Here is a 115,343-nt window from a genome sequence, read left to right as displayed (position 1 = left end):
TATTGTAGCGCCTTTAAATTTACGTGAAAAAATTATGGAACTTATTGACCGTGAAATCGAGTTTGCTAAGAATGGGGAAGAAGCCTATATCATTGGTAAGATGAATTCTCTGCTCGATAAAAAGGTCATTGCTAAGTTGTATGAAGCTTCTTCTGCTGGAGTTCGTATCGATCTTATCGTGCGTGGTATTTGTACGCTTCGTCCTGGCATTGCCGGTGTTAGTGATAATATCACAGTACGCTCTATTGTGGGGCGTTTTCTTGAACATCATCGTTTGTTCTACTTCCGTAATGGAGGGAATGAAAGTCTGTACCTATCTAGTGCAGATTGGATGCCTCGAAATTTGAATGAACGTGTAGAGCTTATGATTCCGATTGAAGATAAACGCCATAAAGAACGGGTAAAAAGTATTTTAGATTTATATTTAGATGATACATTAAAAGCTCATTTTATGAGAGCAGATGGTTCGTATCATAAAATCAATGATCGAGAGAATCCTATATCTGCTCAAGAGGAGCTAATGAAAACTGCTATTGAGCATGAACACAGAGAGTCAATGACGGTCATTGAACGGTTACAACCGATGTTAAAAATGAATAGATGATGAAAAAACCTTAATATATTAGGTAATGAATTTTAATACAATTACATAACATATAAAAAGCCCATTATATGGGCTTTTTTACTTTCTTATACATTTAAAAATGAGGAGAAAGTGAAGTTTTGAGTGTTCTAGAAAATATTGGTAACAATTGAAAAACACATAAAAATACAAATTTAGTAATAAAAAATCTGTATATACTATATGTGGTATTAGTGTTGTATATATGTACACAATTCGGAATATATTGTATAGTATTTAAAAATATAGATATGTACGCATACAGTGGACTTTTATTAAAAAATACAAAATACAATCTATTACGAATTCAGTATTTATAAAGGGTTTCGTCTTATTGTTAACTTATGGTGTTTGACAGGTTGTATCTATCTGTAGTAGAATAATACCATTACAGGAGGGATTACAACATGAGAATTCATAAGACACACAAGCGATATATTTCGTCTGTTGTTGCCGGATTGATTGTAACAGCTGTAACCATGACCGGTTTTTCTTATAATGATAAAACCGTTACCGTTATGGTAGATGGTGCAGCACACACTGTTAGAACGCATTTAAATTCTAACGAAGGCATTGTACGCGATGCTGGGGTTAAGTTAAATCCAAATGATAAAGTTATTTCTAGTTCATCTACAGTTCAAAATGGAACAACCTTAACGGTTGTTCGTGCTATTCCAGTTTATGTAACTGTAAATGGTAAAACAAGAGCTGTATTCACTACAGAAACAACTGCTCAAGGTGTTGCTAATGAGCTTGGTTTCAAAGCACCTAACTATGTAGTAGTGGGCGATGAAAATGGATCTGTTTTAAGTGGTACACGTATAACAATTGCTCAAGTAACAAGCCGCTCTCTATCTACAGTAGATCAAGAAGTTGCTGTTGAAGTGGTTCGTCAAAAAGATGATACTATGGCTAAGGGCGAAGAAGAGGTTGTTCAAGTTGGTCAACCTGGCTTAGAACGAGTACAACGTGAAACACTATATAGTAATGGTACAGTTATTAAAACTAATGATGTATCTAAAGTAACACAACGTGCAATGGTACCTACAATTATTAAAGAGGGCACTCGTGAGGTGACTACATCTCGTAATGTAGCAGGACGTGCATCTCGCGCTATCGTAATGGAAGCATCTGCTTATCTTGCTGGCGATGGTGATGGTGCTGGTATTACCGCTACGGGTCTACCTGCAGTACGTGGCATTGCCGCAGTAGACCCAGATGTTATTCCATTGGGTACACGTTTATTTATTCCTGGTTACGGTGAAGCTATTGCTGCCGATACAGGTGGTGCTATAGTAGGTAACAAAATCGACCTTGTAATGGACTCTTATGGGGAGGCTATGGACTTTGGTCGCCAAGACGTTACAGTGTACGTTTTGGACTAATATGATGATTTAGAGGGTATATCTATAAGATATATTCTCTTTTTATTGGACCTACTTAGCTCAGTAATATTCAATTATAATAGATATAGTAGAAGGACGCCTTATGATTAAGGCGTCCTTTTTTAGTCTTCAATATATGGAATTAGATATTCGTACTTTGTACCTTTTAATTCATCTTTAGGGATAAATCGTAAAGATGATCCATTGATACAGTAGCGAAGAGAGCCATTAGGACCATCTTCAAATACATGACCTAAATGAGCATTACCGATGCGGCTACGAACTTCTATGCGATTCATACCATGTGAGTTATCTTGGTAATACTTGATAACATCTTTAGCTATTGGTTTAGTAAAGCTAGGCCAGCCACAATGAGAATCGAATTTATGGGCTGATACAAAAAGGGGTTCTCCAGTTGTAATATCTACGTAGAGACCTGCTTTGAACTCATCTGTTAGTTCATGGCTGAAAGGTGCATCTGTAGCAGAGTTTTGAGTTACTTCAAACTCTTGTGGCGTTAATGCCTCTAAATCTTCCTGGGAAGGTTTAGCATATGTATTATCATCGATGAGTGGTTCATCAGATAACCCCAATGGAATGTGACAATAGCCATTAGGATTTTTGTCTAAGTAATCTTGATGGTATTCCTCAGCAGAGTAGTAATTCTCTAAAGGCAATACTTCAATAGCAAATGGTTTACCTTCAAAGGCTTGAGCACGTGCTAAGGTACTTTCAATAACGGCTTTATCGGTTGGATCAGTATAATAAATACCCGTACGATATTGAATGCCTACGTCACCACCTTGTTTATTGACACTAAAGGGATCAATAGCACGTAGAAAATATTGAATTAAGTGATCTAAAGATAGTATATCAGCATCGTAAATGACCTTGAGAGCTTCTACGTGCCCGCTATTGTGGCATACATCTTCATAACTTGGATTTTCTGTAGGACCATTGGCATAACCTACTTCGGTAGAAAGGACACCGGAGATCTTTTTGATATACCCTTGAAGGCCCCAGAAGCAACCACCGCCTAAATATATAGTATGTTCATTCATTTAATCACCCCAAACTTCATGAGCTATTTCTTTGACTAATGCGAGTTTAGCCCATTGTTCTTCTTCGGTCAATTGATTGCCGATTTCACAAGAAGCAAAGCCACATTGAGGAGATAAACAAAGTCTTTCAAGTGGAATATATTTTGTAGCTTCTTTGATACGTTCTTTGATGATTTCTTTATCTTCTAACTCTGGGCGTTTAGATGTGATAAGACCTAATACAACTTTTTTATTAGGAGAAACTTCACGCAATGGCTCAAAACCTCCAGAGCGATCATCATCAAATTCTAGGTAATAAGCGTCTACATTTTCCTTGGCAAATAGGATAGGGGCAATAGGTTCGTACCCACCACTAGCGGCCCATGTAGAGTTATAGTTACCACGACATACATGTGTAGTAAATGCTAAGTCGTGAGGGCGACCTTCAAGAGCTAAGTTATTCAAACGTAAATATTTAGCGGTTTCACCTTCAATGGTTACACTTTTATCCTTTTGACGACCTGTCCAGTAAGCATGGTCACAACACATACCCCAAGTACAATCATCAAATTGAATATTGCGGCAACCTGCATCGTAAAGGTCTTTAATTACTTGGCGATAGGCGGCAGCAATATCTTGAATCAATTCTTCTAAATCTGGATAGAAGGAGCGCGTTGTAATGCCATTGTCTTCACGGAATAACTCTGCCAAAAACTGAGAGGGAGCAGGAATCGTTTGACGCGCCGTAGTATTTTCGTCTTCAAATTGTTTTACAAATTTGAAATGTTCAACGAATGGGTGGTTTGTTCCCGTAATTTTGCCAGTAAGGGCGAGGGAACCTGGCGCTGTTTCTTGACCGACGAATTTGTAACCGTGTTCCAGTTCAATTTCTTTTACGCCGTTAAAGCCCCACATGAAGTCTAGATGCCAATAGGCACGACGGAATTCGCCATCTGTAATCACTGGTAGGCCAGCTGCTTTCTGTTTTTGAATGAGGTCTGTAATAAGACGATCTTCAACGGCTGTTAATTCTTCTCGAGTAATATTTCCCTTATTAAAAGCTTCGCGTGCTTCTTTTAATTCTGCTGGGCGTAGGAAGGAACCTACGATATCAAAGTGGAATGGTGCTGTATGTTTGGACATAATAATCCTCCTTATATAAACGATTAAACCGATAATTTTGATAGGTTAATTATAGCTAAGTATGATTATATATAAAAATATCAATATATTTGAGTTGTATATAGTTTAAAGTTATGTCTATGAGTGATTTTATGCTTTAAGTTATACCCAAGAAGGCACTCTCTAAAATAGAGAGTGCCTTCTTTATGGATTATCTGATACATCTAAATTGAACAATAGTGTTGTATCGCTCTATAAATAATATGATATATAATTATTTTTTGTTTTCTGGTAATTGAATATGTCTACCGTAATTACTAACGTATTGTTCTAGAGCGTGGATATATTCTTGACCTAAACGGCTGCGTTGCATTTTATTATTAGTAATGTAGCCAATGTGCATTAAACCTTCTTCGGCAAGTGGAACGGAAATGATATTTTCACCATTTACCTCTTTATCGATTACACCACTAGATACAGTGTATCCATCAAGGCCAAGTAATAGGCTAAATAAAGATGCTCTATCGCGAACACGGATATGTTTTGGGCGCACTACGGTACTGAAGATTTCTTCAGAGAAGTAGAAGGAGTTGTGATCGCCTTGCTCAAAGGAAATATATGGATATTCCTCTAATTCGTCCATAGAGACTACCTCTTTATGGGCTAATGGATGCGTTTTACCAATAAAGATATGAGGATGGGCCGTAAATAATTCAGTAAAGGTTAATTCGTTAGTGTGAATTAATTTTTCTAATACAGGACGGTTGAAATCATTATAATAGAGCAAACCAATTTCACTCTTCATATGAGCCACGTCATCGATAATTTCATAGGTTTGTGTTTCTCGTAAGGATACATCATATTGATCGATTTCAGCGCCTTTTAAAAGCTCTACAAAGGCATTGACTGCAAAGGAGTAATGTTGAGTAGACACAGAAAATTGTTTTTTACCACCGCTTTGGCTCTTATATTGCTCCTCTAAAAGGGCTGCTTGTTCTAATACTTGGCGCGCATAGCCGAGGAAGCGTTCCCCTTCTTTAGATACAGTAATTCCTTTATTAGTACGATCGAAAATGGTAATACCCATTTCTTTCTCTAGTTCTTTAATAGCCTTGGTGAGACTCGGTTGAGACACAAATAATCTCTTGGCTGCCTCACTAATACTGCCTATATTGGCAATTGTTGTGACATACTTTAATTGTTGTAAGGTCATAATTGGCCTCCTTTTATATATTACACTATTAATACTACTCGATTATAAGTATTTAAGCAATGTTATATATATGTTACAATGTATTAATAGAATAAAAGGGGGATATATGTTAAAACAAGTCATTGTCGTAGAAGGAAAATCTGATATACAACGTATCGCTCAAGCTGTAGACGCTGATTGCATTGCTACAGAAGGATTTACCCTCAGAAGAGGTGTTATCGATATGATTCGCGTTGCCTATGAGAAACGTGGCATTATTATATTAACTGATCCTGATACAGCAGGGGAGCGAATCCGACGCGTTTTAACTAAAAAATTTCCTAATGCACAACATGCTTTTATGCCTCGTGACGAAGCGTTTGCAAATGATGATATTGGCATAGAACAAGCCTCTCCTGAGTCAATCAGAAAGGCTTTATCTACATTACATGTAGAGTCTTTAGAATCATCCAACGAATTTACTATGGCGGACTTAGTGCGTCACGGACTGTCTGGTATGCCTGATAGTGCGGCTCGTCGAGCAGTTATTGGTGCTAAATTAGGTATTGGATACGGTAATGGTAAACAATTTTTGTACCGTTTAAATCATTATGGTATAACTCGAGATGCTTATGAAGAGGCAGTAAATTGTTAAAATAGGAGTTAAGATGTTAGAATCAGTAATTGCAAGCCCAGAGGTTGTGCATTATATATGTAAGCGCTTTGATATTAAAATGAGCAAAAAGCTAGGGCAAAATTTTCTTATTAAGCGAGGCATAGTTGATGAAATTGTACATGCTGCAGAATTAACCGTAGGGGAACCTGTTCTAGAGGTCGGTCCTGGTATTGGTACGTTGACACAAGGTTTAGCGCAAAGTGGGGCAGATGTAACGGCTATCGAGCTGGATCGTCGCTTATTAGAGGTACTAGATACGACATTGGCATCTTATGACAATGTACGTATCATTCATGGTGATGTGTTAAAGCTTGATGTGCCAACGATTATGAATCACAAACCTTTTAAAGTGGTTGCCAATTTGCCATACTATATTACAACACCTATTATTATGTCTTTGTTGGAAAGTAAATTACCTATTGAACGTCTCGTTGTGATGGTGCAAAAAGAGGTAGCTTTACGCATGGTAGCAAAGCCGGGCACAAAGGATTATGGTGCATTATCTGTTGCTGTTCAGTATTATACGGAGCCAGATATTGTTCTAGATGTACCGCCTAAGTCTTTCTTGCCAGCTCCAGCGGTAACAAGTTCTGTTATCCGTTGCGTATTGCGTGATAAACCACCTGTAGATGTGATTGATGAGAAACTATTCTTTCGCGTTGTGAAAGCAGGTTTTGCGCAACGCCGTAAAACATTCTCTAATACGATGAAAACAACGGGCTTAACAAGGGATAGAATTGAAGAGTTATTAGCAAAAGCAAATATTGATGGTCAACGAAGAGGTGAGACCTTTACCCTTCAAGAATTTGCCGATGTAGCCAACGCATGGGCGACTTTAATCAAATAGTATAATACATAAAGAGCTTATTGGACTGATAAAATATCATTTCAATAAGCTCTTTTTCATGAAAAAAGGACCCAAATGGGTCCTTTTTAGTTAGTAAAGAATGCCAGCCATGGTTGTAATGAGGAAAGCATTTGCAAAGTCGATTAAGAAGGCACCTACTAAGGAAACTACGAGCCAGGCACGAGGGGATGGACCGTGTTTACTTGCTAAGGATAACATGTTAACTAATGCGTTTGGTGTAGCACCTAAACCGAAACCGATAGCTCCGGAACCAAGCATGACTGCATCGTAGTTGCGACCAAAGAGGAAGTAAATAAGGTATGCAAATACACAGATAAGTGCCATTTGTACAACTAAGATTGTAATAAGTGGTAAAGCAAGATCAATTAATTGAACTAACTTTAAGCTGTTGATAGCCATTGTTACGAATAATGATAATGCTACATTAGATACTGCATCAAGAGCTGCATCGTTGATTTTGTATGCTTTAGTAAAATCACCAAAGTTACGAATTACTGCTGCACAAATCATAGCACCAATATATGCAGGTAGTGGAGTAAGAACAGATAATCCAGCACTTACGATGGTACCGATGCCTAATGCAAGGCCAATCCACATACAAATTGTTAAAAGATCTTGAGAGTTGAACTGTTTGCCACCACTTTCAACGTGATCTTCGATCATATCGATGCCTTCATCCTCCATTAGCTCAGGATTTTCATAAGGGGTTTTAACTTTATGCATTTTAATAATGCGTTCACCTACAGGCGCACCGAGGATTGTACCAGCTACCATGCCAAATGTTGCAGCTGCAACTGCTGCGGAAGCGGTACCAGGGATACCAAGTAATTGCTCGTAATATGGACCAAAGGCACCAGCTGTACCAAGGCCGCCAATCATAGATACAGAACCTGCCATGATGCCGATAATCGGCTCAATCCCTAATGCTTTGGCAATCATAATACCTGCAGTATTTTGTACTACAATCCACACTGCACAAGCTAAGAAGAAGAAAATAATGAAGATACCGCCCTTTTTGAGGACTTTTAAAGATGCCATTAAACCAATCGTGGTAAAGAAGGCAAGCATTAAAAATGTTTGTAAGGAACCTTCAAAGGTAATGTTTAAGATCTTATAATAAGATAAAATAGCAGTTAAAAATGCAAATGGAAGAGCACCTACCGCTGGTGCAGGCATACACATACGTTGTAAGAACTTGGAATGCTTATTGATCCAAGTACCGATGAATAAGGTAATTACGGCAAGACCTACAGTTTGAATCATGGACAGTTTTAAGGTCCATACATTGTTGACTAAGGCTAAGTCAATAAGTGGCATAAAATCACTCCTTTAAAATAAAAAATAAATCTGAGTTTTATGGTATCATGAATGGTCAAAAAATACTATAGAATATATAACGTATAAAAAGTTTATATTTTTATCTTTAAACACTCATAACAACACAAAAAACAATAATATTAATAAAACTAATTTTATGATTATACATATAAATATAGAAAAGTAATAATATATATTACTTATGTACATAATCATACTATATGTATTCGACTTAAATCTGTGATTTTCCTTCTTGTTATAAAAAAATAAACTGGAATATATTTTTTATATTTATAATCATATAAAATATACTCCAGTTCTAAAACTTAATATTTTTATGTTGATTTAGTAAGACTCTAAATTATATATGGTGATAAATTCGCTCTATAAATGCATGTTAAGATATAACTAAAATGTATAGACCTAGCAATAAGTTAATTAGGCGTTATAGCTCATGGTGTAATTTAGGGGCCGTTAAGAATGTTACATCCGGATTACGCTCTTGAACCCAACCCATTTGCCATTCGTTAGAGATAAGAACTACGGTGCGATCGCGATTATCTTTTACAATCATCGCATTATCTATACCTTTCAAGGATGCAATATCAACTTCGCCGTCAATCCAACGAGCAACACCATATGGCAAAGTATGATTTAATAAATCTACACCATATTCATTTTTGAGGCGGTACTCAAGAACTTCAAATTGAAGCATACCTACGGCACCGACTACGAAGGAATCAAGGGCGCCTGGTTGTTCAAAGATTTGAACAGCTCCTTCTTGAGCCAATTGAGTCATACCTTTTTGGAACTGTTTACGTTTCATAGTATCCTTTGGGGATACGCGGGCAAAGAATTCCGGAGGGAATACAGGGAAGTCACCGAAAGTTACTTTGTGTTTTTGTGCACAAAGTGTATCGCCTACCCCCATAGTACCTGCATCAAAAACACCGATAATATCGCCTGGGTACGCATCTTCTACGATGGTACGTTCCGTAGCCAAGAATTGTTGAGGCTGAGATAGACGGATTGTTTTATTAGATTGGCGGTGTAATACGGACATACCTTTTTCGAATTTACCTGAGCAGATACGCATAAATACGATACGGTCATGGTGGTTCGGGTCCATATTTGCTTGGATTTTAAATACTAGAGCAGAGAAGTCTTCGCTAGTGGGTTGTACCATTTCCTCTATCGCTTGTCGTGGAGCAGGGGATGGAGCTAGTTCCAAGAATTTTTCTAAGAATGGTTTTACCCCGAAGTTCGTCATAGCAGAACCAAAAAACATAGGGGTCAATTCACCAGCACGAACTTTATCGAAATCGAATGGATCGCCAGCAACGTCTAGCAACTCAATATCGTCGAGCAATGCTTGGTATACATCGTCACCTAATAGCTCTTTCATGCGCGGATCCGTTAAAGCACCTTTTTCGGATGCAAGTTTTTCTTGACCATGAGTTTCGTCTTTTGCAAAGAGTTCGATAGTTTCGTGCTCTCTATCGTAGACGCCTTTGTATTCGCCGTTGATACCGATAGGCCAGTTCATAGGGCACGTACGGATGCCGAGAACATTTTCGATTTCTTCCATTAGATCGAATGGACTGCGACCGAAATGGTCAATTTTGTTAACAAATGTAAAGATAGGAATACCGCGTTCTTTTGATACAGCAAATAGTTTCTTTGTTTGGGCCTCTACGCCTTTTGCTACGTCGATAAGCATGACTGCACTGTCGGCAGCCATCAATGTACGGTATGTATCTTCTGAGAAGTCTTGGTGACCAGGGGTGTCGAGGATGTTTACGCGGCAACCGTCGTAGTCAAATTGCAACACGGAGCTCGTTACAGAGATACCACGTTGTTTCTCAATTTCCATCCAGTCGGATACGGCGTGTTTTGCAGTTTTACGAGACTTTACGGACCCGGCTAAGTGAATGGCACCACCATATAATAGTAATTTTTCCGTTAATGTTGTTTTACCCGCATCCGGGTGAGATATGATAGCAAACGTACGGCGACGTTGTACTTCTTCTAAAAATGTCATGATTCACCTCTATTAATGTGTTGTGAAAGCAGATAAATCTTTAGGTTTTACTTTCACAGTCTATATATCGTAAAAATTATACATGATTTTTCTAGTTATGACCACTAAATTGTAGTATAATGAGATTTCATAGAACGGCTTGGGGTTAGCCGTTATCTTCAGGTTAAGGAGGGGATCCATGCGGTTATTTATTGCAGAAAAGCCATCCATGGCTCGCGAAATCAGTAAATGCTTACCAGAAAATAAGAATATCCAAAAACGGAATGGTTATTTTATCCAAGGGGATGATGTGGTGACTTGGGTAGTAGGTCATGTATTGCATCAGGCTGAGCCAGGAGATTACGATGATAAATATATCCGTTGGCGCCCTCAAGATCTTCCTATCGTGCCCGATGAGTGGAAATTGCTTGTCACAGATAGCAGCCGTCAACAGTTTGAAATTGTAAAAGACCTTATTAGTAAAGCAGATGTCATTGTCAACGCAGGTGACCCGGATCGAGAAGGTCAACTTTTAGTTGACGAAGTTTTGTACTATGTAGGCAATACAAAACCAGTGCAGCGTATTCTATTAAATGCCCTCGATGAAAAATCTATTCGTTCCGCCCTCGATGATTTGAGAGATAACAAGGACTTTCACAATCTATATCAATCTGCATTGGCAAGAGCACGGGCAGACTGGCTCATTGGGATGAATTTATCTCGGGCATATACATTATCTGAACGTTATAAAGGTAATAAGGTAACATTGCCAATTGGTCGCGTAAAGACGCCAACATTAGCTCTTGTTGTACGTAGAGAACGAGAGTTAGCTGCATTTAAACCAGTAGACTATTTTACTGTAAAGGTATTATATAACCATCCTAATGGGGTGTTTTGGGCCACTTGGCAGCCTACAGACGAACAAAAGGGGCTTGACCCAGATGGACGACTCATTAATAAAGCTATTGCTGATGAATTAGTAGAACGTTTACAAGCTGGACCAGACGGTTTTATTAAAGGTGTTACAAAGTCTAAGAAAAAAGATGTACAACGATTGCCTTTATCCTTATCATCCTTACAAGTATTGGCAGGTAAAGCCTTTTCTTATGATCCACAGACTGTACTTGATACAGCGCAAAAATTATACGAAAAGAAATTAACTACCTATCCACGTTCTGATTGTGAATATTTACCACCCAATCAATATGATGATCGCAATGCAATCCTCAACAATCTACAAAATGCAGGTGATGAGAGATTAGCACAGTGGGCTGCCGATGCAGATCGTTCTATTAAGAGCCGTGCTTGGAATGAAAAGAAAATTACCGCCCATCATGCTATTATTCCTACAACGGTGGCTTGTAATATAAATAGTTTGTCCCAAGAGGAGCGAAATATTTATTTCCTCATCAGTCAAGCTTATATTGCTCAATTTTATGGGGAACATATTTACGAGCAAACTAAAATTGTAGTAGAACAATGTAAGGAAGAGTTTGTAGCTAATGGTCGTGTAGTTATCGAAGAAGGATGGAAATTGCTTTATAAACGACATAAGTCTAAATCTACGACGGACAATGACGAGCCCGATCTAACCGATGAGCGTGGGGCTGAGTCAGACCCTAAAAAAGAGATTATTGAAGAAACGGACCACTTGCCAGCAGTTAAAAAGAACGATACTGTTTTATATACGGATTCTTCTGTAGAGGCTAAACAAACAAAGCCACCATCCCGTTTTACGCCGTCCACATTACTACAAGCGATGAAGGAAATTCATAAATTCGTAAAAAATGAAGATTTGAAAAAACAATTAAAGGCTGTATCTGGTATTGGTACAGAAGCAACGCGGGCAAACATAATTGATGAGCTTATCAGTCGAGGCTTTATGAAAACGTCAGGGAAGAAGCAAGTCTTATCTCCAACGGAAACGGGCTATCTCTTAGTAGATGCTCTGCCAGAAGAGCTGCTTTATCCTGATGAAACAGCTGTTTGGGAAGAACGCTTAGCACTTATGAGCGAAGGAGAGGATACATTAGATTCCTTCTTAGCAGATCAAATTAAGTTTTTAAAATTATTAATTGATAAACTTGATTTTGATAAAGTAATAAACTCTGATCAAATGATGCCAAATGTGGTTCGAACTATAACGAGCCAAAATCGTAAACGCCTTATGGATAATGAAAGCGTAGACTTGTCTTCATTGCCTGTATGTCCTAAGTGTAAAAAGGGCCGTTTGCAACAGCGGAATGGTAAATTTGGTGCCTTTTTAGGCTGTACAAATTATCCTACTTGTAAACATACTCAGCCAGTAGTAGGGGCTGTTTCTAGTATTGAAGATAATATTGAAGTATCTGATGAAGATAAACAATATAAATGCCCTAGATGTAAAGTAGGTTACTTTGTGAAACAAGAGGCGAGAGGTCGAACGAACTGGATTTGTAGTAATCTATCTCAATGTAAGACCCAATGTTCTGATGTAGATGGGGTACCGAGTATTTATGTTAACAAATCTAACATTACTTAGAAATGATTGTTTTTATTGTAAATAATAAAAAGACGCGCACAGCTAAGCTGTACGCGTCTTTTTTGTTTAAAACTGCTTTTGTAGAAGAAAAATTTCTTCATTTAGTTTAGGATATTAAGCTGAATTTTATCTGCGTTTGCCACGACGCCCAGTCTGAGACGTAGAAGCGCGGCGTTGGCGTGTATTGGAGCCTTTGTGGCCTCGTGCTTTATGAGCTTTAGCCTTTGTAGATTGATAGGAACTTGTAATCTTAGGTTTGCCAGATACTTTTGCACGTTTAGGTGCCGCACTTGCATTACCTTTAGTCTTAATTTGTCCATCTTTAGTGTATTTAGTAAGCGTTGCTTGGATGGCGCGCTCAATACGACGTAACCAAGATTCATCTTGCGGTGTAGCAAATGTAACAGCTACACCAGAGTTGCCTGCACGACCAGTACGGCCAATACGGTGGATATAGTAATCTACGTCGCGTGGTACGTCGTAGTTATAAACATGTGTAATGCCTTCGATGTCAATGCCGCGAGCCGCAATATCTGTAGCTACTAAGATTTGTGTTTTAGCTTTTGCGAAATCACGTAATATTTGAGTGCGTCGACCTTGTGTCAAATCGCCATGCATTTCAGCAATATTTAGGCCTGCTGCAGTTAACTCATAGGATAAGCGAACAGCACCTTCACGCTTATTACAGAACACAATTGCTAAGAATGGGTTGTCTTCTTCGATCATTTTGATGAGACGTTGCGTTTTTTCTTCTGTGTTCATCATGTATACGCGTTGATCGATAGATTCAAGTGTTACATGTTTACCCTCAGCTGTTACAGAAGCCGGTTTAGACATATACGCTTTTGCAAGATTTCTAATCTTATCAGGAATTGTTGCAGAGAATAGTAAAAGTTGTCTATTAGCATCTGTTTGACTAATGAGGTTTTCAATGTCCGGTAAGAATCCCATGTGAAGCATTTGGTCAGCTTCATCGAGTACGACACGACGAATGCAATCTAAGTGGAGTGAACCCCGTTTTGCGTGATCCAATAGGCGACCAGGAGTGCCTAAAATAACTTGAGGGCGACGTCCTAATTGTTGTAACTGTGCTTCAATCGTTTTACCGCCGATGAGAGGGAGGATGTCTACATTTAAAATAGAACCTATTTCTTTTGCCTCATCGGAAATTTGTTTTACAAGCTCACGGGTAGGTGCAATGATGAGCACTTGTTCTTGATGCACATCAGTGTGAACACGTTGTAGAATCGGCAATAAGAAGGCTAATGTTTTGCCTGTGCCTGTTTGAGCTTTTGCTATAACATCATTCCCTTTAAATACAACAGGAATGGCTTGTTCTTGAATTGGAGTTGGCTCCTTGATACCTTGTTTTTGAAGGGCTTGGATGAGTTCATCACAAACGCCTAGAGATTTAAAAGATTTCATGGATCGTCCTTTCTATAATACATATTATATTAATTATACCTTATGCACATAGTAGGGGCAAATAAATTGAATCATTACATAGCGTACTAATTTTGCATGGCGCTATAGTAAATTTGTAAAACTAATGATGCGATTGTTAAAGATACTAATTGATAATAGATTAAGAAATGACGATGTAGATAGATGTTTATGAGAATAAAAAACATTAAAATATTTATATTTGAATAAATTTTAAAAATATAAATGAGAATGATTAAATTATCAATAATGATTATCTTAGTAGTGATTCTTATTTTTTAGGTATTCTTTTTTTATTGGTGACAGCGCGAATGCTACCATACCATATAGGGGTTCATGGAGGATTGATAAATCAATCCTCATATTTAATATGAGAAAAAAATATATATATGAGATAGAAAATTACCAAAAAAATGATAATAATTGTTGAAATTAATGATTTCTTTGATATAATAATTTAAGATATTAATACGCATTATTATTTGGTGTGTTTAATATGAGGTTGTTAGGTACAATAATTAGGAGGTGTCGTATGGCTATCAAAAAGTTAAAAGACATGAAACCAGGTGAGTCTGGTCTTATTGTTGCACTACATGGCAGTGGTAATGTTAAGCATCGTCTAATTGACATGGGTCTTGTAAATGGTACAAAAATCCATGTTATGAAGTTTGCCCCTTTGGGGGATCCGGTGGAAATCAAAGTAAAAAACTTTGAATTAGCACTTCGTACAAGCGAAGCTGGCATGATTGATGTAGAGGTTCAATAGGAGGTTCACATGGCAGAAAATGGGCAAATTCGCATTGCCTTAGCAGGTAACCCTAACTGTGGTAAAACTACAATGTTTAACAATATCACAGGGGCGAAGCAACACGTTGGTAACTATGCCGGCGTTACAGTAGAAAAAAAGGAAGGCCATACGAACTTTGATGGCCATGAGTTATTGTTTATTGACTTACCAGGTACATATAGCTTAACTGCACGTTCCTTGGATGAGTTAGTAGCGCGTAATGTTATCGTAAATGATAACCCAGATGTTATTGTTAATGTTCTTGATGCATCTAACTTGGAACGTAACTTATATTTAGCTGCACAATTATTGGAACTTGAAAAGCCAATGGTTATTGCTCTAAACATGGCTGACGTTGCTGAAGAAATGGGCATCAAATACGACCTAAAAAAAATGGCAGAAATGACAGGGGCTACAATTGTTAGCACAGTAGGTCGTACAAACATTGGTACAAAAGACTTGTTAGAAGCAATAATTAGTGTAGCTGCTTCTCAAAAAGCTCCTGGTGTAACAATTAACTATGGTGATTTGTTAGAAGGTAAAATTAGTGAGCTTGTAGAATTGCTAAAACAAGCGGGCACTGTTACATATCCACTTCGTTGGATTGCTGTTAAGTTGTTAGAAAAAGATGCTGACGTTATTGGCAAAGTTATGCGCTTTGATAATACGGAAGCTGTTATTCAAAAGGCTGAAGCTATTCGTGAAGAAATTAAGGATCAAGTTGATCTTGATATTGTCTTCCAAGAATATCGTCACCGCTTTGCAGTAGAAGTATATAATACATGTTTAACACAAGCGCCAACTCAATTGGAAACACGCTCTGACCGTTATGACAAAATCTTAACGCATCGAATTTGGGGCTTACCAATCTTCATGGTTGTTATGTACTTATTGTTTGCGTTCGTTAACTTCGTTGGTGGTATTCCTCAAGGTTGGATCGAGGATGGTTTCGCTGCATTACAAGCTTATGCGGTTCAGACTATTCCAGAGGGCCAATTACAGTCACTCGTATCTGATGGTATTATTGCCGGCGTAGGTGCGGTACTTTCATTCTTACCATTAATTTTATTACTCTTCCTTGGCATTTCTTTCTTGGAAGATACAGGTTATATGGCTCGTGCAGCCTTCGTTATTGACCGTGTAATGCGCGCATGTGGCTTACATGGTAAATCCTTTATTCCTTTATTATTGGGTTTCGGTTGTTCCGTACCATCCGTAATGGGTGCCCGTATCCTCGACAACTACAAGGATCGAATGGTTACGATTTTGATTACACCATTCATGAGTTGTTCTGCACGTTTGCCAGTGTATATCTTATTTGCAAATGCGTTCTTCCCAAATGGTTGGGATAGTACTTTAGTTGTATTCTCTGTATACTTCTTGGGTATCATCTTCGGTATTATCTTTGCAAAAATTTTCCGTAAGTTCTTATTTGCTGGTGAAGCAGAACCATTTGTAATGGAATTACCTCCATATCATTTGCCTACATTGAAAGCTACATGGATGCACATGTATGAACGTGCTAAATTGTACATCATTAAAGCCGGTACTTTCATTATGGCTGCTTCCATCTTGATTTGGTTCATCACTGCATATCCAATGGATGTAGAATACTCCAAAGATTATGATGCAGTGAAAGAACAAGTTGCTCAAGAGTATGAAGTAAAAGATGCAGCTACATTATCTCAATTCGGTATTGCTACAGATGACCAAAAAGATGCAGTTGATAAAATTGTTGAAGATATGAAATCTACTGTACAAGATGCTACTGATGCTGCTAAGCAAGCAGGAGAAGATGAACCTGAAGTAGCAGTAGAGGATGATTCTGAAGCACCTGAATTATTCAATGATATTAAAGATGAAAATAAAGACTTGTTCCCAGCAGCATGGGCAATGTATAAAAACAGTGCTAACTTAGATGCTGAAAATGACAAACTTGATAAAGAACAAGCTGCTGAAAAAATTGAACAATCCTATGCAGCATCCTTTGGTAAAGCAATCAACCCAGTACTTGAACCATTGGGCTTCGACTGGAAAATGGGCTTATCTCTCGTAGCTGGTTTAGCGGCTAAAGAGGTAGTAATTTCTACATTGGGTACAGTATATGCAGTAGGTGGTGATGATAAAAATCCAGCTCCATTGACTGATTACTTACAAAATGATCCAAACTTCTCACCATTGATTGCATTAACAATGATGTTGTTCGTATTAATTTACCCACCTTGTTTGGCAACATTAGCTGTTATCAAACGTGAAACAGGTTCTTGGAAATGGGTTGCATTCATGTTCTGCTATGAAAATACATTTGCATGGATTGCATGTTTCATCTTCTATAACATTGGTCGCGCATTAGGTTTCTAATCTAGAGTCGCTAAATAGGAGAGTTTAGCCACCTTTAGATTCTTTAAACAAAAATGAATTTAAAAATTGCGATTTTGTTATAAGTAATTTAAAAATAATACTTGATAATTATCAATATTCGTGGTTAAATGATAATGAGAAAAGGGAAATATCCTTTAGATATTGCTTTTATCTTGTTTATCACTAATACACATATTATAATTTAGTAGATATTGAGAAAGAGGCATAATAATGGATAATCTTGTTATAGGACTCATAGTTGTATTAGCATTAGCTTATATCGGTAATAAATTTTACAAACAAATGTCTGGTAAAGGTGGCTGTGGCTGTGGTGGCGGTAGCTCCAAGTCTGGCTCTAAAAAATCTTCTGGTTGCGGTGGTAACTGCAGCTGTGATGGTTCCAATAAAGCACTAGGCATTAAACGTACTGCTAAGTAAGCTAATACGAATTCTGAATTTGAATGAGGGGTCTCTATAATGGCTCCTCTTTTCAAATATAGTAATTAAATTTTTTATCATATTTAGTAGAAAGGAATATTATCATGTTCAACATCGATCAAAAAAATCTTAAAAACGCTAACTTATTCGCAGCAGGTCTTGCATTGGGTACTGTAGGTCTTAAAGTATTAACTTCTAAAGATGCTAAAAAAGTATATGCTGGTATCGTAGCAGCTGGTCTTCGCGCTAAAGAAACTGTATTAGAAACAGCTGAAAAAGTACAAGCATCCGCATCTGATGTATTGGCAGAAGCTCAAGAAATCAACGAAGCACGCAACGAAGAAATCTTTGAAGAAAACAAATAATTAGAGGATTGCACATATGTTACAATTTTCTGTAGTAAAAAAACTCAGAAATCGCTTGCATGTTAAGGTAACTGGTCATCACTTTACAGAGGCTGAAGCAGCTTATGTAGAGGATACATTACTCCTTAATGATGCAATTGTAGATGTAACCTTCTACACTCGTAGCAGTCAAATCGCCATTAAACATACTGGCGATGTTGATGCTGTGCGTGATGCAGTGCTAGGTCTACGCGATTTAGATTTGTCTGAAGCTCCTGCTTTAAACGAATATTCTCCTCGCTTGGTAAATAAAAAATACCGTGAAATGATGATCAACCGTACTGCACTTTACTTAGGTAAAAAAGCAGTGCTTCCTGCGCCTATTGCAGCTGCATGGGCTTGGTTTGATGGTATTAAATTTATTGGTAAGGCTATTAAAACATTGTGGCAACGTAAGTTAACTGTCGAAGTACTTGATGGTGTAGCTATTGGTGCTGCATTACTTCAAAAGGATTACCCTACAGCTGGCGCTGTTATGTACCTATTAGGTATTGGTGATATCTTAGAAGAATGGACTCACCGTAAATCTGTATTAAATCTCGCTCAAAGCATGTCCTTGAACGTAGATAAAGTATGGGTTTTAGTTGATGACATTGAAGTGAGCAAGCCAGTTAACGAAGTTGTGGCAGGCGATCAAATTATCATTCGTCAAGGCGAAGTGATTCCATTGGATGGCGTCGTTATCGATGGTGTTGTTCTTGTTAATGAAAGCTCCATGACTGGTGAACCAGAAGCGGTTCGCCGCGATAAAGATAGTTCTGTATATGCAGGTACTGTTGTAGAAGACGGTAAAGCTATTGTAGAAGTACGTAGTACATCCAAAACATCTCGTTACGAAAAAATCGTTAACCTTATTGAAGAGTCTGAACAAATGAAATCTGGTATGGAACAACAAGCATACCGCATGGCAGATAAATTAGTTTCAATTAGCTTTATTGGTGCTGGTTTAACATATTTGTTGACTCGAAATGTAATGAAAGCATTGTCTTTCGTTATGGTTGACTTCTCTTGTGCTCTAAAATTATCTATTCCATTGTCAGTACTTTCCGCTATGCAAGAAGCATCTAAACGCGGTATCACTGTTAAAGGTGGTAAGTTCTTAGAACAAATTGCACAAGCAGATATGATTGTGTTCGATAAAACTGGTACTCTTACAAAAGCAGAACCTGAGTTTGAACAAATCATCCCGTTCAACGGTCATGATGCAGATGAAATGTTGAAATTAGCTGCATGTATTGAGGAACATTTCCCTCACTCCATGGCAAAAGCAATTGTACGCGCTGCTAAGGATCATGACTTGCCTCACAAGGAAATGCATTCCGATGTAGAATACGTTGTAGCTCATGGTATTGCATCTAAAGTCGGTCGCTACCGTGTACGCATTGGTAGTGCTCACTACATCTTTGATGATGAAAAGACAAAAATTCCTACAGATGAACAAGAAAAATTCAACAATTTACCAAATTCATCTTCCCATATTTACCTCGCTATTGGGGGTACATTAGCAGCGGTTATTTGTATTAAAGACCCTGTTCGTGAGGAAGCAAAACAAGTTATAGCTGATTTACATACTTTGGGCATTAAAAAGGTTGTCATGATGACTGGCGACTCCAAACGTAATGCACAACGTGTAGCTGACGAACTCGGTATTGATGAAGTGCATGCTGAAGTATTACCAGAAGATAAAGCAGCTTATGTAAAACAAGCAAAAGCTGAAGGCTATACAGTAATGATGGTAGGGGATGGCATCAATGACTCCCCAGCTATTTCTGAAGCTCATGTAGGTATTGCGATGAATGAAGGTGCTCCAATCGCTCAAAAGATTGCGAACGTTACTATTTCTTCCGATAACTTACAAGCTCTTGTAGATTTACGCCGCATTTCTATGGCATTGATGAAACGCATCAAAGCAAATTACAATGGTATCGTTGGTTTCAATGGTGCTCTTGTAGGTGGTGGTGTACTCGGTATTATGCCGCCAAGCCAAACAGCATGGTTGCATAATCTATTCACATTGGGTATCGGCTTAGAAAGCATGACTCCATTGTTGAAGAAAGAAGAACAAAAGGAAACTGTTCCTACAATTGATGTAACAGCTGACTCTGTAGTAGCTTAATTAAAGACCTCCATACTTGGTAATCATTTACCGGTGTGGAGGTTTTTCTTTTTTGATGACATTTATCTATGATTATTGTAAAATACAAAGAGATTACATATCATAGGAGATCTTTATGAACACATTAATAGATATTTGTAAAAGATCCATCTACTTGAATATATTTATCGTAGTAATTCCTATTATTGCGTATATGATTCATAATGGATCGAGTGCGACCGTAGCACTAGTATGGTATTTGTTGTTATCCTTATGTATGCCTTGGGCCTATTTATCATTTAAAAGCAGTACCTTTGATGATGGTAAATCTATAAGTCGCATTGCTTATGTAGTGAGTTGGGTTGTCGTTCATGGTATCAGCTATAAAGGTATTTTTTTAGGTGTTGATTTATCCATGTTGTGGGGATGGCCAACAGTAGGTCGTGATATAGCCTTTTTATTAGCTATGTATTTAAGTGTCACATTTAGCTTGCTTATAGCTTATGGCTTAACTCGATTAGTGGGAGGCTGTAATGAATAAAAGTTTTTGGCTATTTACGTTAATTTGTTCACTTTTTGTAAGTGCTATTACAACAGTACTTTCATTAAGTGGGGCATTATCATTATCCATTTTAGTGTTTCCAGTTTTGTCGCTAGTCATACCAATTATGGTGCGACGACTAAAGAATGCCAAGTTTAACGATGATTTACCGCTAAGCATGGGGTATCATGCTTATAGTTGGGCTTGGTGGATGGTATTTTCGTTTCTTCATACACCATTTAGCTTTAATGTAGATAATGGATTAGCAAAAGCATTACTTTTATTTGTGGTGTATTTTATCGTTCAAGTTCTCATTGAGTTATGTGGTTTATTAGCTACGAAGTTTTTCAATCGTACTTATCGATGGGGTATGATTGATGAAGCATTAGATATAATTGCCTATACTATACCGATTCCGTTCTTGTATATTGGCTCAATCCTATATATAGATTTACAAGATCCGATGGTATATTTTATGTATGCATCATCCATGAATGTAAATATATTATTTGCTGAACTTGTATTATTATTAGTTTCTTTATTGGTCTTTGTATTCTATTTGTATCCAAGAGATTTAGCATATAAGGGTGTACGTTTGTTGCGTATCATTATTACTGCAAGCATATGGCTTGCTATGAACGCCCATATCTTGTATGGTGGTTATATTCCAGAATTTATTTTATCTTTAGTTCCCACCGTTTTTCCAACGTACCAAGGTAATCCACTAGTGTTTGTAACTCCAACTTTATTAGAAGCTGGTATGACAGGTGGCGCTGTGATTATAGGTGCATTGGTAGAGCGTGGTATTATTTCACGACGCCGTGAACGTATTTAATTTCTAGTTTCGACTTATATCCGTAAGGAATGAGAGCGAAGGAGGATCTATGAACAACATTGAACGTCCATTGGATGATAACTCAACTGTATCAATCCACGACAATGAAAAACTGAAGCAAGTTGAACGTAAAGAGGCCAAGAAAGAGAAAAAAAGTGGCATTACGATTCGAGAATTGACAATTATTGGTCTACTAGCAGGTATCACTATTGCATTAGGGCTTTCTGGTTATGGTATTATTCCATTAGGGCCGCTAAATGTAACAACTTTACATGTACCAACTCTAATTGGTGCTATTGTAGAAGGACCAAAAGTGGGGGCCTTTGTTGGCTTTATCTTTGGTTGCTATAGTTTGTGGCAAAATATTACAGCTCCTAATATTTTATCCCCACTATTTATTAATCCAATCATTTCCGTATTACCGCGTATACTTTTCCCAGTATTAGCATATTTGGTATATCTATTATTGTGGAAAGCACCGCAAGGTCCGCGTATTATTGTTTCTGCTTTTATGGGGACTGTATTTCATACGATCATGGTTATGGGATTAATCTTCTTACTCTATGCAGATATGTTTGCTCTTAAAATGAATCTTAGTCCAGATCAAGTATTAGGCTCTATTGTATTCTTGTCTGTTACACATGGTATTCCAGAAGCAGTTTTTGCTGCTGTAATTGTAACACCGGTAGCAATGGCTTTACGAAAAGTATTGCGTAAGGATGCTCCTAAGAAAACTAAAGGTGAAGCTATGCGAGACGCAAAAGTTACAGACCATCAATTAGGAGAAACTGAAGTGGTAGAAACCAAATAAGCTGAAGTTGTAGACGAAAATATAACGAAATAGTATTTTACAGGCTTTTTATAAATATGATAAAATAAATATCATTCGATAAGTATTGAGGAGGATAATCATGGCTAAACGTATTCGTACTATCAACACTGAATCCTTACAAAAAACTGCTAAAACTGGCGGTTGTGGGGAATGTCAAACATCTTGCCAATCCGCTTGTAAAACAAGCTGCACAGTTGGTAACCAAGTTTGCAAACAAAAATAATGAAGAGGCTCGCTTAGCGGGCCTTTTTTATTTATGTTTTAAAGACATACATTGTATAGTATATCTTTATGACTCTTTTTATAACGTTTAGTGTGGAAATGTGGTACAATTATCTAGAAAGTTCTATATACTAGAGCTTTTACCATACAAATCAATTGGAGGTACCATGTTAGAATTAAAACCAATGATCCATAAGTTTCGGATGAAGGATAACTATTACTGCTTAGACGTAAATAGTGGTATTATCCATGTTATCGACGAACTCATCGATAGAGTTCTTGACATATATGATGGCACTAATCGCGATGCTGTACATGCTTCGTTAGATGCTAAAGAAGATGCAGTAGAACTAGATGAGATTATGGACGAGTTAGATGAGCTCATCAAAGCGGAGCAATTATTTGCACCGATGAGTAAAGAGTTTAAACTTGTAGTAGGTGAGAAACCTATTGTTAAGGCATTATGCTTAAATATTGCTCATGATTGTAATTTAGCATGCAAATATTGCTTTGCTAGTCAAGGTGATTACGGCGGTGTTAAACGAGAATTGATGAGCTTTGATGTAGCAAAACGAGCTGTGGACTTTCTTATTAAAATGAGTGGACCTCGCCAACATTGCGAAATTGACTTTTTCGGTGGTGAGCCATTGTTGAACTGGGATGTTGTTAAGCAAACGGTTGAATACATTGAATCCATTCAAGAAAAGCACAATAAGATATTTAAGCTTACATTGACTACGAATGGTATGCTTTTAACACAAGATAAAATCGATTATGTAAACAAACATAAGATGAGTTTAGTATTGTCTTTGGATGGTCGTGAATCTGTACATAATGCAATGCGTCCAGTAGCAGGTAGTGGTGCAGAGTCTTATAAATATATTGCTAAAAACCTTATCAACGCAGTAAAACAACGTCACGGTCTTGAATATTATGTACGTGGTACATATACTCATAAAAACTTAGACTTTACTAAAGACGTTATGGCAATGTCTGATCTTGGCTTTGAGCATTTGTCCATGGAGCCTGTTGTCGGTGAAGAAGGGGATTATGTGCTTCGTGAAGAAGATTGGCCAGCTCTAGAGAAAGAATATGAAAAATTAGCAGATATTTATTTACAACGCCAGTTAGAAGGCTGGGGTGAGAAGTTTAACTTCTTCCACTTCCGCATGGATTTATATCGTGGGCCATGTATGGCGAAACGCCTTCGCGGTTGTGGGGCAGGTCATGAATATATGGCAGTCGTACCTAATGGCGATATTTACCCATGTCACCAATTTGTAGGTAAAGATGGATACGTGCTTGGTAATGTGTATGATGGTTTACAAAATACAGAAATTCCTAAAGATTTCCGCAATACACATGTATTCTCCAAACCAACTTGTGCTGAATGTTGGGCGAAATTCTTCTGTTCCGGTGGTTGTCATGCTAACAACATTACATTGGGTGGCGATCTAGAAACACCTTATGAATTTGGTTGTCGTTTACAGAAGAAACGCATCGAATGTGCTATTATGATTCAAGCCGAATTAGAACAAGCTGGTATTGATGGAAGTATTCCTGTTGCATTAGGTTAATTACACTTGATTCTCCGAGTATAGTAGGAGTTTATATGAAACAAAATAGTAATCAAACTACAGAACGCTGGGGAATTCGCTATACCGGTATAGTTCAAGGGGTCGGATTCCGGCCCCTTGTTTCTATGTGTGCCCATTCTCTAGGTTTAACTGGTTTTGTATATAATGATAGCCGCGGTGTATATGTTGAAATACAAGGTCCTCTAGGAGCATTGCAACTATTTTTAGATGCTGTTCAAGCGGAGCAACCTCGTTTATGTCGCATTACAAGTCAAACTGTACAACATCTTACTGTAAAAGGTGATGAAATCGACTTTATAGTAGCGCCATCTCCATTAGGTGAAGCGGTGAGTACGTTTATTAGCGCCGATACGGCGCCTTGTGATGACTGCATTAAAGAACTACAGCAGGATAAACGCAGACGTGACTATCCTTTCATCAATTGTACAAATTGTGGCCCACGATATACGATAATCAAATCTTTGCCGTATGATCGGGAGCGGACGACGATGAATGAGTTCCCCATGTGTAAAGATTGTAAGGCTGAATATGAAGATATAGAGGGGCGTCGTTATAGAGCTGAACCAAATGCATGCTCTTATTGTGGACCTCGTTATACTTTATACAAGCCAAATCGCATGGCTGTAGATATGGTAAATGTATGGAATACTACGCGGGAATTGATCAATGAAGGTAATATTATCGCCATAAAAGGTGTAGGAGGGTATCATCTTGTTTGCGATGCTAGAAATGATGCTGCTGTACAACGATTACGTAAGCGGAAGAATAGACCGCATAAACCATTAGCAATAATGGTGGGATCTCTAGATATGGCGATTGAGTTAGTACATATTAACGATGTAGAACTAGATGTATTAACGGGGATGGAACGTCCTATTGTGTTATTAGAAAGAAATCATAATAGTTCTGTTCGGTTAAGTCCTCACGTTGCACCTGACAATCATATGTTGGGTGTGATGTTGCCTTATTCACCGATGCATGAGGTGTTATTGCCCTCTGATGCAGCTTGGGTTATGACCAGTGGTAACAGAAGTGGTGATTCCGTATTATATAACGACGACCAAGCGTTTAATGAACTAGGTGAGGTAGCAGACTATTTCCTCGTTCATAATCGTGAAATCTATGCTCCTCTTGATGATTCTGTGGTGGTGGTCATCAATAATAAACCTCGATTTATTCGTCGCAGTCGTGGCTATGTACCTGAGCCAATTCATTGTGACGGTTTAGAACAAACTTCGATATTAGCTATGGGCAGTGATTTGAAAAATGCGTTTGCTGTGAATAAAGGTAGTGAAGTTCTTGTAGGACCCCATATTGGAGATTTAGAGAATGCATCTACTCATAAAACCTTAGAATGGACCATTGAACGATATAAAAATTTATTTTCTATACAACCAGAAAAGATTATTATAGATAGTCATCCCCAGTTTTTCTCTTCTCGGTTAGGTGAAAGAATAGGTGAAAGTTTCCATCTTTCTGTAATACCTGTTCAGCATCATCATGCTCATATAGCGTCTGTTATGGCAGAACACAATTTAAGGGGGCTGGTACTAGGAATTGCTATGGATGGTACTGGCTATGGACCAGATGGGACTATATGGGGGGGAGAATTTCTCCTTTGTAAAGGCAATCAATATCAGAGATTGGCACATATTCATGCAGCTCCATTGCCTGGTGGAGAAAAGGCTGTTTCTGAACCCTGGCGACAAGCCTTATGGTATATTCGTAATTATTATGGCGATGATATCCCTTTTGTATATCAAGAATGGATGAAAGAACTTCCAAAGGGATGGGAAATTTTAGATAAAGCATTACAATCTACGATGCCCATGATTCAAGCTACAAGCTGTGGGCGATTATTTGATACTGTAGGGGCTTTATTAGGTCTTGGTATGGTTCATAGTTATGATGCACAAATTGCCATTTCCTTAGAAACTCTATGTGGTGATGAAAAAGGATCACTACTTGCTTACAATTATGATGGACATATTCTTGATTTTACACCTACAGTTCAATCTATTATGGATGGTGTTGTTCGTGGTGAATGTCGAGCTCATTTAGCCGCTTCATTTCATAAAACAATGGCAATCGCACTATGCGAAACGGCTGCAGACTTGATGGAGCGATATAATATTAGTGATGTGGCTATGTCTGGTGGTGTATTTCAAAATCGTAAACTATTAGAATTTATATATAAGACGTGGCATATAGGTAATTTATATATGAATGAAGCGGTTCCCTCTAATGATGGAGGACTTGCTTTAGGACAACTGTGGTTAGGAAATCAATTATAAATTGTCATATAGCTCTTATTCTTAGACAAATTTATTTAGTAATGTCCTGAATATTGTTTAATCTATGTGAGTTCCATAGCTAGTTTAAGTTCTAGTTGTTTGTGCACACTATCACTAAATAATGAGTGTAACTGTGATACAATAATATTAATTTTATTCATATATTTCGGAGCTGTTTTATTGAAGTAAATGTATATAAAACTTGTTATAAATGATATAGATAAGGAGATAATATGTGCTTAGCTGTACCAGCGCAATTGATTGCTGTGAATGATGCTATTGGTACCGTTGAATTGACAGGTGCTACCCGTGACTGCAGCTTGCTCCTCGTACCAGATGCAAAGGTTGGGGACTGGTTGTTAGTTCATGCAGGTTTTGCTGTACAAATTGTTGATGAAGAAGAGGCTCAAAAAACATTAGAGGCCTTTAAGGAGTTAGAAGAACTTGAAGAAGCTTACTTTGCAGGAAAAGCAGCACACAGCTGATGCTTTGTTAAGGCGCATCAATGCGCTTCATAAGCCTGGTGAAACTGTGCGGCTTATGGAGGTTTGTGGTACGCATACAGTATCGATTTTCCGAGAAGGTCTTCGTCAATTATTGCCAAGTGGCATAGAACTTGTTAGTGGACCAGGATGTCCAGTATGTGTAACTGATCAAACCTATATGGATAAGGCTTTAGCCTATGCAGAACGTGAGGATGTTATTATTGCTACCTTTGGTGATATGTTAAAGGTTCCAGGTAGCTATAGTAGTCTCAATGAAGCTCAAACAAAAGGAGCTCATATCCATGTTATTTATACGCCTTTAGAGGTAATAGAACTTAGCAAAAAATATCCAGAAAAAAAAATAGTATTCTTAGCTATTGGCTTTGAAACGACTATTGCGATTATATGTGCTACTGTGAAAGCCGTTCACGCAACAGGACTTAAGAATGTATTCTTCTTAGTATCTCATAAATTAGTGCCTCCAGCATTGCGTGCACTATTAGATAAACAAGAAGGCCATATCGATGGATTTATTCTACCTGGCCATGTGAGTGTTATTATTGGTGAAGAACCATACCGATTTTTGCCCAAAGAATACGGTATTCCATCTTGTATCGCTGGCTTTGATGGCTTAGAAATATTGTCTGCCATAGCTAATATTTTAGAGCAACGTGAGTCTGGTAATGTTGTGGTAGGCAATACGTATCATTCTGTAGTTATGCAGAAGGGAAACCCTGTAGCCCAAGCTATGATCGAGGAAGTATATGAAGTATGCGATGATGTATGGCGTGGTATTGGTGTGATTCCTAACTCTGGTTTAGCATTAAAGGGTGAGTATGCAGCTTATGATGTAGAGCTTGTCCTTCCTATTAACTTGGATAAACCATCTCTTGATCCTAAAGGCTGTCAATGTGGACGTGTTTTGCAAGGCCTTATTAAACCGAGTGAATGTCCGTTATTTGGTAAAAGCTGTACCGCAGATCATCCGGTGGGTGCCTGTATGGTATCTGTAGAGGGTAGCTGTGCTGCATGGTATAAATATGGTTATTCTAGTGGTGGATCGACGTGGGAGGATTAATATGGAACGAGTTCGCTTAGTCCATGGTAATGGTGGACGATTTAGTCATGAGTTGACGGACTGTTTTATTTTGAAATATTTTACAAATGATTTATTGGCGCCCCTACACGATGGTGCCCAGTTTCCTGTTACAGCCGGGCGCATGGCCTTCTCTACAGATTCTTATGTGGTGCAACCTGCGTTCTTTCCTGGTGGTAATATTGGCAAGTTGGCTGTTTGTGGAACTGTGAATGATTTAGCCATGAATGGCGCGATACCTCAATATTTAAGTTGTGGTCTTATTTTAGAAGAAGGTTTGGCCTTTGAAGAGCTAGATGAAATTCTTCGCACTATGTCAGAAATGGCAAAAGCCGCAAATGTTCAAATTGTTACAGGTGATACAAAGGTCGTTAAAAAGGGCGAAGTAGATAAAATCTACATTAATACTGCTGGTATTGGCATGATTCCAGATGGAATAGATATTGGTCCACATCGTGTGAAAGCAGGGCTAGATATCATTTTGTCAGGTGCTATTGGAGATCACTCCATTGCCGTTATGGGGCAACGGTTTGGGTTAGATTTATCTGACTCCTTAACAACTGACTGTGCACCACTAAATAAGATGGTTCAAGCAGTATTAGATAAAGTAGGAACTCAAGTTGCTTTGTTGAGAGATCCCACTCGTGGTGGCCTAGGTACCGTTTTAAAAGAAATCGCTGATCAGAGTCAAGTAGGCATTAAAGTTGAAGAAACGGCCATACCTATTCATGAAGAAGTGCAGTCAGTATGTAATATATTGGGGTATGACCCTTTATATTTAGCGAATGAAGGGAAAGTAGTTCTTATCGTTGAACCATCTGTTACGGACGAAGTTCTCAAGATTCTTCATAGTTTTGAAGAGGGAAGCGAAGCTGTTCTAATTGGTAAAACTTTAGATAAAAATATTGGTAAGGTTGGTCTACAAACGGCTATTGGAGGTGTTCGTTTGATTGATTTATTAGGAGAAGATCAGGTTCCACGAATTTGTTAAATTTATAATTAATAAAAGTAATTAAACTATATCATTTTGTTAATCTTTTTATTTCAATTTTTGAGCTTTCTAGATGTAGCTCGTATTAGATGTTGACACGATTTATCATTGATGATAGCATTAAATTAAGTTGCGTAAAATTCATTAAGAATTCATCGAAAATCTATATTATGTTAGTATCTTTATGTGTAAGTTCTTATACTTTCACTAGAATCTATGTATAGAATTTGTTAAAATATAAGTATCTATAGGAGGCTTATTATGAAAAAGAAGATTATTACAGCTGTTCTAGGGATTTGTTTAACTACAACTGCATTTGGTGGTATCTTGACAACTCAAGCTGGTGGACTTAGCAGCATTCTTGGTGGTGCAGCTAAAATTGGTGGTATCGGCATTGTTGTTAACAAATTTGGTCCACAAATTGACTCTTTCCTAAATAAATTATTGAAACAAAATAACTTGAGTACTGAATATACAACTAAAGTAGTTCCTATTATCAGTATTGGTACAAAAGGTTATATCGGTGCTGCTCAAGTTACTGGGCCTGCTTCTAGCATTGAAGAAGTTAAAGCTGTTGCTCAAGTAGAAGGTAGCTTTAATGGTATGGTTCGTGTAAAAGGCTTAGTTCCTGTTGATAGCACAAACCCAGTTGGTGCATCTCGTGTTCAAGGCGTAGGTGTATCTGCTATTATTGATTTGAAAATTTAATGGCCACTGAGCATATAAATTGATAGACTCAGGGAATAAGCACGGTCTTAGGCCCGTGCTTATTCTGTTGTATAACAGTTATACATTAGATACATTGTGGAGGAATTTATGAAGAAACAAGTACTTACACTTTTAATGGCATCCCTAATTTCAGGCACTGCATTTGCCGCTCCTGGTACAGTAACTGAAAAAACAAATGTTTTAGAAACTACTGTATATGGAACTGTACAAGATGGTGCTGTTGTGGACCGCATTAATCAACTTGATGAAACCGTGTATGGTACTGGTTTCAATGGTAATTCCGCAACATTGAGCAAACGTGTTGACTCCCTCTACAATTCTGTAGAAGGCAGTGGTACTAATATTTCTTTGCGCGAAGAAATGGATGCATTGGAATATACATATCAAAATAGCATTAACGCAGGATCTCTTGTAGACCGTGTAGAAAAGATGGAACGTAGCGTTAATGGTCGCATTGGTAGTGGTTCCTTACAAAAACGTATTATTTCTTTGAAGACAAAGGTATATGGTAGCAATGTGTCTCTTACTAACCAAGTAGGCACATTGTCTGGTAACCAAGTGTTCAAAGTGACTTTAAATGAAGCGGTTTCTTCTAAAACTAGTCGTGAAGGTGATACTGTATCCTTTACTGTTGCAGAAAATGTAATGGATGGCAATGTCTTATTAGTACCTGCGGGCACTGTAGGTTCCGGAACAATTACTTCTTTGAAAAAGGCTCGTTCCTTTGGTCGTAATGGTGCGTTAGATATTACATTTGATACAATCCCAGCTATTGATGGTACAGAATTTACTGCTGTACAAGGTAAAGAGGCTAAGGATAAAACTCGTAGTGAAGTTAAAGCAGCAGGTGCATCTGTGGCGGGCGCAGTTCTACTCGGTCCTGTTGGGCTTGTAGGGGGCGCTTTCATCAAAGGTAAAAATATTGAGTACCCAGCTGGTGCTACTGTATATGTACAACCTCAAGATTCCGTAACAATTCAAGGTCTTGTTATTGGTGGTGATGGTTTAGCTCATAGTGATGATGAATTAGCTGATGCTGTAACTGTACCTAATACAACAGGTGAATCTGAAGAATATGTAGAAAATAATGATACTGATGAAAATGCAGCTGTAGCTGAAGATGCTACAGCAGTTGAGGAGCCAGAAGAACCTGTAGAAAATGTTTCTCAACCTATCGTTGTTGTAAAGCGTAATCAATAATTAACAAATTCTTAAAGTAATAGGAGTTCTAGTAACCATGAGGAAACGTAAAGTACAATGGCTGGCAGCGGCATGTGTTGTTTGTTTAGCACAACCTGTATGGGCCGCTACTGAGTCAACTATTGTATATCAAGATACATTGGATAGCGTAGGTCAATCCTATGCAGGAGAAATTTCTAAAGCATCTACACCTGAATATAGTAATATCCGTGTTGTACGTCGTGGTGAAAAAGCGAAATCTGCTACTCCTGCTGAACAGTTGCCTACACGTATCGATGCTAACAAAATGTCTTATACTGGCTCTACAGGTGATGTATATGCTCAAGGCGATGTTGTGGTGTCTCAAGGCAATCAAACTTTGATGGCCCCCCGTATTGAAGGTAATACTAAAACCACAGAATATCGTACTGTTGGGGGCTATCGCTATTTGGAAGATGGCGGTAAAACAAAAGATATTACAGGTCAAAATATGACGTATCGCACTAGCGATCGTCACTTTGAGGCAGACCAAGCCATGGGATGGAGCGATCCCTATTATGTAAAGGGCAATAACGCCACTTTTGATGGACAAATAGGCCATATGGAAAAGGGCATGGTCACTACAAAACATGCAATGGCTTTTGTTCATACTCCAGATTATCGTGTGGAGGGTCAAGATATTCAGGTATATCCTGGTGATAAAGTCGTTATTAAAAAACCATCCTTTTATATTAAAAACTTTAAAGTATTATCCTTGCCATCTTATACGACTTCATTGCGTCATGACAAAGAAGGCAAATTTAGTATTTTTTCCTTAATACCAAAACCTACGTATAGTAACGATGATGGTATTGGCTTACATGGTAGTACAGAATATCCTATCGGTAAAAATGGTGAAGCTTATATTGACTATCGTTGGTATTCTAAATCTGGTTTTAAACCACAGGTGGGATATCGTCATTATTTACCTTGGGGGACTGCTTCTGTTGGTTATAGCAAGGAATCTAATGAATATAATGATGAAACAGTATGGGTAGAAAAAATAGGTGAAGCTCGTTTGGATACTCATACATATCATGTAGGAAATTCTCCAATTACTGTACGTGGTGGGGTTAATGCTGGTTATTGGAAAGAGGGCTCTGTAAAAGGTTCTCATAAAGAATATTATGCAGAGGTTTCTCATGATCCAATTAAGCTTGGTAAAAATGCTGATTTACGCTTCTTAGGTGGTTACCAACGTGACTACTATGGTTATGATGGTAGTATCCGTAGCATGCCTTATTGGGGTGCTAGATTCCAATCTAAAGTTGGTAATCGTGCTAATGTATGGGTTAGCTATAATCAACGAAATATAACCTACAATAATTCCCCTTATCGTTTTGACACGACAGAACTTCCAAAAGAGCTTATTTATGGCGGTACGTATAAATTGACTCGCCTAGATGATATTTCTGTAAGTGTTAAGAATAACATGATGAGTGGGGATATTGATTCTGTTTATTATACATGGCATCGTGATTTACACTCCTTCGATATGTACTTAACATATAAAGATGGACATAAAAATAAAAATGATCAATGGAAAATTAAATTTGTAGGTAAAGACTTTTAGTTAGGAGAATACTATGCAACGCATTAGAAAAGCTGTAATTCCAGCAGCTGGTTTTGGTACACGTTTCTTACCAGCTACCAAGGCACAACCAAAAGAAATGCTTCCTATTGTCGATACACCTGCTATCCAATACATTGTAAAAGAAGCTTTAGATTCTGGGATTGAAGAAATTCTAATTATTACAGGTCGTAATAAACGTGCTATTGAGGACCATTTTGATAGTAGTGTTGAATTAGAATTGTTATTACAAAGTCAAGGTAAAAATAAACCATTGGCTATGATCAAGGATTTGGCGGACATTAAAGTTCATTTTATTCGTCAAAAAGCACCTCGTGGACTTGGTGATGCTGTATTGTGTGCAAAAGCATTTATTGGTGATGAGCCATTTGCAGTGTTACTTGGTGATGATATTGTTTACAATCCAGAAAATCCATGCTTAAAACAGTTGATTGATTGCTATAATGAGCATCCTGGTATTATTTTAGGCGCTCAATTTGTACCGGAAGATAAAGTTAGTTCTTATGGTATTGTATCTGGTGAAGCATTGGCTGATAATTTATATCGCGTTGATAACTTGGTGGAAAAACCTAAGAAAGAGGATGCTCCATCTCGACTCGCTGTATTAGGTCGTTATATTTTAACACCAGATATTTTCAATATCTTAGAAGCTACTAAGCCTGGTGTAGGTAATGAAGTCCAATTAACTGATGCATTGGCAGCCTCTAAAACGGATACGTATGCATTAGCATATGAAGGTATTCGCTACGATACAGGGGATAAATTGGGCTATTTAAAAGCCACTGTTGAGTATGCATTGCGCAACGAAGAATTGGGTGAAAGCTTTAAAGCTTACCTAAAGGAATTGGATCTAAAATAGATAATCTATGAGACTTCCACGTGAGGGGCCTATGATATATGTCATAGGCTCTTTTTGGTTATAGTTTCAAATTCATTTGTTATTTGTTAACATATGGATAATGCCTTTTGTTGACGAATGAAATAATGTTGATTATAATCAAGATATTGAATAAATAAAAGGACTGTGATTATATGAAAACATTATTTAAAGCATTATGTAATAATGATTTGAATCTACCAGGACACAGCGTTATTAAACATATGCATTATGATTCCTCAGGTAGTGATAGAACCGTATGTGAAATTGTATCGAAAGTAGCAAAAACCACCACAATTGGTATTATGGATACGTCTGGCTTCTTAATGGTCGATTTACGACCAGTGCCAAAACAATTTAACATTCGTTCTACTATAAACCAACAGGGAACAGATGGTGCTATATCTTTTTCTAAGGAAGAGGTCATACGATTTGTAAATGATATTAATGATACGAATCCCATCCATCGTGAGAATCCTTATGTTGTTCCTGGCTGCATGATTTTAGAAACGATGTGGGATTTTTGGAATATTAGTAAATCTGCTCTGCAAATGGCGATTTATTTTCATGCACCAGTTATTGCAGATGACAAGGTAACTTTGGTGGAATATCCTGAAGATGCTCATGTAGAAGGTTACATTGGTGATACATTGGCATTTTCGGCTACGTTTTTCGGTGAAAATGAAGATTCATCATCTTTGAAACAAAGATGTATTAGTTAGAGGTAATTATGGAAACAAGACGTTTAACAAAAATGGCTTTATTAACAGCCTTATTATGTATTTCAGCATATATTTCTTTCCCATTGCCATTTAGTCCCGCTATGGTAACGGCTTTGACTTTGGTAGCCACATTAATCGGCTTATTGTTACAGCCTAAGGATGCACTTATCGTATTTATCATTTATATTTTGCTTGGTGCAGTTGGGTTACCAGTATTTGTTGGCGGTACGGCTGGCCTTGGCAAATTGTTGGGACCAACAGGTGGCTTTATTTTTTCTTGGCCAGTTGCATATACATTACTAAGTATATTTAAAGGTTCTAAAAAAAGCTTTTTCTCTTATGCCTGGCGATCTCTTGTGATTACCATTCCTGTAGTGTATCTCTTTGGTGTAGCAGGATTTATGATTGTAACAAAAACAGAGCTTTGGGCGGCCTTGCCTGTAGTCATGTTCCCATTTATTCCTGGAGATATTGTAAAATGTCTGGTTGCTTCTTGGTTAGCAACTAAAGTTAAAATTTAGAATACAATTAAAGTGGCATTCTGCGGGATGCCTCTTTTTTGCTTTTAATAGAAGGAGCATATATGTCAGTATATATTCATGGTGGGCTTAGAAGTCCCATCGGCGTTTTAAATGGACAATATAAACATATGAGACCGGAGATGTTAGGTGCGCAACTCATTGATGAGTTAATCAATCGTCATAGTATTTTGCAGGTGGACGGATTATTTTGTGGCAATGCAGTTGGTACCGGTGGTAATATAGGGCGTCTTATGGGACTTATGTGTAATTTACCAAATTCTGTGCCTGCTATTACCGTTGATATGCAATGTGCCTCAGCTTTGATGAGTATTGAGATCGCCTATGCACATATTGTGTCTGGTATTATGGATTCCGCTATTGCAGGCGGTATTGAAAGTTCGTCGTTACAGCCAGAGCGGGCGTATGCATCAGGGGATGATCGAAAAGGAACCTATAAGGTAGCTCAATTTACGCCCCAAGATCAATCGCCTTTAGCCATGCTCGAAGGGGCTGAGCGGACTATCCATAAACACAATGTAACAAAGGAAGATTTATATCCACATATTATTGGCAGTCATCAAAGAGCATCAGCTGCTTTAGATAACCCATATTTACAGTCATATATTATACCTATTACTATAGATGGTAAAAGATGTATAGATGAATGTATTCGACCTACGATGAACGAGAAACTCTTGTCTAGGATGAAACCTTTGTTGGGAGCTGACTCTATTACAAATGCAGGCAATGCGTGTTTAACTCATGATGGAGCGGCCTTTGTATATTTATCTAATAAAAAAGGTCCTTTTAAAATTCATAGCGTTAAACCTTGGGCAGGAAATCCTCAGTTTAGTCCGGAGGGCGCTCTTGAAAGTACAGAAGGCATTTTAAAACGTACAGGTTTAACTATGGATGATATTGATGTGGTGGAATGGAATGAAGCTTTTGCCATCATTGATGTTCTTTTTAACAAGGCGTACCCTAATCACATTAAAAAATATAACATGCTTGGAGGTGCCTTAGCTTATGGACATCCCTATGGATGTTCTGGTGCCATATTAGTGCTTCACTGTATGGCTGCTTTAGAATCTTGTGGTGGTCGCTATGGTTTATGTGCTATTGCTGGTGCAGGGGGCACAGGTACGGCTTTAATTATGGAACGCATGTAATATGACAATTATTGAACGCTTACAACAGCATAAAGATTTAGAGCCCCATAAAATGGCTTTAATCGTAGATGACATACAATATACATATGGTGAACTATATGATGCTATTCTATCGGTCGGTATTAATAATACAAGTCGCATTGTAAATCTTACTCAGTCTAAAAAGACATTAAATACTAAGATTCTTTTAATTCAGGAACTGTCGTTTGTTGAACAACTTACACAGTGGCTTGGGGCATTACATAAAGGTAATATTCCTATGGTATGTCACAATGAGATGGATACGGCTTATGTAGATGAGCTAGCTCGTGTTATAGCCTATGAAGGTGTACCGCCATTAGCTGATTTTGGGGTACTTACATCGGGGACTACGGGACAACCAAAACCTTTGTGGAGACGAGAAATGTCATGGCGCGATTTTTTTGATATTCAAAATGATATTTTTCATATAAACAAAGATACTAAAATCTTTTTACAGGGAAGCTTTAGTTTCACAGGTGTTAGCAATATGGTCATTGCCTCTTTATGGGCTGGAGGGACTGTTGTTACAACGAGTTCCTTGCGTCCTAGTAGATGGATGCAGCTTATAGAGGAATACAATGTAGACCATATATATGCATTACCAACAAAACTACGATTATTGGTACGACACTGTAAAAGTAATTTATCATCTATTAAATATATAATTGCAGGATCTCAAGTTCTAGATCGACAATTAATGGAACAGTTACAACATATATGTCCTGATATGGAGTTTATCTTGTACTATGGTGCATCAGAGCTTAACTATATAACGTATTGTACAGGTAAGGAATGGCTAGAGCGAGAAGGTACGGTGGGGAGACCATTCCCAACCATACAGATAGCAGAGACTGATAATGTTATTTATGTGACCACGAAATATCATATTGAAGGGATTCCTAATACATATACTGTAAATGATTGTGGATATATCGATAGCGATGGTTATCTAATGTTTAATGGGAGAGCAGGCGACGTAATCAATAAAGGAGGATATAAAATTTCTATTCCAGAGATGGAATTGTATTTACAATCCTTACAAGGGGTTTCCGAGGTTGCTATAATTGATATTACTGATGAGATACGAGGGGAGGACTACGTAGTTTATATGGTGCTAGATGGTGAGGCTAGATTGAATGAAGTTATAGACCTTATTCATAATAAAAGGCCTTCTGTGGAGTGGCCAAAAGCTATAATAGAAGTTCCTATGTTACCCCTTACGGAATGCTCAAAAGTTGATAAACGAAAGCTAAAAGAGTGGTATAATAAAGGGTAAACATTTTTTGTACTACAAGGAGGCATCATGCAGATTAATAAGGCGGCGCTAGAGATTTTCGACTTTACATCCTCGTTAGCTGTATATTCTGAACATGAATTAAAGGTTGGGGATCAAGCTATACAAGATTATATAGCAAATCATGTAGTTAAGGCTTTTAAAGATCCAGGGGCTAGAACCGGAACCTTACATGATGCGAGCCCTGTGGGCAAACAATTATTAGATTATAAAAATGGAGAGCTTAAGTTTATTGATTTATGTAAGAATTTAGGTGAAAGCTTATTTTCATACATGAAACAAGCTACTGATTCTGTTGTTATTGATACAATTATCTGTGAAGCCGTTACGGATACGCCTTATGTTTGTATTCTTTTGTGTCAAGCTCATGATGCTTTTACCCATCAATTATTCAGTGAAGATGATGGTACATTGGCTACAGAACTCGTTTCTCATAAGGCTGTGTTGCCGATGCCGTCACAGAAGTTACGTGCCTTTGCATCCATTAATTTGCATGATTTTAGCGTTCGAATTTTTGAACCTAAAGGGGAATTTGATGGTGAGGTATCCTATATCCTAGCAGATAAGGTCTTGCAATTAGGGACTAATCAATCCTCGCGAGATACGGTGAGAAAGGTAAAGACTATCGTAGATAAGGTGGCTCAAGCTCATGAGTCTGATGGCGTTGTTGAGTTGACAACCGCTAAATCTATGATTGCTAAAAATGCAGAAGTATCAGATACCGTTGATCCTGTTCGTATTATAGAAGAGGTATTTAAAGCGAATCCTATTCAACAAGAGGCGGCAAAAAAAGAATTAGCTGATGCGGATATGCTGCGTCCTTTGCCAGTCAATCGTGAGTTTGCCACGAAGGTTGGAGAGCATCATAAGATTAAAACAGATACAGGTATTGAGATTTCATTTCCTGTAGAATATATGAAAAATCGTGAGTTTATTGAGATAAAAACTAATGATGATGGTACCTTGCGTATTGAATTAAAAAATATTAATAAAATCGTAAATAAATAGTAATGAAAAATTATATTTGTCTATAGAAATATATTATGTAATGATTAAATTTATTTGCTATGCTAGTATATGGAGGTTATGATGAGTAAAGAGAAACATAAAAAAACAAACGCATTACGTATTTTAGATACTCATAAGATACCTTATAGTATTAGCGAATATGAGTGGTCTGAAGAGCGTGCTGCTGGCCTTCATGTAGTAGAAGCATTAAAACTCGATGAGAAACAAGTCTTTAAAACATTAGTTGGCAAAGGTGACAAAACTGGATATGTAGTATTCTGTATTCCTGTGGCTGAAGAGTTAGATATGAAACAGGCAGCACGTGTTAGTCATAATAAGTCTGTAGAGCTTGTTCATGTTAAGGATTTGTTAAGTATTACAGGTTATTTGCGCGGTGGATGTTCTCCAGTAGGCATGAAAAAAGCATTCCCTACCTATTTTGATGCTACTATGGAACCCCAAAAGTTTGTATATGTAAGCGCAGGTTTACGCGGTATGCAAATGAAGGTAAATCCAAAGGATTTGGCGTCTGTCGTAAATGCTGAATTTGTTGAACTGACAATGGACCATTAAGGGGGGGCGTATGGCAAAAAAGTTTTATGCTGTTCGTCAGGGTCGTGTACCAGGAGTTTACACTACATGGTCTGACTGTGAAAAACAAGTAAAGGGCTATGGTGGTGCTATCTACAAATCATTTTCGACAGAAGCCGAAGCACGTGCTTTTGTAGAGGATTCAGGTTTGTCTTTAAGTGATTTTATGAGCGCTAAAAAGAGTGAACTTAAGTCGCCACAAGAAGTGAAGTTTAAATCTAAAAATTCTAGGCCTATAGTTTCTAGTTTTAGTATTCAAAGTAAAGTATCAGCAAATGTTGTGAAACCAGATTTTACTACTCCAAACTATATGGTTGCGTATATCGATGGTAGTTATAATAAAGAGACCAATACTGTTGGAGCAGGTGGGGTTATCTTTTTGAATGGCAAGAGGAAAACTTTTTCTTTTTCCTCTACTGATAAACGATATACATCGTTTTGGAATGTAGCTGGCGAGTTGTTGGCTGCTATGCATGTTATGAAATATGCCGTTGATAATGGGATTTCTGAATGTTCACTTTACTATGATTATATGGGCATAGAAATGTGGGCTACTAAGGGATGGAAACGTAATAATGAGCTAACCCAAGAGTACTCAGCATTTTATGATTCTATAAAAAATCGTGTGCAAGTTTACTTTCACAAGGTGGCTGCTCATACGGGCGATACATATAATGAAATGGCTGATGCACTAGCAAAACAAGGTGCAGGTATTTAAAGATGTTAGAAGGGAGGGCGCTATGAATATATGTGTTACTGGTGGGGCCGGATTTATTGGTTCCCATTTAGTTGATAGATTAATTGAATTAGGTCATGATGTACTCGTTATAGATAATTTATCTACAGGTATGCGCTCCTTTGTACATGAAGATGCTCAATTTATTGAGATGGATGTACGAGATCCAAAATTACTATCTGTATTTGAAGAGTTTAAGCCGTCTATTGTTTTCCATGAAGCGGCGCAAACAATGGTACAATCCTCCATGGAGAACCCAAGTTATGACTGTGATGTAAATCTAATAGGGCTTATTAATGTTCTCGATGCTTGTCGTAAAGTGAATGTTGAACAATTTTTAATGCCTTCATCAGCTGCTGTATATGGCGACTTGGCAGTATTGCCATTGACTGAAGACTTGAGTGGTATGCCTTCGTCTTTTTACGGCTTAACAAAGCTTACTGCAGAAGGCTACTTGCGAATTTATCATGAAGCTTTTGGATTAAATACAGTATGCTTTAGATATGCTAATGTATATGGACCACGTCAAGGTGATGGTGGTGAAGGTGGTGTTATCAGTATTTTCAACCGCTTGATTGTCGAAGGGCAACCATTAACTGTATTTGGTGATGGTGAGCAAACTAGAGATTTCATTTATGTAGATGATGTGGTAGATGCTAACATTAAGGCTATGGGGAATGGTCAATGCACAGGTATTTATAATATATCTACCAATAAGGGAACATCTGTGAATGAGTTGATTACGCGATTCCGGTCTATTAGTGGGACAGATTTTATGGTTTATTATGAAGATGAGCGTATAGGAGATATTAAACATTCGCGCTTAAGTAATGTGAAAGCTGAACGTGATTTTGGCTTTACTGCTACTACAACATTAGAGGACGGCTTACAAAAGACATTAGAATACTTTAAAGCTCATCATAAGTAAGGGGTATAAGGTTTGGGGATATGAGTGATACGCAATTTTGGGTGACCGTAGGTATATGGAATTTTATCGTATTTAGCCTGTATGGATATGATAAATTATGTGCCATTAATGGATATGATCGGATTTCAGAGTTCACATTACTATTTTTAGCTTTTGCCTTTGGTGGTGTTGGTGCTTTATTAGGTATGGTCCTATGGCGTCATAAGACATTAAAAATTAAATTTAAATTAGCCATCCCTTTTGCATTACTTTGGTCTGTATATGCAGTCGGATTCGGTTATGGCTTGTGGGTAAAATGATTGTATAAACTAATATTTTATTCATTCTTTTATGGTATAATAAAAGAATATTGTACATAAAATGTCAGTGAAGGAGATATTTGATGTTGCGATTACAATCAGGTTTTGAGTTAGATTATGCTAATATATATAATGAAAGTTGCATACAAGAACGCGATGTGAATAATTTTGAACGAGCTATACAAAATGTATGGCGTCATACAAATATTTTGCGTTCTACAGGCTTTGAAGAAGGTCATGTTTCTAAAGATGGTTTACCTGAACCTGTGTTGTTTTACCAACTTCCATATATTTCAGAAGATGGTATCAATACACCAGATATGTTAGAGCGGCTTTACGAATTACGTGACTATGCACGCCATAATATTGATACAGTTGTATCTGTAGGTATTGGGGGCTCCTATTTGGGAAGCAAAGTTATTTTTGATGTACAATGTGGAGCATTTTGGAATAACTACAGTGCAGAGGATCGCGACGGCTATCCTAGGATGTATTTTGCAGGCTTTAATGTGGATGGTGATTACTTAGTAGGGCTAATTCGTACGTTAGAGTGTCAAGCTCAGAAAAAAGGTCCTGATTATAAGGTGATGCTCGTTATTAATTCTAAGTCTGGATCTACCATTGAACCTATGGCTAACTTCATGATTTTGGAGAAGGCTTTACAAGATCGTAATATTAACTACGAAGTGATAGCTGTTACAGATGTATCTGATGATGAACATCCTACGATTTTACGATCTATGGCGATAGAAAATAATTGGAAGACCTATAGTATTCCTTATGGCGTAGGTGGTCGTTTCTCTGTATTTACAGAAGTTGGTTTTGTAACGGCCGCTCTTGTAGGATTTGATATTGAAGGATTTTTAGCTGGTGCTGCATCTATGGATGTAGCATGTCAAGAAGAAGACATTTTTAAAAATCCAGGCCTTTTAAGTGCATTATTGAAATATATTGCATCTGAACGATATGGTCGTATTATAGAGGTGTTTATGCCTTATAGTGAAGCACTCCACTCATTATCTGATTGGTATGTACAGCTCCTATCCGAATCTCTTGGAAAAATGAGTAATACTTGTCTACCATATGGCCGTACGCCAGTAGCTGCAGTAGGTACTATGGATATGCATGCTCAAGTTCAAGAGCATCAAGAGGGGCGCCTAAATAAGGTAGTTCAATTTATTAAGGTTAAGGACTGGAAACATAATCTCATTGTTCCAGATTCTTATAGTCAATATGAACGTTTACACTCTCTATCTGATGTAGGCATTTGTGATATTTTAAACATTGCTTTAGATGCTAATAGAGAAGCCTTGTCTAGTGACAATCGTTTTAACATGACTATAACTGTACCAACATTAAACGCATTCCATTTAGGGGAAATTATGTTTATGCATTGTTGGGCCGTTTATTTTGAGTCCATTTTTGCGGGCGTTGATGCTTTTGATCAACCAGGGGTAGAGGTTTATAAGCGTCTCATTGGGCCCAAATTGGCTCGAGCAAAGGATGTACATAATTCATGAGGGGGAACTATGAATATTTTAGTAACAGGTGGTGCTGGTTATATTGGGAGTCATACTGTACGTGCTTTACAACAAGCAGGATATACACCAATCATTGTAGATAATTTATCTCGAGGGCATGTAGAATCTATTCCTGAAGGGGTAAAGTTCTACAATATGGATATTGCAGATCCTAAACTAGTAGGCATTATGAAAGAACATAACATCCTAGGTGTAATGCATTTTGCTGCTCACTCACAAGTTGGTGAATCCATGCAAAATCCAGCTATTTATTATGAAAATAATGTAGTTGGTTCCTATCACCTTATTGAGTCTGCTCGTACCGCAGGTATAAAGCATTTTGTATTTTCTAGTACGGCTGCTGTGTATGGTGAGCCAAAGGTAGTGCCTATTCGTGAGGATGCTCAACTGCAACCAACAAATGTATATGGTCGCACTAAATTGATGATAGAAGAAATGATGTCTGATTATAGTTCTATCTATGGTTCTACATATGTTGCGTTGCGTTATTTCAATGCGGCCGGTGCAGATCCGTCTGGTATGATTGGAGAAGACCATCATCCTGAAACTCATTTGATTCCACTTGTGTTAGATGCGGCTCGCGGTAAAAGAGAGCATATAACTGTATTTGGTACTGATTATGATACGGCTGATGGCACATGTGTACGCGACTATATTCATGTCAATGATTTAGCAACTGCTCACGTATTGGCTATGGACTACTTACGTAAAGGCGGAGAATCTCAAGTATTTAATCTTGGTAGTGGCAATGGATTCTCTGTAAAGGAAATCATCGAGACTGCAAAAGAGGTTACAGGTATCGATATTCCTGTTCAATATGGTGATCGCCGTGCTGGTGATCCAGGAACATTAATTGCATCCTCTGAAAAAATTAAAAATTTACTTGGTTGGGATCCTAAATTTAGTAATGTTGCTGATGTTATCAAAGATGCATGGCATTGGCATACATCTCATCCAGATGGGTTTAGTAGTAAATAAAGAACAAATAGTTTTGATTTGTCAATATAATGAATGACTCTATTAGTCACCGTGGTGACTGGTAGAGTCATTTTTTTGTAGGATTTTAAAAGAGCCTCCTAGAATATGTCAGCAGGAGGTGGATTATGAATTTACGAGACTATATAGAACGTATGAAAATGTGGATTGATAAGCAGCATTTTATTATGCGCCACTATAAGTTTGCACTTGGTATTTTCCTTATCATTGCGGTGGCCCTTTTAGGTATTGGTATTTTTTATCCTCATGAGGAGGAAAATGTTCATATTAGTTTAGATCAATCTAATGGTAGAGATGGTAATCAAAATGAACGAGGCTCAGAGAAATTATCAAAAGAAACAACACATGGTAATAGAACAGGGAAAGGAAAGAACTATTTTAAAGATGAAAGTGATATAAAAAATGTAAAGGATAGAGAGGTAAAAAGCAATGTTCATGGACGATTATTATATGATATTACCGGTGTTGAGCGAGCAAATCCTTGGCGAGAGGTTTTTAAAGATATTCCTATAGATGATTTACTTGGTCAGAATAAGATGACTAAAGATAGTAATGGCAATTTCGTTGATATAAATAATAATTTATATGAGTCCGATGATGAAAAGAGTACTTTTGGAAAAGCGGAAGATAAAAGTCGTAGAAATGGAAAATATCAACAAAAAAGAAATAATAAAAAGCATAGTGGTAATTATATTGAATTAAAATCTAAAGATACTAGTGCTAGACGAGTTGGATCCAGTATACAACCTACTATAAGTAATCCTATCAAACAACATCCCATAGAGCTTATAGGTATTATTGAGGGACAACAGAATATTGCCATTTTACGAAAAGGTACAGAGGAACAAATGGTTAGTATAGGAAGTGTGTGGAAAGAAATATCAGTATCTAAGATAACTGCAAGTGGTGTAGAAATTATTGAAGGAGGTTCATCACGGTGGCTAAGAATCGAGTAAACTTTTTAGGTCTAAAATATATAGATAAGATTATAGTGATAGTTATATTGCGAATAAGCTTATGGATGGTCGTCATGCTTGTAACTCCGTTCATGGTATTTGCTAATAGTACTGATAGGATAGGTACTAATAGAAATGATAGAATAACTGCTAGTAGTTCTGAAACTATCGTAAATAGTAGTGAAGTAGATAAAAATGAAAAAAAGGTTGGGAACGAACTCATAACGATTTCTGTACGCAATGCATCCTTAAAGGAGACCGTCTTAGGCATTTGTCGTAGTTATGGTATATCCGTAATTGGTGTAGAGTCGTTAAAAGGGAGTATTACGGCCACTGTAAAGGGAGAATCACCAGAAGCAATTATTAATGAATTAGGTAAGTTATATCATTTTTCCGTATCGAAGGAGCATAATACCCTTCTTATTGATTCTGATGATGAAAAACTTGAAAAAAGAGAGCTATATGTTATATCACCTGAACATTTGCCGGCTGAGTCTTTGAAAAATGTGGTAGGCACAGTGGTAAAAAATGATAAAATGGCAGTGCTTTCAGAACAAAACGAAGTAATTATGCATTTGACGAGTGGAGAAAAGCGACGTGTAGAAACCTTAGTACGTGCTATCGACAAGGAACCAAAACAAGTGCAATTAGAAGCTACCATCATTGCTATGGAACAATCCTATGCTAAGGAACAAGGATTTAGATGGTCTTGGCTTAGCTTGACCGGCCATGGAGAAGATAAAACACATTCCTATGGTGCCGTTACCTTTGGCAAAACTCCGACTGGAGAGGCCTATAAGTTCTTTGTAAAACCAGAGCTAAGTCTTATGGAAAGCTCAGGTAAAGCCGTTCTAATTGCAAAGCCATCTATTATGGCTCTCAATGGTGAGACTGCACATATCTTGATAGGTGAAAGAATACCAGTTATAGAAGAATCGGAAGTGAATGGAGAACGAAAGCGTTCTACTCGTTATGAAGAGGTGGGCATTAAGTTGAATTATACTCCTATTATTACTGCTGATGATGGTGTAGATGCTAAAATACATGCAGAGGTGAGTACACCTATTATGGTATCTGAAATGAAAGCCTATAAAATAAGCACACGTCAAGCACATACAAGAGTACGATTACAACCAGGAGAAGTGCTGGTTATTGGTGGACTCATGGACAATCGAGATCAACATCAAATACAAAAGATACCTATTTTAGGAGATATCCCTTTGTTAGGAAAATTATTCCGTCATAGTCGAAAAACAAAAGACTCTATAGAAATGCTAATGTTAGTGAGGGCAACTGTGGTATAATGAAGAGTAAATGATTAGGAGGTTGTGAATGGAACGCATTCGAATGATAGGCCTTGGAAAATCGTTTGGAGTGCGCCAAGTATTTTCCAATGTGTCCTTTGAGTTAAAAGAAGGTGATCGACTCGCCTTGGTAGGCCCTAATGGGGCTGGAAAATCTACCTTGTTAAAGTGCATATTAGGCTATGAAGAGCTGGATGAAGGTAATGTAGTCAAGTCGCCTGTTGCTAGTATTGGCTATTTACAACAAGATGTAAATCTGGGGGATGATAGCCTTGCTACAGAAATAGAAAAGGCTTGGGCCGATGTTCATGCATTGGAAAAACAATTAAAAGAACTCACTAGTCGATTGGAATCTGAAGAGGCTAGCGAATCGGATTTACAACGCTTAGATTATTTACAGAATCGTCTAGAATGGTTAGGCGGGTATGACTACGAGCAAAAGACAAAGCGCATAGTCTATGGTCTTGGTTTTACTGACGATGACTTAGATAAGCCGGCTAATGCATTTTCAGGTGGTCAAAAAACACGTATTAACTTAGCTAAAGCATTAGTACGTAGTCCCGATTTTTTATTCTTAGACGAACCAACTAACCATTTAGATATGGATATGCTGGAGTGGTTAGAGGGGTACCTATCTGCCTATCAGGGTGGAATTTTCATTGTAAGTCATGACCGGTATTTTTTAGACCGTATTGTCACAGGTGTTGTAGAGTTAGATAATCATAAGGCTACAACCTATCGCGGTAACTATAGTCGGTATATTCAACAACGGGATGAACGCTTAAAGGCAGATATGGTGGCTTATGAAAAACAACAGGAGTACATTAAGAAAACAGAGGCTTATATAGATAAATACCGTGCTGGTATCAAGTCTAAAATGGCTCGTGGTCGTCAGTCTCAACTCAATCGATTAGAACGTCTAGAGGCACCTGTTACTTCACATCATTTACAATTTTCGTTCCCTCCTGCAGCAATGAGTGCCGATAAGGTTTTAGTACTAGATCGCTTATCTGTAGGATATGGTGAAAGTCGTATTATTAATGATATCTCTCTTGTTGTTCGACGTGGTGAATCCGTAGCACTTATCGGGCCTAATGGAGCTGGTAAGTCTACACTGGTGAAAACTATTGTAGGAGAATTATTCCCTGAAAATGGTCATGTAGATATTGGCAATCGGGTACAAGTGGGTTACTTCTCACAAGAGCACGAAGAGTTGCACGATTCTTGGCAGGTAGTAGAAGAGATTATGAATCACTTTAACTACAGTGAGGATAAGGCGCGTAATGTGCTTGGGTCGTTCTTATTTAAAGGTGATGATGTATTTAAGCTAGTAGGTGAATTATCGGGTGGTGAGCGCGCTCGTTTAGCTTTGCTTAAGTTATTTCTTCAAGGCGATAATTTCCTAATTTTAGATGAACCGACCAATCATTTAGATATTCCTACACGAGAAATCGTAGAAAGAGCATTACAACAATTTGAAGGGACTTGCTTTATTATTTCTCATGATAGATACTTCTTAGATCAAGTTTCTACAAAAACAGTAATTCTAGATGAAGGTAAAATTACAGAGTACCTCGGTAATTATTCATACTATAAGGAAAAGCTGAAAGAGCAAGAAGACTTATTAGCATTAGCTAATGAGAAAAACTCTGAGAGCAGTAAGCGTGATAGTAAAGCTACTCCTACTAATGAGTCAATGCTTTCAGCATCAGAAACTATAGAGGAAAATCAGAAGAAGCCAAATGCTTATATGGTAGAAAAACAATTAGCTGAGGTAGAAGCTGAAATTGCTCGCCTCGAGGCGACGATGAAAATGTATGAGGTGCAATTAGCTAATCCTGTAGTACAACAAGATTTAGATGAAATGTCTAAAATTTCCATACAAATTGAAGAGACTCAAACTGAGTTGGATTCATTATATGAGAAGTGGGAACGGCTATGTGAATAGCTTTTTAATGTATATATTATTAAGGAATTAAAATCATTTTCTTTTAATTGACAAAAGATTGAAATTTCTCATAATATAGGTATAGAATCAAAGTTTTATGTTTTAAAGGAAGGGTGTAACATGAATAAATCCATGTTAAAAAAAGCAGTCATTTTTGGCCTTGCTGGTGTAATGGCAGTTGCTGCTGGTTGTGGCAGCAATAAAGATGCAGGTAATGCAAATAGCAATGAAGCTAAAATCGCATTGTTGACAACAACAACTGGTGGTGCAGCAGCATATGGTGAGTCCATTAAAGCTGGTGCAGAATTGGCAGTAAGCGAAATCAATGCTGATGCAAATGCTGTAAAAATTAACTTATTAGTAGAAGATACTAAAGGTGATAAAAACGAAGCAATTAATGCAATGAATAAAGTAATTTCTAAGGATAAAGTTGTAGCTGTTATCGGCCCAATGTTATCTGGTGAAATGATGGCAGCTGGTCCTGTAGCAAACAAAAGTAAAATCGTAGCTCTTGGTACATCTACAACTGCTGAAGGTATTACAGATATCGGCGATTACATTTTCCGTAATGCTGTACCTGAATCCTTGGCAGTAGATACTGCAATTAAAGAAGCACATAAAACTTTAGGCTTCAAAACTGCAGCTATTATGTACTCCAACAATAATGACCAAATGGTATCTGTAAATAATACAGCTCGTAAAGCATTGGAATCTGAAGGCGTACAAATCGTTGATACTGAAACATTTGCAGATAAAGATACTGACTTCTCTGCACAATTGACTAAAATTCAACAAGCAAAACCTGATGTAATTGTAGTTGCTTCTCTTTACCAAGAAGGCGCATTAATCATGAAAAAAATGCGTGAAATGGGTATGAATCAACCTGTAGTTGGCTCCAATGGTTTCAACAGCCCACAATTCATTAAAATTGCTGGCGATGCTGCTAACGGTGTTATTGTTGGTACGCCATGGTTCCCTAACAAAGAAGACCAAAAGGTTAAAGATTTCCGTAAAGCCTATGTGGCTAAATACGGTAAAGAACCTGACCAATTCGCTGCTCAAGCATATGATGCAGTATATCTCTATGAAACAGCTTTGAAAAAAGCAGGGTCCACAACAGATCGCGAAAAATTCCGGGAAGCATTGAAAAACATTGCTGACTTCGTTGGTGTAACTGGCCAATTCAAATTCAACGAAAAACGCGATCCTTCTATGGAAGTTCAAGTATTACAAATTAAAAACGGTCAATTTGACGCATTAACAAAATAAGTTGAGGTAGTATAGTGTTTTTACAACAATTAGTTAACGGGTTAACCCTCGGTAGCTTATATGCTGTACTCGCTATTGGCTTAACACTTGTGTTCGGTGTTTTGAATATTATCAACATGGCTCACGGAGGCATCTTTATGATAGGTGCCTTCGTTGGTCTTTTTATGGTAACAATTTTTAACGTTAACATTTTTGTAGCCCTTATCGTAGCTATGGCTGTAGGTGCTATCCTCGGTTATCTTTTAGAATTTGTGGCGCTTCGTCCACTACGCAAGAAAAAGGTGTCTCACTTGGCACCACTTATTAGTACCATTGGTGTTTCTATTTTCCTTGAAAGTTTGGCATTATTGCTTTGGGGCCCTCAAACTAGATCATTCCCACCAGACTATATTGGTGGCCTAATCGACTTTGGAGCTTTCAAAATTTCTATGGTACAAATTATTGGTTTAGGCGTTTCTGTTGTGCTAATGCTGATTTTAAATATAGTTATTAAGAAAACTAAGATTGGTAAGGCTATTCGTGCTGTATCCATGAGTACGGAAACAGCAGCTCTCTTAGGTATCAATCCAACAATGATTATATCTATTACTGTTATGATTGCATCTGCTTTAGGTGCAGCGGCAGGTGTATTGGTAGGGTTGTCCTTTAATGCTATTGAGCCTACTATGGGTGTTATTATAGGCTTTAAAGGTCTGGCAGTACTTATCTTAGGTGGTCTTGGTAATATTACAGGCGCCATGGTTGGCGGCTTTATTTTAGGTGTAGCAGAAATCTTCTCTGTTGCTTATGGTGCATCTACATTCCGTGATGCTGTGGCCTTTGGTCTCATTATCCTATTATTATTCTGGCGCCCACAAGGCTTGTTTGGATCTAAAGATAAAGGGGGTAGACCGTAATGGAATTATTAAACCCGTATTATCTACAGATCGTGATGTTTTTCATCATTAATGCCATCATGGGTATTTCAATTTATTTCACACTGGCAAGTGGACAGCTTTCTTTAGGGGCTGCTGGATTTATGAGTGTTGGTGCATACGTAGGCGCTATTCTTTCTTTGAAAGCTGATTTGCCTATCGTTGTAGGCATTATTATTGGTGGCTTAGTTGCTAGTCTTGTGGCTGTTATTATCGGTTTGCCAACAACACGTCTTAAAGGTTTGTATCTTGCCATTGCTACACTTGGATTTGGCGAAGTTGTGCGTGTAATTTTCTTGAATTTGGATATTACAAATGGTGCATTAGGCCTTTCTGGTATTCCATCCATTCCTCAAGAATTGACAAATTATGCCTATGAATTTGATCTCGATGGTTTAATGGGCATTGATGCTGTTGCATGGGGCAATCTAATGGCTATCATTATTTTGTTAGCTATTTTAGTATTGATTATCGCCTTTTGTGTACGGATTAATAATAGCCGTGTGGGTCGTGCCTTTGCAGCGATTAAGGCTGATGATCATGCAGCAGAATTGATGGGTATTAACGTTGTATACTACAAGATGATGGCCTTTATCATTGGTGCTTTCATCGCTGGTATTGGCGGTGGTTTGTATGCGCATATTACAAACTTTATTAATCCTACAGATTTCAGCTACCATAAAGTAGTACAAATTTTGTTATTCCCTGTATTTGGTGGTTCCAATGTAGTATGGGGCTCCGTATTAGGTTCCTTTATTCTTACATTATTACCAGAAGTATTGCGTTTCTTATCCGACTATCGGGACATCATCTATGGTGCATTACTAGTCATTTTGATGGCCGTTCGTCCAGATGGTATTCTGACAGAATCTATGGTAGATAAAATTAGTCGCAAATTAGGCTTTAAAAAGGCTCCATATATTCCAGAGTCACAAGTATTAACAGAACGTTTTGAAGCATATAAACGCAAACAACAAGAAGAAAAACAAGGATAGGAGGGAACTGAATGCTATTAGAATTAAATGACGTAAGTAAAAGCTTTGGTGGCGTTGCAGCCCTCACAGGAGTATCTTTTGGCGTTAAACAAGGTGAAGTATTTGGTGTCATCGGTCCAAATGGTGCTGGTAAGACCACACTATTCAACTTGATTACTGGTGTATTCCCTGCAAGTTCTGGTGAAATTGTATTTGATGGTATGTCTGTTGTAGGCATCAAGCCTCATAGAACTGTTGAAATGGGGATTGCTCGTACATTCCAAAACATTCGTCTCTTTGGCAATATGACAGCTCTTGAAACTGTTTTAACCGGTATGCATTGTCGTACTGGCTCTGGCTTCTTATCTAGTTTTTTGAAAACAAAACGGCAACGCATTGAAGAAGAGCGTTGTCGTGGTATTGCTTATGAGTTCTTAAAGCTTGTAGGTCTTGAAGCAGATGCAGAAGAGGTTGCAACATCATTACCGTATGGTAAGCAACGTCGTCTTGAAATCGCTCGTGCCTTAGCGACACACCCTCAGTTAATCTTGCTTGATGAACCGGCAGCAGGTATGAATGATAGTGAAACTGAAGTTCTGCGTCAATTGATTGGCAAGATTCGTGACCTAGGTATTACCGTTGTGGTTATCGAACATGCCATGGAATTGATGATGAATATCTGTGATCGTTTGGTAGTACTTAACTTTGGCAAGAAAATTGCTGAAGGTACACCTCAAGAAATTCAAAATAATGAAGCTGTAATTGAAGCATACTTAGGTAAAGAGGAGGTGTAATATGTTAAAACTAGAAAATATTGTGGCTGGTTATGGACATATTACAGCCTTAAAAGATATAAGTTTAGAAGTTCCACAAGGTTCCATTGTATCTCTTATTGGTGCTAATGGTGCTGGTAAGACTACGACGATGAAGACTATTATGGGACTTGTAAAACCCACATCTGGTCGAGTGATTTTTGAAGATCAAGATATTACAGGTCGCCAAACCCATCAAGTTGTACAAAGTGGTATCTCCTTAGTTCCTGAAGGACGTCAAATTCTACAAGATATGAGTGTTTATGAGAACCTTGAAATGGGTGCTTATACACGTAAAGATAAAGAAATCGAAGCAGATATCAAAAAGGTATTTAAACGATTCCCTATTCTTGATGAACGAAGTTATCAATTGGGTGGTACTTTATCAGGTGGTCAACAGCAAATGCTAGCTATTGGTCGTGCACTTATGGCTCGTCCAAAATTGTTATTATTAGATGAACCATCTATGGGTCTTGCACCTTTAGTAGTAAATGAGATTTTTGAAACCATTAAAGAAATCAGCGCCGATGGAACAACAGTTCTTTTAGTAGAACAAAATGTGCGTCAAGCATTGAAGATTGCTGATTATGCGTATGTTTTGGAGACTGGTAAAATGGTATTATCTGGCTCTGCTGATGAAGTTCGCCATAATCCTCGCGTTATGGAAGCTTATTTAGGCGGTCGTGTTGAATAATTAATTATATAGAGCGATCATTAGTGTCAAAAACTTTGAATAAGGTGTATATACTAGATTTCTAGTATATACACCTTATTTTTTTATCACTAATTCTGATATAAATAGAAAAACTATGTGAGCTAATAATGAAGTGAGTTTATATATTTTTTATTATTTTTAAGAAGTTCAATGATAAAACTAGTGAATTAGGAATGAAAAAAGCAAATAAAAATTAATGAGCATATATTGAAAATACTGTATTTTTAAGGGATTATTGTTGAAGGTTTTATGAAGTTGGCTTGGAACATACTAGATTTGTAGAAGAACATTTAAAAAAATGATAAAATAGCATGACTGATTTTTTAGATATAAGATACATCAATAATTAAGTGATGAATTAAATAAGTTGAATAAAAAAGAGGTAAGTATGAAGAAGAAACAGTATATGATGATGGCTGCATTCTTATGTACTACAACAATGGCTATGGCTGCACCAGTTAGTATAAATACTAATCAGCCTTATAATGCTAAGAATGTACAAATGGACGGTCATGCACCATTGGAAACTAGCGCATCTGTAATTAGCTCTGATAAAGAATATCATCTGCGCCAAGGAGATGAACTAAATATTCAAGTGGTTCAGCAGGCAGAGCTTGGTACGCGTAATGGTAACGACATTGTGTATACCGTCAGACCAGATGGATATGTATCGTTCCCTATGGTTGGTGCCGTAAAAGCAGATGGCTTAACTGTAGATGAATTTACAGCTGAGTTACAGCAAGGTTTGTCTCGTTATATCATTAATCCTGATATCACAGTAAATGTATCGAAATTGGGCGGCGTTCGCGTATATGTATTTGGTGAAATTAATAAGCCTGGCGCCTATACGTTGACTAAATCTAGTACAGTTATTGATGCCATTGGGGCTGCAGGTAGTTTTAACTGGGATACAGCAAAGAAAAAAATTTATTTGATTCATCAAGACAATCCAGAGAAACCGATTCCTATCAATTTAAATCGTATTTTACAAACTGGAGATATGTCTGAAAACTACATCATGCGTGAAGGTGATATTCTTTACTTAACTAAGAATAGTCGTATCAACTTTGCTCGTGATATTGCTCCAATCTTAACAGGGGCTTACATGGTATCACGAATAGGTAAGGATTAAAGATAAGGCGATATCTATCATATAAGGGGGCGTTTTTTTGCGTTCATATTTATTACCATCTATATTGTTTATTACAGATATTGTGACGATTGTAATCGTTGCTTTTATCAGTCTTTTTATTCGATTTGATGGACATATAGAACCTCAATATATTAGTCAAATGGTGGATGCACTTCCGTTATTACTTATTTCGTATATGTTGATGTTCTTGATAATGCATTTATATACACGTATTTGGCGCTATGCAGGGATGCGAGAGGTATTAGCAGTATTTGTAGCGACTACAATTGGTACGGCTTTATTCTATTCCTCTATGTTTGTATTTGGTAAGTCATTACCACGTTCTGTCTATTTTATTACATGGTTCCTCACTACAGGTGCTGTTGGTATGGGGCGTATGTTGCTTCATTATGTGGCACTTCACTATAGCCGTGGGGACGATGGTGAAAGTGGCCAAGTAAATACATTAATCATAGGAGCTGGTGATGCAGGTGCAACTATAGCTCGTGAAATTGAACGATATCATAAGCGTTCTCGTCGAGTGATTGGTTATGTTGATGATGACATGTTTAAACATAATCGTCTTATGAATGGTTTTAGAATTCTTGGTAATCGTGAAGATATTCCAGCATTAGTTGCTAAGTATAAGGTAGAAGAAATTATTATTGCCATGCCTTCCGTGAAGAGAGATATTATTCAGGAAATCATGGAAATCTGTTCTCCTTTAAAATGTAAAATCAATATTTTACCGGGGATGTATCAATTACTTGATGATGAAGTTCTTGTATCTCATTTACATCCTGTTTCAATCGAGGACTTGTTGGAGCGTGATGAGATTCAGCTTGATACGTCTAAGGTTGAAACATATCTTAAGGATAAAGTGGTTTTAGTTACTGGTGCGGGGGGCTCTATTGGTTCTGAAATTTGTCGTCAAGTTTTACGTGTAAAACCTAAAAAGCTATTGCTCCTTGGTCATGGTGAAAATAGTATTTATCTTATTCATCAAGAATTACGTAGTATTGCGCCTGAAGGTACCTTGGTTCCAATCATTGCAGATATTCGTGATAAGAATCAACTAGAGCAAATTTTTAAAAACTATAATCCTGATGTAGTATTTCATGCGGCAGCTCATAAACATGTGCCGCTTATGGAAATCCAGCCAATTGCTGCGGTATTAAATAATATTTATGGTACTCGTAATGTTGCGGATGTAGCCGGAGCTCATGGAGTAGATCGATTTGTTATGATTTCCACGGATAAAGCGGTGAATCCAACCAGCGTTATGGGCGCTACAAAACGGGTTGCTGAAAAAGTTGTGCTTGGTATGAATCACACATATGATACTAAGTTTATAACAGTTCGTTTTGGTAATGTACTTGGTAGCCGTGGTTCGGTTATTCCTTTATTTCGTAAACAAATTGAAGCAGGTGGCCCTGTAACCGTTACAGATCCAGAAATGACACGTTATTTCATGACTATTCCTGAAGCCAGTCAATTAGTACTTCAAGCTGGTGCCATGGGGAATGGAGGCGAAGTGTTTCTTTTAGACATGGGTGAACCGGTTAAAATTGTCGATTTGGCTAAGAATATGATTCGCCTTTCTGGCTTTGAGCCTAATAAGGATATTCGTATTGAATTTACTGGATTACGTCCAGGTGAAAAGTTATACGAAGAATTATTGACTTCCGAAGAAGGTACGAATACTACTACGCATAAGAAAATTTTTGAAGCAGCTCTAGAAGATGTTAATCAAGAATGGCTGAGTCGTGAAATAGAGCGCTTTGATACATGTAAAACCGATATAGATGTAATTAATGTATTGCAGGATATCATTCCTACATATGATCCAAATCATAATGTATAGATTTTGGCTGATACATTTATTACCAGCTATATGTACAGATTTATCTTAATTTTGTCTATATTGTATTTTTCTTGAGAGGGTTAGGTACATATTCTAAGCGGGAGAGACCCTGTTGTTTGTATACTTTTACAGAAAGGGGTATATGGGTGGAACAAATTATTGATTTAAAAGAGGTGGGTAGAGTCCTCATTAAAAAGCGCCGTAAAATTATTAATATTACGGTAGCATGTATGGTTTTAGGTGGTGCGTATGCCTTTCTTGCATCATCTACATATCAATCTACATCGATGTTGCGCATTAAACAAGCTCAAGGTTTGAGCAATTCTGTATTATCTAGTGCTAATGCCTATTCTGATTCTATGTCTCGTCAATTGATGAACACAGATGCAGAAATTTTAAAAAGTCGTAATGTAGTAGAGCCAGTAATTACTGCTATAGAAGATCCTGAAGGTACTGGTAATGCGCCAACATATGAAGATTTTGTTAAAACTCGTATTGAAACTAAACCGTATAAAGAAACCGAGTTATTACAAGTAAGCGTAACTGGTAAGAGTCCTGAGCAAGCACAAGAAGCTAATCAATTACTTATTGATACCTTCTTGAAACGTCTTGCCGAAATTTCTCATGTTGAACAACGAACTACTCGTGAATTCTTACAAAAACGCGTTGTTACTGCGAAATCTGAATTAGAACAAGCAGAAAATAAATTGCAACAATTTCAAATAGATAATAAGGTGTACTCCACCGCTGATCAAATGAAAGGCTTAACAGATAAAATTACTCTTATCGATCGTGAGAAGGCTCAAAATCAACTCGATTTAGAAACGGCACAAGCTGCACTTGGCAGTATCAATGAACAATTAGGTTCTGCTGGTAAAAGTATCGCCGATAGTGCCACGGTTCAAGCCTACAAGGGGCAGTTAGCAGACCTAGAATCTCGTAAAGCTTCTTACATTGGTAAATATACTGATGAACATCCAGCGATGAAAGAGATTAACCAACAAATTGAAGAGGCTAAAAGTGGTTTAAATGCTGAAATCAACGCTATTGCATCTCAACAAGCACCTTCAAGCAACTCTGCACAACAAGGCTTGCTAGCGGATAAATTTAAAAATGAAGCTGCTTTAGCAGTAGCTCAAGGTAAACAATCTACATTAGCTGAGCTAGATAAAGTAAACGAAGAAGCTATGAAGGGCTTACCTGAAAAAGAACGCGGTTATATCCAAGCAAAACGTGATGTAGATGTGGCACAAGATATCTATCAAATGTTATCTACTCGCTTAGAAGAAGCGAAGGTAGCAGAGGTTATGGTACCAAATGAAGTTCAAATCGTTGATCCTCCTACATTGCCAGAAAAGGCGATTGCTCCACGTAAGATTCTTATTCTATTAGGTTCTGCCATTTTAGGCTTCATCTTTGGTTGCCTCTATACATTGGGCCAATTCTTCGGTAATCGCAAAGTTCAATCTGTACAAGAAATTAATGATATTCTTGGCATTCAAAACTTGGGCGTAATTCCAAATCATAACGAAAAAGAATACGAGGAGCCTAGTAATCGTATCGTAGCATTGTTGCGCAAAATGAGAGGTTAATATGATTAGACTAATTTCTAATGAACGTGGTGATACGCCACTTGTGGAAGCATACCGTACATTGCGTAGCAATCTTCAATATGTATGTAACCAACATAAATGTAAACTTATTTGCATTACTGCAGCTACTAGTGGTGAAGGAACTTCTGAAGTGGCAGCTAATACAGCATTAGCTTTATCTAAAAATAATAATAAAGTTCTTCTAGTAGATGGCAATCTACGCAATCCAGCACAACATATAGCCTTTAATGTACAAAATAAAGGTCTTACAAATGCGGTAATGATGGATGAAGATTTGACGATTCATCGTAATGTAGTGCCTCATTTGGATGTGCTTACGGCTGGTGAAGTTGTTGAATATCCATCTGACATTGTAGACTCCAGCAAATTACCTACGATTCTTGAGTATGTACGTGATGAATATGATGTGGTTATCATCGATACACCACCAGTATTGTCTGTTACAGATGCCGTTGTATTGGCTGAAAAATCAGATGGTGTAATACTAGTTGTTAAAAATGAAGTAGCTAGTCCAAAAGATTTGATTGAAGCTAAGAAACGCCTTTCACAAGTGGGCATTCCTCTTTTAGGATCTATCGTGATTGACGCGTAATATAACTGTTTTAATCAACATTCTATGTGATAAATCAAGTGTATCAATATGGTACAGAAAGTATTGAGGTGATGTATATGAAAATTAATTTTTCTCCTCCAGATATTACAGAGTTAGAAATCAATGAAGTCGTTGAAGCCTTAAAAAGTGGGTGGATTACGACAGGTCCTCGTACTAAAGAATTAGAAAAAAAGATAGCTCACCAATTAGGTACACCTAAATCCGTTTGTTTAAACTCTGCTACTGCAGCGCTTGAAATGTCCCTTCGTGTATTGGGAATTGGACCTGGAGACGAAGTCATAACTAGTGCTTACTCATATACAGCTAGTGCGAGTCCTGTAGTTCATGTAGGCGCTACATTAGTACTTGTTGATACACAAAAAGATTCCTATGAAATGGATTACGATGCAGTCGCTCGCGCTATCACACCAAAAACAAAGGCTATCATCCCTGTAGATATTGCGGGTGTGCCTTGTGATTATGAACGTTTGCGATCCATTGTAGAGGAAAAGAAATCTCTCTTTACACCATCTAATGATATTCAAAAAGCATTAGGTCATATTCCTATCGTAGCGGACTGTGCGCATTCTTTTGGTGCTTCTTATAAAGGGGTACCAACAGGTAATGTAGCCGATTTTAGTAGCTTTTCCTTTCATGCAGTAAAAAACTTTACTACTGCTGAAGGTGGTTGTGCTACATGGCGCCATATAGATGGTTATGACGATGAAGCTATCTACAAACAATTCCAATTGTTATCCTTACATGGTCAGGATAAAGATGCGCTTGCTAAAACAAAAGCTGGTGCATGGGAATATGATATCAAGGGTACATATTATAAATGTAATATGACGGATATTATGGCGGCTATTGGTTTAGCTCAATTAGAACGATATCCAAAACTTTTAGCTCGTCGTAAGGAGATTATCGAAGCTTACGATACAGGTTTAAAGGATTTACCTGTTACATTGTTGAGCCATTATACAGATGAGCATGAAAGTAGTGGTCACTTGTATTTAGTCCGTTTAGACGGCCGTGATGCGCAATACCGCAACAAGGTTATTGAAGCTATGGCTGAGGCTGGCATTGCGACGAATGTCCATTATAAGCCAATTCCAATGCATACGGCTTACAAAAACTTAGGCTTTACAATCGATGATTATCCAAATGCTTATGACCAATTTAAAAATGAAATTACATTGCCACTTCATACGCTCCTTACAGATGAAGAAGTGCAATATATCATTGAGCAGTTTAAAAGGATTATTACCGAATGTTAGTAAAAAACTTTCATGATCTACCACAAGAGCTACAGTGTGAAGCGGTTCGTCCCTATTTTGAAATATTAAATCAAAGACGTACAAGCCTTCTTTGTAAAAGCATTTTTGACCGCGTAATGGCAGCGGGAATGCTTATTACATTAAGTCCTATATTCTTGATACTAGCCATCATGATTAAACGAGATAGTGAGGGAGAGGTTTTTTTTCGTCAAACTCGAGTGACACAGTACGGTCGTACCTTTGGCATCTATAAGTTCCGTACTATGGTAAAGAATGCGGAATCTTTAGGTGCACAAGTGACATCACAAAATGATATGCGTGTTACGAAGGTAGGCAATATGCTTCGCAACTGTCGTCTCGATGAATTGCCTCAGCTTATTAATATCCTTTTAGGAGATATGAGCTTTGTCGGTACAAGACCTGAGGTTCCACGTTATGTGGCCGCTTATACAGATGAAATGAAAGCTACCTTATTATTACCCGCTGGTGTTACCAGTGTTGCCAGTATTACTTATAAAGATGAAGATCAACTTTTACAAAATGCTCAGAATGTTGATGAAGTCTATATAAATGAGGTTTTACCGGGTAAGATGGCTTGGAATTTAAAGAGTATTAAGGAGTTTTCTTTTTTACAAGATATAAAAACGATGATTGATACAGTATTAGCTGTATTACGTTGAAAGAGGTCCCTATGAGTACATCTATGACAAAGGAAATACAAGAAAAAGAGCTGAATATATTACTGTACTTTAAAGAGTTCTGTGATACACATAATTTGCGCTTTTATCTTTGTGGCGGTGGTCTCATTGGGGCTATACGTCATAACGGCTTTATCCCTTGGGATGATGATTTAGATCTTTTCATGCCTCGTCCAGATTATGAAAAGTTAGCTGAATTATGGCCAAAATATGCTGATACTGAACGATTTACGTATTGTCGTACCGATCGCAATCACATCTATCATGATGCAGGAGCATCTATTAGAGATAATCATACGACCTTTATCAATCGTCATAGTATGCATGAAGATGTTTGTCATGGTTTGGCACTTGAAATTATGCCTATCGATGGCTGTGCACCCGGCAAAATTAGTCGTGCATTGCAGTTGATGTGGGCCATGACTTTTGCACTCTTTAATGCACAGCGTTTACCAGATAATAAAGGGCCTACATATCGTGCTTTAGCTGGTTATATTTATAAGATTTTTTCCAGTCAATCTATACGCTATCATATTTGGCGATTTGCAGAAAAGAGAATGACTCAATACGACTTTGATACGAGTGATGAGTGTACGGAGTTAATCGGTAGCTTAAAAGGTATGAAGCTACGTCATCCTAGAGAGGACTTTGCTTCTGTTGTATATAAAGACTTTGAAGGTCATCAAATACCTGTTATGAAAGGGTATGAGAGATATTTGCATCTCATTTGGGGCGACTATATGCAATTACCACCTGTAGAGCAACGTGTAGCAAAACATGATGCAGTATTTGCTGATTTACACACACCTTACAAGGAGTATAAAGGCATACATTATGCTAAGAAAGAAGCTCAACCATAAGGAGGGCCTATGAAACGAATAGCAGTAATCTTTGCGGGTGGCGTAGGTGCTCGTATGAAAAACAGTAAGACGCCAAAACAATTTTTAGAATGGAACGGTAGACCGATTTTGATTCAAACCTTAGATGTATTTGAACAAACGGAGACTATTGATGGGATTGTTCTTGCCTGTAAAGCAGAATGGATTGATCATACAAAGCAACTCATAGAAAAGGCGGGGTTACATAAGGTATTATCCATTGTGCCTGGTGGTGAAAGTGCTTTGGAATCCCAATATAATGGGTTAGTAGAGGCTAAGCGTTTATTTCCTGATGACGCGGTGACTGTATTGATTCATGATGGGGTTCGTCCACTTGTAGATAATTCTACTATAGAGAGAAACATTGAATCTGTAGAATCAAAGGGTTCTGCCATTACTGTTACTCCAGCTATCGAAACGGTTATGGTTACCCAAAATGGTTCTATTAAGCACATTTTAAATCGCAATGAATGTCTTATGGCTAAAGCTCCACAGAGTTTTAGATTAGATGATATTATATCAGTTCATAATCGTGCAAAAGATGAGGGTATTCATGACTTTATTGATTCCGCATCGATGATGATGCACTATGGTTATACTTTATACCCTGTGTTAGGGGAAACTGAAAATATAAAAATTACAACTCCATCTGATTATTATATGTTCACAGGGATTATTAAAAATCGTGAGCTAGGAGGATTAAAAGATGAGTAATTCCGTTATTCAACGCGAGTTAACGGCTTTAGTACATGAAAAAGATTACTTTCATTTCCTCCGTCATCAACGCATTCTTATAACAGGTGCAACGGGGCTTATTGGATCGATGTTTATAAAATTACTTATACTTGCCAATGAGGTCCATGACCTGGATTTAAGAGTGATTGGTCATGTGCGAAGCCATGAAAAGGCAAAAACCATTCTTGGTGAGTATTTAGATAATAAGTCGTTAGTTCTAGTGGATGGTTCATTAGAATCTATTGATGTGCCATGTGATTATATTTTGCATGGAGCCGCACCAACACAGTCTAAGTTTTTTGTAGAACATCCTGTAGAAACTATCCGTACCTCTTTTTATGGTACGGAGGCCATGCTTGAGTTAGGTCGCCGTCAAAAGGTAAAGAAACTAGTTTACTTATCCAGTATGGAGCAATATGGGGTACCGTATGAATCTGGCCAAGTTATGACAGAGGAAAGATTAGGCTATTTGGATCACCTAAATGTTCGTAGTTCTTATTCCGAAAGCAAAAGACTTTGTGAATGTTATTGTAAGTCCTATGCTGTGGAATATGGCGTTCCTGCTGTAATAGCTAGACTAGCTCAAACCTTTGGTCCAGGTGTTCCAGTAGCTGATAATCGCGTTTTTATGCAGTTTACTAAGAGTGCTATTAAAAAAGAAGCTATTGTACTTCATACAAAGGGTGATTCTATGTCGAATTATTGCTATATTACCGATGCCTTAACTGGGCTTTTAACTCTTTTAAAAGAGGGACTACATGGTGAAGCATATAATGTTTGTCATGATGAGGAGACGCGTTCTATTGCAAGCATTGCTCATTTAGTGGCAACTCATGTTAGCAATGATAAGAGTGAAGTCATCTTTGATATTCCAAAAGATGTACAAGGGCTCGGCTATGCACCGACAGTGCATATGTTCTTAAGTTCTAAGAAGTTAAAGTCTTTAGGTTGGCAACCTAAGGTATCAATGGCACAAGCCTATGTAAGACTGGCAGAATATATCCAAGAGGAAGGCTTATGAAAAAGGAAATAATAATTGTCACCATCTCCCTTGGTAATGATGGGGCTGAACGAATCTTAACAGAGTTGGCTCGTCAGTGGGTACATGATGGTCATCATATTACAGTTATCCAAACAAGCCCTAATCGATATGGTAATGAATATGCGTTAGAGGAAGGTATTGAACAAATCGAAATTCATACTACAAGCTCTAATAAAGTCATTCGCTTTATGCAAGAAATAAAAGAACTAATCAAAATCTTAAAGACTAGGCCAAATGCGACATGCTTATCTTTTTTGTCTGCATCGAGTTTTATCTTATCGATTAGTTCTTGGTTTATAAAAAATCGCATTGTTTTTTCTGAACGCAATAACCCGCGTATGGTACCTATTGGGTGGCATCAACAAGCGTTGCGCAATTTTGCTTTTCGATTTGCAGATGCACTAGTATTTCAGACGGAAGATGCTCGTTCTTATTTTCCAAAATCTGTCCAAAATCGCGGTGTTATTATCCCCAATCCTATTAATGGTAAATTGCCGCCACCTATAGAAGGAGAACGAGAAAAGACAATCGTTACAGCTTGTCGTTTGCATCCGCAAAAGAATTTGCCTATGATGATTAAAGCCTTTAGTATGTTGGCAGATGAGTTTCCAGAATATAAACTTGTCATTTATGGTCAAGGTGTATTAGAGGATGAACTACGAGCTCAAATTAAGTCTCTTAATTTAGAGAATCGCGTTTTATTGCCTGGATTTGCTAGCAATATTTTAGAAAAGGTAGCCCCTTGTTCCATGTTTGTATCATCTTCTGATTTTGAAGGCATTTCAAATTCTATGTTGGAAGCATTGGGCATGGGTCTGCCGGCAGTAGTTACAGACTGTCCTGTAGGCGGTGCTCGTATGGTAATTAAAAGTGGAGAGAATGGTATCCTTGTGCCTGTAGGTGATACGCAGGCTATGTATGAAGCTATGCGCAGTATATTAAAAGATCCTGCACTAGCGGCTAAACTTTCACAGAATGCCATCAAAGTACGCGATGAATTTCCATTATGGAAAATCGCAAAACGTTGGTTAGAAGTTTTATGAGTTGTAAGGAGGAGAACCATTGAAGTTAAATATTACGGCTCTTGCTGATCGCATGATATGGTTCATAACTCTAATCTTTTTAGTGTTGTCGTTGACCATTTCCTTTGCCCTTGGCGAAGCGAACTATGGTGCGTATGTATTATTTGTATGCTTATTTGGCCTCATCATTTTTTATCTTATACGAGAACAGGGTGTTATAAAACTGCGGTTTAATTGGATGCATGCTTATATGTTAATTTTTATTGGTGCTTGTTATCTAAGTGCGATTAATGCCACAGATGTTTCCGTAGCTATGAGCCGAAGTTTTGATATGGTCAAGATATTCTTTATGCTCATCATTTTATACATGTGTTATCAAGATAAGAAATCGGTGGATACATTATTAAAGATTGGCATGTGGACAGGCTATATAGTTTGTTTCTATACTGTTTATTTCTACGGTTTAGATTATTTTATTACTGTTTTATCATCCTCAGCACGTATTGCTAATGATGCATTGAATGCGAATACGGTAGGGCTATTGGGTGCCAATGCTATTGTTATGACCTTGTATTATATGCTATACGATCGTCCTCGTTGGTGGCATATTATTGCATTACCAACACTTGGTATTTTAGCGGCTACAGGTAGTCGTAAGGCCTTAGTTTTTGTCGGTGTTGGTACAGTATTACTCTTTATTTTTAAAAGTTTTCGTAGTGCTAATGCGGTCAATTCTATTGTAAAAGTTATTGGTTCCTTATTAGGTCTTACCATTATAGGTATTGCGGTATTGCAATTGCCGATGTTCTCTGAAGTATTAGACCGAATGTCTAACATGGTAGAAGCCTTTACAGGCACAGGGGGGGACTCATCCACTATTATTCGGTTAGCTTTGGTAGATATTGGATGGGACTTATTTTATCAATCTCCCATAACTGGTGTAGGTATCAATAATCCATCTGTATATACTTTTTTCGTGTATGGCAAAGATAATTACTACTTGCATAACAATTATATTGAGTTATTAGCTGGCACGGGTGTCATTGGTTTACTAGCCTATTATTCAATGTATCTCTATGTGGCTTATAATTTAATTCGCTATCGTGATATCCATAGTAATGAATATATAATGGTACTCATTCTATTCCTTTCACAGATTGTTATGGATATGGGTATGGTTTCTTATGAAAGTAAGAGCACTTATTTTTATATGATGTTGTTTTATTTAGAAGTGCAACTGCTTCGGAAAGGACGAAAACATGAAGTTCAGAAAATTGTGTAATGTTGGCATGTCCTTTCTAACAAAACCTTACTATCGTACGAGGGTATTAATTAAATCGGGTTATTATGACTCTTTGTCTGATGAAGACTTTTTGAAGAAGGTATTTCCTAAGTATATGGGATACCCTTTAGATCTAGAAAATCCAAAAACTTTCAGCGAAAAGTTACAATGGCTTAAGGTTAATTTTAGAGACCCAATACAAACAGTGATGGTTGATAAACATGAAGCTAAACATTTTATTGCTCAACGTGTAGGTAATCAGTATATAATACCTACGATTTCCGTATGGAACTCTGTAGATGATATTGATCTTGATAGATTGCCTAATCAATTCGTTTTGAAATGTACACATGATAGTGGAGGCATCGTTATTTGTAAAGATAAATCAACACTTGATTGGGAAGCAGCAAAAGCTAAATTAAGAACATTCTTAAAACGGGATTATTCACGTATTGCTAGAGAGTGGCCTTATAAGAATGTTCCTCGACGTATTATCGGAGAGGAATATTTGTCGGAGTTAGGTAGCAATGACATATTAGATTATAAGATGTATTGCTTTCATGGTGAACCAAAGTTAACAGTAGTATGTTCTAATCGTTTTTCTAAAACAGGAACGCGTATGAACTTCTATGATATCGATTGGAATCCTATGGGAATTCATTTTGGACATTATCCACCGTTACCTACAAAGTTTCCAAAGCCAGACACATATGGTGAAATGCAACAGGTTGCGATGGAGCTTAGCAAAGGGTGTCCATTTTTGCGTGTTGATTTTTATGAAATTAAAGGGCATCTATTTATTGGAGAATTAACATTTTTTCCTGGTGCTGGATTTGAAAGATTTCGTCCTATGTCAAAGGATTATGAATTAGGAGAGTGGTTACATCTTGAGAATGTACATCGGGGCTGATTTAGTTCCTACGGATATTAATAAAACATTATTTGAAAACGGTAATGGAGAAGCTTTTGTAGGAAAAGAGCTTTATGAAATTTTGAAGCAATCGGATTTAAATGTTTTCAATTTAGAGGTTCCTCTTACTGATATAGAGACACCCATCGTAAAATTTGGTAATAATTTAATTGCGCCTACAAAAACAATTAATGGATATAAGGTGTTAGAGCCGTTATTTTTAACACTGGCTAATAACCACTCCTTAGATCAAGGGGTGGAAGGGTTGACGACAACATTAAATTTGTTGAAGCAGCATAAGATTGCTCATGCTGGAGCTGGAGCTAATTTGAAAGAGGCTAAGAAGCCATTTATCTTTGAAAAAGATGATATACGTATTGGATTCTATCTTTGTACAGAGAATGAGTTTACTATGGCTACTTGTCATACAATGGGGGCTAATCCTTTTGATGTGCTAGAAAGCTTTGACGAAGTGAAAGTTTTAAAGGCACAATGCGACTATGTCATCGTTCTATATCACGGCGGCAAGGAATTCTATCGCTATCCATCTCCTATGCTACAGAGATATTGCCGTAAATTTGTCGATAGTGGAGCGAATCTCGTTATCTGTCAACATAATCATTGTGTAGGGTCTCGTGAAGATTACCAGGGAGGCACTATCATTTATGGACAAGGCAACTTTATCTTTAATTCCGATTTTTTTGTAAACCATCAAGAATTTATTAAAGATTCAATACTAGTTACTGTAGACGTAACTAAGGATGATTTTGTGGTGTCTGAATTGCCTATTCGTAGAACCGATAATGGTACACGATTAGCCACAGAAGTTGAAGCTACAGAAACATTAGAGGCTTATAGAAAACGTAGTGAAGAAATTAAAGACCCTCACTTTGTGACTCAAGCTTATAAGGTCTTTGCTGATACACATGTAAAACGTTATTTGCGTGAGTTTTTAGGTAGATCATTTATTGTACGCGCTATTAATGCTTTATTGGGCCGAAAATTGGTAGAACTTATTTTGGGCAAAACGAGTTATTTAGCAATACAAAATTATTTGGAATGTGAAGCTCATCATGAACTATTCTTGAGAGGCATTAAGAATATCAATAAGAAATAATGGATACTAAAATCGTAGCTGCTGCTAAATGGTCTGTTATTACAGAGGTTTTGGCAAAGCTTATTACACCACTGACAAATATAATATTGGCCCATATGTTAGCACCGACCGCATTCGGCATATTGGCGACGATTATGATGGTTATATCTTTTGCGGAAATGCTTGCTGATGCGGGTTTTCAAAAATTTCTTGTTCAGCATGAGTTTGAAAGTGCCCAAGATAAGCAAGAGGCTACAGATGTGGCATTTATTGCCAACCTAGTGTTTTCTCTAGTTTTATGGAGCGCTATCATAATCGGTCGTGATGAATTGGCTGTATTAGTAGGTAATGATGGCTTAGGTATACCTTTAGCCGTGATGGGCGCTATGATTCCTTTATCTGCTTTTAGTAGTGTCCAAATGGCATTGTATCGAAGAGATTTTAATTTCAAGTTTCTTTTAAATATTAGGCTCATAACAATTCTTACACCTATATTGATATCTATACCAATGGCGCTTATGGGGTACGATTATTGGTCTTTAATTGCTGGTATGCTAGGGTCTCAGCTATTTACGGTGTTGGCATTATTAAAGAGTCGGAAGAATCAAATTCATCTGTTTTTTAGTAGCCGCGTCTTTATGAACATGTTTAACTATAGTGCATGGTCTTTAGCTGAAGCATTTTCTATATGGCTCACTGCTTGGGTGGATACATTCATTATTAGCCGTTTTTTAGATGCTTATTATTTGGGTATATATAAGATGCCAATGGCTATTGTTACGACTGTAATGGCTATGGCTACAGCATCTTTGGCTCCTGTATTATTCGCGGCTTTAAGTCGTGTGCAAAATAATCAACAGGCCTTTTCGAATACATTCTTTACATTCCAACGCTATATGGCTCTATTTTTGGTACCTCTAGGTGTAGGCTTATTTGTATTTCAAGACTTTGTTGTCCAGCTTTTACTAGGGCCACAATGGACGTTAGCGGGCATTGTATTAGGTTCATGGGCATTGAGTTCGGCTATTATGACTGTAACAGCTAATTTGATTTCCGAAATATTTCGTGCAAAAGGGATGCCTAATCTATCATTTTGGACTCAAATACTACATCTAGTAGTTTTAATACCAGTTATTTATATTTGTATTCAATATGATTTCAGTACCTTTGTATATGCTCGATCGTTAGTAAGAATGGAAATGCTAGCAGCTTCTATGTTGCTATTAGCTTTATTTGTCAATATGAGTACATTTCGCATAATATCTAATATCAGTGTATATCTCATTACAGCATCTATAGTTGGGTTAATTGCCTATAGTATTTTACATCTCTATGATGCAGTATGGTGGACCGTCGTCTGTATGCTTTTATGTGTTGTATTATATGTGGCCATTTTATACGTCATTCCATCTGAGCGCATAATTATTGCTTCTGGCTATAAAAAAGTCTTAAGTAAAGTAAAACGACATAATTAACAGAACTATGAAAGGAGTACATATGCTTTCAAAAAATGTAGATTTAAACAACACGGTAATCCTTGTAACGGGTGCCACTGGATTTGTAGGGGCTAATCTAGTTATGTCCTTACTATCTGAAGCAGAAGGGACTCAAATTATTGGCATAGATTCTGTTAATGATTACTATGATGTAGCATTGAAAGAGTATCGATTGCAACAGATTGATGAACTTAGCAAAGATAATAAGAATATATGGATTTTTAAAAAAGGGAATATTGCAGATAAGTCCTTTGTTGATGAAATTTTTGCTATCTATAAACCACGAGTTGTAGTGAATCTAGCAGCTCAAGCAGGGGTTCGTTACTCTATCACTAACCCCGACGCCTATATTGAGTCTAATATTATTGGATTTTATAATATTCTAGAAGCTTGTCGTCATTCTTATGACGATGGTGAAAGAGGTGTAGAGCATTTAGTGTATGCATCATCTTCTTCTGTATATGGTGCAAATAAACAAATCCCATACTCTATAGATGATAAAGTAGATAATCCTGTATCTCTTTATGCAGCTACAAAAAAGTCAAATGAGTTATTGGCTTATTCGTATGCTAAATTATATAACATCCCTAGCACAGGGCTTCGTTTCTTCACTGTATACGGCCCTGCAGGTCGTCCAGATATGGCATACTTTGGTTTTACAAATACATTACGTAATGGTGGGACAATTAAAATTTTTAACTACGGCAATTGTAAGCGTGATTTCACCTATATCGATGATATCGTAGAAGGCGTTTCTAAGGTTATGTCTACTGCACCAGAGCGTCGCAATGGTGCGGATGGCTTGCCAGTTCCACCGTACGCTATTTATAATATCGGCAATAGCAACCCAGAAAATTTACTTGATTTTGTGCGCATTCTTTCAGAGGAATTGGTTTCTGCTGGCGTATTGTCAGAAGATTATAATTTTGAGGAGCATAAAGAATTAGTACCCATGCAACCAGGGGATGTGCCTGTTACATATGCTGATACAAGTGCGTTAGAAGCAGATTTTGGCTTTAAACCTAATACAACCTTACGAGAAGGGTTAAAGCGTTTTGCCATATGGTATAAAGATTTCTATATGATGGAGGGCAAATAAATGAAAATTGCAATTGCTGGTACAGGCTATGTAGGCCTTTCCAATGGTGTGTTGTTAGCTCAACACAATGAAGTGGTGGCCCTCGATATCATCCCAGAAAAAGTAGATATGTTAAATCGCAAAGAGACACCTATTGTAGATGCTGAATTGCAAGAGTATTTAGCTACTAAGGAGTTAAACTTCAAAGCTACACTTGACCCAGTAGAAGCTTTTAACAGTGCAGATTATGTTATCATTTCGACACCTACAAATTATGATCCTCAAAAAAACTTTTTCGATACATCTTCTGTTGAACAAGTCATTAAAACTGTGCTAGAGATTAATCCTGATGCAGTAATGATTATTAAATCAACTGTACCGGTGGGCTATACGGTACAAATGCGTAAAGAATTTAATACGGAGAATTTAATTTTCTCGCCAGAATTCTTGCGTGAAGGTAAAGCCTTATACGATAATTTACATCCATCCCGTATTGTTGTGGGCGAGGATTCTGACAGAGCACGTCGTTTTGGCCAATTACTAGCAGACGGTGCTATTAAAGAAAATATTCCACAATTATATACTGATTCTACGGAAGCGGAAGCAATTAAATTGTTTGCTAATACGTATTTAGCATTACGTGTAGCGTATTTCAATGAGTTAGACTCCTATGCTGAAGTACGTGGCCTTAGCACAAGTCAAATCATCAAGGGGGTTTGTTTAGATCCTCGTATTGGAGATTTTTATAATAATCCTTCCTTTGGTTATGGTGGTTATTGCTTGCCAAAAGATACAAAGCAATTATTAGCTAACTATAATGATGTACCACAAAACTTAATTTCTGCCATTGTCGATGCGAATAGAACACGTAAAGATCATGTGGCAGATACTATTATTGCTAAAAATCCGAAAATTGTTGGTATCTATCGCTTGACCATGAAGATGAACTCTGATAATTTTAGAGCATCAGCCATTCAAGGTGTTATGAAACGTATTAAGGCGAAAGGGATTGCTGTGGTAGTATATGAACCTACACTAGATGCAGAAGATTTCTTTAATTCGCCAGTTATACGTAATTTTGAAGATTTTAAGCGTATTAGTGATGTCATTGTAGCTAATCGCTGGGATAGTAGCTTAGAAGGTGTAAAAGATAAAGTTTATACACGAGATATTTTTGATAGAGATTAATACAGCTATATGTATTGTGGCGTTTAGGAGAGTAGTATGAAACGTTGGATACTATATATTGTGTTATGTCTAATTGTGTTTTTTATATGGGATAATTCCTTGCAAAATGGAGGAACCTCTGATGGGTTTAGTCTTATTTTTGCAAAGTGGATTGCCCCTATAGCTAATAAATTAGGCTTTTACGGAAATATATGGGCCTTAAATAGGATTATTCGAAAATTAGCCCACCTTACAGAGTTCATAATCCTTGGTGGTGTTTTATATGTAGTTCTACGCCGCTATATTGAATATGGCACAGTAGTAAAAACAATAGTAGTGGGTATAGTAATAGCTAGTCTAGATGAATTTATACAATTATTTTCTCTAGGACGCAGCTCTCAACTGTCTGATGTACTGATTGATACAGTTGGTATAATCATCGGTATATCGGTAGTGAAATTAACTTATTATATTAGTCATGATAAAAGATAAAAGTACATTTAAAAATTAAATAATTATTAATATAATAATGTGTAAAATATGACTCATAATTGTAGAAATTATGGGTCATATTTTATGAAGGATAAATGAATATATAAAAATTGTATTAAATGAACATATAATAATTTATTTATTTTTATAGAAAAACCACTATACAAGCGACCGGTCCCTTGTTATAATCGTGAATGTAAAATGAATTATAAACTTAAATGAGAAGAACATGAACTTTATAAAAGAGGTCGATTTTGAAAAGAAAATCGAAAGTAGAAGGGAAAGATTATGAGTCGCGTGGTTGATTTACATGGTTGCATTTTGCCAGCTGTGTTAGGCCCACAAGGGCCTCAAACAATGGCAGAATCAGTAAAAATGATTAAGTCCTTGTCTGAACAAGGTATTACAGATATTTTTAGTACGCCTGATGTAACAGTATCTATGGATCTGAACACATGGAATGCTATAAACTCTTTAGTTAATAAAGTAAAAGTTATGGTTAAGGAGCAACAAGTAGATATAACTATTCACAGTGGAGCTCGCGTAATGCTTTGTGATGAAATGGTTGCATATATAGCTTCTCATCGCAATCAATATACGTTGGGAGATAGCCATTTTATATTAGTTGCTCTTCCACAAAATAGCAAAGTGCATCATATTAATGCGTGGTTATTAAGTCTACTAGATATGGGGCTTGTACCTATTATTAGTGAAGTAGAAACTTATGGACAATTATTTACTAAACCTGAACAATTACTAGCATGGGTTGATAGAGGTATTTTGATTCAATGTAATATGGCATCTTTTGATCATGGTAACGCTAACTATGATAGGGCCATTGAATTATATCGAAATGGTTTAATTCATTTCTTTGGTACTGGTTACAGCGATGGCTGTGATGTTGAGACGTACCAAGGTTATGTGGAAGCAATTTCTGAATTAGACAATACGTATAAAAAAGATTTGTTGCCAAATATCCATCTTAATGAACGCGACCTCTTAGCTAATCGCACATTTTATCCTTCTGTCCCATCTAGTTGGGTGGGGAAAAAGGGTAATTTCTTAACTCGTCTATTTGGCTTTGCATTATAATTTATATAGGTTCTTTTATCCATGTCATATTGGCATAGATAAAGGGACCTATTTTTACTTTATATTGTATTTAGGGTTGAAAACAACCACCATATATAGTATACTGAGAAGGCGGTAAAAATAGAGGGGGTTTCTAATAATTCTTTACATTTTTACATATAAATTTATAAAAAGTGTGATTAGACATACTTTTTATACTTCTTAACATATATTTTGGCAGTAACAAGATGGGGAGGTTGCCAATATGTTGCAGGTCATTAAGCGTGATGGCACGAAGGTACCATTCGACAAAAACAAGATTGCTTTGGCTATTGAAAAAGCTGAACATAGTAGTACTGGGTTGTACGAAGAGGGCTTGGCACAGCGTATTGCAAATGAAATTGAGGAATATGCTACTAAGCTTCAAAAAGACATGACAATTTATGCTATTGAAGATCAAGTGTATTATAAGTTGATTGAGTATCATAATCCTGCAACGGCACGTGCCTATGAAGGTTACAAAGCTGTTCAAGCTTTTAAACGTCGTCAAAATACAACTGATGATGATGTAATTGGTTTATTAGATCGTAGTAATATCAGTGTTCTTGATGAAAATTCTAATAAGGATGCTGCTATTGTATCTACCCAACGGGATTTAATTGCTGGTGAAGTATCTAAGGATATTGCTCGTCGTAAATTGATTCCTACCGATATTTTGGAAGCCCATGATAGTGGAGCTATCCACTTCCATGATATGGATTATATTATTCAACCTATGTTTAACTGTTGCTTGATTAATTTGGAAGATATGCTTACAAATGGCACAGTAATTAATGGTAAAAAAATCGATACACCTAAGTCTTTCCAAGTTGCTTGTACTGTAACAACACAAATCATTGCACAAGTAGCATCTGGTCAATATGGTGGTCAAAGTATTAATGGTATTGACCGTATTTTGGCACCATTTGTACGTAAATCTTATGAAAAAATCCTCAATAATGTTATTGAAGAGCAAGTTGAGATTTATGGCATGGAGCCTAATATGGAAAAGGCTCGTGAAATAGCGTGGAAACGTACGCGTAAAGAGGTTAAAGATGGTATCCAAACTATTCAATACCAAATCAATACATTGATGACCACAAATGGTCAATCTCCATTTGTTACATTATTTATGTATTTCCAACCAGACTATGAATACGCGAAGGAAGCGGCTCTTATTACAGAAGAAATTTTGCGCCAACGTATTAAAGGTGTAAAAAACGAAGCCGATGTATATATTACACCAGCCTTTCCTAAGTTGATTTATGTTCTTGATGAGCATAATGTAACACCAGATAGTCCATACTATTACTTAACTGAATTGGCAGCACAATGTACGGCTAAGCGCATGTACCCTGACTATATTTCTGCAAAAAAAATGAAGGAAAACTACTCAGGTAATGTCTTTAGTCCTATGGGCTGTCGATCCTTCTTATCTCCTTGGAAGGATGAAAATGGTGAATACAAGTTTGATGGACGTTTTAACATTGGTGTAGTAAGTTTAAACTTACCTCAAATTGGCATTCTAGCCCGCGGTAGTGAAGAACGATATTTTGAAATCTTAGATAAACGACTTGAGTTGGCAGAAAAAGCACTAATGCTTCGTTATGAATTACTTAAGGACGTAGTGAGTGATGTGTCACCAATCCATTGGCAACACGGTGCTATTGCAAGACTTAAAAAAGGCGAGAAAATTGCCAAATTCTTGACTGGCGGTTATGCGACTATTTCCTTGGGATATATTGGTATTTATGAAGCAACTCGTTTAATTACCGGTGAATCGAATACAGGCGAGAAAGGTCGCGTTTTTGCGATGAAGATTATGGATCGCTTAAATGCAGCTGTTGATGAATGGCGAGTTAAACATAACATGGGCTTTGCATTATATGGTACACCTGCTGAAAGTTTAACCCATCGATTCTCTTCTTTGGATCGCGCTCGTTTTGGTATTATTGAGGACATTACGGATAAGGGTTATTATACTAATAGTTATCATGTAAGCGTACGAGAAGAGATTAATGTATTTGATAAGTTCTCCTTTGAATCTGAGTTCCAAAAGAAATCTACAGGTGGCTGTATTTCCTATGCAGAAATTCCTAATATGACTAATAATATTCCAGCTGTTTTGACTATGATTCAATATATTTATGATCATATTTCTTATGCTGAATTTAATACCAAGTCTGACTATTGTCACGAATGTGGCTTTGATGGAGAAATTAAGGTAAATGAACATAACGAGTGGGAATGCCCTCGTTGCCACAATACAAATCGCGATAAATTAACTGTTATCCGTCGTACTTGTGGATACCTTGGCGAAAACTTCTGGAATGAAGGGCGCACAAAGGAAATTAAAGATCGTGTAATGCACATTTAAGATTATTAGAGTTATAGTTTTAATAATTATTCTGTATATTAAGCATATTAAGATAAACTGTTATATAGATTAATATAATTATCATAGACATCTAATGATGTGGGATACGATTTTAGTTCTAAATACGATAGTTTTAAATGGTAAAAGCTGTGCCTAAGGCACAGCTTTTACTGTATATATGAGAAATTGAAATATATCTATATAGTGTTGATCAAAGTTGATAGGCACTACTATGGAGGTTATGATGAGATATGGGCAAATAAGACAATATGATATTGCCAATGGAGAAGGGATTCGTACATCTATATTTGTAACAGGTTGTACACATTGTTGTTATAATTGTTTTAATGAAGAATACCAAGATTTTAATGCTGGTAAGGTATGGACGCAAGCTGAGACAGATTTAGTGGTTTCCTATGTGAAGAATCCTACATGTTCAGGGTTAACATTATTAGGTGGGGAGCCATTTCAAAATGTACAAGGCTTATTACCGGTGGTGAGAGCTGTTCGAGCAGCGGCGCCAGAAAAGAAGATTTGGGCCTATTCCGGCTATGAAATAGATGATATCTTAGAAGATGAGTTGCGAAGTGCTTTATTACAAGAAATCGACATTCTCGTAGATGGCCGCTTTGTAGATGAACTTAAGGATCCTGCTTTGCGCTTCAGAGGTTCTTCAAATCAGCGTATCATTGATGTTAAAAAGACATTAGCGGCTGGGGAAATTGTATTAGCGATGGAGTAAATATGATATATGATAAACGATTTATAGGACTCATTATTATAGTTGGCTTTATAGCAGGGCTAGTAGGGGCTTCCTATACGCATTTATTACATGGAATCCAACATTTCGTATATAATTACTCCTCTGCTGATCATCTGAGCTTTGGTGCAGCTGTGGCTCGAGTATCACCGATAGAACGATTAATACCCTTAATCGTCTGTGGCGTGATAGGTGGCGTAGGTTGGGTTTTGATTCACAGATATGGTAAAGGCGTTGTAGATATAAAAACGGCAGTTTCTGGTAAAATGGATATGAATCCAATTACTACTGTTTTACATGCAACACTGCAAATAATTACGGTAGGTATTGGTTCTCCATTAGGTCGAGAAGTTGCACCACGTGAGGCTAGCGCTGGTATTACTACCTTTTTAGTTAAACATTTTGATATAAAACAAGAAGACCGTCAATTATTAGTTGCATGTGCTGCAGGCGCTGGTTTAGCTGCAGTTTATAATTCACCATTATCTGCGGCAATTTTCACATTAGAAACTTTGCTTCTTACTTGGAATATACGGGCTATGAGTGCAGCCCTCTTATGTTGTGGTTTGGCTACATTTGTGACGCGACAAGCTGGTGTAGGAGATGTTATACAATATACAATGGCACAACCCAGTTTGGGGAGTCATTATGTAGAGTTTTCTATCGTTTTAGGCGCTATTATTGCAATTGGTGTTGTTTTATTTAATATTACACAAAGTAAGCTACCCGCCATTCATCGTAGTAGTCCTGTAATGATTCCCATTTCTATCGTAGCATTTACACTAATTGGTGTTTTAGCTATGTATTTTCCTGAAATTCTTGGAAATGGTAAAGCAGGCAATGAGTTGACTTTTACGAACGATATCACATGGACATATGCATTGGGTTTATTTGGATCCAAATGGGTAGCTGTTTTACTTGCTTTGGCCGCTGGTGCATATGGTGGTCGTATTACACCATCTATGATGTTAGGTAGTACTTTGGGAATCGTATTTGGTACCGTATGGGCTATTGCTATAGCGCCAGTATCTTTGGGAATGTCTGCTTTTGTGGGGGCCGTAGTATTCTTAGGCCTTGCACAAAAAATGCCTATGACATCTTGTGTATTTATGCTTGAATTATCTCGTTTCTCTGTAGAGATGTTGTTTCCTATAGCTTTAACAATGGGGACAGCCCTTATGGTAGAGCAAATTATTCAATCAAAATTAAATAGCGCTAAGCAGCACTAAATAGCAGTTAATAAAAGTTAAATATAATATATAGAAAAGAAGCGGATAGTTGAGTTAATCAACTATCCGCTTTTAATGTATATGTAATTATACGATTTTGGCGTTCTTATCGTATTCCTCGCCACCCGCATCAGGAAGCATGCCATATTCTACAGTCCACAAGTGTTTATATTTTAGTGCTTGATTGTGAATACGTTCGATTTGCGTTTCATCTGTACGAGCTATGCGAGCTGGGATTCCAACAACTAAAGAGTTAGGTGGGATTACAGTGTTCTCCTTTATGACTGCACCAGCAGCAATAATAGAGCCAGAGCCAATATGACAACCGCTTAATACAATAGCGCCCATTCCAACTAATACATTATCTTCGATAGTACTAGCGTGTACTATTGCACCATGGCCAATTGTTACATAATCTCCAAGAATGCAAGCCCTGTCGTCATCAACGTGTAATACAGAGTTATCCTGTACATTGGAATAGCGACCTACTACAATTTTATTTACATCACCGCGAAGTGCACAGTTTTGCCAAATGGAAGCATATTCTTTTAGTTCAACATCACCTGCAAGTTCTGCACCAGGCATAACACAACTTTTGGGATCTAATTTGGGGTATTTTCCGTGAAATGGTAACATAAGGAACTCCTAATTTATTAACTATACGATTTCAATAAGACGTTGTGCTTTACGAATAGACATAATAGCTTCGTTCATTACTGTTTGTACTATAGTGTGAGCAGGTTCAATAGTAGTAAGTCGGTTTAAACCTTGTCCAACTTGTACAGCACCATTTACAACATCGCCATCGATAGCAGCACGTTTGTTAGTGCCTTGGGACATTTTGGTGCGTTCTTCAGGAGTAGTGACACCATCTGTTTCGGCAGCTAAGTAACGTGTAGTGAATTCGTTTTTCAAGCTACGTACTCCACCGTGACCGGAGAGGAGACCCGTTACAACAGAGTCTGTATCTGTGGCTTTGATAATTGCTTCTTTCATATTTATGTGGGCTTGGCATTCTTCAGCTAACAAAAAACGGGAACCCATTTGTACACCCTCAGCACCCATCAACAATGCTGCTGCAATACCACGACCATCTACGATAGCGCCTGCTACAACAACAGGAATGGAAATCTCAGGTAAAATATTTTCCATCAAGGACATGGTTGTTTGGCTACCAATATGTCCACCAGCTTCCATACCCTCAATAATAATTGCATCAGCACCAGCTTCTTCAATGCGTTTAGCAAGTTTTAGAGATGGGACAACAGGGATAACTTTAATGCCTGCATCTTGCAATGGTTTAATATATGGTACAGGATTGCCTGCTCCAAGTGTTACAAATGCAGGCTTTTCTTCAATGATAATATCCACTAATTCGTCTTTATTGGGAGCCATTAACATGAGATTGACTCCGAAAGGCTTATCCGTTAAGTCTTTACAAGCACGAATCTCGTTGCGCGTCCATTCTGCATCACGACCACCAAGAGCAATTACACCTGTAGCACCTGCATTAGCTACGGCAGCAACTAGTTTGTGTTCAGATACCCAAGCCATAGCACCTTGGATGATAGGGTATTCGATTTGTAAAAGTTGTGTTAATGCTGTTCTCATAAAGCCTCCTATGATAACAATTAGATTTACTGAAACTTTATTATACCTTTATACGAGAATTTTATATAAGAATGATTTTATTTTCTTATATAAAATTAGAGTATTAATAAAGTCAAGAATATTCATCAGTATATACTTATATACTAAAGAGATTAAGCATAATATTATTTGGAGATTATATGTAATCATATAATCTCTTCTCTATATAATAGTATAATATAGTAATTATGTACACCTTAGATAAGGTTATTATAGTTATTTATTTAAACAATATGCTTTCAAAATTAATTTCCAATTATTGGATTAAAATAAAATATTCAGCAGTAGTCTAAAGATAAAAAAACTAAATGATAATATATTTCAAATGAGTTAAGTAGTAGAAAACCGCATAGTATCTATGATTATTAAATATTATAAAAAATGAGAAAATAAGAAAATGAGTATTGAAAAGTTTCGATGTCTTTGATATACTACATTACAGATAGAGTATCTGAATTAATTAAAGATAAACATTAAACAATAATTTTCAAGTGAAGGAGGAAATACACATGGAAAAATATGTATGCGTAGTATGTGGTTGGGTTTATGACGAAGCTGTTGAAGGCGTAAAATTCGAAGATCAACCAGCTGATTATGTTTGCCCAATTTGCGGTGTTGGTAAAGACCAATTCGAAAAAATGTAATTGACTTACCAAAAGGCTATCTTGAGTCCACTTGAGATAGTCTTTTTTATTTGACAAAGCACCATGTCATGTTTATAATATTATGAGTCGAGGTAAGATTATGAAACTGCAAGTAGAGCAAGCAAAAGAACATATAGGAAAGAAATTTCCTTATAGCTATACGATATCAGCCTCTGAGCTTGGTGACGTAACTGCTTTTCCTTGGAGCCGTCATGATATAACCATTAGTGGTGAGTTTTGGTTTGATGGTCAAAATTACATCGTTCAAGGTTCGATTCAGTCTAAAGGCGATTATGATTGTTCCCGTTGTTTAAATACCACAGAACATTATCGAAAAGATTTCTTTGAGGAAATCTTTAGTGATTGTCGAGATGCTGCAGATGATGTGAATTCTTTTGATGGAGAAGAAATTGACTTAACTGAACTAATTAGGGATACATTAATCATCAATGAGCCCTCTCAAGTGTTATGTCAGGATGATTGCAAAGGATTGTGCGTTCATTGCGGAGCAAATTTAAATGTTTCACCTTGTTCTTGTGAATCCTTTGTGGTGGATCCTCGATTTGCAGAGTTACGTGCTTTGCTTGATGAGAAAGATGATAGATTATCCTAATGATTGTACTAAGGAGGTGCAGATAATGGCAGTACCTAAACGTAGATTGTCTAAATGCCGTCGCGATCGTCGTCGTGCTAATTGGAAATTAGAAGCTCCTGGTTATGTAGCATGTCCACAATGCCACGAACCTAAGATGCCTCATCGTGTTTGCCCTACATGTGGTCACTATAAAGGTGAACAAGTAGTAGCTAATGCTTAATATGTGAGCAGAGAGAGACGCCTACTTTGTAGGCGTCTTTTTTATATGCTTTCAAAATATACACTCATATTTTTATATGTTTTGTTATCAATAGCAAGTGTCACTATTTTATAGTAAGATTATTCTATAAGATGGTGACACATTTTTATTTTTTATAAACAATAATACTAAAATATAAAAAAACAACTATATTTTGTATATGCTATGAAAATATCTTACTATATGTATGAAAAGTCTTGCCAATAAGGGAATTATTGTATATACTTAGGATGTAATATTAATACTAGGTCATAAAAGGTGGTCCCATGAGTCGGTTAAAGAAGCAAGAGCGCCAGAAGCAGTTACAAGAAAAACTGAATATTACGCCATTTCTTACTGATGAAGAATTGGCAACACACTTTGGTGTAAGTGTGCCAACAATTCGTCTCGATCGACTAGAATTGGGTATTCCTGAATTGCGTGAACGCATTCGTGTTATGGCTACAGGTCAATCACATGAAATGGCAGAACATGTATCATATGAAGTGGTTGGCGAATTGATTGATGTCACCGAGGGGCACCAAGCATTATCTATGTTGCGTACTACGGCTGATATGGAAGATCAATTCGGATATGTAGAACCGCAGTATTTATATGCGCAAGCAAATTCCCTTGCAAAAGTGGTTATGGGGACGACTGTTTGCTCTGCGGAAGTTGGAAATATAAAATATAAAAACCCGGTAGGATCTGGTACTAATTTGGTAGCGAAAGCAGAAATTGTTCGTCGCCGAGGTAATAAGTTCTTTATTTGGGTTATAATAAGAGATAAAATAAAAGAAGTGTTTCGCGCAAAATTTATTATGGAATCCGTAGAGAATAGGGTGTAAATTATGAAAATTGCAATAGACGCCATGGGTGGCGACTTTGCTCCAATGGAGACTGTACTTGGATCCATTGAAGCCGTACGAGCAAATCAACACATTGAAGTGGTGCTCGTCGGCGATGAGCAGCAAATTTTTGATATATTAGAAGCTAATAATGAAGCTAAGAATCCACGTATTTCTGTACATCATGCTAGCCAGGTAATCGGCATGGATGAACATCCAGGTCAAGCATTGCGCAAGAAAAAAGATGCATCTGTTGTGGTCGCTACTTCGTTGGTTCGCGATAATCGTTGTGATGCTGTAATTGCTCCGGGGAGTACGGGAGCTGCTGTTGCAGCGGCTTTGTTTGGTCTCGGTCGCATTAAGGGCATTGACCGCCCTGTCATTGCAACTCCAATGCCAACGGTAAGTGGTATAACAGTTATGTTAGACTCTGGTGCAAATTCTAATAGTAAACCTAAACATCTTGTACAAGGTGCTTTAATGGGGTCTGAATACGCTAAGCTTTTATTAGGAAAAGAAAATCCTACTGTAGGATTGTTAAATATTGGTGAAGAGGCCACAAAGGGGAACGATGTCGTATTGGCGACGTATCCGATTTTGGAGGGTATGAAGACTATCAATTTTAAAGGAAATATTGAAGGTCGTGATATTCCTAAAGGTGCCGTTGATGTTGTCGTATGTGATGGCTTCGTAGGCAATGTGGTACTTAAATTTGCGGAAGGTTTAGTAACAGGTCTTACGCAATTAGTAAAGGATAGTATCATGGCAGGAAGTATTTTCGCCAAGATAGGAGCTATGCTTGTAAAGCCAGCTTTGAAAAAGATGGCAAAACGTTTGGATCACACAGAAAATGGTGGTGCTCCGCTCTTGGGAGTTAATGGGGTATTCATGATTGCTCATGGTAGTTCTAAAGCAAAAGAAATAAAAACTGCTATTGAAATTGCTAGTGATTTAGTAGAGCGTAAAATTATTCAACACATAAGAGAAACGATGGATATTGAAGGAGCCTTAAAGTATGACTATGATGAATAAACCTGTAGGAATCATTGGTACTGGGAGCTTCCTTCCTGACAATGTAGTAACAAACTTTGATCTTGAAAAAATGGTTGATACCAATGATCAATGGATTAGAGAGCGTACGGGTATAGAAGAACGACGCATTGCACCGGAAGGTATGAATACATCCTATATGGCGACAGAGGCAGCAAAAAAAGCTATGCAAATGGCTAATGTCACTGCAGAGGAAATCGACATGATTATCTTTGCTACCTTAACACCAGATATGATTATTCCTTCGGCAGCTTGTGTATTGCAAGCGAACTTAGGCGCCAAAAACGCTGCAGCCTATGATTTACAAGCGGCATGCTCTGGGTTTGTATATGGATTGATTACTGCCGCTAGTTATATTAGTTCTGGTATTTATAAAAAAGTACTCGTCGTGGGGGCGGAAATCCTTTCCCGTCGAGTAAACTGGAATGATCGTGGTACATGTATCCTCTTTGGTGATGGTGCTGGGGCTGCAGTAGTATCTGAAGTACCTGAAGGCTATGGCATTAAAGGTATTGACATGGGCGCCGATGGCACTGGCGGACCAGCGCTTTGCATTCCTGCAGGTGGCACTGCTGTGGTGGCAAATGATCAACGCGTAGAAGAGGGCTTAACATTTATTCATATGGATGGCCCTGAAGTATATAAATTTGCCGTTAAAACGATGGGGCGTACGGTTTTAAAATCCTTAGAACGCGCTGGTATGGAGTTAAACGAATTAGATTACTTCATTCCTCATCAAGCGAATATTCGTATTATTGATTCGGCAGCCAAACGTTTACATCTGCCAATGGAAAAAGTTTTTGTTAATTTACATAAGTATGGTAATACATCTGCCGCGTCTGTAGCGATTGCACTTGATGAAGCTAATCGCGAGGGACGTTTCAAACGCGGTGATAATGTTGCGTTTGCAGGATTTGGTGCAGGCCTAACATGGGCAAGCCTGGTCTTGAAATGGTATTAAGGAGGACACATCAAGATGATTAAGACTGACATTTGTGATTTATTGCAGATTGAGTATCCAATCTTTCAAGGTGGTATGGCTTGGCTCGGTACTGCAGAATTAGCGGCAGCCGTTTCTGAAGCTGGTGGCCTTGGGATTATTGGTGCTGGTCATATGCCTCCTGATATTTTCCGTAATGAAATCCATAAATTAAAAGAGCGCACTAGCAAGCCTTTTGGCTGTAATATTATGCTCATGTCTCCATTTGTAAAAGAGGTTATGGAAGTAGTTGTGGAAGAACGTGTTCCTGTTATCACTACAGGTGCAGGTAATCCTGGTGTTTATGTTCCCGCTTTGAAAGAAATTGGTACAAAAGTTATTCCTGTAGTTGCATCAGTATTACTTGCAAAGCGCTTATTACGTGGCGGTATTGATGCAATTATTGCTGAAGGTACAGAGTCTGGTGGTCACGTAGGTGATATTACAACTATGGCATTAATTCCTCAAGTAGTTGATGCTGTAGATGTACCAGTTATTGCTGCTGGTGGTATTGCAGATGGTCGTGGTATGGCTGCGGCATTTGCATTAGGTGCTAAAGCGGTACAAATGGGGACACGATTCGTATTATCCGAAGAATGTATTGCCCATGAAAATTATAAAAATGCTGTATTGAAAGCAAAAGATCGTGCTACAGTTATGACTGGCTTAACAACAGGTCATCCTGTACGTATTATAGATAATGCGTTAGCTCATAAATATAAATCCCTTGAATTTAGTGGTGGTTCTAAAGAGGAATTGGAAGCATTAGGCGCTGGCACACTTCGTTTAGCTGCTATTGATGGTAATATAAAAGAAGGTTCTGTAATGATCGGTCAAATTTCTGGTATGTTAACAGATGTTAAACCATGTGAAACTATCATTAAAGATATCATGACTGAAGCTGAAACAGTGATTAAGAATCTTCAAGGTCTTAGTAAATAAGGAGGCCCCTAATGAAAACGGCATTTGTTTTTCCTGGTCAAGGTTCTCAAAAAGTAGGCATGTTACAAGATTTGTATAATGCGTATCCTATTGTAAAACAACGTTTTGAAGAGGCTGACGAAGCACTTGGTTATTCCATCAGTAAATTATGCTTCGAAGGTCCTGATACAGAGCTCGTTAAAACAGCAAATACACAACCAGCTATTTTGACTGCATCCGTAGCTTGTTATGAAATTCTAAAAGAACAAGGCTTTACGCCTGATATCGTAGGCGGGCATAGTCTTGGTGAGTATAGTGCTCTAGTAGCAGCCGGTGTATTGAACTTTAAAGACGCAGTATATGTAGTTCATAAACGCGGTGAATATATGCAAGAAGCTGTGCCATTGGGTAAAGGCGCTATGGCGGCAATTTTGGCATTACCTCGTGAGCAAGTTGTAGAAATTTGTGAAGAAGTAAATGCTTCTGTAGGTTCTGTACAAGCAGTTAACTTCAATTGCCCTGGACAAATCGTTATTGCCGGTGAAACTGCAGCGGTGGAAACAGCAGCTGAAAAAATGAAAGAAGCAGGAGCGAAACGTGCAGTAATGCTTCCGGTGAGTGCTCCATTCCACAGCCGTTTGATGGAACCCGCGGCTCTTCGGTTAAAGGAAGAATTGGATAAGATCCAAGTGAGTGATGCACAAATTCCTGTAGTTGCAAATGTTACTGGTAAGATTTTGACTAATGCCAATGACATTAAAGAGTCCTTAGTTACTCAAGCCGCTAACCCTGTTTTATGGGAAGATTGTGTAGCTGAAATGGTAAACTTTGGTATTACTCGCTTTGTTGAAGTGGGGCCTGGGAAAGTACTTACAGGTTTTACTAAAAAGATTAACAAAGATATGGAATTAGCCAATGTTGAAGACATTGCATCCTTAGAGAAAACGCTTGAATTTTTGAAGGGGGTTCGATAAAATGCATTTAGAGGGTAAAGTAGCCATTGTAACTGGCGCATCCCGTGGCATTGGTCGCGCTGTAGCTATCAATCTAGCACAATCTGGTGCTGATGTTGTTGTAAACTATAGCGGTAGCGAAGGTGCAGCGCAAGAAACTGTTGAAGCTGTACAAGCGTTAGGCCGCAAAGCCATTAAAATTAAAGCTAATGTAGCCAATGCTGATGAAGTTGCTTCCATGGTGGAAGAAGCTCATAAAGAATTTGGTCACATTGATATTCTCGTGAATAATGCGGGGATTACGCGTGACGGTTTGTTAATGCGAATGAAAGACGAAGATTTTGATGCTGTTATCGATATCAACTTAAAAGGTGTTTACTTGGTAACTAAAGCAGTATCTAAAATCATGATGAAACAACGTTCTGGTCATATTATTAACATGACATCTGTTGTTGGTGTTATAGGTAATGCTGGTCAAACTAACTATGCTGCTTCTAAAGCGGGCGTAATTGGTTTTACTAAATCCTGTGCTAAAGAATTGGCTAGCCGTGGTATTACAGTTAATGCTATTGCACCAGGCTTTATCAATACAGATATGACTGATGTATTACCAGAAAAAGTTAAAGAAGCTATGGTTACTCAAATTCCGTTGGGCCGTATGGCTGATGCCGAAGAAGTAGCAACAGTAGCAACATTCCTTGCTAGCGATTTTGCTAATTATATTACGGGTCAAGTCATCAATGTTGATGGTGGCATGGTAATGTAGTTGTAAAATTAGACTATATATAAATACACTTTGAAAGGAGGTGAACCACTAATGAACACTTTCGATAAAGTTAAAGCAATCGTTGTGGAACAATTAGGCGTTGATGAAGCTGAAGTTACCATTGATTCTACATTCATCGACGACTTAGGCGCTGACTCCTTAGATATCGTTGAATTGATCATGGCATTTGAAGAAGAATTCAATGTTGAAATCCCTGACGACGTTGCAGAAAAAATTAAAACCGTTAAGGATACAGTAGAATATATTGATTCTGCTAAATAAGCTGTAAAGCTAACAATTCAACCGAACGGGAGGCCGAGTGGCCTCCCAACCGGTTTTATTTACAGGAGGATTTGATAGTGAAGCTCCCTGAACTTCGCATTGGGAATCTAGTGGCCAAAGTACCTATTATTCAAGGTGGTATGGCGATTAGATTGTCTACAGCTCGCTTGGCAGCAGCCGTTGCAAATGAAGGTGGTATCGGCCTTATTGCGGCATCGGGCTTGCCTTTCGATGAATTACGATACGAAATACAATTAGCTAGAAAATTATCACCTACGGGTATTATTGGTATAAATGCGATGGTAGCAGCAACTCAATTTGCTGGCTTAGTAAAGACTGCCATCGAAGAAGGCATTGATCTTGTAGTAGCAGGTGCTGGTTTTTCAAGAGATATGTTCGCAATGGGCAAAGAGTCTGGTACTCCTATTGTACCAATTGTTTCGTCCGCAAAATTAGCTCGCATTTCTGAAGGTTTAGGTGCTGCAGCTGTAATCGTAGAAGGCTGTGAAGCTGGTGGACACTTGGGGACGGATCGTTCCGCTCGAGAAATCGTTCCCGAAGTTGTAGCAGCGGTAAAAAACATTCCAGTAATTGCTGCTGGTGGTGTTCTAGATGGCCATGATATCGTTAAAATGTTAAAAATCGGCGCTAGTGGTGTTCAAATGGGTAGCCGTTTTGCTGCTTCTGATGAATGTAATGCATCTGATGAATTGAAAAAAATGTATGTACGAGCTACAAACCCTGAGGATATAGTATTGATTCAAAGTCCTGTTGGTTTGCCTGGTCAAGCAATAAAAAACAAATTTGCTGAATCTGTTTTAGATGGTACTGTAGCGCCTCCAACGGTGTGTGATAACTGTTTAAAACATTGTTCCCATAAATTCTGCATTATCCGTGCTCTTTCTCGCGCACAACAAGGTGATGTGGAAACGGGGTTGGTGTTCTCTGGCAATAATATGAGAAAAGTCGATAGGATTATGCCAGTTAAAGATATCTTTGCTCAATTAAAACAGCAAGTAGCAGAGATTGATTAATTTAAAGGGCTGTATAGCTATAAGAGGTGGAATAATTGGAAAAACGTGTAGTAATTACTGGCTTAGGGGCAGTGACTCCTGTAGGTATCGGTAAAGAGAACTTCTACAATGCGTTATTGGCAGGTCAATCTGGTATTGGGCCGATTACACGCTTTGACGCATCTGACTATGCAACACGCATTGCGGGTGAAGTAAAAGACTTTGATATTACAAACTATGGGGTAGACAAGAAAGAAGCTCGTCGTATGGACCGTTCTGTAGAATTTGCTATCGGTGCAGCTGTTCTTGCTTGTGAAGATGCTGATCTTGATTTAGATAAAGCAGATTTAGATCGCTGTGGTACTGTAGTTGGTACAGGTATAGGCGGCATTGACTCTATCCATGAGGTGTATGAAACATTATTCGAAAAAGGTCCTGGCCGTGTAAGTCCATTTGCAGTACCTATGATGATTGCAAATATGACATCTGCACGCGTATCTATTCGCCTTGGTCTTAAAGGTCCAGTTATTACAGACGTAACTGCTTGTACTTCTGGTACAAATGCGATTGGCGATGCATTCCGTATCATCCAACGTGGAGATGCTGATGTGATGTTTGCTGGTGGTACTGAGGCTGCGGTATCTCCGGCTGCTGTAGCTGGTTTTGCGGCTATGAAAGCTATGTCTACACGCAATGATGAGCCAACAAAGGCGTCCCGTCCATTTGACCGTGACCGTGATGGTTTCGTAATGGGTGAAGGTGCTGGTATCGTAGTTCTTGAAGAATTAGAACACGCAAAAGCACGCGGTGCGCATATCTATGCTGAAGTTGTGGGCTATGGTAGCAATGGTGATGCTTACCATATCACTGCACCAGCTCCAGGTGGTGTTCAAGCTCGTAAATGTATGGAATTAGCAATTAAAGATGCAGGTATTGATCCTAAAGACGTTAACTACATCAATGCTCATGGTACATCTACTGGCCTTAATGACCAAAATGAAACATTGGCTATTAAAGAATTGTTCGGCGATCACGCTAAAAATATCGCTGTTAACTCTACTAAATCCATGACAGGTCACTTATTGGGGGCTGCTGGTGCTATTGAAACTATCGTAATGGCAATGGCGATTGAAACTGGTAAAGTTCACCCTACAATTAACTGTGACAATCCTGATGAAGGTTTGGATCTGGACTATGTTCGTGAAGGCGCACGTGAACTTCAAGTAAAATGTGCACTTTCTAACTCTTTCGGTTTTGGTGGTCATAACGGTACACTTTGCATTCGCCGTTATGAAGCTTAATGGTTACTATCGAAACGCATAAGAGTAAGATAACACAAGCTCGTGAAGAATCTCTTCATGAGCTTGTTGCTCGTTTAGACATACCTGTGTCAGATATATCCATTATAGATTGTGCTTTTACACATACTTCTTATGCGAATGAACATAAATCAAAGCATATTCATCACAATCAGCGATTAGAGTTTTTAGGCGATGCTGTTTTGGATCTTATTATTGGGGAATACCTATTTAAGACATATCCAGATATGGCTGAAGGTAATTTAACGAAAATTAAGGCCGCTACAGTGTGTGAGGATTCTTTAGCATCTGTGAGTCGTTCTTTGCAACTAGGACAATATTTATTGCTCGGTCATGGAGAACGCGCTTCCGGTGGTAACGATAGAAACTCTATATTAGCGGATACCTTTGAGTCTCTCATCGGTGCCATTTATATTTCTACAGATTATCAAACGGCTATGGCCTTTGTTTTAAAGCATTTAACTACCTATATCATGCAAGCCTTAGAAGGTAAGCGGGGCAAAGATTATAAGACATTATTACAAGAATATGTGCAACGTGATGGGGATAAACATATTGTCTATCATTTGCTCAGTGAAAGTGGTCCCGATCATGCTAAAACCTTCCATATGGAGGTTGAAATTAATGGTGTTACTTACGAGGCCGGCTCTGGTAAAAGTAAAAAAATTGCAGAACAACATGCGGCTCAATTGACTTTAGAAAAGTTGATGGCTGATAAATAGAAAAGCGCCGAATGGCGCTTTTTTTGTATAATAGTATGTGAGTAATATATAGTATGTGAGTAATAATCTATATAATGGTAGATGAATAATGATCTATATAATGATAGATGAACAATAATCTATATAATAATAGATGAATAATAATTTTTACATAAGAAGAGGAGGTGTCTATGAAACCATTTGGTATGATTCCCTTTTTTATACCTCACGTAGGTTGTCCCTATGTGTGTACATTTTGTAATCAATCTCGTATTACAGGCCAATCTGGTATTAGTCACCTAACTCCAGAATATATACAACAAACAATCAAAGACTATGTAGGAACAAAGCGGAATGAAAAGTTTTGGGAGGTTGCCTTTTATGGTGGATCATTTACGGCTATTATTAAAGATTTACAACATAAATTATTAATGCCTGCCTATGAAATGCTTCAACAGGGCCTCATTGATGGCATACGCTGTTCTACAAGGCCCGATGCTGTAGGAGATGAAGCGATTACATTATTACAGTCTTATGGAGTAAAAACTGTGGAACTTGGTGTGCAGTCTATGAATGATGGTATTTTAGTCGATGCTAAGAGGGGGCACACGGCACAAGAGGTAGTAGAGGCTGTTACACGATTAAAACATCGTGATATGACCGTTGGGGTTCAACTTTTACCGGGACTAAAAGGAGAGACTTGGCAAACCATAATAGAAACGGCCATTGCAGTAGCCGCATTACGACCTGATTTTGTACGTATCTATCCCGTACTAGTTATAGAAAATACAGAGCTAGCCGAACAGTATAGAGCTGGAGAATATAAACCACTAAGTACTGAGCTAGCTATACAGTATTGTTCATTTTTAAAAGATTGGTTTGAACAGCATGGCATTGAAGTCATTCGCACGGGTTTACAAAGTACAGAAGAATTAGATTCTAGGAATAGCTTAGTAGCGGGGCCATATGAGCCCGCTATGGGGGAGCTGGTTGTGAACGAACAGTATAAGCAGCGAATTGAACGTTGTATTGATGAGCATGCATCTCAGTATACGTACGCACTAAGTAACGATTGTTTTAATCTAACTGACTACGCTACTTATGAAAATCTAGGATTTAGTGGAGTTAGTGCTTATAATGCTGATAATAGTGGATATATAGATAACACTAATAATGATAGAACAAATTATATTAGGAATAATGGTATTGCAGTACAGCATAATATTGTTATTTCTTATCCGAGATGCTTAACATCTAAGGTGCGAGGCCTTAATAATCGAAACGTTAAATACTTTCAGATTCAGTATCCGCAGTATGCATTTGAATGGTGTGAAGAACGCACGAGAAATACCGTTCGTTGCTGTATTGATGGCCTGCAATATGTGTTATAATAAAAGATATGATTATTTAGGGTTGTTGGTAGAAAGGAGGCAGTCATGCAATTACTTCGGTTGGAATTAAAGGGCTTTAAATCGTTTGCGGATAAAACGATTGTAAAATTCTCACCAGGAATGACTGCCGTTATTGGTCCTAACGGAAGTGGTAAAAGTAATATTACGGATGCTATGAAATGGGTATTGGGAGAATCCAATGTCCGTAATTTGCGCGGTCAAAAAGCAGAGGATATTATTTTCTCTGGTACGGAAAAGCGCAAACCTATGAGCGCTGCTGAGGTTACACTTGTGTTTGACAATAGTGACCAACAATTAGATATAGATATGGCTGAGGTAGCCATTACACGCCGTATATACCGCACTGGTGAAAGTGAGTTCCTCATTAATAAGCGATCTTGTCGTTTAAAGGACATACATCTTTTACTAGCAGATACCGGTCTTGGTAGAGACTCCATGGCTATCATTGGGCAGAACCGAATTGATGCTATTTTAAATTCTAAACCTGAAGAACGGCGCCTTATCTTTGAAGATGTAGCAGGTATTTCTCGCTTTAAGATCAATAAAGAAGATGCATTGCGTCGTATTGCCAGTACAGATCGTAATATGGAGCGTGTACGAGACGTAATGGCTACCATTGAAGAGCAATTAGGACCTTTGTCTGAAAAAGCGGAAAAGACTAAAAAATATATGACCTTAAGCCGCGCAAAGCGCGATTATGATGGGGCATTAGGCTTCCACAATTATAAGACCTCTGATCGTCTTTTAACACGTTTTGAAAACGATAATATTGCCTTTAAAGATGAAGAAATTGAGCTTCAAACTGAATTGTCTAAATTAGAGGCTCGTCGTCACGAATTGCAATCGTCCTCGTCAAAAGAGCAGGAACAGCTTAAGTTGTGGGAGGCTCAATATACTGAAAAGCAACGCGATGAAGAACGCTTATCTGGTCATTTACGTCTCTTAGAAGAGCAACTAAAAACAGCGCGCCGTGAATTAGATGAAACGTCTATGCGCATTAGCGAGCTAGAGGCTACGCAAAAGGGCGAGGAGCAACAATTGTGCATCTTAAATCAATTGATTCAAGATGAAAGTGCTCAATTAGTAGAAAAAGAGTCTAATCTAGAAGAATTAGAAGCGAGTTACAAAAAGGCTGTTGAAGATGTAAGGTCAGAACAAGCTAAGTTCCAATCCTTGCAATCCAATCGAGAGGCTTTTGAGAAACGTCAATTAGAAGTTGTGAGTGCTATTGAAACGGCTAAGGCTAGTATTCGGAGCTTAGAAGCTCGCAAGGGGGAAAGTAAAAATCAATGTGCTATTCTAGAATCTGAAATAGCACAGGTAGATAGTGAACTACAAGTCGCTCGTTCTGAATTTGAAGCGCTAGGTCAAAAGTTTAATGCCTTATCTGCTCAACGACAAGCCCTCGTTGATGATGCTAAGGATGCGGTCATAAAAGCGCGTGAAGAGCGTAAGGAATTACAAAAGCTGCGCACTCAAGAACAACGTGCAAAAGGTCGATTAGAACTATTAGCACAGTGGGAGGAACAGCACGAAGGTTACTTAGAAGGCACAAAGAACATCCTCAATGGTAAAGGTTCTTGGCGCGAACAGATCACGGGCGCTGTTGGCGATCTCTTTACGGTAGAGGAGAAATATACTACGGCTATCGAAACGGCCTTAGGCGGTAGTGTTAACCACGTTGTAACTACTACAGCTCGCGCTGCTGCGGAGGGTGTCAATTATTTGAAATCTATCCAAGGTGGTCGCGTAACCTTCTTGCCGATGGATTCTGTTAAAGGTAAACCATATGATACACCGGCTTTACATGAAAGCTGTGTATTAGGCACTGCTGTTGATTGTATTTCTTTTGATAATAAATACGCCCATATTTTCCAATACTTATTGGGGCGCACCTTGGTAGTGTCTTCCATGGATGATGCCATTGGATTACAGAAAAAATACAATCAGCAATTGCGCATCGTAACTCTTACAGGGGAACAATTTCAACCTGGTGGTTCTCTAACCGGTGGTGCCACAAAACGTAAGCGTGCTTCTGTATTGAGCCGCAAGGAAGAGGCTGCTAGTCTTGAACAAGAACTGGTACAAATTGAAGAACAAATTCGCTCCTTAATAGCTAACTTAGAAAGCCTTGAAAAACGGGTTGAAGAGACTGAAAAGGATCAAGCGACTCTTGATGAAAGCTATCAACATACGAACTTACTCTATGTGGCTAGTGAAACAAAGGTACAAAATATACAAAATCAGCTGGATCGTAAGAAACGTGTTCTCCATGAAGAAGAGCAACGTTTAGTACAAATTGATATTGATTTGGCTACTACAACAGCTAACTTGAAAGATCAAGAAACAGCATTAGCTTCCTTGCAAGAGGATCATGGTATGGATGGTAATCAAGGGGCGTTGATGGGTCGATTAACCGTGTTGCAAAAGGTGCAACAAGAGGCGTATGAAGCTTTTACAGAAGCTCGCCTTACTTGTGATACCTTGCGACATACCATTCAGGAACGGGAATCACAACGTGAACAGCGTAATCAGTCTATTTCTAGTATTATTGAGCGTTTAACACCACTTCGTAATTTGTTAGTTAGTACTACACAACGCTATGAAGAGGATATCCCTCTGGCTCAGGAAGTTGCAGAACAAGAGTTGACCTCTGCTACGGCTGAGGTTGAACGATTACGTGCCCTTCGCGATGAAGCTTATGATAAAACATCTACGGGGCGCGAGGAAATGGAATCTATCCTCAGTGAGCAAGACCGATTGAATCAACGCTACAAAGTGGTGCAAGGTCGCCTTGTTGATATGGAAGGTAAAATTACACGTCATCGCATGGACTGTGAGCGCTTTGTAGAAGAATTACAAGAGCTAGGCTTTACTTTGGAAGATGCTCAAGTCCTTCGCATTGAAGGCTCCGTTAGCGATTGGAAGGATGAGCAAGCTCGTTTGATAGCCGAAATTGCCGAATTGGGTCCAGTCAATCCAAATGCCGTTGAGGAATACGAAGAGACTAAAGAACGCTATGATTTCTTAACCACACAATTAGCTGATTTAGATACGGCAAAGGCGCAATTACAGGCGGTTATTGCCGAAATGGATAAGGCGATGAGTACACAGCTATATGATGTATTGGATGTGGTAGGCCGTAGATTCCAAGAAGTATTCAGCCAATTGTTTGGCGGTGGTACTGCGCAAATTGTACTTACTGATCCAGATAATATCTTGACGGGTGGTATCGACTTCTACATTCAACCACCAGGGAAAAAGCGTCAACAATTGACACTTTTATCGGGTGGTGAGCGTGCTCTTACGGTTATCGCTTTATTGTTCTCATTCCTTGACTATCGTCCAGCTCCGTTCTGTGTGCTTGACGAAGTTGACGCGGCGCTTGACGAAGCTAATGTTGAACGATTTAGCTCTTACTTAAATCGAATAAATAAAGAAACACAATTTATCGTTGTATCTCACCGTAAAAAGACGATGGAAGCTGCCGAAGTACTTCAAGGGGTAACCATGGTGGAACGCGGTGTATCGCGATTATTAACAGTAGCATTTGAAGATGTGAAGGAGGATCTAGCATAATGGCATTTGGATTCTTTGATAGAATTAAAGACGGTTTAGAGAAAACTCGTAAGTCTTTTGTAAAAAATGTAGAAAGCATCGTTATTGGTTATGCGCAAATCGATGATGATTTTTTAGATGATTTAGAAGCAGTTATGCTTACTAGTGATCTAGGCCCTAAGACGACAGAATACTTGATGAAAGAAATTCGTCGTGGTGTAACAGAAGGTATCATCAATCATACAGGCGATGTAATGCCGTTTATGGAAGACCGCATCACGGAAATGCTCATCGATCAAGAAGATGAAATTACTTTGCACCATCCTGAGGTTATCCTCGTAGTTGGTGTAAATGGTGTTGGTAAAACAACGACAATCGCTAAATTGGCTAACTATTATACTAAAGAAGGTAAAAAGGTTATCATTGCTGCAGGTGATACATTCCGTGCCGCTGCAGCTGACCAATTATCCATTTGGGCTGATCGCGTTGGTGTGCCGATTGTTAAACATAAAGAAGGCGCAGACCCTGCTGCCGTTGTATATGATGCAATGGAAGCTGCGAAAGCTCGTAATGCAGACCTTGTTATCGTAGATACGGCTGGTCGTCTACATACTAAGGTTAACCTTATGGAAGAGCTTAAAAAGATGGGGCGCGTAGCGAATAACCACGTAGAAGGTGCGCCGCATCAAACATTGCTCGTTTTAGATGGTACTACGGGTCAAAATGCAGTAAGCCAAGCTAAATTATTTGGTCAAGCTGTACCAGTAAATGGTATTGTAGTAACTAAACTAGATGGTACAGCAAAAGGCGGCGTAGTTATCTCTATTAAAGAGGAACTGGGCGTACCCGTACGCTGGATTGGCGTTGGCGAAGGTATGGATGACTTGCGTCCATTTAATGCAAAAGAATTTGCTAATGCACTATTTAATAAAGGAATGATTCAAGGTGACAAATAAATATAACCGGGAATTCTTACTTGAATATGTAGAATCTGAAAATAAAAAAAATGAATGTAATGTTAGCCTAGAAAATATGAATAAGATAGTTAGCTTAATCGAGTACTTCGGTATTGAACTATATCGCCCCATTACGAGATTGCTACTTTCAAACTGGGAAGAAATTACAGAACGTATTAATAACTATACTGAATCAGATTGGATGATGGCTGATGAAATCCAGAAGACCACACCTACACTAGATCGCTTTTCTATTGCTATGCTCATCGAAGTCTTAGAAGGTGAGGATACGTTGAATCAAGCGGAAAATGTAGGTCGTCGTTTGACGGATGAAGAAATGAAAGCCATCCGTAAACATCAGGATGAACAGTAATGAAGCATAGTACATATAATTACGAGGGGGGCCAACCATTTAAAGTGGAGGCGCCCTTTACGCCTACAGGTGACCAACCTACCGCGATTCAATCTTTAACAGAAGGTATTGAACGTGGTGAATGGGCGCAAGTTTTGCTCGGTGCCACTGGTACTGGTAAGACTTTTACAATGGCTAAGGTTATTGAAGCAGTTCAAAAGCCGACCTTGATCATTGCTCATAATAAAACCTTGGCGGCTCAATTATGTAGTGAATTTAAAAGTTTCTTTCCAAATAATGCGGTAGAATACTTTGTATCTTACTACGATTTTTATCAACCGGAGGCCTATATTCCTTCTAGTGATACATATATCGAGAAGGATGCGTCTATTAATGATGAAATCGATAAACTGCGACATAGTGCTACGATGAGCCTTTTTGAGCGCCGCGATGTCATTATCGTTGCCTCTGTTAGCTGTATTTATGGCTTAGGTGACCCTGAGGACTATTCTGATCTTGTATTGTCCTTGCGCTTAGGTCAAACTAAATCGCGCGATGAAATCTTATCTAAACTCGTAGATATTCAATATACGAGAAATGATATGAACTTTATCCGCGGTACCTTCCGTGTACAAGGGGATACAATTGATATTTTCCCTGCCGCTTATAGTGAAAGAGCCATTCGTGTGGAGCTCTTTGGTGATGAAATCGACCGCCTCGTAGAGGTAGATTCCTTGACGGGTGAAGTTATTGCGGAAAGAAAACACGTTGCTGTCTATCCAGCATCTCACTATGTAACGACGAAAGAGAAGATGAATATTGCTGTAGAGCGTATTGAAGCCGAATTAGATGAGCAGTTGGCGAAGTTAAAAGCTGCTGACCGTCTATTGGAGGCTCAGCGCTTAGAACAGCGTACCCGTTACGATATAGAAATGATGCAAGAAATGGGCTATTGCTCGGGCATCGAAAACTATTCCCGTCATATGTCTGAACGTAAGGCTGGGGAAGCACCGTTTACATTGATTGATTATTTCCCAGATGATTTCCTCATCATGGTGGACGAATCGCATGTGACGATGCCTCAAATTCGTGCTATGTATAATGGTGACCGTGCCCGTAAAGAATCTCTTATCGAATACGGTTTCCGTATTCCTTCTGCATTAGATAATAGACCTCTTCAATTCGATGAATTTGTAGAGCGTATCAATCAAATTGTATACGTATCGGCTACACCTGGCCCATACGAAATGGAAGTAGAAACGAATATTGCAGAGCAAATCATTCGTCCTACGGGCCTATTAGATCCATCTATAGAAATTCGTCCTATTAAGGGGCAAATGGATGACTTGCTTGGAGAAATTCACAAACGAGCTGCCAAGAATGAACGGGTTCTTGTTACGACATTGACGAAGAAGATGGCTGAGGACTTAACGGAATTTTTGAAGGAAATGGGCGTACGAGTTCGTTACCTTCATTCCGATATTGTTACTATTGAGCGGGCTGAAATCATTCGTGATTTGCGGGCTGGCGTATTCGATGTATTAGTTGGTATTAACTTGCTTCGTGAAGGTCTCGATATGCCAGAGGTTTCCTTGGTTGCTATCTTAGATGCGGATAAGGAAGGTTTCTTGCGTTCCGATACGGCCATGATTCAAACTATAGGTCGTGCGGCTCGTAATGTGAATGGTCATGTTATCATGTACGCAGATCGTGTAACAGGTTCCATGCAACGAGCTATCGATGAAACCGATCGTCGTCGTGCCGTGCAAGAGGCTTATAATATTGAACATAATATCACGCCTAAATCTGTATCTAAAGATGTAAAAGAGCTTATCGAATTAACGAAAATCGAAGAAGATATGGTTACCGAGGGAAAGGGACTTTCACCGAAAAAAGGAAAACAAAAAAAATCCTCAGAGGGCATGGACCATGGACACGAATCATATGTTCAAGATACATCAGCACCTAAGGTGGCAGATATAACACCGGAAGAATTGTACAATAAGATTGAAGAGCTAGATCGTCAAATGAAGGCCGCCGCCAAGCAGCTTGAATTTGAATCCGCTGCTAAATTACGTGATCAATTGGGCGTATTACGTCAACAATGGTCCGATATGCATAGTGCAGGAGATAGCAAGTTGAAGAAGCCTGCTTCTACCAAATCTAGAAAGCGGACGAGTCCAAAAAGTAAATCTTAAGAGCAATTTTAAAAGATTGTAAGAAAACACATAGATTATATAGACTATATGTGCGATAATATACATATATTATTTCATGTTAGTAATCGGAGAGATGATGCCGTTTGGTATCATCTCTTTAAATAGGAAAGATAATGAAAGATCAATTGATTGTAAAAGGTGCGCGTCAGCATAACCTAAAAAATATTGATATATCCTTGCCACGTGATCAGTTTATCGTCTTAACTGGCCTCAGTGGTTCTGGTAAATCATCCCTAGCATTTGATACGATTTACGCAGAAGGACAACGACGTTATGTTGAGTCCCTGTCTGCGTATGCACGTCAATTTTTGGGACAAATGGATAAACCCGATGTCGATTATATTGAAGGTTTATCTCCCGCCATTTCTATCGACCAAAAGACGACGAGTCGCAACCCTCGTTCTACGGTTGGTACCGTAACGGAGATTTACGACTATTTACGTCTCTTATTTGCACGCGTAGGTCATGCACACTGTCCAGAATGTGGTAAGCCTATTACCCAGCAAACAATACAACAAATGACCGACGATGTAATGAGCTTTCCCGAAGGTTCAAAGATTTTAGTGCTGGCCCCTATGATTCAAGGTAAAAAAGGGGAACATAAATCGGTGTTTGAACAACTTCGCAAAGAAGGCTTTGTTCGTGCTCGAGTAGACGGTGTAGTGCGTACCTTGGACGAAGAAATTGTATTAGAGAAAAATAAGAAGCATTCCATCGATATCGTTGTGGACCGTCTCGTTGTAAAAGAAGGCATTGAATCTCGGTTGGCTGACTCTATGGAGACCGCTTCAAAATGGGCAGAAGGCATCGTTGTGATTCAAGAGGTAGACGGACCTGAACACATGTATAGCCAACATTTTGCGTGCCCAGATTGTCATATTTCATTACCTAAAATTGAACCGCGTATGTTCTCTTTTAATAGTCCGTTTGGTGCGTGTCCATCTTGTTTAGGGATTGGTTCTACTATGGAGGTTGATGAGGAGCGCATTATTCCAGATGGATCTATTAGCTTTGCCGATGGTTGCGTGCAAGCCTTGAGCTCCAATCCTAATGCTTGGTTTATGCGTCAAGTAGAAGGTCTATTAAAAGCTAATGGATATTCCTTAGACTCCACCTATGATGAATTGCCGAAAGCATTACAGAAAAAGGTGATGTACGGTACGACGGATAAGGTAAGTTTCACCTATGAAAATATGAGAGGTGAGATAAAGGAATTCTTTACTGAGTACGAAGGTATTTTACCGATGGTTAAGCGCCGTCATAGTGAAGCCTCTACAGACTCTATGCGTGAAGAATTTGAAAAGTTTATGTCTATTAAGCCGTGTACTACATGTCATGGGGCTCGTCTTAAACCTGAAGTATTAGCTATTACTGTAGGGGATAAGAATATCAACGAAGTAACGCAGTTAACTATTAAAGAAGCACTCGATTTCTTTGGTAATCTACAGTTAACTGAACGTGAACAAGTGATTGGTGCTCAAATTTTAAAGGAAATCAATGCTCGTCTAGGTTTCCTTAATAATGTAGGTCTCGATTACCTAACAATGAACCGTAGTGCAGGCACATTATCTGGTGGTGAAGCACAGCGTATTCGTCTAGCTACGCAAATCGGCTCTGGTTTGGTAGGTGTATTGTACATCCTAGACGAACCGTCCATAGGTCTACATCAACGAGATAATGATCGACTTATCGATACCTTAAAAGGCTTGCGGGACTTAGGTAATACCTTGCTCGTTGTAGAACACGACGAAGATACGATGCGTGCGGCTGACTATCTCGTGGACATTGGTCCAGGTGCAGGTGAGCATGGCGGTCAAATTATTGCCGCTGGTTCTGTTGACGAAGTTATGAAGGTAAAAGACTCTATTACTGGTCAGTATTTGAGTGGTCGTAAATTTATTGCTCTTCCGGAAGAACGCCGTAAACCAGGTAAGAACTGCATTGAAATTCGCGGTGCTAAGGAAAACAATTTACAAAATGTAAATGTAAAATTTCCTATTGGCTTGTTTAATGTTGTTACTGGTGTCAGCGGTTCTGGTAAGTCTACCTTGATTAATGAAATTCTCTACAAAGGTTTAGCTAATCAATTATATCGCTCTAACCACAAAGTAGGGGCTCATAAAGAAATCCGTGGTCTTGAACATATCGATAAAATCATCAATATTGATCAAAGCCCTATCGGACGTACACCTCGTTCCAATCCAGCTACATATACAGGTGTATTTGATGCCATACGCGAACTATATAGTCAAACACCGGAAGCAAAGATGCGCGGTTACAAACAAGGGCGCTTTAGCTTTAACGTAAAAGGTGGCCGTTGTGAAGCTTGTCGTGGTGACGGTATCATTAAAATTGAAATGCACTTCTTACCAGATGTGTATGTACCTTGTGAGGTTTGTAAGGGAGCCCGTTATAACCGAGAAACCTTAGAGGTTAAATACAAAGGTAAATCTATTGCAGATGTACTAGATATGACGGTAGATGATGCGGTTGAGTTCTTCAGCGCTATTCCGAAGATCAATCGTAAAATGGTTACCTTGCAAGAGGTGGGTCTTGGCTATATTCGTTTAGGTCAAGCCGCAACAACCTTATCTGGTGGTGAAGCACAACGCGTTAAATTAGCTACTGAATTAGCTCGTCGCAGCACAGGTAAAACGCTATACATCCTAGATGAACCTACTACAGGTCTTCACGCCGAGGATATTCGCAAGTTATTACACGTATTGCAACAACTCGTAGAGGGTGGCGATACAGTTGTCGTTATCGAACATAATTTAGATGTTATTAAGATGGCTGATCACATTATTGATCTTGGTCCTGAAGGTGGTAATCGCGGAGGCACTATCGTGGCAATTGGTACGCCTGAGGAAATTGTTAAGGTGAAAGAAAGCTATACCGGGAAATTCTTAGGTCCTGTATTGGAACAGACTAAGAAATTTATGAAAGCTGCAAAAAATAAGAAATAAAACATCTAAAAATCTACAAGGAAAGGAGGAAATATGCCGTCTGAAGAATTACTGGAAAAGGTTAGCCATTTGCCAACTACACCAGGCGTATATTTGTGGCGTGATCAATATAACCGAATTATTTATGTAGGTAAGGCTATTAACTTGCGAAATCGTGTGCGTTCCTATGTGCGTAACGATGCAAATCGCGCACCAAAGGTTACGGCCATGATGAAACGAGCCGTCGATGTGGAAGTCATTCAAACAAAAACGGAGATGGAAGCGCTCATCTTGGAGAATACACTTATCAAGGAGCATGAACCGAAATATAACATTAGACTTCGTGATGATAAGACATACCCATATGTAAAAGTCTCTGTGCAAGAGGATTACCCACGCGTATATATGACGCGTCGTTTAGAGCGGGACGGAGCCAAGTACTTTGGCCCTTTTACAGATGTCACATCTGTTCATGTGGTACTGAAATTAATACGACAGTACTATCCATTGCGTACCTGTAAGTCTATGAAGGTAGAACGCCCATGCTTACAGTATCATATGCATTACTGCGAGGCGCCGTGTTTTAATAAAATATCGGTACCCGATTATCGGAAGTATATTGACGAAATCATAGAACTTTTTGAAGGTAAACCTATACCATTGCTAAAGGAAATTAAATCAAAGATGGAGGCTGCTGCAGAAGATTTGCGCTTTGAAGATGCTGCACGTTATCGTGATCAATTGTCTAGCATTGAAAAGATACAAGAAAAGCAACGCATGGTTACTCAACGTGGCGATTTAGACGTCTTAGGATTGGCTGTAGATACATCGATGGCCTGTGTACAGTTGCTATTCATCCGCAGTGGTCGTCTGTTAGGCCGTGAGAATTACTTTGTGCAACATGATGGCGATAGTTCAGAAACCATTATGACAGACTTTATCAAGCAATACTATGGAGATACAAACTTTATTCCTAAAGAGTTGTTACTACCTATGGAGAGTACAGATAGAGACTTATTAACAGAATGGTTTACACAGCTCAAAGGTCAACATGTAGATGTATCTGTGCCACAACGTGGCTATAAGATGGATATGATTAAGATGGCGCATGAAAATGCGGAAACCTTCCTTGAAGAACGTCGCCGTCAGTGGCAGCACCAAATCGATAAGACTGGCGGAGCGATTAAGAAGCTAGCCGAGATTCTCGACTTACCACGCTTACCGGAACGCATGGAATGTTTCGATATCTCCCATACACAAGGCTCTGAAACCGTGGCGTCCATGGTTGTCTTTGAAGGTGGCAAGCCAGCGAAAAAGGAATATCGTCGTTTTAAATTGAAAACTACGCAAGGTAAATCTGATGACTTTAAGTCTATGGCTGAAATTATGGAACGACGCTATGGTAATGAAACAGATTGGCCTATGCCAGACCTCATTATTATCGATGGTGGTAAAGGTCAGCTCAATGCAGCTTTGCCGTTGATTCGTGCAGTAGGTGTTACTGATGTGCCAGTTATCTCTTTGGCTAAGCGTATTGAAGAGGTCTTTGTAGAAGGGCAATCTGAAAGTATCATTTTGAGTCATCACACGCCGGAACTTCAATTACTCCAACAAATTCGTGATGAAGCCCATCGTTTTGCCATTACTTATCACCGTAAGTTGCGGGGCAAGCGAAATCTTGAATCTATTCTAGATCATATTGAAGGCATCGGTCCTAAACGCCGTAAGGCCTTATGGGCTCACTTTAATAGTTTAGAGGCCATGAAAGAGGCATCTATTGATGAACTAGCAAATGTAGAATCTATGAATTATAAGACGGCAGAAACACTATATAATTTCTTCCGTATGTCCAAAGTAGAAAAACAAGATATACTGAAATAAAAAAGAGCATCTTACATAAGATGCTCTTTTACTGTATTAACTGTTATTTAGTTTTGTTTACGTTGAATGTACCATGTACGCCATGTGAATAATATACCTGCTACTAGTACGCTAGAGAGTAAGCCAATCCATACGCCAAATGGTCCATAATTAGGATTTTTAGCAAGGGTATAAGCTGTTGGAAAACATACACCCCAATAGGAAATGAGTGAGATGTAAAGAACTACTTTAACATCCTTGTAGGCTCTTAGAATACCTTGTAATGGAGTACCTATGGCATCGATGGCAGCAAAAAATACGCCATACCCAAGGAAGTGATAAATAAGCTCATATACTTCATCATCATTGGTAAATAGATCAGCAATATTATCCATATGAGTGAACGTAAAGGCGCAAATGAGAACGGCTATGATGATGGCCAATACACGAGAAATATAAGAGTATTGAATGGCTTCCTTTTTTCGCCCTGCACCGAGTTCATAAGCAACGGCAATGGTAGAAGACATGGCAATGCTTAATGGTAAGCAGTAGAATACATTAGTAAAGGAAATAACCGATTGATGAGCTGCTACTACAGCAGATCCAAAGTGAACCATTAAGAGACCAGCAATGCTAAAGATACTAGCTTCAAAGAAGATGGAAAAACCTATGGGAATACCAACTTGTAATTGTTCACGGATATAGTGGAAATTAGGACTATGGAAATCTTTATAGATGCGATAGCCTTTTAACTTAGGATGCAATAGAATGACTAAGCTAAATAGAATAAAGTTCGTCCAACAGGCACCAGCAATACCGTAGCCAGCTCCAACGCCACCAATTTCAGGAAAGCCGTAATGTCCAAAGATGAGTGCGTAGTTTAAGAATACGTTAATCACAAAGCTTGTAAAGACAATGGCCATGGAGTAATGCGTCAATCCGTGAGAATCGACTGTATTACGCAAGGTATTTACCCAGAGTAATGGGAATAAACCAAGTGCAAAGGCTTTCAGATAACTAATACATACCTCGGTGGCAGCGGGTTCAAGATTTAAATATGTCAATAAAGGGCGTAAGCCGAATATACCAATTAATAAAATTAAAAATGCTAGTCCTGTACCGATGAAAAGGCCTTGATGAAAGATTATTGGAATATCATCTGTTTTCTTAGCTCCTAATAGTTGAGAAATGATTGGCGTGATACCCATTAATGTACCTTGTGCAAAGATATAGAAGAGGAGCCACAAATTATATCCCGTAGCGACACCAGCTAAATCAGTCGTACTATATTGCCCCGTTAAAAAGATGGCGATGAAGGTAGCCCCAATCAGGGAAAATTGAGTGATGCACATTGGAGTAAATAGTTTTATGAACAACCATAATTTTTGCAGTATAGAATATGTTTGATACATACTAACCTCCCTAGTAACGATATACTATACCATACCATAAAGTAGCTTAATTTAATAGCCAAAACCTAAGAAAAAAAGGAATTAAATATATAAAGAAATAGAGCCCATATTATGATTATGTAAGGGGAGAAATGAGCTTATATAAACTATCTTATTTAATAAGATAGAGTTATGATAAAAACGTATATATATGTTGATAATTGAATTTTACACTACCTTACTATATCGATTATAATATATACACTGTTATTTTATTCTAAGGAGGATACATTGGACATCTTAACTGTACAAGGATTATTGGCGATGCTTCAAATCATCGTTATTGATATTTTATTAGCTGGTGATAATGCCATTGTTATTGGTATGGCGGCTCGCAACTTACCCGCAAATTTACAGAAGAAGGCGATTTTCTGGGGCACAGCTGGCGCCATTATTTTACGTCTTGTTATGGCATTCCTATTTGTAGAGGCATTGAACAATATTCCTGCTTTACGTTTAGTAGGTGGTATCCTTCTTTTATGGATCGGTTACAAGCTTGTTGTTGATGATGAAAGCGAGCACAATATTGAGGCTAAAGATAACTTGCGCGCTGCTATCATGACCATTGTTATTGCAGATGGAATTATGGGTATTGATAATGTTATTGGTGTAGTTGGTGCCGCTGGTGGTGATATGACATTAGTTGCTATTGGTATGCTTATTACAGTACCTATTATCATTTATGGTAGTACTTTATTTGTAAAAGTGATCGAACGCTTTCCAATCATCCTTTACGTTGGTGGCGGTATCCTTGCCTGGGTGGGTGCAGCGATGAGTGTGGAAGATAAATTAATTTCACATACCGTAGAACCGTATGCATTACTCATCAAAGTCGGAGCTGTTATCCTCGTAGTAGGGGCATCTTTGTTAGCTAAGAAACTTAAAAAATAATGTAATAAATCTCTTCTTCTAGTCATAGGAGGAGAGATATTTTTTCGTAAAAGTATAGCCATTATAAAGAACCTTATAGGCTAATCTTAAGAATAACAGTGGTAATCTAAGAGCTTTCTTTTAGATGAGAAAATAGAGAATTTGTGGTATAGTTAAGGGATAGTTATTGAATTAGCAGAGTGAATTGAGGTAAGTATAGAATGGAATTTTTAGAAGCTGCAACGTGGATAACGATTAGCAAAATTATTTTGATCGATATTTTATTGGCAGGAGATAATGCCGTCGTTATTGGTATGGCAGCGGGTAAATTGGCGCCAGAATTACAAAAGAAAGCCGTTATCTGGGGTACAGTAGGGGCTATTGGAATGCGCCTTGTATTTGCCACTCTTTTAGTGGAAGCACTTACTTTAATTCCTCTTATTCACTTAGGTGGTGGCCTTGTACTTGTATGGATTGCCATTCAACTCTTAAAAGGCGGAGATGAAGAGGCACATATCGAAGCTAAGAATTCCTTAATGGGAGCCATTTGGACAATCATTGTGGCTGATGCGATGATGAGTATCGATAATGTAATTGGCGTAGTTGGTGCCGCTAAAGGACATTTAGAGCTCGTTATTGTTGGTATGTTGATTACTGTTCCCATCATTGTGTTCTGCTCCACACTATTTGCTCGTATCATCAATAAGTTTCCTGTCATTCTTTGGGCTGGTGGTGCGTTATTAGGTTGGGTTGCTGGTGAAATGATTGTGGAAGATCCACTTCTTATGCCATATATTCAAGGTGAAGAATTGCTCGTGAAATTTGGCACTGTATTCTTCGTACTTATCGTAACTGGCATGATTAAAATTTGGAAGAAAAGAGACTCGTAATGAACGGTACAAGTTGTACATCTCGTAAAAAGAAATCTAAACAACAACGTAGAAATGGTAATCGTGCGAATACAGGTCAATCAGTTACTAGTACATTATCTAAGAAGCAACAGGCCATACTCAATGCTCCAGTTAAGTTAGGTGATGAAGTATTAGTTACTATTCATGGTATCGGTAGTAGTGGTGAAGGTGTAGGTCGTGTAGATGACTTTACGGTTTTTGTTCCCTTTGCCTTGCCTGGGGAAACCGTGAAAGTATCCATCAATATGGTGAAAAAGACTTATGCTACAGGGCGTCTGTTAGAAATTGTTACCATGGCTCCTAATCGTATCGATCCGCGCTGTGATCTCTATGGCTTTTGTGGTGGATGTCAGTTGCAACACATTACCTATGAAGGCCAGCTTTCACTAAAAACACAAAAGGTGAAGGACGTTATCGAACGCATTGGTCATCAAAATCCAGAACTTGTAAAACCAGCATTGGGACCTAAAGAACCATGGGCGTATCGTAATAAGATGCAAATGCCTGTGGGTGGGACTAAAGGGAATATTCAAATGGGATTCTATGCGATGGGATCACATGATATTGTGCAAGGTACGAATTGTCCCATTCAAGATGAAGGTAATAATATCATTGCTCAAGCTTGCTACCAAATTGCTAAAGAATTTGATATTGAGCCTTATGATGAACATACTGGTAAAGGTGTGCTACGTCATGTAATCGGTCGCATTGGACAATCTGGATGGATGATTATCCTTGTAACCGCGACAGAACACTTGCCACATCAAGAGAAGTGGGTTGAAAAATTAACTGAACGAGTTCCCCAAGTGGAAACCATTGTTCATAATGTAAATGGGAAGCGTACTAATGTTATATTAGGGCCTAAAAATACTGTTCTCTATGGGGATGGAACGATTACAGACCATATCAAGGATTTACGGTTTACCTTATCTCCACATTCCTTTTTCCAAGTTAATCCTGAACAAACTACGGTGCTGTATGACCAAGCGCTAGCTTATGCGGATCTAAAAGGAAATGAAACAGTTATTGATGCGTACTGTGGTACAGGCACTATTTCACTATTCTTGGCACATAAGGCAAAACATGTTATCGGTATTGAAATCGTAGAACCTGCTATTATCAATGCTCGTGAAAACGCCCAACGCAATGGCTATGATAATACAGAGTTTATCGTTGCCGATGCGGCCGTAGAAATGCCAAAACTTTACAAAGCAGGCGTACGACCTGACGTTATCGTATTCGATCCAATCCGGGCGGGCTGTAAAGAAGAAGTACTAACCTCTGCGGCGGGTATGGAACCAAAACGTATTGTCTACGTATCCTGTAATCCTGCAACCATGGCACGAGACATTGAAATACTAACACACTACGGCTATGAACTACAAGAAGTACAACCTGTAGACATGTTCCCTATGACAGCGCATGTCGAAGCTGTTGCTTTGCTTACTAGGAGCGAAGCGACGCAGTGAGCATTAGCACTGCCCATACGATAGGCGTCCAAGAACACGAGGGAAAGACGAAGTGTGATTGGAAACGCCGAACCGCTGAGGCAGTGGCTTTGCTTACCAAGAGTGAAAGGACGCCCATATAATCAAATTTAAAATAGAAAAACCTAGAATTCATTTAAATTACAATTTTAGATTTAATCTTGTGAGGGATAATATGGATTTTATACATGATAGACATAGTAATATCCTTTTCAGTCTTTATGGTAGTAAAGTAAATAGAATTAAAATTCATAATAAAACATTAACGTTAACAGTTGACGAAATGTATCAATTGGTAGATGGTGAAGAAAAAGCATTCTCAGGAGAAATATGTTTTAACAACTGTGATTTAGATTTGGGGAATGTACTGATATTTAACAAAACCTTGGGTGAAGGTCGCTTTTTGATCTGCACCCATTTTCTTGGACAGATATAATTAAGCTATTCTTTGGGAATGAGTTCGGTATTCTACCGGGCTCATTCCTTTTAATTTGAGCTTAATACGTTTTGTATTGTAATAATCAATATAATCTTTTAATTTGTTGATAAAATCTTCATAGGAAGTAGATTCCTCTAAATATAACAACTCTGATTTTAGTAAGCCAAAGAAGTTTTCCATCACGCTATTATCCAAACAGTTTCCTTTTCGAGACATACTTTGGATGATAGCGTGATTTATTAATGTTTCTTGATAACTGCTATGCTGGTACTGCCATCCTTGATCTGAATGTAAGATGCAACCTTTGCTATGTGGCCTGTTCTTAAAGGCTTTATCCAGCATAGATAACACCTGTGTTAATACAGGTCGTTCTGATATTTCATAGGATACAATTTCTCCATTATACATATCTAAGATTGGTGATAAATAAACCTTACGCCCAAACAAGTGGAATTCGGTAATATCTGTGGTCCATTTTTGATCTGGCTTTGTTGCAGTAAAGTTTCGCTTAATAATATTAGGAGCAATTTTTCCTTCTGTACCTCTATATAAACGATACTTCTTTAGACGAACTTTGCATGTTAAGTTTTCTTCCTTCATAATACGCATCACAACTTTATGATTTATATTGAAGCCTAATTTATGTAATGCTATTGTGATTCGTCGATATCCGTAACGACCCTTGTTCATCGATACAAGGGTACGAATAGCGTCTCGTTCCTCTATATATTTGTCCCCTTTATTTATGCTGGCTAGGCGCGCATAATACGTACTTCGACTAATACCAAAGTATTTGAGCATAAACTGAAGCGGATATATTTTTCTTAATCTTTCAATGGCAATTGCTTGTGCTTTTTTTTACGGCTCGATTAGGTTTAGCAATTTCACGCATTTCTTTCATAAAGTCGTCATAAAAAGATATTTCATACTTTAATCGAGCATTTTCAGCTTCCAGTTCTTTAATACGTTCCTTATCTGATTTTTGGCTTGAATCTACTTGTATCTTAATTTCTTTCTTAGTCTTCATAGGTGGTCTACCTTTAGGCTTGGGTTGCAACCCCAAAATCCCTTCTTCTAAATACCGCTTTTGCCATGTAGCAATTAGACTAGGGTTATCTAAATTAAATAATTCTGCTGTTTCTTTAAAGGATAACTTATTCTTCCACCTAGCTTCAAGAACTTTACGTTTAAAATCTGCTGAAAATACTTGTGTACCAATTTTATGGGTCAAATTATGATTAAGGTTAAATTTGTGTAGCCAATTTTTTATAGTACTTTCTGGCACCTCAAGCTCTTTAGCAATTCTAAATCGACCCCATCCTTTTTCAGAAAGATAAATTGCCTTTTCTTTTACTTCTTTTGAGTATTTTGACATAAAAAACTGCACCTCCCAAAATTGTGTCCAAATTTTGGGGTGCAGTTCACTAATATAACCTTTGACATAAAAAGCAAAAGTTTGAATATTTGTCCCATAAGTATAGAATTATGTCCCAATATATGATATAATAAAAAAGAAAATAGGAGGTATAGCAATATGAAAAAACAAAATGTTTTGAATTTAATAAAATACCATGTGGAAAGGAACGAAAATTCCTTTAGAAATGAAGCGATAGCAATAGCAAGATATTTTGATAGCATAGGAGATTATCAGTTATCCGAATATATTATGGGGTTAATATCTGAATCAAATTTATATTCACCACAAAGTAGTGATTTTGAAAGTGAGTTTTTAAAGCAAGTTGAAATAAGAAATTTAGAGGCTTTAAATTTACCGCTTGAAATAACAGAGGATATAAAAGGCATTATTAATGCTGTAAATCATAATGTTGGTATTAATAAATTTTTATTTGAAGGATTACCGGGAAGTGGAAAAACAGAAGCAGCAAAAAATGTTGCAAGATTGCTGGATCGCTCTCTTTTTAGAGTGGACTTTGAAAATCTGATAGATAGCAAGTTGGGGCAGACTAATAAAAACATTATAAAAGTCTTTAGAGAAATAAATATGCTTCCAAATGCAAATAAGGTTGTGGTTTTATTTGATGAAATTGATGTTATTGCTTTGGATAGAATTAATTCTAATGATATTAGAGAGATGGGAAGAGTAACATCTACGATTTTAAGAGAATTAGACAGATTAACAGATCTTAATAAAGAAATAGTGCTTATTGCAACTACTAACCTATATTCCAATTTTGATAAGGCATTAGTCAGAAGGTTTGATGCAGTTATTAATTTCAACAGATATAGTGATGATGATTTAATAGAAGTAGCGGAATATTATTTTTCTTCGTTTATCAAGAATTTTAAAGGAATATCCAAAGATACAAGATTATTTAAAAAAATATTGAAGACAGCAAAAAAAATACCTTATCCTGGAGAATTAAAAAACATTATAAAAACATCACTTGCATTTAGCGATGTTAGTTCTGAGTATGATTATTTGAAAAGATTATACAATAGCTTGATAGGAAGTTTAGATCAAAAGGATATAAACCAGCTTCATGAGGAAGGATTCACTGTAAGAGAAATAGAAAAATTAAAAGGGGAGTCTAAAAGTGCTGTCTCAAGAAAGTTAAAGAAGGAGGAAGTAGATAGTGAATAATGTCTTGGAATTAAAAGGGAAACGCTTTTTGCAAACCAGTAAAAATGGTATGCGTGGTGGTATAGCCATGAACGGGAAAGTGGAAGTCAGTACAGAGCATTTGTTAAGATTAAAATCTCAGCTAATTCAGATTAAAGAATTTTGGGATAAAGAAACAAAACCATTTGAAGGGATTTTAGTTAGCGTTTATTACAATAAAATTGTTGCAAAAAGTAATCGAATCGCCGGACTTTTTAAAGGTGCGGATTCTAATGAAGCAATTGTTGGAGCAAAATTTAATAGAGATAAGAGCAAACACATCATAACATATTTTCTTGATGAGTATGATTTGATAAAAAGTATAGAATTGATTTCAAATACTTTAAATATATTGTCCCAAAAATTTGCAGGCAAGATCAGCAAGAATATATTTGAAGATAAAAATATTGTCAATCCACGAGTTTTTAAAGATCTTTCTGTGAGTATGTCAATATTTAAACAGGTGATTGCAGATGTATCATACATTGATTCTTTTGAAGTAGAGTTACCTACGATAGATGTAAAGCAGAGCATTATAACTTTGTATGACGTAAGAAAAGATACCAAACTATTATTTGAAAGATTAGGGATAGATATTTTAAGTAGCAGAATTTTAGATAATCAAACTGTTTACTTAGACGAAAAGCAGGTAGGACTACTTTTCGAAAAAGCACCTTATCTTGTTTCAATGGCAACCGTTGATTTATCAAATTTATCACCTGATGATTTTATCAATGAGTATCAAACAAAAATGGTAACTATACCATCCCCATCTATTGAACCAACAATTGGGGTGATAGATACCTTATTTGATGAAAGTGTTTATTTTAGTGATTGGGTTGAATATCATGATATGGTCTCAGAAGATATACCAAAAAATCCAAAAGATTATAATCATGGGACAGCAGTGTCTTCCATTATTGTTGATGGAGCAAGATTAAATCCTTGGCTGGATGATGGTTGTGGAAGGTTTAAGGTTAGGCATTTTGGAGTAGCGGTAGGTGCTGAATTTTCTTCATTTTCAATAATAAAGAAAATAAAGAGTATTGTAGTAAATAATTCAGATATAAAAGTCTGGAATATTTCACTTGGTAGTAATCAGGAAATTAATGACAACTTTATTTCTGCTGAAGCTGCAACATTAGATAAAATTCAGTTTGAAAACAATGTAATATTTGTTGTTGCAGGAACAAATAAACCAAGTGCAGATATAGTAAAAATAGGATCTCCGGCAGATTCTGTTAATAGTATAGTTGTAAATTCAGTTAGTAAGAATGGTATGTCTACTAAATATGCTCGTAAAGGATTAGTATTATCTTTCTTTGCAAAGCCAGACGTAAGTTATTATGGCGGTAGTGAAGAAGAATACATTAGGGTTTGTGAACCTTTAGGGGCGGCAAGTGTTGCCGGTACTTCCTATGCTGCACCTTGGATTGCAAGAAAATTATCCTATTTAATTGATGTATTAGGGCTTAACAGGGAAGTCGCAAAAGCTATGATTATTGATGCAGCGAGAGGTTGGGATGAAAAACCAACTCCTGAAGAAGTTGCCTTATATGGGCATGGAATTGTACCCATTCATATAAATGAAATTATTCAAACAAAAGATGATGAAATAAAATTTGTGGTATCAGATATTAGTGAAAAATGGAATACTTATAATTATGATTTTCCTGTTCCTCTAAAGGATAATAAGTACCCCTATATTGCAAAGGCTACAATGTGCTATTTTCCACTGTGTGATAGATTGCAGGGGGTGGACTATACAAATACGGAATTGAATTTGCACTTTGGTCGAATAGGAGATGATAAAAAAATTAAGGATATTAAAGGTGATAAACAGAATACAGAAGACACATTAGATGGAGAAAGAAATTATCTTGTGGAAGGTGAAGCAAGAAAGCAGTTTAGAAAATGGGATAATGTAAAGTATATTGCAGAGAGTGCTACAAAAAGAATGATACCAAAAGATTCTTATAGAAATAAGAATTGGGGCATGGAAATAAAAACAAATAACCGATTAGCTCCTCAAGATGGCGTAGGAGTTAGGTTTGGTGTTGTTGTAACACTCAAAGAAATGAATGGAGTTAATAGAATTGATGAATTTATCAGAAGTTGTACATTGAATGGTTGGCTAGTAAATGTAATTGATATTGTTAATAGAGTAGATATTCACCAAAAAGTGAATGAAGAAATTGAGTGGGAGTAATAATGAAAGTGTGGGGATATAAGTGTTAGAAAATATAGGAACTAATTTGATTAGCAGTGGAATTTGGTTTTTGATTGGTATATTTGCAGCTAATTATAGAAGAATAGGGTTGTTTGTAAAATCGTTGATACATTGGAGCGAAGATATTAGGTTTAGTATTGCGTATTTATATAAAATAAAAATAGATGATAAATATCTTTTAATTAAGGGAAGTAAAATAGAACAACTGCAACCTGTTGGTGGAGTATATAAGGTTTGTAGTTCGTTTAGTACTATTGAAAGGAAATTGAATATTATTTTTGAAAATGAACGAGGTTTTTATGAAAAAGAAGATTTAAGATTTTGTATAAAAGGAAAAAATATTAGCAAAGTTCTAAATTGGTTTGATAGTAGAAAAAATAGGGAAGTGGCGGTATATAGAGAGTTTTATGAAGAAATTATAAAAAATAACATATTGCCTATAGAAGTCTTAAGTAGCATGAGAATAGAGTTTTTAAAGCAAATAAAACCTAAAATGGCTTATTCTAAGCATTTTAAAAAGAATGAGATATTATTATTTGATATTTACGAGATTCATTTACCAGATGAATATACTGATATGATACGTAAATATGTAAAAGAAGAGAATGATTTAATTAAGCTTGTAGATAGAGAAGACATTGAAAAGGAATGTGTTGATATAAGAGGAAAATCATTTAAAATAGGAGCTCATTCGCAATATATTATTTAATAAGAGAGGGGGAATAAAATGAAAAAATTTGAAATGTCGAAGGAGATAAAAGAGCTTATTAATGAAATTGATGTTTCTGAATCAAATTACGAAAAAGCATCAAACAGGTATAAGGCAATTGCAAACTATATAAAAGAATCTGACCTAGCAGAATATAGTCCGGATATTTACTTACAAGGTTCTATTAAATTAGGAACAGCAATTAAACCTCTTACTGAAGACGGGGCGTATGATATAGATATTGTTTGTAATATGACGAAAAAAAGAAGAAATCACCAGACTCAAAGAGAATTAAAAGACGAACTTGGAAAAGTAGTTAAAAATTACTCGTTAAAGCATAGTATGGAAAATTTTCCAAAAGAAAGCAATAGGTGTTGGACATTAAATTATGTAGATGAATCAAATTTTCATATAGATATTTTACCTGCTGTTCCTTGGAATGATACGGATGATGGAAATATTGCAATTTCAGATAAAAGAAGTGATAACTATGATGATATAACATTTGACTGGGAAGTTAGTAGTCCTAAAGTATATTCCGATTGGTTCAAAAAACAAAGCGATTTTCAAATTATAAAAGAATCCTATGCTAAACGATTTTATGCAAATATAGAAGAAATTCCAGATTATAAAATAAAAACTCCATTACAAAGAATTGTGCAATTATTAAAGAGACATGCAGAAGTTATGTTTGAAGATGATATGGAACAAAAACCGTCTTCCATTATAATTACTACTTTGGTTGCAAAAATTTATCCTGAAAGTATGATTATTAGTGATGATTTTAAAACATTATTATTGAATGTAGTCAAAAATCTTTTGAGTGGAGTTGAATATGAAAATGAAAATCCTTGTATTTATAATCCGGTTAATAGAAAAGAAAAATTATCTTTGAAATGGGATAAGGATGGAAAATACTTTGAAAATTTTTTGAAGTGGTATGATCAACTTAAAGTTGACTTTAGCATAGATAATAAAGCAATGTCTTTAAATGAGAGTTTGTTTTATATGCAGAGAAGTTTGCGTAAAAATACTAATGAAATTGGAATCTCGTTAAATTCTTTAAGTTATCATCAAAAACCTAAATGGAAATTATCAAGTATTGCTAAGACTAACGTAGAGATAAAAGCATATTACAGTTGGCGTGGTTTCAGATTTAAGCAAATAAAAAGTGGTGAAGCTTTGAATAAAAAAGGAAAACTTAGATTTGAAGTCAATGCACTTACACTTAATATAAAAGACTATGATATATACTGGCAAATAACCAATACTGGTTACGAAGCAATAAATGCGAATTGCTTAAGAGGAGACTTTTATAATTCTAAGCTTGAACAAGGAAAAAGAATAAGAACAGAAGAAACTTGCTATGTAGGTAGACATTATGTTGAGGCGTATTTGGTAAAAAATGGTATTTGTTATGGGAAAAGTAAACCTTTTGAAGTTAATATAATTGATGGTATTACTTTTGAGTGGTTTAATACCAAAAAACTCGGAGGGTAGTGTATGTCTGATACAATTATATATTGGTTATGGTAAAAACAATACCTGAAGATATTATTAAGGGACTAATAGCATCATTTGTAATTTTACTTATAATAAAACTTGTTAACAAAGTTAAATTTTTAAATTTTAAATTGCAATATGAAATTGAACAGTATCCAAATCTACAATTCTATTAACTTCTTCAAGAAAGACATCCAAGGGGGTTCTATAATTTAGAAGCTTGCGTGGCAAATTATTACACCATTGAAGTGTTCGTTGAATTGTTTCCTCTGAAACGGCTTTTATTGGCATTCCTTTCGGTATACATCTACGAAGTAAACCATTATGCCTTTCGTTTGATCCACGTTCCCAAGCAGAATAAGGTCTAGCAAAATAAATAGACAAGGTTTCATTTTCTAAATTAGATATCTCTGAAAACTCTAAACCGTTATCTGCAGTTATTGTTTTACATAAGCAAGCTAGATTAACATCTTTAAACGTATTTAACCATGCATGCAGTGTTTCTTTTACATCAGTAGCACGCGCTGAGGGACATCGTAAAGCCACATACAATCTGCTTTTACGCTCAAGTAAAGAGATTAAAATATGGTCTGTCTTATCTTTTGTTCCACGGACGGTATCTAATTCCCAATGTCCGAATTCCTCGCGCGTTTCAATAGTAGGATCGCGAAGTTCTATGGATTTACCAAGTTCTCGCTTATGTTTTCTAGAAATAGATTTTCGTTGGGAACGCCGTACTACCAATGGTAAATCAATTGCTTTTATACCTAATACACCTTTGTGAAGATAGTTATATAAAGTTTTAGTACAAACCATTTCATTACGCACAAACAACCCCTTATGTTTAGCATATCCAACAGCAGCATCAAATGACCAACGATCAGCTAGAGTCTTGCTTTCAATCTAATTTATAAAAGATTCTATAGCACCAATTCTCATGGTATTAAAGGAGCCAACACGTTGTCTTTCATATGTTGCTTGTCCAGAATCAGCTAAATATACAAGTTGAGATTTACCATGTCGAATTTGAATTACAGTACCACGTTTTAATTCTGTATAAATAGTTGTTCTAGAACGGCCCAGTGCACGTGAAATTGCAGCAATACTATCTCCTAGAACGATTCTCTTTTCTAAATAAAATCGTTCTTCGAAGTTTAAGTGTTTGTTTGTGTGTAATGTCGTGTTATGATTATTGTAGTCCATAGTGATTACCTCGGTTATATTTTGATTAGTCACCTAAATCATAACACAAGGTTCACTATGGATTTTTTATGTGTTCAATTTCATTCTACAATTAAGCAAAAAAATAAATATCTGATATTATCCAAAAAAGTGGTTGAAGTTTTTAATATCCATAAAGAGCAACAGGAGCATATTGAAAAAGCCATTTTTTCAGTTTTAAGAAACTATAGTGAGGAGGACCTTCAAATGGTTATAAAACTGACGGATGATGTTGAACAGGTATGGCGAGAATTACCGTGGTAAAAATCACGGTAATTTTAAAAACACATTGTTAATAGCATTAACAAAAAGAGGAAGATATGACTATACAAATTGAACTTATCTCAGAGTCTGAGTTAGCAGACGAATCTTTCAATATTGTCATCAATGGCTTAAAACCAAGAGAAACATATCGAGTCGAGATGTACCTAACTGATTATTATTGTATCAATGCTCCCATGCTTTTAGCTCAT

At 37.6% G+C, this 115,343-nt stretch carries 103 protein-coding genes and 1 pseudogene (1 of these 104 running past the window's edge); 92 read left to right on the top strand and 12 right to left on the bottom strand.

Annotated features, from left to right (window positions below; all coding sequences use genetic code 11):
* On the top strand, positions 1 to 604 hold the final stretch of the coding sequence (gene ppk1, locus KHY58_RS05590) for a polyphosphate kinase 1 (RefSeq protein ID WP_004697370.1). The gene continues 1,514 nt to the left of window position 1, outside the view; the window shows 604 of its 2,118 coding nt (coding positions 1,515-2,118); its start codon lies beyond the left edge, outside the window; its stop codon occupies positions 602 to 604.
* A gap of 425 nt (positions 605 to 1,029) precedes the next feature.
* Positions 1,030 to 2,007, top strand: a complete 978-nt coding sequence (locus tag KHY58_RS05585) for a 3D domain-containing protein (protein WP_004693280.1) — start codon at positions 1,030 to 1,032, stop codon at positions 2,005 to 2,007.
* Positions 2,008 to 2,129: 122 nt separating this feature from the next.
* Here KHY58_RS05585 and msrB read toward each other — a convergent pair whose 3' ends face one another.
* From msrB to KHY58_RS05570, 3 genes are all read right to left on the bottom strand, one after another.
* A complete protein-coding gene (gene msrB / locus KHY58_RS05580; RefSeq protein ID WP_004697196.1) occupies positions 2,130 to 3,068 on the bottom strand; it encodes a peptide-methionine (R)-S-oxide reductase MsrB in 939 nt (312 codons plus the stop codon).
* Entirely contained in the window at positions 3,069 to 4,190 is a 1,122-nt protein-coding gene (locus KHY58_RS05575; RefSeq protein WP_004693284.1) for a 5-methyltetrahydropteroyltriglutamate--homocysteine S-methyltransferase, read from the bottom strand.
* Positions 4,191 to 4,443: 253 nt separating this feature from the next.
* Positions 4,444 to 5,382 (bottom strand): LysR family transcriptional regulator, encoded by a 939-nt coding sequence (locus KHY58_RS05570; protein WP_004697127.1) that lies wholly within the window; start codon positions 5,380 to 5,382, stop codon positions 4,444 to 4,446.
* A gap of 106 nt (positions 5,383 to 5,488) precedes the next feature.
* Here KHY58_RS05570 and rnmV point away from each other — a divergent pair, with 106 nt between their 5' ends.
* Together rnmV and rsmA are read left to right on the top strand one after the other, a co-directional pair.
* The gene (gene rnmV, locus KHY58_RS05565; protein WP_278472430.1) at positions 5,489 to 6,016 is read left to right on the top strand and encodes a ribonuclease M5; all 528 of its coding nucleotides are present in this window, start codon (positions 5,489 to 5,491) and stop codon (positions 6,014 to 6,016) included.
* A 13-nt stretch (positions 6,017 to 6,029) separates the two neighbouring features.
* Entirely contained in the window at positions 6,030 to 6,884 is an 855-nt protein-coding gene (rsmA, locus tag KHY58_RS05560) for a 16S rRNA (adenine(1518)-N(6)/adenine(1519)-N(6))-dimethyltransferase RsmA (protein WP_278472428.1), read from the top strand.
* Between the two features lie 90 nt (positions 6,885 to 6,974).
* Here rsmA and KHY58_RS05555 read toward each other — a convergent pair whose 3' ends face one another.
* A complete protein-coding gene (locus KHY58_RS05555) occupies positions 6,975 to 8,222 on the bottom strand; it encodes a sodium/glutamate symporter (protein WP_105086586.1) in 1,248 nt (415 codons plus the stop codon).
* 445 nt (positions 8,223 to 8,667) lie between these two features.
* Positions 8,668 to 10,263, bottom strand: a complete 1,596-nt coding sequence (locus KHY58_RS05550; protein WP_008600556.1) for a peptide chain release factor 3 — start codon at positions 10,261 to 10,263, stop codon at positions 8,668 to 8,670.
* Between the two features lie 178 nt (positions 10,264 to 10,441).
* On the opposite strand from KHY58_RS05550, the gene KHY58_RS05545 reads away from it, so the two are divergent.
* Entirely contained in the window at positions 10,442 to 12,763 is a 2,322-nt protein-coding gene (locus tag KHY58_RS05545) for a DNA topoisomerase 3 (RefSeq protein WP_278472424.1), read from the top strand.
* Between the two features lie 126 nt (positions 12,764 to 12,889).
* On the opposite strand, the gene KHY58_RS05540 is transcribed toward KHY58_RS05545, so the two are convergent.
* Positions 12,890 to 14,188 carry a DEAD/DEAH box helicase gene (locus KHY58_RS05540; protein ID WP_278472422.1) on the bottom strand — a complete coding sequence of 433 codons (1,299 nt, stop codon included), beginning with the start codon at positions 14,186 to 14,188 and terminating at the stop codon, positions 12,890 to 12,892.
* Positions 14,189 to 14,738: 550 nt separating this feature from the next.
* Between KHY58_RS05540 and KHY58_RS05535 the strand changes: the two genes are divergently transcribed.
* The 58 genes from KHY58_RS05535 to KHY58_RS05250 all read left to right on the top strand — a co-directional run bounded on the left by KHY58_RS05535 (position 14,739) and on the right by KHY58_RS05250 (position 76,168).
* Entirely contained in the window at positions 14,739 to 14,972 is a 234-nt protein-coding gene (locus tag KHY58_RS05535; RefSeq protein ID WP_004697076.1) for a FeoA family protein, read from the top strand.
* Between the two features lie 9 nt (positions 14,973 to 14,981).
* Positions 14,982 to 17,354, top strand: a complete 2,373-nt coding sequence (gene feoB / locus KHY58_RS05530) for a ferrous iron transport protein B (RefSeq protein ID WP_005387093.1) — start codon at positions 14,982 to 14,984, stop codon at positions 17,352 to 17,354.
* 231 nt (positions 17,355 to 17,585) lie between these two features.
* Positions 17,586 to 17,792, top strand: coding sequence for a FeoB-associated Cys-rich membrane protein (locus KHY58_RS05525; protein WP_004697259.1), 207 nt, complete (start codon positions 17,586 to 17,588; stop codon positions 17,790 to 17,792).
* Between the two features lie 104 nt (positions 17,793 to 17,896).
* Positions 17,897 to 18,157, top strand: coding sequence for a DUF6110 family protein (locus KHY58_RS05520; RefSeq protein ID WP_004697111.1), 261 nt, complete (start codon positions 17,897 to 17,899; stop codon positions 18,155 to 18,157).
* Positions 18,158 to 18,173: 16 nt separating this feature from the next.
* On the top strand, positions 18,174 to 20,312 hold the full coding sequence (locus tag KHY58_RS05515) for a heavy metal translocating P-type ATPase (protein ID WP_278472420.1): 2,139 nt from the start codon (positions 18,174 to 18,176) through the stop codon (positions 20,310 to 20,312).
* Positions 20,313 to 20,427: 115 nt separating this feature from the next.
* Entirely contained in the window at positions 20,428 to 20,832 is a 405-nt protein-coding gene (locus KHY58_RS05510) for a hypothetical protein (protein WP_021147949.1), read from the top strand.
* Positions 20,825 to 21,667 carry a hypothetical protein gene (locus KHY58_RS05505; RefSeq protein WP_119562815.1) on the top strand — a complete coding sequence of 281 codons (843 nt, stop codon included), beginning with the start codon at positions 20,825 to 20,827 and terminating at the stop codon, positions 21,665 to 21,667. The genes KHY58_RS05510 and KHY58_RS05505 overlap by 8 nt, the downstream gene beginning before the upstream one ends.
* Before the next feature lie 49 nt (positions 21,668 to 21,716).
* Positions 21,717 to 22,478, top strand: coding sequence for an ECF transporter S component (locus tag KHY58_RS05500; RefSeq protein ID WP_012864151.1), 762 nt, complete (start codon positions 21,717 to 21,719; stop codon positions 22,476 to 22,478).
* A gap of 100 nt (positions 22,479 to 22,578) precedes the next feature.
* Positions 22,579 to 22,722: a six-cysteine ranthipeptide SCIFF gene (scfA, locus tag KHY58_RS05495; RefSeq protein ID WP_004693318.1), complete on the top strand. Its 144-nt coding sequence runs from the start codon at positions 22,579 to 22,581 to the stop codon at positions 22,720 to 22,722.
* A gap of 166 nt (positions 22,723 to 22,888) precedes the next feature.
* Entirely contained in the window at positions 22,889 to 24,298 is a 1,410-nt protein-coding gene (scfB, locus tag KHY58_RS05490; protein WP_119562816.1) for a thioether cross-link-forming SCIFF peptide maturase, read from the top strand.
* A gap of 35 nt (positions 24,299 to 24,333) precedes the next feature.
* Complete coding sequence (gene hypF / locus KHY58_RS05485; protein WP_119562817.1) at positions 24,334 to 26,613, top strand: carbamoyltransferase HypF; 2,280 nt, start codon at positions 24,334 to 24,336, stop codon at positions 26,611 to 26,613.
* Positions 26,614 to 26,846: 233 nt separating this feature from the next.
* Entirely contained in the window at positions 26,847 to 27,098 is a 252-nt protein-coding gene (locus KHY58_RS05480; protein ID WP_004693324.1) for a HypC/HybG/HupF family hydrogenase formation chaperone, read from the top strand.
* Complete coding sequence (hypD, locus tag KHY58_RS05475) at positions 27,058 to 28,176, top strand: hydrogenase formation protein HypD (RefSeq protein ID WP_278472418.1); 1,119 nt, start codon at positions 27,058 to 27,060, stop codon at positions 28,174 to 28,176. Before KHY58_RS05480 ends, hypD begins: the two co-directional genes overlap by 41 nt.
* Before the next feature lies 1 nt (position 28,177).
* On the top strand, positions 28,178 to 29,185 hold the full coding sequence (gene hypE, locus KHY58_RS05470) for a hydrogenase expression/formation protein HypE (RefSeq protein WP_119562819.1): 1,008 nt from the start codon (positions 28,178 to 28,180) through the stop codon (positions 29,183 to 29,185).
* Between the two features lie 261 nt (positions 29,186 to 29,446).
* Positions 29,447 to 29,893: a hypothetical protein gene (locus tag KHY58_RS05465; protein ID WP_004693328.1), complete on the top strand. Its 447-nt coding sequence runs from the start codon at positions 29,447 to 29,449 to the stop codon at positions 29,891 to 29,893.
* Between the two features lie 108 nt (positions 29,894 to 30,001).
* Positions 30,002 to 31,114, top strand: coding sequence for a hypothetical protein (locus tag KHY58_RS05460; RefSeq protein ID WP_004693331.1), 1,113 nt, complete (start codon positions 30,002 to 30,004; stop codon positions 31,112 to 31,114).
* A gap of 37 nt (positions 31,115 to 31,151) precedes the next feature.
* The gene (locus tag KHY58_RS05455; RefSeq protein ID WP_119562820.1) at positions 31,152 to 32,705 is read left to right on the top strand and encodes an organic solvent tolerance protein OstA; all 1,554 of its coding nucleotides are present in this window, start codon (positions 31,152 to 31,154) and stop codon (positions 32,703 to 32,705) included.
* A 13-nt stretch (positions 32,706 to 32,718) separates the two neighbouring features.
* Entirely contained in the window at positions 32,719 to 33,582 is an 864-nt protein-coding gene (gene galU, locus KHY58_RS05450; protein WP_004693334.1) for a UTP--glucose-1-phosphate uridylyltransferase GalU, read from the top strand.
* Between the two features lie 173 nt (positions 33,583 to 33,755).
* The gene (locus tag KHY58_RS05445) at positions 33,756 to 34,322 is read left to right on the top strand and encodes a hypothetical protein (RefSeq protein ID WP_278472415.1); all 567 of its coding nucleotides are present in this window, start codon (positions 33,756 to 33,758) and stop codon (positions 34,320 to 34,322) included.
* 8 nt (positions 34,323 to 34,330) lie between these two features.
* Complete coding sequence (locus KHY58_RS05440; protein WP_004693338.1) at positions 34,331 to 34,843, top strand: biotin transporter BioY; 513 nt, start codon at positions 34,331 to 34,333, stop codon at positions 34,841 to 34,843.
* A gap of 62 nt (positions 34,844 to 34,905) precedes the next feature.
* Positions 34,906 to 36,012, top strand: a complete 1,107-nt coding sequence (locus tag KHY58_RS05435; protein WP_278472414.1) for a thiolase family protein — start codon at positions 34,906 to 34,908, stop codon at positions 36,010 to 36,012.
* Between the two features lies 1 nt (position 36,013).
* Complete coding sequence (locus KHY58_RS05430; RefSeq protein WP_278472412.1) at positions 36,014 to 37,309, top strand: AMP-binding protein; 1,296 nt, start codon at positions 36,014 to 36,016, stop codon at positions 37,307 to 37,309.
* Positions 37,310 to 37,336: 27 nt separating this feature from the next.
* Positions 37,337 to 38,335, top strand: a complete 999-nt coding sequence (locus KHY58_RS05425) for a nucleoid-associated protein (RefSeq protein WP_278472410.1) — start codon at positions 37,337 to 37,339, stop codon at positions 38,333 to 38,335.
* Positions 38,336 to 38,416: 81 nt separating this feature from the next.
* Complete coding sequence (ybaK, locus tag KHY58_RS05420) at positions 38,417 to 38,908, top strand: Cys-tRNA(Pro) deacylase (RefSeq protein ID WP_004697210.1); 492 nt, start codon at positions 38,417 to 38,419, stop codon at positions 38,906 to 38,908.
* A 10-nt stretch (positions 38,909 to 38,918) separates the two neighbouring features.
* Entirely contained in the window at positions 38,919 to 39,644 is a 726-nt protein-coding gene (locus tag KHY58_RS05415) for a ribonuclease H family protein (protein WP_278472409.1), read from the top strand.
* A 22-nt stretch (positions 39,645 to 39,666) separates the two neighbouring features.
* Positions 39,667 to 40,590, top strand: a complete 924-nt coding sequence (locus KHY58_RS05410) for an NAD-dependent epimerase/dehydratase family protein (RefSeq protein ID WP_278472407.1) — start codon at positions 39,667 to 39,669, stop codon at positions 40,588 to 40,590.
* 20 nt (positions 40,591 to 40,610) lie between these two features.
* Positions 40,611 to 40,889, top strand: coding sequence for a DUF1294 domain-containing protein (locus tag KHY58_RS05405; RefSeq protein ID WP_058948421.1), 279 nt, complete (start codon positions 40,611 to 40,613; stop codon positions 40,887 to 40,889).
* A gap of 83 nt (positions 40,890 to 40,972) precedes the next feature.
* Entirely contained in the window at positions 40,973 to 42,409 is a 1,437-nt protein-coding gene (locus KHY58_RS05400; protein WP_278472405.1) for a glucose-6-phosphate isomerase, read from the top strand.
* Positions 42,410 to 42,418: 9 nt separating this feature from the next.
* Positions 42,419 to 43,408: a UDP-glucose 4-epimerase GalE gene (galE, locus tag KHY58_RS05395; protein WP_270278885.1), complete on the top strand. Its 990-nt coding sequence runs from the start codon at positions 42,419 to 42,421 to the stop codon at positions 43,406 to 43,408.
* Between the two features lie 125 nt (positions 43,409 to 43,533).
* Positions 43,534 to 44,382: a hypothetical protein gene (locus KHY58_RS05390; protein ID WP_118091537.1), complete on the top strand. Its 849-nt coding sequence runs from the start codon at positions 43,534 to 43,536 to the stop codon at positions 44,380 to 44,382.
* Positions 44,364 to 45,686 carry a type II secretion system protein GspD gene (locus tag KHY58_RS05385; RefSeq protein ID WP_118091538.1) on the top strand — a complete coding sequence of 441 codons (1,323 nt, stop codon included), beginning with the start codon at positions 44,364 to 44,366 and terminating at the stop codon, positions 45,684 to 45,686. Before KHY58_RS05390 ends, KHY58_RS05385 begins: the two co-directional genes overlap by 19 nt.
* A gap of 28 nt (positions 45,687 to 45,714) precedes the next feature.
* Positions 45,715 to 47,634 carry an ABC-F family ATP-binding cassette domain-containing protein gene (locus KHY58_RS05380; protein WP_118091539.1) on the top strand — a complete coding sequence of 640 codons (1,920 nt, stop codon included), beginning with the start codon at positions 45,715 to 45,717 and terminating at the stop codon, positions 47,632 to 47,634.
* A gap of 120 nt (positions 47,635 to 47,754) precedes the next feature.
* Positions 47,755 to 48,903, top strand: a complete 1,149-nt coding sequence (locus tag KHY58_RS05375) for an ABC transporter substrate-binding protein (protein ID WP_278472402.1) — start codon at positions 47,755 to 47,757, stop codon at positions 48,901 to 48,903.
* A 14-nt stretch (positions 48,904 to 48,917) separates the two neighbouring features.
* Entirely contained in the window at positions 48,918 to 49,799 is an 882-nt protein-coding gene (locus tag KHY58_RS05370; RefSeq protein WP_278472400.1) for a branched-chain amino acid ABC transporter permease, read from the top strand.
* On the top strand, positions 49,799 to 50,812 hold the full coding sequence (locus KHY58_RS05365; protein WP_004697216.1) for a branched-chain amino acid ABC transporter permease: 1,014 nt from the start codon (positions 49,799 to 49,801) through the stop codon (positions 50,810 to 50,812). Before KHY58_RS05370 ends, KHY58_RS05365 begins: the two co-directional genes overlap by 1 nt.
* An 11-nt stretch (positions 50,813 to 50,823) precedes the next feature.
* Complete coding sequence (locus tag KHY58_RS05360; RefSeq protein ID WP_008600621.1) at positions 50,824 to 51,585, top strand: ABC transporter ATP-binding protein; 762 nt, start codon at positions 50,824 to 50,826, stop codon at positions 51,583 to 51,585.
* A gap of 1 nt (position 51,586) precedes the next feature.
* Complete coding sequence (locus KHY58_RS05355) at positions 51,587 to 52,297, top strand: ABC transporter ATP-binding protein (RefSeq protein ID WP_012864169.1); 711 nt, start codon at positions 51,587 to 51,589, stop codon at positions 52,295 to 52,297.
* A gap of 409 nt (positions 52,298 to 52,706) precedes the next feature.
* A complete protein-coding gene (locus tag KHY58_RS05350; protein ID WP_278472397.1) occupies positions 52,707 to 53,450 on the top strand; it encodes a polysaccharide biosynthesis/export family protein in 744 nt (247 codons plus the stop codon).
* Between the two features lie 37 nt (positions 53,451 to 53,487).
* On the top strand, positions 53,488 to 55,314 hold the full coding sequence (locus KHY58_RS05345; RefSeq protein ID WP_278472396.1) for a polysaccharide biosynthesis protein: 1,827 nt from the start codon (positions 53,488 to 53,490) through the stop codon (positions 55,312 to 55,314).
* 146 nt (positions 55,315 to 55,460) lie between these two features.
* On the top strand, positions 55,461 to 56,906 hold the full coding sequence (locus tag KHY58_RS05340; protein WP_173014524.1) for a GumC family protein: 1,446 nt from the start codon (positions 55,461 to 55,463) through the stop codon (positions 56,904 to 56,906).
* A gap of 1 nt (position 56,907) precedes the next feature.
* Positions 56,908 to 57,519 carry a CpsD/CapB family tyrosine-protein kinase gene (locus tag KHY58_RS05335; RefSeq protein ID WP_155086287.1) on the top strand — a complete coding sequence of 204 codons (612 nt, stop codon included), beginning with the start codon at positions 56,908 to 56,910 and terminating at the stop codon, positions 57,517 to 57,519.
* A gap of 77 nt (positions 57,520 to 57,596) precedes the next feature.
* On the top strand, positions 57,597 to 58,796 hold the full coding sequence (locus KHY58_RS05330; protein WP_155086286.1) for a DegT/DnrJ/EryC1/StrS family aminotransferase: 1,200 nt from the start codon (positions 57,597 to 57,599) through the stop codon (positions 58,794 to 58,796).
* Entirely contained in the window at positions 58,790 to 59,476 is a 687-nt protein-coding gene (locus KHY58_RS05325; protein ID WP_155086285.1) for a sugar transferase, read from the top strand. The genes KHY58_RS05330 and KHY58_RS05325 overlap by 7 nt, the downstream gene beginning before the upstream one ends.
* An 11-nt stretch (positions 59,477 to 59,487) precedes the next feature.
* The gene (locus KHY58_RS05320; RefSeq protein ID WP_155086284.1) at positions 59,488 to 60,354 is read left to right on the top strand and encodes a LicD family protein; all 867 of its coding nucleotides are present in this window, start codon (positions 59,488 to 59,490) and stop codon (positions 60,352 to 60,354) included.
* 9 nt (positions 60,355 to 60,363) lie between these two features.
* Positions 60,364 to 61,086, top strand: a complete 723-nt coding sequence (locus KHY58_RS05315) for an IspD/TarI family cytidylyltransferase (RefSeq protein ID WP_155086283.1) — start codon at positions 60,364 to 60,366, stop codon at positions 61,084 to 61,086.
* Complete coding sequence (locus KHY58_RS05310) at positions 61,079 to 62,128, top strand: NAD-dependent epimerase/dehydratase family protein (protein ID WP_278472388.1); 1,050 nt, start codon at positions 61,079 to 61,081, stop codon at positions 62,126 to 62,128. The genes KHY58_RS05315 and KHY58_RS05310 overlap by 8 nt, the downstream gene beginning before the upstream one ends.
* Positions 62,125 to 63,192, top strand: coding sequence for a glycosyltransferase (locus tag KHY58_RS05305; RefSeq protein WP_205112299.1), 1,068 nt, complete (start codon positions 62,125 to 62,127; stop codon positions 63,190 to 63,192). Before KHY58_RS05310 ends, KHY58_RS05305 begins: the two co-directional genes overlap by 4 nt.
* 19 nt (positions 63,193 to 63,211) lie before the next feature.
* Positions 63,212 to 64,453, top strand: a complete 1,242-nt coding sequence (locus tag KHY58_RS05300; RefSeq protein ID WP_004693397.1) for an O-antigen ligase family protein — start codon at positions 63,212 to 63,214, stop codon at positions 64,451 to 64,453.
* Positions 64,431 to 65,363, top strand: coding sequence for an ATP-grasp fold amidoligase family protein (locus KHY58_RS05295; protein WP_205112300.1), 933 nt, complete (start codon positions 64,431 to 64,433; stop codon positions 65,361 to 65,363). Before KHY58_RS05300 ends, KHY58_RS05295 begins: the two co-directional genes overlap by 23 nt.
* Positions 65,347 to 66,480: a CapA family protein gene (locus KHY58_RS05290; RefSeq protein WP_227037153.1), complete on the top strand. Its 1,134-nt coding sequence runs from the start codon at positions 65,347 to 65,349 to the stop codon at positions 66,478 to 66,480. The genes KHY58_RS05295 and KHY58_RS05290 overlap by 17 nt, the downstream gene beginning before the upstream one ends.
* Positions 66,480 to 67,934, top strand: coding sequence for a lipopolysaccharide biosynthesis protein (locus KHY58_RS05285; RefSeq protein WP_278472381.1), 1,455 nt, complete (start codon positions 66,480 to 66,482; stop codon positions 67,932 to 67,934). Before KHY58_RS05290 ends, KHY58_RS05285 begins: the two co-directional genes overlap by 1 nt.
* A gap of 22 nt (positions 67,935 to 67,956) precedes the next feature.
* Positions 67,957 to 69,054: an NAD-dependent epimerase/dehydratase family protein gene (locus KHY58_RS05280; protein ID WP_155086276.1), complete on the top strand. Its 1,098-nt coding sequence runs from the start codon at positions 67,957 to 67,959 to the stop codon at positions 69,052 to 69,054.
* A complete protein-coding gene (locus KHY58_RS05275; protein WP_278472378.1) occupies positions 69,055 to 70,221 on the top strand; it encodes a nucleotide sugar dehydrogenase in 1,167 nt (388 codons plus the stop codon).
* Between the two features lie 36 nt (positions 70,222 to 70,257).
* The gene (locus KHY58_RS05270; RefSeq protein ID WP_278472375.1) at positions 70,258 to 70,692 is read left to right on the top strand and encodes a VanZ family protein; all 435 of its coding nucleotides are present in this window, start codon (positions 70,258 to 70,260) and stop codon (positions 70,690 to 70,692) included.
* Between the two features lie 288 nt (positions 70,693 to 70,980).
* Entirely contained in the window at positions 70,981 to 71,784 is an 804-nt protein-coding gene (locus KHY58_RS05265) for a tyrosine-protein phosphatase (RefSeq protein WP_008600644.1), read from the top strand.
* 244 nt (positions 71,785 to 72,028) lie between these two features.
* Positions 72,029 to 74,179: an anaerobic ribonucleoside-triphosphate reductase gene (gene nrdD, locus KHY58_RS05260; RefSeq protein ID WP_004693410.1), complete on the top strand. Its 2,151-nt coding sequence runs from the start codon at positions 72,029 to 72,031 to the stop codon at positions 74,177 to 74,179.
* A 244-nt stretch (positions 74,180 to 74,423) separates the two neighbouring features.
* Positions 74,424 to 74,921 (top strand): anaerobic ribonucleoside-triphosphate reductase activating protein, encoded by a 498-nt coding sequence (nrdG, locus tag KHY58_RS05255; protein ID WP_004697282.1) that lies wholly within the window; start codon positions 74,424 to 74,426, stop codon positions 74,919 to 74,921.
* Between the two features lie 2 nt (positions 74,922 to 74,923).
* Positions 74,924 to 76,168: a chloride channel protein gene (locus KHY58_RS05250; RefSeq protein WP_155086274.1), complete on the top strand. Its 1,245-nt coding sequence runs from the start codon at positions 74,924 to 74,926 to the stop codon at positions 76,166 to 76,168.
* 87 nt (positions 76,169 to 76,255) lie between these two features.
* Here the strand turns inward: KHY58_RS05250 and KHY58_RS05245 are convergent, their stop codons facing one another.
* Together KHY58_RS05245 and KHY58_RS05240 are read right to left on the bottom strand one after the other, a co-directional pair.
* Positions 76,256 to 76,804: a gamma carbonic anhydrase family protein gene (locus KHY58_RS05245; RefSeq protein ID WP_004693416.1), complete on the bottom strand. Its 549-nt coding sequence runs from the start codon at positions 76,802 to 76,804 to the stop codon at positions 76,256 to 76,258.
* A 21-nt stretch (positions 76,805 to 76,825) separates the two neighbouring features.
* A complete protein-coding gene (locus tag KHY58_RS05240) occupies positions 76,826 to 77,779 on the bottom strand; it encodes a nitronate monooxygenase (RefSeq protein WP_004697213.1) in 954 nt (317 codons plus the stop codon).
* Positions 77,780 to 78,327: 548 nt separating this feature from the next.
* Between KHY58_RS05240 and KHY58_RS05235 the strand changes: the two genes are divergently transcribed.
* The 20 genes from KHY58_RS05235 to uvrC all read left to right on the top strand — a co-directional run bounded on the left by KHY58_RS05235 (position 78,328) and on the right by uvrC (position 101,450).
* Positions 78,328 to 78,462 carry a rubredoxin gene (locus tag KHY58_RS05235; RefSeq protein ID WP_004693422.1) on the top strand — a complete coding sequence of 45 codons (135 nt, stop codon included), beginning with the start codon at positions 78,328 to 78,330 and terminating at the stop codon, positions 78,460 to 78,462.
* 100 nt (positions 78,463 to 78,562) lie between these two features.
* Positions 78,563 to 79,075: a YceD family protein gene (locus KHY58_RS05230; protein ID WP_004693424.1), complete on the top strand. Its 513-nt coding sequence runs from the start codon at positions 78,563 to 78,565 to the stop codon at positions 79,073 to 79,075.
* Positions 79,076 to 79,100: 25 nt separating this feature from the next.
* Positions 79,101 to 79,277, top strand: a complete 177-nt coding sequence (gene rpmF / locus KHY58_RS05225; RefSeq protein ID WP_004693428.1) for a 50S ribosomal protein L32 — start codon at positions 79,101 to 79,103, stop codon at positions 79,275 to 79,277.
* 305 nt (positions 79,278 to 79,582) lie between these two features.
* Positions 79,583 to 80,143, top strand: a complete 561-nt coding sequence (fapR, locus tag KHY58_RS05220) for a transcription factor FapR (RefSeq protein WP_004693429.1) — start codon at positions 79,583 to 79,585, stop codon at positions 80,141 to 80,143.
* A gap of 3 nt (positions 80,144 to 80,146) precedes the next feature.
* The gene (gene plsX / locus KHY58_RS05215; protein ID WP_004693432.1) at positions 80,147 to 81,175 is read left to right on the top strand and encodes a phosphate acyltransferase PlsX; all 1,029 of its coding nucleotides are present in this window, start codon (positions 80,147 to 80,149) and stop codon (positions 81,173 to 81,175) included.
* Positions 81,159 to 82,154 carry a beta-ketoacyl-ACP synthase III gene (locus KHY58_RS05210; RefSeq protein WP_012864189.1) on the top strand — a complete coding sequence of 332 codons (996 nt, stop codon included), beginning with the start codon at positions 81,159 to 81,161 and terminating at the stop codon, positions 82,152 to 82,154. The genes plsX and KHY58_RS05210 overlap by 17 nt, the downstream gene beginning before the upstream one ends.
* A gap of 15 nt (positions 82,155 to 82,169) precedes the next feature.
* A complete protein-coding gene (gene fabK / locus KHY58_RS05205; RefSeq protein ID WP_004693435.1) occupies positions 82,170 to 83,114 on the top strand; it encodes an enoyl-[acyl-carrier-protein] reductase FabK in 945 nt (314 codons plus the stop codon).
* Positions 83,115 to 83,125: 11 nt separating this feature from the next.
* Entirely contained in the window at positions 83,126 to 84,067 is a 942-nt protein-coding gene (gene fabD, locus KHY58_RS05200; RefSeq protein ID WP_278472373.1) for an ACP S-malonyltransferase, read from the top strand.
* 1 nt (position 84,068) lies between these two features.
* The gene (fabG, locus tag KHY58_RS05195; protein ID WP_004693439.1) at positions 84,069 to 84,812 is read left to right on the top strand and encodes a 3-oxoacyl-[acyl-carrier-protein] reductase; all 744 of its coding nucleotides are present in this window, start codon (positions 84,069 to 84,071) and stop codon (positions 84,810 to 84,812) included.
* A 51-nt stretch (positions 84,813 to 84,863) separates the two neighbouring features.
* Positions 84,864 to 85,094 (top strand): acyl carrier protein, encoded by a 231-nt coding sequence (locus tag KHY58_RS05190; protein WP_004693441.1) that lies wholly within the window; start codon positions 84,864 to 84,866, stop codon positions 85,092 to 85,094.
* A gap of 77 nt (positions 85,095 to 85,171) precedes the next feature.
* Positions 85,172 to 86,128, top strand: coding sequence for an NAD(P)H-dependent flavin oxidoreductase (locus KHY58_RS05185; protein ID WP_278472371.1), 957 nt, complete (start codon positions 85,172 to 85,174; stop codon positions 86,126 to 86,128).
* Between the two features lie 35 nt (positions 86,129 to 86,163).
* Positions 86,164 to 87,408, top strand: coding sequence for a beta-ketoacyl-ACP synthase II (fabF, locus tag KHY58_RS05180; RefSeq protein WP_004693446.1), 1,245 nt, complete (start codon positions 86,164 to 86,166; stop codon positions 87,406 to 87,408).
* Positions 87,408 to 88,148, top strand: coding sequence for a ribonuclease III (gene rnc, locus KHY58_RS05175; protein WP_004693448.1), 741 nt, complete (start codon positions 87,408 to 87,410; stop codon positions 88,146 to 88,148). The genes fabF and rnc overlap by 1 nt, the downstream gene beginning before the upstream one ends.
* A 170-nt stretch (positions 88,149 to 88,318) precedes the next feature.
* A complete protein-coding gene (locus KHY58_RS05170) occupies positions 88,319 to 89,518 on the top strand; it encodes an elongator complex protein 3 (protein WP_024061460.1) in 1,200 nt (399 codons plus the stop codon).
* Between the two features lie 45 nt (positions 89,519 to 89,563).
* On the top strand, positions 89,564 to 93,118 hold the full coding sequence (gene smc, locus KHY58_RS05165; RefSeq protein WP_278472368.1) for a chromosome segregation protein SMC: 3,555 nt from the start codon (positions 89,564 to 89,566) through the stop codon (positions 93,116 to 93,118).
* Positions 93,118 to 94,053 carry a signal recognition particle-docking protein FtsY gene (ftsY, locus tag KHY58_RS05160; RefSeq protein ID WP_004693455.1) on the top strand — a complete coding sequence of 312 codons (936 nt, stop codon included), beginning with the start codon at positions 93,118 to 93,120 and terminating at the stop codon, positions 94,051 to 94,053. Before smc ends, ftsY begins: the two co-directional genes overlap by 1 nt.
* Entirely contained in the window at positions 94,043 to 94,426 is a 384-nt protein-coding gene (locus tag KHY58_RS05155) for a hypothetical protein (protein WP_008600675.1), read from the top strand. The genes ftsY and KHY58_RS05155 overlap by 11 nt, the downstream gene beginning before the upstream one ends.
* Positions 94,426 to 96,603 carry an excinuclease ABC subunit UvrB gene (uvrB, locus tag KHY58_RS05150; protein WP_278472367.1) on the top strand — a complete coding sequence of 726 codons (2,178 nt, stop codon included), beginning with the start codon at positions 94,426 to 94,428 and terminating at the stop codon, positions 96,601 to 96,603. The genes KHY58_RS05155 and uvrB overlap by 1 nt, the downstream gene beginning before the upstream one ends.
* 134 nt (positions 96,604 to 96,737) lie before the next feature.
* On the top strand, positions 96,738 to 99,590 hold the full coding sequence (gene uvrA / locus KHY58_RS05145) for an excinuclease ABC subunit UvrA (protein WP_278472365.1): 2,853 nt from the start codon (positions 96,738 to 96,740) through the stop codon (positions 99,588 to 99,590).
* A gap of 33 nt (positions 99,591 to 99,623) precedes the next feature.
* On the top strand, positions 99,624 to 101,450 hold the full coding sequence (uvrC, locus tag KHY58_RS05140; protein ID WP_278472363.1) for an excinuclease ABC subunit UvrC: 1,827 nt from the start codon (positions 99,624 to 99,626) through the stop codon (positions 101,448 to 101,450).
* A 47-nt stretch (positions 101,451 to 101,497) separates the two neighbouring features.
* On the opposite strand, the gene KHY58_RS05135 is transcribed toward uvrC, so the two are convergent.
* On the bottom strand, positions 101,498 to 102,841 hold the full coding sequence (locus KHY58_RS05135) for an MATE family efflux transporter (RefSeq protein ID WP_101928182.1): 1,344 nt from the start codon (positions 102,839 to 102,841) through the stop codon (positions 101,498 to 101,500).
* 270 nt (positions 102,842 to 103,111) lie between these two features.
* Between KHY58_RS05135 and KHY58_RS05130 the strand changes: the two genes are divergently transcribed.
* The 4 genes from KHY58_RS05130 to KHY58_RS05115 all read left to right on the top strand — a co-directional run bounded on the left by KHY58_RS05130 (position 103,112) and on the right by KHY58_RS05115 (position 106,584).
* Positions 103,112 to 103,771 carry a TerC family protein gene (locus KHY58_RS05130; protein WP_278472361.1) on the top strand — a complete coding sequence of 220 codons (660 nt, stop codon included), beginning with the start codon at positions 103,112 to 103,114 and terminating at the stop codon, positions 103,769 to 103,771.
* A 200-nt stretch (positions 103,772 to 103,971) separates the two neighbouring features.
* Positions 103,972 to 104,640, top strand: a complete 669-nt coding sequence (locus KHY58_RS05125) for a TerC family protein (RefSeq protein ID WP_101928184.1) — start codon at positions 103,972 to 103,974, stop codon at positions 104,638 to 104,640.
* Positions 104,640 to 106,130: a 23S rRNA (uracil(1939)-C(5))-methyltransferase RlmD gene (rlmD, locus tag KHY58_RS05120; RefSeq protein WP_278472357.1), complete on the top strand. Its 1,491-nt coding sequence runs from the start codon at positions 104,640 to 104,642 to the stop codon at positions 106,128 to 106,130. The genes KHY58_RS05125 and rlmD overlap by 1 nt, the downstream gene beginning before the upstream one ends.
* A 193-nt stretch (positions 106,131 to 106,323) precedes the next feature.
* Entirely contained in the window at positions 106,324 to 106,584 is a 261-nt protein-coding gene (locus tag KHY58_RS05115) for a hypothetical protein (RefSeq protein WP_024062202.1), read from the top strand.
* Here the strand turns inward: KHY58_RS05115 and KHY58_RS05110 are convergent, their stop codons facing one another.
* On the bottom strand, positions 106,585 to 107,388 hold the full coding sequence (locus KHY58_RS05110) for an IS3 family transposase (RefSeq protein ID WP_058948451.1): 804 nt from the start codon (positions 107,386 to 107,388) through the stop codon (positions 106,585 to 106,587).
* 31 nt (positions 107,389 to 107,419) lie between these two features.
* Entirely contained in the window at positions 107,420 to 107,962 is a 543-nt protein-coding gene (locus KHY58_RS05105) for a helix-turn-helix domain-containing protein (RefSeq protein ID WP_058948452.1), read from the bottom strand.
* A 159-nt stretch (positions 107,963 to 108,121) separates the two neighbouring features.
* Here KHY58_RS05105 and KHY58_RS05100 point away from each other — a divergent pair, with 159 nt between their 5' ends.
* From KHY58_RS05100 to KHY58_RS05085, 4 genes are read left to right on the top strand one after another with little or no spacing between them, the layout of a single operon-like run.
* Complete coding sequence (locus KHY58_RS05100; RefSeq protein ID WP_024051170.1) at positions 108,122 to 109,189, top strand: ATP-binding protein; 1,068 nt, start codon at positions 108,122 to 108,124, stop codon at positions 109,187 to 109,189.
* On the top strand, positions 109,182 to 111,416 hold the full coding sequence (locus KHY58_RS05095; RefSeq protein WP_024051169.1) for a S8 family peptidase: 2,235 nt from the start codon (positions 109,182 to 109,184) through the stop codon (positions 111,414 to 111,416). Before KHY58_RS05100 ends, KHY58_RS05095 begins: the two co-directional genes overlap by 8 nt.
* Before the next feature lie 22 nt (positions 111,417 to 111,438).
* Entirely contained in the window at positions 111,439 to 112,146 is a 708-nt protein-coding gene (locus tag KHY58_RS05090; RefSeq protein ID WP_024051168.1) for an HU-CCDC81 and SPOR domain-containing protein, read from the top strand.
* A gap of 18 nt (positions 112,147 to 112,164) precedes the next feature.
* Entirely contained in the window at positions 112,165 to 113,646 is a 1,482-nt protein-coding gene (locus tag KHY58_RS05085; RefSeq protein ID WP_024051167.1) for a nucleotidyltransferase, read from the top strand.
* 129 nt (positions 113,647 to 113,775) lie between these two features.
* Here the strand turns inward: KHY58_RS05085 and KHY58_RS05080 are convergent.
* A pseudogene (locus tag KHY58_RS05080) lies at positions 113,776 to 114,852 on the bottom strand (IS30 family transposase).
* Positions 114,853 to 114,909: 57 nt separating this feature from the next.
* Between KHY58_RS05080 and KHY58_RS05075 the strand changes: the two are divergent.
* A complete protein-coding gene (locus tag KHY58_RS05075) occupies positions 114,910 to 115,134 on the top strand; it encodes a hypothetical protein (RefSeq protein ID WP_278472342.1) in 225 nt (74 codons plus the stop codon).
* Positions 115,135 to 115,343: the final 209 nt, after the last annotated feature.

The sequence above is a fragment of the Veillonella parvula genome (assembly GCF_018366295.1).
Lineage (GTDB): Bacteria > Bacillota > Negativicutes > Veillonellales > Veillonellaceae > Veillonella > Veillonella parvula_P.
This window is presented reverse-complemented; position numbering and strand designations above follow the sequence as displayed.

Coding starts and splice junctions, on each gene's coding strand:
- KHY58_RS05245 (WP_004693416.1), bottom strand. CDS start 76,804: ATGTTACCATTTCACGGAAAATACCCCAAATTAGATCCCAAAAGTTGT.
- msrB (WP_004697196.1), bottom strand. CDS start 3,068: ATGAATGAACATACTATATATTTAGGCGGTGGTTGCTTCTGGGGCCTT.
- galU (WP_004693334.1), top strand. CDS start 32,719: ATGCAACGCATTAGAAAAGCTGTAATTCCAGCAGCTGGTTTTGGTACA.
- rnmV (WP_278472430.1), top strand. CDS start 5,489: ATGTTAAAACAAGTCATTGTCGTAGAAGGAAAATCTGATATACAACGT.
- KHY58_RS05250 (WP_155086274.1), top strand. CDS start 74,924: ATGATATATGATAAACGATTTATAGGACTCATTATTATAGTTGGCTTT.
- KHY58_RS05115 (WP_024062202.1), top strand. CDS start 106,324: ATGGATTTTATACATGATAGACATAGTAATATCCTTTTCAGTCTTTAT.
- KHY58_RS05570 (WP_004697127.1), bottom strand. CDS start 5,382: ATGACCTTACAACAATTAAAGTATGTCACAACAATTGCCAATATAGGC.
- KHY58_RS05400 (WP_278472405.1), top strand. CDS start 40,973: ATGTTGCGATTACAATCAGGTTTTGAGTTAGATTATGCTAATATATAT.
- KHY58_RS05100 (WP_024051170.1), top strand. CDS start 108,122: ATGAAAAAACAAAATGTTTTGAATTTAATAAAATACCATGTGGAAAGG.
- KHY58_RS05290 (WP_227037153.1), top strand. CDS start 65,347: ATGTACATCGGGGCTGATTTAGTTCCTACGGATATTAATAAAACATTA.
- nrdD (WP_004693410.1), top strand. CDS start 72,029: ATGTTGCAGGTCATTAAGCGTGATGGCACGAAGGTACCATTCGACAAA.
- fabD (WP_278472373.1), top strand. CDS start 83,126: ATGAAAACGGCATTTGTTTTTCCTGGTCAAGGTTCTCAAAAAGTAGGC.
- rpmF (WP_004693428.1), top strand. CDS start 79,101: ATGGCAGTACCTAAACGTAGATTGTCTAAATGCCGTCGCGATCGTCGT.
- KHY58_RS05445 (WP_278472415.1), top strand. CDS start 33,756: ATGAAAACATTATTTAAAGCATTATGTAATAATGATTTGAATCTACCA.
- KHY58_RS05190 (WP_004693441.1), top strand. CDS start 84,864: ATGAACACTTTCGATAAAGTTAAAGCAATCGTTGTGGAACAATTAGGC.
- KHY58_RS05540 (WP_278472422.1), bottom strand. CDS start 14,188: ATGAAATCTTTTAAATCTCTAGGCGTTTGTGATGAACTCATCCAAGCC.
- KHY58_RS05525 (WP_004697259.1), top strand. CDS start 17,586: ATGGATAATCTTGTTATAGGACTCATAGTTGTATTAGCATTAGCTTAT.
- KHY58_RS05520 (WP_004697111.1), top strand. CDS start 17,897: ATGTTCAACATCGATCAAAAAAATCTTAAAAACGCTAACTTATTCGCA.
- uvrC (WP_278472363.1), top strand. CDS start 99,624: ATGCCGTCTGAAGAATTACTGGAAAAGGTTAGCCATTTGCCAACTACA.
- rlmD (WP_278472357.1), top strand. CDS start 104,640: ATGAACGGTACAAGTTGTACATCTCGTAAAAAGAAATCTAAACAACAA.
- KHY58_RS05575 (WP_004693284.1), bottom strand. CDS start 4,190: ATGTCCAAACATACAGCACCATTCCACTTTGATATCGTAGGTTCCTTC.
- KHY58_RS05510 (WP_021147949.1), top strand. CDS start 20,428: ATGAACACATTAATAGATATTTGTAAAAGATCCATCTACTTGAATATA.
- KHY58_RS05320 (WP_155086284.1), top strand. CDS start 59,488: ATGAGTACATCTATGACAAAGGAAATACAAGAAAAAGAGCTGAATATA.
- KHY58_RS05230 (WP_004693424.1), top strand. CDS start 78,563: ATGAAACTGCAAGTAGAGCAAGCAAAAGAACATATAGGAAAGAAATTT.
- KHY58_RS05365 (WP_004697216.1), top strand. CDS start 49,799: ATGGAATTATTAAACCCGTATTATCTACAGATCGTGATGTTTTTCATC.
- fapR (WP_004693429.1), top strand. CDS start 79,583: ATGAGTCGGTTAAAGAAGCAAGAGCGCCAGAAGCAGTTACAAGAAAAA.
- KHY58_RS05125 (WP_101928184.1), top strand. CDS start 103,972: ATGGAATTTTTAGAAGCTGCAACGTGGATAACGATTAGCAAAATTATT.
- KHY58_RS05170 (WP_024061460.1), top strand. CDS start 88,319: ATGAAACCATTTGGTATGATTCCCTTTTTTATACCTCACGTAGGTTGT.
- KHY58_RS05270 (WP_278472375.1), top strand. CDS start 70,258: ATGAAACGTTGGATACTATATATTGTGTTATGTCTAATTGTGTTTTTT.
- KHY58_RS05295 (WP_205112300.1), top strand. CDS start 64,431: ATGAAGTTCAGAAAATTGTGTAATGTTGGCATGTCCTTTCTAACAAAA.
- KHY58_RS05310 (WP_278472388.1), top strand. CDS start 61,079: ATGAGTAATTCCGTTATTCAACGCGAGTTAACGGCTTTAGTACATGAA.
- KHY58_RS05105 (WP_058948452.1), bottom strand. CDS start 107,962: ATGTCAAAATACTCAAAAGAAGTAAAAGAAAAGGCAATTTATCTTTCT.
- KHY58_RS05555 (WP_105086586.1), bottom strand. CDS start 8,222: ATGCCACTTATTGACTTAGCCTTAGTCAACAATGTATGGACCTTAAAA.
- KHY58_RS05350 (WP_278472397.1), top strand. CDS start 52,707: ATGAAGAAGAAACAGTATATGATGATGGCTGCATTCTTATGTACTACA.
- KHY58_RS05335 (WP_155086287.1), top strand. CDS start 56,908: ATGATTAGACTAATTTCTAATGAACGTGGTGATACGCCACTTGTGGAA.
- KHY58_RS05330 (WP_155086286.1), top strand. CDS start 57,597: ATGAAAATTAATTTTTCTCCTCCAGATATTACAGAGTTAGAAATCAAT.
- KHY58_RS05455 (WP_119562820.1), top strand. CDS start 31,152: ATGAGGAAACGTAAAGTACAATGGCTGGCAGCGGCATGTGTTGTTTGT.
- KHY58_RS05235 (WP_004693422.1), top strand. CDS start 78,328: ATGGAAAAATATGTATGCGTAGTATGTGGTTGGGTTTATGACGAAGCT.
- KHY58_RS05280 (WP_155086276.1), top strand. CDS start 67,957: ATGCTTTCAAAAAATGTAGATTTAAACAACACGGTAATCCTTGTAACG.
- KHY58_RS05375 (WP_278472402.1), top strand. CDS start 47,755: ATGAATAAATCCATGTTAAAAAAAGCAGTCATTTTTGGCCTTGCTGGT.
- KHY58_RS05380 (WP_118091539.1), top strand. CDS start 45,715: ATGGAACGCATTCGAATGATAGGCCTTGGAAAATCGTTTGGAGTGCGC.
- KHY58_RS05410 (WP_278472407.1), top strand. CDS start 39,667: ATGAATATATGTGTTACTGGTGGGGCCGGATTTATTGGTTCCCATTTA.
- KHY58_RS05435 (WP_278472414.1), top strand. CDS start 34,906: ATGTCAGTATATATTCATGGTGGGCTTAGAAGTCCCATCGGCGTTTTA.
- plsX (WP_004693432.1), top strand. CDS start 80,147: ATGAAAATTGCAATAGACGCCATGGGTGGCGACTTTGCTCCAATGGAG.
- rsmA (WP_278472428.1), top strand. CDS start 6,030: ATGTTAGAATCAGTAATTGCAAGCCCAGAGGTTGTGCATTATATATGT.
- scfA (WP_004693318.1), top strand. CDS start 22,579: ATGGCTAAACGTATTCGTACTATCAACACTGAATCCTTACAAAAAACT.
- fabK (WP_004693435.1), top strand. CDS start 82,170: ATGATTAAGACTGACATTTGTGATTTATTGCAGATTGAGTATCCAATC.
- KHY58_RS05545 (WP_278472424.1), top strand. CDS start 10,442: ATGCGGTTATTTATTGCAGAAAAGCCATCCATGGCTCGCGAAATCAGT.
- uvrA (WP_278472365.1), top strand. CDS start 96,738: ATGAAAGATCAATTGATTGTAAAAGGTGCGCGTCAGCATAACCTAAAA.
- uvrB (WP_278472367.1), top strand. CDS start 94,426: ATGAAGCATAGTACATATAATTACGAGGGGGGCCAACCATTTAAAGTG.
- hypF (WP_119562817.1), top strand. CDS start 24,334: ATGAAACAAAATAGTAATCAAACTACAGAACGCTGGGGAATTCGCTAT.
- KHY58_RS05585 (WP_004693280.1), top strand. CDS start 1,030: ATGAGAATTCATAAGACACACAAGCGATATATTTCGTCTGTTGTTGCC.
- galE (WP_270278885.1), top strand. CDS start 42,419: ATGAATATTTTAGTAACAGGTGGTGCTGGTTATATTGGGAGTCATACT.
- smc (WP_278472368.1), top strand. CDS start 89,564: ATGCAATTACTTCGGTTGGAATTAAAGGGCTTTAAATCGTTTGCGGAT.
- KHY58_RS05415 (WP_278472409.1), top strand. CDS start 38,919: ATGGCAAAAAAGTTTTATGCTGTTCGTCAGGGTCGTGTACCAGGAGTT.
- KHY58_RS05305 (WP_205112299.1), top strand. CDS start 62,125: ATGAAAAAGGAAATAATAATTGTCACCATCTCCCTTGGTAATGATGGG.
- ftsY (WP_004693455.1), top strand. CDS start 93,118: ATGGCATTTGGATTCTTTGATAGAATTAAAGACGGTTTAGAGAAAACT.
- KHY58_RS05085 (WP_024051167.1), top strand. CDS start 112,165: ATGAAAAAATTTGAAATGTCGAAGGAGATAAAAGAGCTTATTAATGAA.
- KHY58_RS05265 (WP_008600644.1), top strand. CDS start 70,981: ATGAGTCGCGTGGTTGATTTACATGGTTGCATTTTGCCAGCTGTGTTA.
- KHY58_RS05480 (WP_004693324.1), top strand. CDS start 26,847: ATGTGCTTAGCTGTACCAGCGCAATTGATTGCTGTGAATGATGCTATT.
- fabG (WP_004693439.1), top strand. CDS start 84,069: ATGCATTTAGAGGGTAAAGTAGCCATTGTAACTGGCGCATCCCGTGGC.
- KHY58_RS05360 (WP_008600621.1), top strand. CDS start 50,824: ATGCTATTAGAATTAAATGACGTAAGTAAAAGCTTTGGTGGCGTTGCA.
- KHY58_RS05430 (WP_278472412.1), top strand. CDS start 36,014: ATGACAATTATTGAACGCTTACAACAGCATAAAGATTTAGAGCCCCAT.
- scfB (WP_119562816.1), top strand. CDS start 22,889: ATGTTAGAATTAAAACCAATGATCCATAAGTTTCGGATGAAGGATAAC.
- KHY58_RS05355 (WP_012864169.1), top strand. CDS start 51,587: ATGTTAAAACTAGAAAATATTGTGGCTGGTTATGGACATATTACAGCC.
- KHY58_RS05405 (WP_058948421.1), top strand. CDS start 40,611: ATGAGTGATACGCAATTTTGGGTGACCGTAGGTATATGGAATTTTATC.
- KHY58_RS05390 (WP_118091537.1), top strand. CDS start 43,534: ATGAATTTACGAGACTATATAGAACGTATGAAAATGTGGATTGATAAG.
- KHY58_RS05550 (WP_008600556.1), bottom strand. CDS start 10,263: ATGACATTTTTAGAAGAAGTACAACGTCGCCGTACGTTTGCTATCATA.
- feoB (WP_005387093.1), top strand. CDS start 14,982: ATGGCAGAAAATGGGCAAATTCGCATTGCCTTAGCAGGTAACCCTAAC.
- rnc (WP_004693448.1), top strand. CDS start 87,408: ATGGTTACTATCGAAACGCATAAGAGTAAGATAACACAAGCTCGTGAA.
- KHY58_RS05440 (WP_004693338.1), top strand. CDS start 34,331: ATGGAAACAAGACGTTTAACAAAAATGGCTTTATTAACAGCCTTATTA.
- KHY58_RS05515 (WP_278472420.1), top strand. CDS start 18,174: ATGTTACAATTTTCTGTAGTAAAAAAACTCAGAAATCGCTTGCATGTT.
- ybaK (WP_004697210.1), top strand. CDS start 38,417: ATGAGTAAAGAGAAACATAAAAAAACAAACGCATTACGTATTTTAGAT.
- KHY58_RS05285 (WP_278472381.1), top strand. CDS start 66,480: ATGGATACTAAAATCGTAGCTGCTGCTAAATGGTCTGTTATTACAGAG.
- KHY58_RS05425 (WP_278472410.1), top strand. CDS start 37,337: ATGCAGATTAATAAGGCGGCGCTAGAGATTTTCGACTTTACATCCTCG.
- KHY58_RS05110 (WP_058948451.1), bottom strand. CDS start 107,388: ATGCTCAAATACTTTGGTATTAGTCGAAGTACGTATTATGCGCGCCTA.
- KHY58_RS05500 (WP_012864151.1), top strand. CDS start 21,717: ATGAACAACATTGAACGTCCATTGGATGATAACTCAACTGTATCAATC.
- hypE (WP_119562819.1), top strand. CDS start 28,178: ATGGAACGAGTTCGCTTAGTCCATGGTAATGGTGGACGATTTAGTCAT.
- KHY58_RS05535 (WP_004697076.1), top strand. CDS start 14,739: ATGGCTATCAAAAAGTTAAAAGACATGAAACCAGGTGAGTCTGGTCTT.
- KHY58_RS05135 (WP_101928182.1), bottom strand. CDS start 102,841: ATGTATCAAACATATTCTATACTGCAAAAATTATGGTTGTTCATAAAA.
- KHY58_RS05275 (WP_278472378.1), top strand. CDS start 69,055: ATGAAAATTGCAATTGCTGGTACAGGCTATGTAGGCCTTTCCAATGGT.
- KHY58_RS05075 (WP_278472342.1), top strand. CDS start 114,910: ATGGATTTTTTATGTGTTCAATTTCATTCTACAATTAAGCAAAAAAAT.
- KHY58_RS05465 (WP_004693328.1), top strand. CDS start 29,447: ATGAAAAAGAAGATTATTACAGCTGTTCTAGGGATTTGTTTAACTACA.
- KHY58_RS05240 (WP_004697213.1), bottom strand. CDS start 77,779: ATGAGAACAGCATTAACACAACTTTTACAAATCGAATACCCTATCATC.
- KHY58_RS05315 (WP_155086283.1), top strand. CDS start 60,364: ATGAAACGAATAGCAGTAATCTTTGCGGGTGGCGTAGGTGCTCGTATG.
- nrdG (WP_004697282.1), top strand. CDS start 74,424: ATGAGATATGGGCAAATAAGACAATATGATATTGCCAATGGAGAAGGG.
- KHY58_RS05210 (WP_012864189.1), top strand. CDS start 81,159: ATGACTATGATGAATAAACCTGTAGGAATCATTGGTACTGGGAGCTTC.
- KHY58_RS05460 (WP_004693331.1), top strand. CDS start 30,002: ATGAAGAAACAAGTACTTACACTTTTAATGGCATCCCTAATTTCAGGC.
- KHY58_RS05505 (WP_119562815.1), top strand. CDS start 20,825: ATGAATAAAAGTTTTTGGCTATTTACGTTAATTTGTTCACTTTTTGTA.
- KHY58_RS05325 (WP_155086285.1), top strand. CDS start 58,790: ATGTTAGTAAAAAACTTTCATGATCTACCACAAGAGCTACAGTGTGAA.